This window comes from Marinospirillum minutulum DSM 6287, from assembly GCF_000422325.1.
Lineage (GTDB): Bacteria > Pseudomonadota > Gammaproteobacteria > Pseudomonadales > Halomonadaceae > Marinospirillum > Marinospirillum minutulum.
In genome coordinates, this window is the sequence record NZ_KE383818.1 from 173,015 (window position 1) to 288,357 (window position 115,343).

The 115,343-nt window shown below is 43.0% G+C and carries 108 protein-coding genes, 4 tRNA genes and 1 pseudogene (2 of these 113 running past the window's edge); 69 read left to right on the forward strand and 44 right to left on the reverse strand.

What is annotated here, in order from left to right; genetic code table 11:
• The 3 genes from tssC to pepN all read right to left on the reverse strand — a co-directional run.
• Nucleotides 1-595, reverse strand: partial view of a type VI secretion system contractile sheath large subunit gene (tssC, locus tag H571_RS0110345; protein WP_036218112.1) — the 5' portion only. 854 nt of this gene lie to the left of the window's left edge; only the first 595 of its 1,449 coding nucleotides appear in the window; the start codon lies at nucleotides 593-595; the stop codon falls past the left edge of the window.
• Nucleotides 596-612: 17 nt separating this feature from the next.
• A complete protein-coding gene (tssB, locus tag H571_RS0110350; RefSeq protein WP_027849245.1) occupies nucleotides 613-1,143 on the reverse strand; it encodes a type VI secretion system contractile sheath small subunit in 531 nt (176 codons plus the stop codon).
• A 238-nt stretch (nucleotides 1,144-1,381) separates the two neighbouring features.
• Entirely contained in the window at nucleotides 1,382-4,036 is a 2,655-nt protein-coding gene (gene pepN, locus H571_RS0110355; protein WP_036218113.1) for an aminopeptidase N, read from the reverse strand.
• A gap of 113 nt (nucleotides 4,037-4,149) precedes the next feature.
• Here pepN and H571_RS0110360 point away from each other — a divergent pair, with 113 nt between their 5' ends.
• Nucleotides 4,150-5,079 (forward strand): DHH family phosphoesterase, encoded by a 930-nt coding sequence (locus H571_RS0110360; RefSeq protein WP_027849247.1) that lies wholly within the window; start codon nucleotides 4,150-4,152, stop codon nucleotides 5,077-5,079.
• Nucleotides 5,080-5,082: 3 nt separating this feature from the next.
• Here the strand turns inward: H571_RS0110360 and rnk are convergent, their stop codons facing one another.
• The 3 genes from rnk to ilvD form a co-directional block, all read right to left on the reverse strand.
• Nucleotides 5,083-5,499, reverse strand: a complete 417-nt coding sequence (gene rnk, locus H571_RS0110365; protein WP_211219789.1) for a nucleoside diphosphate kinase regulator — start codon at nucleotides 5,497-5,499, stop codon at nucleotides 5,083-5,085.
• An 83-nt stretch (nucleotides 5,500-5,582) separates the two neighbouring features.
• Nucleotides 5,583-6,275 (reverse strand): MliC family protein, encoded by a 693-nt coding sequence (locus H571_RS0110370; protein WP_027849249.1) that lies wholly within the window; start codon nucleotides 6,273-6,275, stop codon nucleotides 5,583-5,585.
• Nucleotides 6,253-8,085, reverse strand: a complete 1,833-nt coding sequence (gene ilvD / locus H571_RS0110375) for a dihydroxy-acid dehydratase (protein WP_027849250.1) — start codon at nucleotides 8,083-8,085, stop codon at nucleotides 6,253-6,255. Before ilvD ends, H571_RS0110370 begins: the two co-directional genes overlap by 23 nt.
• A 249-nt stretch (nucleotides 8,086-8,334) precedes the next feature.
• On the opposite strand from ilvD, the gene H571_RS0110380 reads away from it, so the two are divergent.
• From H571_RS0110380 to H571_RS16225, 6 genes and pseudogenes are all read left to right on the forward strand, one after another.
• The gene (locus H571_RS0110380; protein WP_027849251.1) at nucleotides 8,335-8,820 is read left to right on the forward strand and encodes a DUF3015 family protein; all 486 of its coding nucleotides are present in this window, start codon (nucleotides 8,335-8,337) and stop codon (nucleotides 8,818-8,820) included.
• A gap of 80 nt (nucleotides 8,821-8,900) precedes the next feature.
• On the forward strand, nucleotides 8,901-10,826 hold the full coding sequence (locus H571_RS0110385; protein WP_027849252.1) for an Lnb N-terminal periplasmic domain-containing protein: 1,926 nt from the start codon (nucleotides 8,901-8,903) through the stop codon (nucleotides 10,824-10,826).
• Entirely contained in the window at nucleotides 10,808-11,665 is an 858-nt protein-coding gene (locus tag H571_RS0110390; protein WP_027849253.1) for an alpha/beta hydrolase, read from the forward strand. The genes H571_RS0110385 and H571_RS0110390 overlap by 19 nt, the downstream gene beginning before the upstream one ends.
• Nucleotides 11,666-11,810: 145 nt before the next feature.
• Nucleotides 11,811-12,809 carry an RpnC/YadD family protein gene (locus H571_RS14915; RefSeq protein WP_051168284.1) on the forward strand — a complete coding sequence of 333 codons (999 nt, stop codon included), beginning with the start codon at nucleotides 11,811-11,813 and terminating at the stop codon, nucleotides 12,807-12,809.
• Between the two features lie 283 nt (nucleotides 12,810-13,092).
• Nucleotides 13,093-13,620 (forward strand): annotated as a pseudogene (locus H571_RS14920) (alpha/beta hydrolase); the annotation flags it as partial.
• The gene (locus tag H571_RS16225; protein WP_281167283.1) at nucleotides 13,621-13,746 is read left to right on the forward strand and encodes a hypothetical protein; all 126 of its coding nucleotides are present in this window, start codon (nucleotides 13,621-13,623) and stop codon (nucleotides 13,744-13,746) included.
• 106 nt (nucleotides 13,747-13,852) lie between these two features.
• Here H571_RS16225 and H571_RS0110410 read toward each other — a convergent pair whose 3' ends face one another.
• The 7 genes from H571_RS0110410 to H571_RS0110440 all read right to left on the reverse strand — a co-directional run bounded on the left by H571_RS0110410 (nucleotide 13,853) and on the right by H571_RS0110440 (nucleotide 20,577).
• Complete coding sequence (locus H571_RS0110410; protein WP_027849254.1) at nucleotides 13,853-14,455, reverse strand: hypothetical protein; 603 nt, start codon at nucleotides 14,453-14,455, stop codon at nucleotides 13,853-13,855.
• 252 nt (nucleotides 14,456-14,707) lie between these two features.
• On the reverse strand, nucleotides 14,708-15,574 hold the full coding sequence (locus tag H571_RS0110415; protein WP_027849255.1) for a response regulator: 867 nt from the start codon (nucleotides 15,572-15,574) through the stop codon (nucleotides 14,708-14,710).
• Between the two features lie 2 nt (nucleotides 15,575-15,576).
• Nucleotides 15,577-15,876, reverse strand: coding sequence for a hypothetical protein (locus tag H571_RS0110420; protein ID WP_027849256.1), 300 nt, complete (start codon nucleotides 15,874-15,876; stop codon nucleotides 15,577-15,579).
• A gap of 4 nt (nucleotides 15,877-15,880) precedes the next feature.
• Nucleotides 15,881-17,287: a sensor histidine kinase gene (locus tag H571_RS0110425; protein WP_027849257.1), complete on the reverse strand. Its 1,407-nt coding sequence runs from the start codon at nucleotides 17,285-17,287 to the stop codon at nucleotides 15,881-15,883.
• Nucleotides 17,288-17,305: 18 nt separating this feature from the next.
• Nucleotides 17,306-18,622, reverse strand: coding sequence for an amino-acid N-acetyltransferase (argA, locus tag H571_RS0110430; protein ID WP_027849258.1), 1,317 nt, complete (start codon nucleotides 18,620-18,622; stop codon nucleotides 17,306-17,308).
• Entirely contained in the window at nucleotides 18,615-19,877 is a 1,263-nt protein-coding gene (locus tag H571_RS0110435; RefSeq protein ID WP_027849259.1) for an inorganic phosphate transporter, read from the reverse strand. Before H571_RS0110435 ends, argA begins: the two co-directional genes overlap by 8 nt.
• Before the next feature lie 19 nt (nucleotides 19,878-19,896).
• Nucleotides 19,897-20,577, reverse strand: a complete 681-nt coding sequence (locus H571_RS0110440) for a TIGR00153 family protein (protein WP_027849260.1) — start codon at nucleotides 20,575-20,577, stop codon at nucleotides 19,897-19,899.
• A 122-nt stretch (nucleotides 20,578-20,699) separates the two neighbouring features.
• Here H571_RS0110440 and H571_RS15570 point away from each other — a divergent pair, with 122 nt between their 5' ends.
• From H571_RS15570 to nadS, 12 genes are all read left to right on the forward strand, one after another.
• The gene (locus tag H571_RS15570; RefSeq protein WP_051168286.1) at nucleotides 20,700-22,121 is read left to right on the forward strand and encodes a CYTH domain-containing protein; all 1,422 of its coding nucleotides are present in this window, start codon (nucleotides 20,700-20,702) and stop codon (nucleotides 22,119-22,121) included.
• A gap of 302 nt (nucleotides 22,122-22,423) precedes the next feature.
• Nucleotides 22,424-23,416: a hypothetical protein gene (locus H571_RS0110450; protein WP_027849261.1), complete on the forward strand. Its 993-nt coding sequence runs from the start codon at nucleotides 22,424-22,426 to the stop codon at nucleotides 23,414-23,416.
• Between the two features lie 1,133 nt (nucleotides 23,417-24,549).
• Entirely contained in the window at nucleotides 24,550-25,191 is a 642-nt protein-coding gene (locus H571_RS0110460; RefSeq protein WP_027849262.1) for a hypothetical protein, read from the forward strand.
• 16 nt (nucleotides 25,192-25,207) lie between these two features.
• Nucleotides 25,208-25,483: a helix-turn-helix domain-containing protein gene (locus H571_RS0110465; protein ID WP_027849263.1), complete on the forward strand. Its 276-nt coding sequence runs from the start codon at nucleotides 25,208-25,210 to the stop codon at nucleotides 25,481-25,483.
• A 208-nt stretch (nucleotides 25,484-25,691) separates the two neighbouring features.
• Nucleotides 25,692-26,651: an RpnC/YadD family protein gene (locus H571_RS0110470; protein WP_027849264.1), complete on the forward strand. Its 960-nt coding sequence runs from the start codon at nucleotides 25,692-25,694 to the stop codon at nucleotides 26,649-26,651.
• Between the two features lie 174 nt (nucleotides 26,652-26,825).
• The gene (locus H571_RS0110475) at nucleotides 26,826-27,110 is read left to right on the forward strand and encodes a BrnT family toxin (protein WP_027849265.1); all 285 of its coding nucleotides are present in this window, start codon (nucleotides 26,826-26,828) and stop codon (nucleotides 27,108-27,110) included.
• Nucleotides 27,097-27,333, forward strand: coding sequence for a hypothetical protein (locus tag H571_RS0110480; RefSeq protein ID WP_027849266.1), 237 nt, complete (start codon nucleotides 27,097-27,099; stop codon nucleotides 27,331-27,333). Before H571_RS0110475 ends, H571_RS0110480 begins: the two co-directional genes overlap by 14 nt.
• Before the next feature lie 128 nt (nucleotides 27,334-27,461).
• Nucleotides 27,462-28,409, forward strand: coding sequence for an Rpn family recombination-promoting nuclease/putative transposase (locus H571_RS0110485; protein WP_027849267.1), 948 nt, complete (start codon nucleotides 27,462-27,464; stop codon nucleotides 28,407-28,409).
• A 190-nt stretch (nucleotides 28,410-28,599) separates the two neighbouring features.
• Nucleotides 28,600-28,902, forward strand: coding sequence for a type II toxin-antitoxin system RelE/ParE family toxin (locus tag H571_RS0110490; protein WP_027849268.1), 303 nt, complete (start codon nucleotides 28,600-28,602; stop codon nucleotides 28,900-28,902).
• On the forward strand, nucleotides 28,899-29,198 hold the full coding sequence (locus H571_RS0110495; protein WP_027849269.1) for an addiction module antidote protein: 300 nt from the start codon (nucleotides 28,899-28,901) through the stop codon (nucleotides 29,196-29,198). Before H571_RS0110490 ends, H571_RS0110495 begins: the two co-directional genes overlap by 4 nt.
• Nucleotides 29,199-29,422: 224 nt before the next feature.
• Entirely contained in the window at nucleotides 29,423-29,737 is a 315-nt protein-coding gene (locus H571_RS0110500) for a type II toxin-antitoxin system RelE/ParE family toxin (RefSeq protein WP_027849270.1), read from the forward strand.
• Between the two features lie 4 nt (nucleotides 29,738-29,741).
• Nucleotides 29,742-30,038, forward strand: coding sequence for a NadS family protein (gene nadS / locus H571_RS0110505; RefSeq protein WP_027849271.1), 297 nt, complete (start codon nucleotides 29,742-29,744; stop codon nucleotides 30,036-30,038).
• Between the two features lie 17 nt (nucleotides 30,039-30,055).
• Here the strand turns inward: nadS and H571_RS0110510 are convergent, their stop codons facing one another.
• On the reverse strand, nucleotides 30,056-30,301 hold the full coding sequence (locus tag H571_RS0110510; protein ID WP_027849272.1) for a ribbon-helix-helix domain-containing protein: 246 nt from the start codon (nucleotides 30,299-30,301) through the stop codon (nucleotides 30,056-30,058).
• Between the two features lie 435 nt (nucleotides 30,302-30,736).
• Between H571_RS0110510 and H571_RS0110515 the strand changes: the two genes are divergently transcribed.
• Both H571_RS0110515 and brnA read left to right on the forward strand, forming a co-directional pair.
• Nucleotides 30,737-31,000: a BrnT family toxin gene (locus tag H571_RS0110515; RefSeq protein WP_027849273.1), complete on the forward strand. Its 264-nt coding sequence runs from the start codon at nucleotides 30,737-30,739 to the stop codon at nucleotides 30,998-31,000.
• On the forward strand, nucleotides 30,987-31,214 hold the full coding sequence (gene brnA / locus H571_RS0110520) for a type II toxin-antitoxin system BrnA family antitoxin (RefSeq protein ID WP_245562344.1): 228 nt from the start codon (nucleotides 30,987-30,989) through the stop codon (nucleotides 31,212-31,214). Before H571_RS0110515 ends, brnA begins: the two co-directional genes overlap by 14 nt.
• A 248-nt stretch (nucleotides 31,215-31,462) precedes the next feature.
• On the opposite strand, the gene H571_RS0110530 is transcribed toward brnA, so the two are convergent.
• Nucleotides 31,463-32,464, reverse strand: a complete 1,002-nt coding sequence (locus H571_RS0110530; RefSeq protein ID WP_027849275.1) for a porin — start codon at nucleotides 32,462-32,464, stop codon at nucleotides 31,463-31,465.
• A gap of 367 nt (nucleotides 32,465-32,831) precedes the next feature.
• Here H571_RS0110530 and H571_RS0110535 point away from each other — a divergent pair, with 367 nt between their 5' ends.
• Entirely contained in the window at nucleotides 32,832-33,140 is a 309-nt protein-coding gene (locus H571_RS0110535; protein ID WP_027849276.1) for a Rieske (2Fe-2S) protein, read from the forward strand.
• Here the strand turns inward: H571_RS0110535 and H571_RS0110540 are convergent.
• Together H571_RS0110540 and epmB are read right to left on the reverse strand one after the other, a co-directional pair.
• Entirely contained in the window at nucleotides 33,126-34,790 is a 1,665-nt protein-coding gene (locus H571_RS0110540; RefSeq protein WP_027849277.1) for a hypothetical protein, read from the reverse strand. The two genes, H571_RS0110535 and H571_RS0110540, sit on opposite strands and share 15 nt — an antisense overlap.
• Before the next feature lie 43 nt (nucleotides 34,791-34,833).
• Nucleotides 34,834-35,847, reverse strand: coding sequence for an EF-P beta-lysylation protein EpmB (epmB, locus tag H571_RS0110545; protein WP_027849278.1), 1,014 nt, complete (start codon nucleotides 35,845-35,847; stop codon nucleotides 34,834-34,836).
• Between the two features lie 55 nt (nucleotides 35,848-35,902).
• Between epmB and efp the strand changes: the two genes are divergently transcribed.
• The 4 genes from efp (at nucleotide 35,903) to H571_RS0110565 (ending at nucleotide 39,127) form a co-directional block, all read left to right on the forward strand.
• Nucleotides 35,903-36,469, forward strand: a complete 567-nt coding sequence (gene efp / locus H571_RS0110550; protein WP_027849279.1) for an elongation factor P — start codon at nucleotides 35,903-35,905, stop codon at nucleotides 36,467-36,469.
• 19 nt (nucleotides 36,470-36,488) lie between these two features.
• On the forward strand, nucleotides 36,489-37,433 hold the full coding sequence (gene epmA, locus H571_RS0110555) for an EF-P lysine aminoacylase EpmA (RefSeq protein ID WP_036218118.1): 945 nt from the start codon (nucleotides 36,489-36,491) through the stop codon (nucleotides 37,431-37,433).
• Nucleotides 37,434-37,454: 21 nt separating this feature from the next.
• A complete protein-coding gene (locus tag H571_RS0110560) occupies nucleotides 37,455-37,715 on the forward strand; it encodes a YheU family protein (RefSeq protein ID WP_036218121.1) in 261 nt (86 codons plus the stop codon).
• Nucleotides 37,716-37,861: 146 nt separating this feature from the next.
• Nucleotides 37,862-39,127, forward strand: coding sequence for a valine--pyruvate transaminase (locus H571_RS0110565; RefSeq protein WP_027849282.1), 1,266 nt, complete (start codon nucleotides 37,862-37,864; stop codon nucleotides 39,125-39,127).
• On the opposite strand, the gene H571_RS0110570 is transcribed toward H571_RS0110565, so the two are convergent.
• From H571_RS0110570 to prlC, 3 genes are read right to left on the reverse strand one after another with little or no spacing between them, the layout of a single operon-like run.
• Nucleotides 39,096-40,427, reverse strand: a complete 1,332-nt coding sequence (locus tag H571_RS0110570) for an MATE family efflux transporter (RefSeq protein WP_027849283.1) — start codon at nucleotides 40,425-40,427, stop codon at nucleotides 39,096-39,098. The genes H571_RS0110565 and H571_RS0110570 overlap by 32 nt on opposite strands.
• A 2-nt stretch (nucleotides 40,428-40,429) precedes the next feature.
• Nucleotides 40,430-40,819: a DUF6858 family protein gene (locus tag H571_RS0110575; protein WP_027849284.1), complete on the reverse strand. Its 390-nt coding sequence runs from the start codon at nucleotides 40,817-40,819 to the stop codon at nucleotides 40,430-40,432.
• A 3-nt stretch (nucleotides 40,820-40,822) separates the two neighbouring features.
• Nucleotides 40,823-42,880 carry an oligopeptidase A gene (prlC, locus tag H571_RS0110580; protein WP_036218122.1) on the reverse strand — a complete coding sequence of 686 codons (2,058 nt, stop codon included), beginning with the start codon at nucleotides 42,878-42,880 and terminating at the stop codon, nucleotides 40,823-40,825.
• Between the two features lie 203 nt (nucleotides 42,881-43,083).
• Here prlC and H571_RS0110585 point away from each other — a divergent pair, with 203 nt between their 5' ends.
• The 3 genes from H571_RS0110585 to H571_RS0110595 all read left to right on the forward strand — a co-directional run bounded on the left by H571_RS0110585 (nucleotide 43,084) and on the right by H571_RS0110595 (nucleotide 44,756).
• The gene (locus H571_RS0110585; RefSeq protein ID WP_027849286.1) at nucleotides 43,084-43,626 is read left to right on the forward strand and encodes a gamma carbonic anhydrase family protein; all 543 of its coding nucleotides are present in this window, start codon (nucleotides 43,084-43,086) and stop codon (nucleotides 43,624-43,626) included.
• Between the two features lie 2 nt (nucleotides 43,627-43,628).
• Nucleotides 43,629-44,234 (forward strand): YjaG family protein, encoded by a 606-nt coding sequence (locus H571_RS0110590; protein WP_027849287.1) that lies wholly within the window; start codon nucleotides 43,629-43,631, stop codon nucleotides 44,232-44,234.
• Nucleotides 44,235-44,345: 111 nt separating this feature from the next.
• Complete coding sequence (locus H571_RS0110595; protein WP_036218123.1) at nucleotides 44,346-44,756, forward strand: flagellar basal body-associated FliL family protein; 411 nt, start codon at nucleotides 44,346-44,348, stop codon at nucleotides 44,754-44,756.
• 54 nt (nucleotides 44,757-44,810) lie between these two features.
• Here H571_RS0110595 and nadC read toward each other — a convergent pair whose 3' ends face one another.
• A complete protein-coding gene (nadC, locus tag H571_RS0110600; RefSeq protein ID WP_051168287.1) occupies nucleotides 44,811-45,668 on the reverse strand; it encodes a carboxylating nicotinate-nucleotide diphosphorylase in 858 nt (285 codons plus the stop codon).
• Between the two features lie 85 nt (nucleotides 45,669-45,753).
• On the opposite strand from nadC, the gene ampD reads away from it, so the two are divergent.
• The 10 genes from ampD (at nucleotide 45,754) to H571_RS0110650 (ending at nucleotide 57,897) form a co-directional block, all read left to right on the forward strand.
• The gene (ampD, locus tag H571_RS0110605; protein ID WP_027849290.1) at nucleotides 45,754-46,305 is read left to right on the forward strand and encodes a 1,6-anhydro-N-acetylmuramyl-L-alanine amidase AmpD; all 552 of its coding nucleotides are present in this window, start codon (nucleotides 45,754-45,756) and stop codon (nucleotides 46,303-46,305) included.
• 21 nt (nucleotides 46,306-46,326) lie between these two features.
• Entirely contained in the window at nucleotides 46,327-47,250 is a 924-nt protein-coding gene (locus H571_RS15575) for a regulatory signaling modulator protein AmpE (protein WP_051168288.1), read from the forward strand.
• Between the two features lie 281 nt (nucleotides 47,251-47,531).
• On the forward strand, nucleotides 47,532-50,204 hold the full coding sequence (aceE, locus tag H571_RS0110615) for a pyruvate dehydrogenase (acetyl-transferring), homodimeric type (RefSeq protein ID WP_027849291.1): 2,673 nt from the start codon (nucleotides 47,532-47,534) through the stop codon (nucleotides 50,202-50,204).
• 33 nt (nucleotides 50,205-50,237) lie between these two features.
• Nucleotides 50,238-51,896 (forward strand): dihydrolipoyllysine-residue acetyltransferase, encoded by a 1,659-nt coding sequence (aceF, locus tag H571_RS0110620; protein WP_027849292.1) that lies wholly within the window; start codon nucleotides 50,238-50,240, stop codon nucleotides 51,894-51,896.
• 171 nt (nucleotides 51,897-52,067) lie between these two features.
• Entirely contained in the window at nucleotides 52,068-54,104 is a 2,037-nt protein-coding gene (locus H571_RS0110625; protein ID WP_027849293.1) for a methyl-accepting chemotaxis protein, read from the forward strand.
• 154 nt (nucleotides 54,105-54,258) lie between these two features.
• Nucleotides 54,259-54,915 (forward strand): adenylate kinase, encoded by a 657-nt coding sequence (gene adk / locus H571_RS0110630; protein WP_027849294.1) that lies wholly within the window; start codon nucleotides 54,259-54,261, stop codon nucleotides 54,913-54,915.
• Between the two features lie 6 nt (nucleotides 54,916-54,921).
• The gene (gene tsaB / locus H571_RS0110635) at nucleotides 54,922-55,608 is read left to right on the forward strand and encodes a tRNA (adenosine(37)-N6)-threonylcarbamoyltransferase complex dimerization subunit type 1 TsaB (protein WP_027849295.1); all 687 of its coding nucleotides are present in this window, start codon (nucleotides 54,922-54,924) and stop codon (nucleotides 55,606-55,608) included.
• A 77-nt stretch (nucleotides 55,609-55,685) separates the two neighbouring features.
• Nucleotides 55,686-55,964, forward strand: coding sequence for a hypothetical protein (locus H571_RS0110640; RefSeq protein WP_027849296.1), 279 nt, complete (start codon nucleotides 55,686-55,688; stop codon nucleotides 55,962-55,964).
• A 9-nt stretch (nucleotides 55,965-55,973) separates the two neighbouring features.
• Nucleotides 55,974-56,762 carry a class I SAM-dependent methyltransferase gene (locus H571_RS0110645; protein WP_027849297.1) on the forward strand — a complete coding sequence of 263 codons (789 nt, stop codon included), beginning with the start codon at nucleotides 55,974-55,976 and terminating at the stop codon, nucleotides 56,760-56,762.
• A gap of 1 nt (nucleotide 56,763) precedes the next feature.
• Nucleotides 56,764-57,897 carry a phospholipase D-like domain-containing protein gene (locus H571_RS0110650; protein WP_051168289.1) on the forward strand — a complete coding sequence of 378 codons (1,134 nt, stop codon included), beginning with the start codon at nucleotides 56,764-56,766 and terminating at the stop codon, nucleotides 57,895-57,897.
• A 2-nt stretch (nucleotides 57,898-57,899) separates the two neighbouring features.
• Here the strand turns inward: H571_RS0110650 and H571_RS0110655 are convergent, their stop codons facing one another.
• A complete protein-coding gene (locus tag H571_RS0110655) occupies nucleotides 57,900-58,523 on the reverse strand; it encodes a YecA/YgfB family protein (protein WP_027849299.1) in 624 nt (207 codons plus the stop codon).
• Between the two features lie 53 nt (nucleotides 58,524-58,576).
• On the opposite strand from H571_RS0110655, the gene H571_RS0110660 reads away from it, so the two are divergent.
• The 3 genes from H571_RS0110660 to H571_RS0110670 all read left to right on the forward strand — a co-directional run bounded on the left by H571_RS0110660 (nucleotide 58,577) and on the right by H571_RS0110670 (nucleotide 62,041).
• Nucleotides 58,577-59,116, forward strand: coding sequence for a SprT family zinc-dependent metalloprotease (locus tag H571_RS0110660; protein ID WP_051168290.1), 540 nt, complete (start codon nucleotides 58,577-58,579; stop codon nucleotides 59,114-59,116).
• Between the two features lie 148 nt (nucleotides 59,117-59,264).
• The gene (gene acs / locus H571_RS0110665; protein WP_027849301.1) at nucleotides 59,265-61,214 is read left to right on the forward strand and encodes an acetate--CoA ligase; all 1,950 of its coding nucleotides are present in this window, start codon (nucleotides 59,265-59,267) and stop codon (nucleotides 61,212-61,214) included.
• A gap of 164 nt (nucleotides 61,215-61,378) precedes the next feature.
• On the forward strand, nucleotides 61,379-62,041 hold the full coding sequence (locus tag H571_RS0110670; protein WP_027849302.1) for a LuxR C-terminal-related transcriptional regulator: 663 nt from the start codon (nucleotides 61,379-61,381) through the stop codon (nucleotides 62,039-62,041).
• A 4-nt stretch (nucleotides 62,042-62,045) separates the two neighbouring features.
• Here the strand turns inward: H571_RS0110670 and H571_RS0110675 are convergent, their stop codons facing one another.
• Nucleotides 62,046-66,005 carry a NahK/ErcS family hybrid sensor histidine kinase/response regulator gene (locus H571_RS0110675; RefSeq protein WP_027849303.1) on the reverse strand — a complete coding sequence of 1,320 codons (3,960 nt, stop codon included), beginning with the start codon at nucleotides 66,003-66,005 and terminating at the stop codon, nucleotides 62,046-62,048.
• A 306-nt stretch (nucleotides 66,006-66,311) separates the two neighbouring features.
• Here H571_RS0110675 and H571_RS0110680 point away from each other — a divergent pair, with 306 nt between their 5' ends.
• The 6 genes from H571_RS0110680 to H571_RS0110700 all read left to right on the forward strand — a co-directional run bounded on the left by H571_RS0110680 (nucleotide 66,312) and on the right by H571_RS0110700 (nucleotide 71,603).
• A complete protein-coding gene (locus tag H571_RS0110680; protein ID WP_027849304.1) occupies nucleotides 66,312-66,572 on the forward strand; it encodes a DUF4212 domain-containing protein in 261 nt (86 codons plus the stop codon).
• Nucleotides 66,573-66,578: 6 nt separating this feature from the next.
• Nucleotides 66,579-68,375 carry a sodium:solute symporter family protein gene (locus H571_RS0110685; protein WP_027849305.1) on the forward strand — a complete coding sequence of 599 codons (1,797 nt, stop codon included), beginning with the start codon at nucleotides 66,579-66,581 and terminating at the stop codon, nucleotides 68,373-68,375.
• Nucleotides 68,376-68,470: 95 nt separating this feature from the next.
• A complete protein-coding gene (locus H571_RS0110690; RefSeq protein WP_027849306.1) occupies nucleotides 68,471-68,986 on the forward strand; it encodes a hypothetical protein in 516 nt (171 codons plus the stop codon).
• Nucleotides 68,987-69,126: 140 nt separating this feature from the next.
• Nucleotides 69,127-69,555, forward strand: a complete 429-nt coding sequence (locus H571_RS16250) for a cyclic nucleotide-binding domain-containing protein (protein WP_342664343.1) — start codon at nucleotides 69,127-69,129, stop codon at nucleotides 69,553-69,555.
• 15 nt (nucleotides 69,556-69,570) lie between these two features.
• A complete protein-coding gene (locus H571_RS14935; protein ID WP_342664344.1) occupies nucleotides 69,571-70,959 on the forward strand; it encodes a DUF294 nucleotidyltransferase-like domain-containing protein in 1,389 nt (462 codons plus the stop codon).
• A 23-nt stretch (nucleotides 70,960-70,982) separates the two neighbouring features.
• A complete protein-coding gene (locus tag H571_RS0110700; RefSeq protein WP_036218127.1) occupies nucleotides 70,983-71,603 on the forward strand; it encodes a 3'-5' exonuclease in 621 nt (206 codons plus the stop codon).
• 64 nt (nucleotides 71,604-71,667) lie between these two features.
• Here H571_RS0110700 and H571_RS0110705 read toward each other — a convergent pair whose 3' ends face one another.
• Nucleotides 71,668-72,774 carry a polysaccharide deacetylase family protein gene (locus H571_RS0110705; protein WP_036218129.1) on the reverse strand — a complete coding sequence of 369 codons (1,107 nt, stop codon included), beginning with the start codon at nucleotides 72,772-72,774 and terminating at the stop codon, nucleotides 71,668-71,670.
• A gap of 18 nt (nucleotides 72,775-72,792) precedes the next feature.
• Complete coding sequence (locus H571_RS0110710; protein ID WP_027849309.1) at nucleotides 72,793-73,392, reverse strand: DNA-J related domain-containing protein; 600 nt, start codon at nucleotides 73,390-73,392, stop codon at nucleotides 72,793-72,795.
• A 142-nt stretch (nucleotides 73,393-73,534) separates the two neighbouring features.
• Between H571_RS0110710 and ttcA the strand changes: the two genes are divergently transcribed.
• On the forward strand, nucleotides 73,535-74,389 hold the full coding sequence (ttcA, locus tag H571_RS0110715; RefSeq protein ID WP_027849310.1) for a tRNA 2-thiocytidine(32) synthetase TtcA: 855 nt from the start codon (nucleotides 73,535-73,537) through the stop codon (nucleotides 74,387-74,389).
• 18 nt (nucleotides 74,390-74,407) lie between these two features.
• On the opposite strand, the gene H571_RS0110720 is transcribed toward ttcA, so the two are convergent.
• From H571_RS0110720 to ccoN, 12 genes are all read right to left on the reverse strand, one after another.
• Complete coding sequence (locus tag H571_RS0110720; protein ID WP_036218132.1) at nucleotides 74,408-74,947, reverse strand: adenine phosphoribosyltransferase; 540 nt, start codon at nucleotides 74,945-74,947, stop codon at nucleotides 74,408-74,410.
• Between the two features lie 40 nt (nucleotides 74,948-74,987).
• Entirely contained in the window at nucleotides 74,988-75,710 is a 723-nt protein-coding gene (fnr, locus tag H571_RS14940; RefSeq protein ID WP_051168366.1) for a fumarate/nitrate reduction transcriptional regulator Fnr, read from the reverse strand.
• A 183-nt stretch (nucleotides 75,711-75,893) separates the two neighbouring features.
• Nucleotides 75,894-77,291, reverse strand: coding sequence for an oxygen-independent coproporphyrinogen III oxidase (hemN, locus tag H571_RS0110730; RefSeq protein ID WP_027849312.1), 1,398 nt, complete (start codon nucleotides 77,289-77,291; stop codon nucleotides 75,894-75,896).
• A gap of 42 nt (nucleotides 77,292-77,333) precedes the next feature.
• Complete coding sequence (locus H571_RS0110735) at nucleotides 77,334-78,014, reverse strand: sulfite exporter TauE/SafE family protein (protein WP_027849313.1); 681 nt, start codon at nucleotides 78,012-78,014, stop codon at nucleotides 77,334-77,336.
• A complete protein-coding gene (ccoS, locus tag H571_RS14945) occupies nucleotides 78,011-78,220 on the reverse strand; it encodes a cbb3-type cytochrome oxidase assembly protein CcoS (RefSeq protein ID WP_036218134.1) in 210 nt (69 codons plus the stop codon). Before ccoS ends, H571_RS0110735 begins: the two co-directional genes overlap by 4 nt.
• A 10-nt stretch (nucleotides 78,221-78,230) precedes the next feature.
• Nucleotides 78,231-80,705, reverse strand: a complete 2,475-nt coding sequence (locus H571_RS0110745; protein WP_027849314.1) for a heavy metal translocating P-type ATPase — start codon at nucleotides 80,703-80,705, stop codon at nucleotides 78,231-78,233.
• A gap of 6 nt (nucleotides 80,706-80,711) precedes the next feature.
• A complete protein-coding gene (locus H571_RS0110750; protein ID WP_027849315.1) occupies nucleotides 80,712-81,215 on the reverse strand; it encodes a FixH family protein in 504 nt (167 codons plus the stop codon).
• Complete coding sequence (gene ccoG / locus H571_RS0110755) at nucleotides 81,215-82,660, reverse strand: cytochrome c oxidase accessory protein CcoG (RefSeq protein ID WP_027849316.1); 1,446 nt, start codon at nucleotides 82,658-82,660, stop codon at nucleotides 81,215-81,217. The genes H571_RS0110750 and ccoG overlap by 1 nt, the downstream gene beginning before the upstream one ends.
• Before the next feature lie 169 nt (nucleotides 82,661-82,829).
• On the reverse strand, nucleotides 82,830-83,837 hold the full coding sequence (ccoP, locus tag H571_RS14950) for a cytochrome-c oxidase, cbb3-type subunit III (protein ID WP_084482866.1): 1,008 nt from the start codon (nucleotides 83,835-83,837) through the stop codon (nucleotides 82,830-82,832).
• Nucleotides 83,821-84,018 carry a CcoQ/FixQ family Cbb3-type cytochrome c oxidase assembly chaperone gene (locus H571_RS0110765; protein ID WP_027849317.1) on the reverse strand — a complete coding sequence of 66 codons (198 nt, stop codon included), beginning with the start codon at nucleotides 84,016-84,018 and terminating at the stop codon, nucleotides 83,821-83,823. The genes ccoP and H571_RS0110765 overlap by 17 nt, the downstream gene beginning before the upstream one ends.
• Before the next feature lie 4 nt (nucleotides 84,019-84,022).
• Complete coding sequence (gene ccoO, locus H571_RS0110770; protein WP_027849318.1) at nucleotides 84,023-84,631, reverse strand: cytochrome-c oxidase, cbb3-type subunit II; 609 nt, start codon at nucleotides 84,629-84,631, stop codon at nucleotides 84,023-84,025.
• A 15-nt stretch (nucleotides 84,632-84,646) separates the two neighbouring features.
• Entirely contained in the window at nucleotides 84,647-86,068 is a 1,422-nt protein-coding gene (gene ccoN, locus H571_RS0110775; protein WP_027849319.1) for a cytochrome-c oxidase, cbb3-type subunit I, read from the reverse strand.
• Nucleotides 86,069-86,542: 474 nt separating this feature from the next.
• Here ccoN and H571_RS0110780 point away from each other — a divergent pair.
• The 5 genes from H571_RS0110780 to H571_RS0110800 all read left to right on the forward strand — a co-directional run bounded on the left by H571_RS0110780 (nucleotide 86,543) and on the right by H571_RS0110800 (nucleotide 89,194).
• A tRNA-Val gene (locus tag H571_RS0110780) sits at nucleotides 86,543-86,618 on the forward strand.
• A gap of 62 nt (nucleotides 86,619-86,680) precedes the next feature.
• A tRNA-Asp gene (locus tag H571_RS0110785) sits at nucleotides 86,681-86,757 on the forward strand.
• 28 nt (nucleotides 86,758-86,785) lie between these two features.
• Nucleotides 86,786-86,862 (forward strand) — tRNA-Asp (locus H571_RS0110790).
• Nucleotides 86,863-86,877: 15 nt separating this feature from the next.
• Nucleotides 86,878-86,953 (forward strand) — tRNA-Val (locus H571_RS0110795).
• Nucleotides 86,954-87,169: 216 nt separating this feature from the next.
• A complete protein-coding gene (locus H571_RS0110800; RefSeq protein ID WP_027849320.1) occupies nucleotides 87,170-89,194 on the forward strand; it encodes an NADPH-dependent 2,4-dienoyl-CoA reductase in 2,025 nt (674 codons plus the stop codon).
• On the opposite strand, the gene gshA is transcribed toward H571_RS0110800, so the two are convergent.
• Together gshA and H571_RS0110810 are read right to left on the reverse strand one after the other, a co-directional pair.
• Entirely contained in the window at nucleotides 89,195-90,760 is a 1,566-nt protein-coding gene (gshA, locus tag H571_RS0110805) for a glutamate--cysteine ligase (RefSeq protein ID WP_027849321.1), read from the reverse strand.
• Between the two features lie 144 nt (nucleotides 90,761-90,904).
• Nucleotides 90,905-92,320: a dihydrolipoyl dehydrogenase gene (locus tag H571_RS0110810; protein WP_036218138.1), complete on the reverse strand. Its 1,416-nt coding sequence runs from the start codon at nucleotides 92,318-92,320 to the stop codon at nucleotides 90,905-90,907.
• A gap of 173 nt (nucleotides 92,321-92,493) precedes the next feature.
• Between H571_RS0110810 and H571_RS0110815 the strand changes: the two genes are divergently transcribed.
• From H571_RS0110815 to H571_RS0110855, 9 genes are all read left to right on the forward strand, one after another.
• Nucleotides 92,494-93,384 carry an EamA family transporter gene (locus H571_RS0110815; protein WP_027849323.1) on the forward strand — a complete coding sequence of 297 codons (891 nt, stop codon included), beginning with the start codon at nucleotides 92,494-92,496 and terminating at the stop codon, nucleotides 93,382-93,384.
• Between the two features lie 85 nt (nucleotides 93,385-93,469).
• The gene (locus tag H571_RS0110820; RefSeq protein WP_027849324.1) at nucleotides 93,470-93,973 is read left to right on the forward strand and encodes an outer membrane beta-barrel protein; all 504 of its coding nucleotides are present in this window, start codon (nucleotides 93,470-93,472) and stop codon (nucleotides 93,971-93,973) included.
• Nucleotides 93,970-94,860: an NAD(+) kinase gene (locus H571_RS0110825; protein WP_027849325.1), complete on the forward strand. Its 891-nt coding sequence runs from the start codon at nucleotides 93,970-93,972 to the stop codon at nucleotides 94,858-94,860. Before H571_RS0110820 ends, H571_RS0110825 begins: the two co-directional genes overlap by 4 nt.
• 27 nt (nucleotides 94,861-94,887) lie before the next feature.
• Nucleotides 94,888-95,889: a metallophosphoesterase gene (locus H571_RS14955; RefSeq protein WP_051168291.1), complete on the forward strand. Its 1,002-nt coding sequence runs from the start codon at nucleotides 94,888-94,890 to the stop codon at nucleotides 95,887-95,889.
• Between the two features lie 148 nt (nucleotides 95,890-96,037).
• The gene (locus H571_RS14960; RefSeq protein ID WP_051168292.1) at nucleotides 96,038-96,880 is read left to right on the forward strand and encodes a rhomboid family intramembrane serine protease; all 843 of its coding nucleotides are present in this window, start codon (nucleotides 96,038-96,040) and stop codon (nucleotides 96,878-96,880) included.
• On the forward strand, nucleotides 96,877-97,131 hold the full coding sequence (locus tag H571_RS0110840; RefSeq protein ID WP_027849326.1) for a DUF1315 family protein: 255 nt from the start codon (nucleotides 96,877-96,879) through the stop codon (nucleotides 97,129-97,131). Before H571_RS14960 ends, H571_RS0110840 begins: the two co-directional genes overlap by 4 nt.
• Before the next feature lie 4 nt (nucleotides 97,132-97,135).
• The gene (locus H571_RS0110845; RefSeq protein WP_027849327.1) at nucleotides 97,136-97,963 is read left to right on the forward strand and encodes a DUF2797 domain-containing protein; all 828 of its coding nucleotides are present in this window, start codon (nucleotides 97,136-97,138) and stop codon (nucleotides 97,961-97,963) included.
• Between the two features lie 73 nt (nucleotides 97,964-98,036).
• Nucleotides 98,037-99,740 (forward strand): autotransporter assembly complex protein TamA, encoded by a 1,704-nt coding sequence (locus H571_RS0110850; protein ID WP_169445774.1) that lies wholly within the window; start codon nucleotides 98,037-98,039, stop codon nucleotides 99,738-99,740.
• Entirely contained in the window at nucleotides 99,737-103,189 is a 3,453-nt protein-coding gene (locus H571_RS0110855) for a translocation/assembly module TamB domain-containing protein (RefSeq protein WP_027849329.1), read from the forward strand. The genes H571_RS0110850 and H571_RS0110855 overlap by 4 nt, the downstream gene beginning before the upstream one ends.
• A 14-nt stretch (nucleotides 103,190-103,203) precedes the next feature.
• Here the strand turns inward: H571_RS0110855 and trpE are convergent, their stop codons facing one another.
• Nucleotides 103,204-104,700, reverse strand: a complete 1,497-nt coding sequence (gene trpE, locus H571_RS0110860; protein ID WP_027849330.1) for an anthranilate synthase component I — start codon at nucleotides 104,698-104,700, stop codon at nucleotides 103,204-103,206.
• Between the two features lie 2 nt (nucleotides 104,701-104,702).
• The gene (gene rpe, locus H571_RS0110865) at nucleotides 104,703-105,401 is read right to left on the reverse strand and encodes a ribulose-phosphate 3-epimerase (RefSeq protein ID WP_027849331.1); all 699 of its coding nucleotides are present in this window, start codon (nucleotides 105,399-105,401) and stop codon (nucleotides 104,703-104,705) included.
• 145 nt (nucleotides 105,402-105,546) lie between these two features.
• Here rpe and H571_RS0110870 point away from each other — a divergent pair, with 145 nt between their 5' ends.
• A complete protein-coding gene (locus tag H571_RS0110870; protein WP_027849332.1) occupies nucleotides 105,547-106,551 on the forward strand; it encodes a DUF3530 family protein in 1,005 nt (334 codons plus the stop codon).
• Between the two features lie 2 nt (nucleotides 106,552-106,553).
• On the opposite strand, the gene djlA is transcribed toward H571_RS0110870, so the two are convergent.
• The 3 genes from djlA to H571_RS0110885 are packed head-to-tail and all read right to left on the reverse strand — an operon-like array spanning nucleotide 106,554 to nucleotide 109,193.
• Entirely contained in the window at nucleotides 106,554-107,402 is an 849-nt protein-coding gene (gene djlA / locus H571_RS0110875; protein ID WP_027849333.1) for a co-chaperone DjlA, read from the reverse strand.
• Nucleotides 107,399-108,142: a nucleotidyltransferase family protein gene (locus H571_RS0110880; RefSeq protein WP_036218142.1), complete on the reverse strand. Its 744-nt coding sequence runs from the start codon at nucleotides 108,140-108,142 to the stop codon at nucleotides 107,399-107,401. Before H571_RS0110880 ends, djlA begins: the two co-directional genes overlap by 4 nt.
• Nucleotides 108,135-109,193: an aminoglycoside phosphotransferase family protein gene (locus H571_RS0110885; protein ID WP_169445775.1), complete on the reverse strand. Its 1,059-nt coding sequence runs from the start codon at nucleotides 109,191-109,193 to the stop codon at nucleotides 108,135-108,137. The genes H571_RS0110880 and H571_RS0110885 overlap by 8 nt, the downstream gene beginning before the upstream one ends.
• 111 nt (nucleotides 109,194-109,304) lie before the next feature.
• Here H571_RS0110885 and H571_RS0110890 point away from each other — a divergent pair, with 111 nt between their 5' ends.
• The 5 genes in view from H571_RS0110890 to H571_RS0110910 are tightly spaced (at most 18 nt apart) and all read left to right on the forward strand, a layout consistent with a single transcriptional unit that may run on beyond the window.
• Nucleotides 109,305-111,980 (forward strand): LPS-assembly protein LptD, encoded by a 2,676-nt coding sequence (locus H571_RS0110890; protein WP_027849336.1) that lies wholly within the window; start codon nucleotides 109,305-109,307, stop codon nucleotides 111,978-111,980.
• A 13-nt stretch (nucleotides 111,981-111,993) separates the two neighbouring features.
• Complete coding sequence (locus H571_RS0110895; RefSeq protein ID WP_036218144.1) at nucleotides 111,994-113,277, forward strand: peptidylprolyl isomerase; 1,284 nt, start codon at nucleotides 111,994-111,996, stop codon at nucleotides 113,275-113,277.
• Between the two features lies 1 nt (nucleotide 113,278).
• Nucleotides 113,279-114,259, forward strand: a complete 981-nt coding sequence (gene pdxA / locus H571_RS0110900; RefSeq protein ID WP_027849338.1) for a 4-hydroxythreonine-4-phosphate dehydrogenase PdxA — start codon at nucleotides 113,279-113,281, stop codon at nucleotides 114,257-114,259.
• An 18-nt stretch (nucleotides 114,260-114,277) separates the two neighbouring features.
• Nucleotides 114,278-115,069 (forward strand): 16S rRNA (adenine(1518)-N(6)/adenine(1519)-N(6))-dimethyltransferase RsmA, encoded by a 792-nt coding sequence (gene rsmA / locus H571_RS0110905; RefSeq protein WP_027849339.1) that lies wholly within the window; start codon nucleotides 114,278-114,280, stop codon nucleotides 115,067-115,069.
• Nucleotides 115,070-115,343 carry the 5' portion of a symmetrical bis(5'-nucleosyl)-tetraphosphatase gene (locus tag H571_RS0110910; RefSeq protein WP_027849340.1) on the forward strand. It continues 551 nt past the right edge of the window, so the window shows 274 of its 825 coding nt (coding positions 1-274); the start codon lies at nucleotides 115,070-115,072; its stop codon lies off the right edge, out of view.

Sequence of the window (115,343 nt, forward strand, 5' to 3'; positions counted from 1 at the left end):
CAGGTAATTCAGACCAGTTGGTAAGCCCAAAGAACTTAGGTGAAGTACCTGCAATGAAAGGAGCATGTGTCATCGCCGACAAAGAAGCTAGGTGTTCTAAAAGGTTTATATCTTGTGTAGAAGGGCTAAAGGAATAATCACCAATAATAACGCCATAGGGTTCACCACCAAATTGGCCATATTCTTTGGTATAAACTGTCTTAAATAGGGCGCTTTGGTTAACTTCAGGTGCATCTTCAAAATCTTCGAGCAGTTCTTCTTGGCTAGTGTTAAAAAGCTCAACTTGAATGTTTTCACTAAACTCAGTGCGTTGAACTAAAAAGTTCAAGCCTCGCCAAGTGCTTTCAAGTGATTGAAATTCGGTAGCATGAAGAATGCTGTCCATCTGCTGACCTAAGCGCTCATCTAATGCTTTAATCATTTGATCAACAAAAGATTTATCTATGCGGGGAAGTTGCTCTTCAAAACTTAATAACTCACTTAATAAGACTTCTACACCTTGGTGAGCGAGTTGATAGCCGCTATCATTTTCGTCTAGGCGGGTGTACTCAAGAATCTCACCTACCAGTGGTTGTACTTTGGTTTGTTCAATCATTGTATTATTTCCCCAATTTATTTTGTTTCTTCGTTTTCATTTTTGGGTTTTGCTGCTGAAGATTGCAGACCTAACTCAGATAACAGCTTTTTACGCTGGCCTTGATCTTCAAGCATTAGCTGAATGGTTTTACGCATAGCTGGTGTATTACCTAAAGGCCCTTTTAATGCCTTTAGGGCATCACGCAACTCTAAGGTTTTCTTTAATTCGGGTATGGCTAAAGCTAGTTCATCAGGCTCCATATCCTGCAAAGATTTAGGTTGGATATTGATTGATAACTCTTCAGACTCATCATTAAGGTGATTGGGTACGGTAAAATTGAGTTCTAAGTCCATACTAGCCATTACTTCATTAAAGTTTTGGCGGTTAATGCTTATGGTTTCTCTTTCTTGAATGTTGTAGGGGTCTTCACTGGTCCTAAACTGACCCAATACTAATGCTTTGAAAGGGAGTTCTACTTGTGCTTTAGCATCACCTGTTGCTGGACGGTAAGAGATATTAATACGCTCTTTAGGTGCTACCGAGGTGCCATTGTTCTTGCTAGCCATACTGAGCCTCTCTGGATTATGTAAATCTAATGTTTTATTTGTTGATTCTAATGTTAAGCAAAGATTTCGTTTGTATTTAGTTTTTTGAGATTAGCAGGCTGAGATATGATGTAAATTAAAAATATTAAAATATGCTAGGTAAATCACAAAAAAAGCACTAAATCTTTAACCCAAAAAGAAATAGTGCTTTTATATGTGTTGAATATGTTTTAAGTGTTATATTTTGACTAGCTAATAATTACTCAAGTGCTTTATTGATAATTTCAAACAAGTCAGCACTTAACGGCTGCTGTTGAATTCGCTCTAACGCCTTTTTCATTAAACCTTGTCTCACCTTATCCATACGCTTATAGCGGGTTAAAGGTATAACCAGCCGCGCAGCTATTTGGGGGTTAAGTTGGTTTAACTCTATTACCTTGTTAGCTAAAAACTGATAGCCAGCAGCATCTTTGCGATGAAAGTTCACTCTATTTTGGTTTACAAAAACGCTGATTAATGCTCGTACCTTGTTAGGGTTTTTCATGGAAAAAGCAGAATGATTTTCTAAAGTTTGCACACTAGCTAAAACATCGGGGTGAGGGCGAGAAGCCTGCACACTAAACCAGCTATCCATCACTAGAGCATCATGCGACCACTGCTTAGCAAAGGCTTCTAAAGCCTCTTTGCCCACCGATGCATCCTGGGCGTGAACCAAACAAGTTAAGGCTGCTAGCTGGTCAGTCATGTTATCGGCTTGCTTAAATTGTGCTTGGGCTAGCTGTAACGCTTCGGTTTTTTCTGTGGTGGTTAACCAACTTAAGCAAACATTTTTTAAGCGCCTTGCCGCTATTGCTTCAGCATCAGGTGACCATTTTTGGGTAGTTGTATGCGCTTGGTATAGGCGTAAAAAGTCAGTATATAATTCTTTAGCTAAGCTTTTACGAGCAAACTCCCTTGCTTGATGGATGGCATCTATATCAACTTCAGCGTATTGCTCTGCAATATAAGCTTCAGAGGGTAATAAAAGCATTTCTGCCAAAATAGCAGGGTCTGTTACAGGGGCTTTAAGCAGTTTACTGTAGGCTTGGATTAGCGATGAATCTAAGCTTAATTTTTCACCTGCCTGCTGCTGGCTAACTAAGCCTTGTAAAGCGAGTAATGCTAGGCGTTGGCCCGCATCCCAACGATTAAAACCATCACTGTCGCAAGTCATTAAAAAAGCTAGCTGCTCTCGAGTGTAAGCAAAGTTTAGTTTTATCGGTGCTGAGAATCCACGTAATAAAGAAGGTACAGGTTCGGCTTCTAAATTATAAAAGGTAAAGCTTTGTTCAGCCTCTTTAAGCTGAATAACCCGCTCAGCACCCCAAAACTCGCCATTCACTTCCATAGGAATATCTACACCAGCAGGGCCAACTAAGCCCATCTTAATGGGGATCAACATTGGTTGTTTTAAAGGCTGATCAGGCGTTGCGGGTATTTGCTGCTTAAGCGTTAAAGTATAAGTTTTTTCTGCTGCATGGTATTCACCACTGGCAGTTACCTCAGGCGTACCCGCTTGGCTATACCAAAGCATAAACTGGCTTAAATCTAGGCCAGATACTTCTGCCATACAGGCGACAAAATCATCCACGGTAACGGCTTGGCCATCGAAGCGTTCAAAGTAAAGGTCGGAGCCTTTACGAAAGGTTGCTTTACCCAGCAGCTCACTTAGCATACGCACTACCTCTGCACCTTTTTCATAGATGGTGAGGGTATAAAAGTTGTTAATTTCTATATAGCTTTCAGGGCGAACAGGGTGGGCAGTAGGACCGGCATCTTCAGCAAACTGGGCGGTGCGTAACCTGCTAACTTGTTGAATACGCTCAACTGCTGATGAGTTCATATCAGCACTAAACTGCTGGTCACGCAATACGGTAAAACCTTCTTTTAAAGACAGCTGAAACCAATCACGGCAAGTAACCCGATTGCCCGACCAGTTATGAAAATACTCATGCGCCACCACGCTTTCTACCCGATTAAACGCAGCATCAGTTTCACTTTTAGGGTCAGCTAAAACGCAGGCAGAGTTAAAAACGTTTAAGCCCTTATTTTCCATAGCGCCCATATTAAAATCATCAACTGCAACAATCATGTAAATAGCTAAGTCGTATTCACGGCCATAGGTTTGTTCGTCCCATAGCATAGCGGCTTTAAGTGAACGCAAAGCGTGTTCACCCTTGTGCAGGTTTTGTTTTTCTACCCACAGCTCTAAGGCCACTTCGCGCCCGCTGCAACTAGTAAAAGTATCTTTAATTGGGTGCAAGTTACCTGCCACTAAAGCAAACAAGTAAGCTGGTTTAGGAAAGGGGTCTTGCCACAAGGCAAAGTGTTTGCCCTTTTCTAAATCGCCTTGTTCAACAAGGTTGCCGTTGGATAATAAAACAGGGTAAAGGTTTTTATCGGCTTCAATGCGCGTGGTAAAACGAGCCAACACATCAGGACGGTCGGGGTAAAAAGTAATCCGGCGAAAACCTTCTGCCTCACACTGGGTACAAAAGTTACCGCTGGATTGATACAAGCCTTCTAACGCAGTGTTGTTTAAAGGGTCGATTTCAACGTCTACTTCTAAGGTAAAAGTGTCGGGTAGCGAAGTTAAGGTTAGCTGCTGATCAGCTAGCTGATAGTCTTGGGGTGTAAGTGATTTGTCATTTAGCTTTATACTAATAAGCTTTAACTCTTGGCCTTCTAGCACTAGTGGTAGGTCGACTTCTTTACGAGCGGGGTTACGCTTAAAATCTAAGCGGCTTGTAACCCTTGTTTGAGTAGGGTGAAGTAAGAAGTTTAGGTAAACCTGCTCCACTAGAAAGGCGGGAGGCAAATAGTCTTTTAAAAAAATAGGTTGGGGTGCAGCAGATGTTGTTTGTGCTGGGTTCATCACAGGAAAGCCTCAGATTAGATCTTTTGAAATGAGTGTAAGAGTGCTATTTTTGGTAAAGTTAAATTTATATTTATCTTAAATGAAAAAAATTGTTGATTGGGAGTAGTTTTATGTCAAAGAAATATCGGTTAGTCACACGCAGTGACTTCGATGGTTTGGTTTGTGCTGCCTTGCTAAAGCACTTGGATTTAATTGATGATATCCAATTTGTGCACCCAAAAGATATGCAGGATGGCAAAATTGAAATTGATCCCAACGATATTACCACTAACCTGCCTTATGTTGCTGGTTGCTATCTAGCTTTTGATCACCACTTAAGTGAAACCGTGCGTAATGAGGTTTTGGCTGATAATCATATTATTGATGCAGAAGCACCTTCAGCTGCTCGTGTGGTTTGGCAGTATTATGGCGGTCATAGTGCTTTCCCAGAAGCTTGGGATGAAATGATGGCCGCAGTGGATAAAGGCGATGCAGCACAATTTAATGAAGATGAAGTATTGAACCCAGATGATTGGGTACTACTTAACTTTATTATGGATGCGCGTACTGGCTTAGGTCGCTTCCGCGATTTCCGAATTTCTAATTACCAGTTAATGATGCAGCTAATTGATTACTGCCGTAATCACACCATTAAGCAAATTCTTGAGCTGCCCGATGTTAAAGAACGTACCGACCTTTACTTTGAACATGACAGTAAAGCACGCCAGCAAATTCAAAAGTGTGCCAAGGTTTATGACAATTTAGTGGTGCTAGATTTGCGTAATGAAGAAACCATTTATGCAACTAACCGCTTTACTCTCTATGCGCTTTATCCCAATACTAATATTTCGATTCACATTATGTGGGGATTAAAACAGCAGAACACTGTATTTGCAGTAGGTAAGTCTATACTTAATCGTAGCTCTAATACGAATGTGGGTGAGCTATGCCTTAAGTACAATGGTGGTGGCCACTTGAATGCAGGTACTTGTCAGGTTGCTAATGACCAAGCAGAAGCAACCCTAGAGGCGTTAATTAAGAAAATTAACGCCGATGGTTAACAGCTAGCGGTGTAGTTCTCCTGCCGCTTCTGGTTGATGCAGAATCTCTTCCACAACCAAAGCGGCATCTTTACCGTTAGGTAGCTGCCAATGCACTTCTTGACCCACCCTTGCACCCAATAATGCCGCACCTAGGGGCGCGAGTATAGAAATTTGGTCTGTTGCTTCAGGGTTAAGGTTGTGCGGATAAACTAGCTCTTTTTCTAATAGTAAATTAGCTTTCAAATCACGAAATTTCACCCGACTGTGCATACTGACTAAATCTGCTGGCACTTCTTCTGGTAGTACCACATCAGCATTATCTAAGCGCTCTGCTAGGGCTTCGGCAACCGGCATTTTAGCGTATTTGTCCTCGTCGATTAGCTTTTCTAAGCGAGCATGGTCTAGTTCATTCATTAATAAATGTAGTTTAGCAATCATTGTTTTTACCTTTAAAAAAGCACACCCCCGCAACCTAGGTTGCGGGGGTGTGCTGGAATAATATGTTGTGTACAGGTTAGTGGTTAAAAGCTTTGTCCGCAACCTTGCAGTTTTTTGTTTAGGTAGTGCAACTCTACTCGGTGAGGAAAAGGTTCTCCGGTATTTATTTCAATACAAAGAATATTTTCTACCTTGTATTTAAGCAGGTTGCCTTCTGAGTCTGTGGCTTGGTATAGGGTTTTTATTAAATCCTGCTTAATAAGCTTTGAGTCTTTAAACGTTATACGTTGTGTGCCAAAGTTTTGCAAGAGTACCAAATGACCATTTTGTTTTGCCTCTAGTGTCCAAGCAGGATTATGCCCCGTTGCTTTTAAAACTAGTGCATCGGGCGAAGCATTAGTGCCAGCAATAAAGTTGGGTTTAGCTAGCTCTTTAGGCTTACCTGAAGCAACTAGGTTGCAGCTTTGCCAAGTTTTTACAGGTGTGGCAAGCCTAGCCCTAGTGCCGTTATTCCAAAAGGAAGTGCCTTCCTGATTAGCGTAACGAGTACCAGACGTTGCCCTTTGTTGGGTAAGTTTCAACCATTCCGTTGAAGCAGGTAATTGCAACCAAAGCTGTTCACCCGCTAGGCGTGTTTCTATTAAGCTACCTTCTTCACACTGCCATAAATCAGCTTGGGTTGCCTGTTCAAACTTGGGTGCAACAGCGCAACCTACTAGCAGACTTGCTGCTAGTAGAAAGGCAAAGGCTTGTTTAGTCCAGCTTACTAAGGTCACGTACTGCACCCTTATCGGCAGAAGTTGCCAACATAGCATAAGCCTTCAAAGCAGCAGAAACCTTGCGCTCACGTGGTTTGGCAGGTTTCCAGCCTTTAGCATCTTGCGCGGCACGGCGCTTAGCCATTTCTTCATCACTAATTTCAACATTAATTGTACGGTTAGGAATATCAATTAAAATGGAATCACCATCTTCAACCAAGCCTATCGCACCACCAGCAGCAGCTTCTGGTGAAGCGTGACCAATAGATAAACCCGAAGTACCACCTGAGAAACGACCATCGGTTAACAAGGCACAAACCTCACCTAACCCTTTGGATTTTATATAGCTGGTGGGGTAAAGCATTTCTTGCATACCCGGGCCACCTTTAGGGCCTTCGTAGCGAACAATGACCACATCGCCTGCTTTTACCTTGCCGTCTAACACGTTAGCCACGGCTTCATCTTGTGATTCAGTGACATGGGCTGTACCACGGAAAACCAAAATGCTTTCATCAATACCCGCAGTTTTAACCACGCAGCCATCTTCAGCCAAATTGCCATAAAGTACTGCTAAACCACCTTCTTGAGAGTAGGCATGGGCTAAATCACGAATACAGCCATTTTCACGGTCGGCATCTAGGTTGTTCCAGCGTGTAGACTGGCTAAAGGCTTGTTGAGTGGGAATACCCGCTGGGCCTGCACGGTAGAACTCGATAACCTCAGGCGTAGGCTTACGCATAATATCCCAAGTTTCTAAGGCTTCCGCCAAAGACTGGCTATGTACCGTTGGTAGGCTAGTATCTAACAAACCAGCACGGTCTAGCTCACCCAACAAAGCAAAAATACCACCAGCACGGTGAACATCTTCAACGTGGTACTTGGGCGAGTTAGGGGCAACTTTACATAGCTGTGGTACTTTTTTAGATAGGTGGTCTATGTCTTCTAAAGTGAAATCAACTTCTGCTTCTTGCGCTAAGGCTAAAAGGTGCAAAATGGTGTTAGTAGAACCACCCATAGCGATATCTAAAATCATCGCATTATTGAATGCACCTTTATTGGCAATAGAGCGGGGTAAAACAGAATAATCATCCTGTTCGTAATGCTGGCGCGTAATGGCAACAATTTTCTCACCGGCTTGTTCAAACAAAGCGCGGCGATCAGCGTGGGTTGCCAGCAGAGTACCGTTACCGGGTAAAGATAAACCTAAGGCTTCGGTTAAACAGTTCATAGAGTTAGCAGTAAACATACCCGAACAAGAACCGCAGGTAGGGCAGGCAGAACGTTCGTATTCAGCAACGTCTTCATCCGATGCATCTGAGGCAGCAATTACCATAGCATCGACTAAATCTAGATTATGCTCAGAAAGCTTGGTTTTACCCGCCTCCATAGGGCCGCCTGAAACAAAAATAACTGGAATATTCAGGCGCATAGCAGCCATAAGCATTCCGGGAGTAATTTTGTCACAGTTAGAAATGCACACCATGGCATCAGCGCAGTGCGCATTCACCATGTATTCAACGGAATCAGCAATTAAATCGCGGCTAGGTAAGGAATAAAGCATACCATCGTGACCCATCGCAATACCGTCATCGACAGCTATGGTGTTAAATTCTTTAGCAACGCCACCGGCTTTTTCAATTTGGCGTGCAACCAATTGCCCCATATCTTTTAAATGCACATGGCCAGGTACAAACTGAGTAAAAGAATTGACCACAGCAATAATGGGTTTTTGGAAATCATCATCTTTCATGCCCGTGGCACGCCACAAAGCACGAGCACCAGCCATATTGCGGCCAGCAGTAGTAGTACGAGAACGATAAACAGGCATGGGAAAACCTCAGTAAATAGCTAGGTAAAAAAGTAATACTAGCATTCTACTTTTTTACAGCTCAACTCACTAGCTTAGCTAACCTTTCTTTAGTAAAAGTAGAGTTTTTTTGTGATACGAAGCCTCAGTAAATACGCAATAAAACACTTGAAAGCAAAGGGTTAACTATGGTTAAGTTGAACTCGCCAATTTAATTGGTAAATGAAGTACAGGACTAGTTTCAAGTTTTTTTAATTGAGGATGTTTAGTATGAAAAAAATTATTGCTGCTACCGCACTAGCTGTTACTCTACCTTTCGCTGCTGCAGTACAAGCTGCACCTTCTGATGCTGGTTGTGGTCTAGGTAGTGTTCTACTAGCTGACCAAGACGATACTTTAGTAATGAACGTTCTAGGTGCTACTTTAAACGGCACATCAGGTAACCAAACCTTTGGTATGACCACTGGTACTTTGAACTGCAGCACTTCTAACTCTTTGCTAGCACTGCAAACTTTTGTAAACGACAACCTAGATACACTAGCTGTTGATGCAGCGCGTGGCGAAGGCGAATCACTAGATACGCTAGCCACTATTTGGGGCATGACCGATGCAGACAAAGAAACGTTTGCTGCAGCAACTCAAGCACATTTTGGTGAAGTTTTCTCTTCAGACAGCGTAACTGCTGAACAGGTTCTAGAAAACATGAACCGTGTTGTTTCAGAAGATGAAGCACTAGCAGCTTACAAATTAAGCTAAGCTAACTGCTTAATTGTCAATAAAAGTTCTGTTGGCATTTGCTGGCAGAACTTTTTTAATGAGTTTTTATATCTTATTTTATGTCCAGCTCTCAACGTTATACCCAAGCCTTTCTTTTTATTCTTTTAATAATTAGTTTATTTTCTACAGGTTATGCTGCCAACTTAACACCAGACCAAGACACCTTAAAAAAACTAAGTAAAACCAATGCTTGGTGGCGTTTAGTTCATTATAAACAGCATACTTATGGCGTTCGTAGCCAAGTCGATCAAGATGAGTTTTTTCTCCATCCGCAAGGTTATAAAAATCCTTTAGCAGAACTTACTGCAACTTTTAAACAGCTAGAAACTGCACTTAATAGCAACCCTTTATTAGATCAAAATACCGATTTACGCTGCACCTACCCAGCAAGGGTTGACTGGTTAGCAAGAACACTCAATTTAGATATTCCGACAAGAAGTTGTGCAGGGTTAGATAAATGGCTAGGCCAAGTTGATGCTGGCAGCATGTCGATGATTTTTCCCTCCGCCTATATGAACAATGCCTCTTCCATGTTTGGGCATAGCTTTTTAAGGCTAGAAGGCACCGATAGAACCCGTAAGCCCGATTTAGTCGCTCATGCTATCAACTTTGCTGCGGAGGTAAATGAAACCGATGGCGGAGTTGCTTATGCTTTTAAAGGCATGTTTGGTCTTTACCCTGGCTATTTTAGCTTGCAACCTTATTATGAAAAAGTTGATGAGTATTCTAATTTAGAAAACCGCGATATGTGGGAATACCCGCTAAATATGAGTGATCAAGGCCTAAAGCGGGTTATTTGGCATATGTGGGAATTAGAGAGAGTACGTTTTGATTATTGGTTTTTTGATGAAAACTGCTCCTATCAATTATTAGCTTTAGTTTCAGTGGCAGAAGATCACCTAAATTTAACTGCTGGTTTTGATTTAAAAGCACTACCAGCCGATACCATTCGAGCACTAGATAAAGCCAGTTTAATTGGCGATGAAGCTAAATACCGCCCATCTTTTGCAACCAAGCTGTTAAGCATGAGTGAGCAAGCCAACCCAGCCGAGTTAACCGCAGCCAAACAGCTGGTATTTGAATACTTAGAACCCGAAACGTTAGAATTAGATGCCAAAGCCAACCCAGCCAAAGTTTATGAGCTAGCCTATGAATGGCTAAACTTTCGTTACCGGCACCAAGGCGTTACCCGAGATGAAGCAGCCGACCAACTGCATAAACTATTAGTCGCGCGCTCCAAAATTAACCATAAGTCGGGGTTAACTGCACCCATGGCACCTAGCGTTCCGCCTCATAAAGGCCATGAAACTGCTCAGTTTGCTTTAAGCCTAGGTCAGCATGAGCAAGTTAATTATTTACAGCTATCCGCTAAGCCAGCCTATCACGGACGTTACGATTCTTTAGATGGTTATTTGCCCAATGCAGAGATTAATCTACTTGAACTCAAACTACGTTTTGATGAAGAAAGCAAAGAAATAACCCCATGGCACCTAAATATTTTAGAAGTAGGTAACTACTTACAAAGTTCGGCTATTTTCTCCTTAGCCGCATGGCGTGTAAAAGCTGAACTAGGTAGAACGAACCCCTTCGCCTCAAGCAAAGACGATTGGCTAGGCCGTTTAGGTGGCGGTTATGGCAGAGCTTGGGGAAGCAGCGAAAACCTAATGGGCTTTTTAATGTTAGCCGCAGAACTAGAAGCCGGCCCAGCAGCAGGCCATGTAAAGCCTAATAAAAGTAATCAAGATTGGGCAGTGGGTGGAGGCATAAGTGGTGGGCTAGTTTGGGAACCCTTTACCAACTGGCGAACAGGGTTAGATGCTTCATGGATAGGCTTTGCCGCAGGCAATAAAGGCGCATTGTTAAAAACCGAAGCAACCTTGCAATGGAACTACCAAACTAACCAATCCTTACGCTTACAAGGCAAGTGGGAAGAACGCAGAGACAGCAACGGACAAATAGATTTAGCATGGTTAAAATTCTTTTAAAATCGCTATTAGCATTGTTAATGTTGGGGCTGCTACAAGGCTGTGGCAGCCTTTTTTATTGGCCAGAAGAAGGCTTAAGAGGCACGCCCGACCAGCTAGGCATTGAATACCAGCCTGTTAATTTAAAAACTGCTAACGGCTTAAACCTGCATGGATGGTGGTTTCCTTCACGTGTAGAAGAATCGCCCAAGCCAAAAGGTTTAATTTATTACCTACATGGCAATGCAGAAAATATCAGCACCCACTTTATGGGCATGACTTGGATAACCAACCACGGCTGGGAAGTGTTTATTTTAGATTACCGTAGTTATGGTATTTCTGAAGGTAAACCCAGTATTGCAGGCGTACACCACGATGCTTATATGGGCTTAAAGTGGGCAATTACTAAAGCTAAAGAACAACAACTACCCTTAGTAGTGCTAGGGCAAAGCATAGGTGGAGCAACAGCAGTTACCCTAGTGGCTAATGCTACAGCAGAAGAACAACAACAAATAAGTGGCTTAGTAGTCGATAGCGCCTTTTCAGGTTATCAGCGAATTGCCAGAGAGAAACTAAGCAGTAGTTGGGTAACTTGGGCTTTTCAATACCCCCTCTCTTGGACAATTACCGACCGCTACAGCCCAGAAAAACAGCTAAACAAACTACCTGCAGACTTACCTTTATTGTTTTTGCATAGCTGTGCAGACCAAGTTATTCCCTGCTCGCATAGCCAGCGTTTATACCAGCAAGTGCAAGAACCTAAAACCTACCTAGAAGCACAAGAAGGCAGGCATACAGAAATGCTTAGCCAACTTAAATGGCGTAGAAAGCTAGTGGCTTGGTTGGAAGCTTTACTTTAACCAGTCCCCCCCTAGTGAGTAACATCAGGTTACTCATTAAGAAAAGATAACCTAAAAGTACCTATAATAGTATAGCCGGCTTAGTCTAACGCACTTGTTTTTTTGGCTGTATGCTAAAATTACTAGCAATTAAAGAGGAGTTTGCATGAGTCAGCCAAATGATAAACCAGACAATGAATTAGACGACACTAGCGCCAATAGCCCCGAAAAGCTAAACCACCCAGATTATGACAGCGCATGGAAAACCTCACTTGAAAAACACTTTGAAGCCTTCCTTGCACTGCTTTTTCCTAAGCACCATGCTGAAGTGGATTGGAGTAAGGGCTATGAATTTTTAGATGGTGAACTCAATCAGATAACCAAAGACGCTAAAATCGGACGCCGTTATGCTGATAAACTAGTTAAAGTTCACACCCTAAAGGGCGCAGAAGAATGGTTACTGATTCACGTTGAAGTGCAAGGCGACCCCCAAGCCGACTTTGCTCAACGTATGTACACTTATTCTTGCCTACTCTACATACGTTATGAAGTTATCCCAGAAAGTTTAGCCGTATTTACTGACTTAAATGCCAACTTTCGCCCCAGTCAGTTTAACTTTCAACGCTTCCAGCAAGGCACACAGCTTGATTTTAGCTACCCAATAGCTAAATTACTTGATTATGAAACTGAGCAAGAATGGTCTAATCTTGAAGCCAGTGACAATGTTTTTGCTTTAGTGGTGATGGCACAAATCAAAGCCAAACGACTCAAAGGTAATGAAGAAGGTTTATTAACCAATAAAATCGCCCTGATACGTGAACTTTACCGACGTGATTACACAGTTGAACAGATAAAAGCACTTTTTATAGTGATTGACTGGATGATTTACCTGCCCACACCGCAAGTTAAGCAGTTTTCACAAGAAATGAGAGCAATAGAGAAGGAGAGTAATAAGATGATTTACACTACCTCAATAGAGCAGCTTGCCAGAGAAGAAGCTAGAGAAGAAGCTAGAGAAGAAGCTGAAAAGCGAGCAGCAGAAAAGCAGCGTCATTCGATTCGTCAGTTAATAGTGCAAGGTATACTCAATGATACACAGATAGCTGAAGTGTTTGATGTGTCAGCAGCCTACGTTGCCGAGCTACGCCTAGGCAACCAGGATTAGGCTTTAACCTTATTGCTGAACTGAATCTAGTCGCATCTACAAGGCAGCCGTTAGGCTGCTTTGTAGTTTCTAGGCCACAATAAAAAACTTCCTTTTTTGGCTGCATATTAAAATTAGCAGTAATTAAAGAGGATTTTGCATGAGCCAGCTAGATGACAGCACCACAGAAACCCAAGATGTTATTCGAGTTAACTGTAACGGACAAATAGATTTAGCATGGTTAAAATTCTTTTAAAGTTATTGGTTTCCTTCACGTGTAGAAGAACCGCCCAAGCCAAAAGGTTTAATTTATTACCTACATGGCAATGCAAAAAATCTCAGCACCCACTTTATGGGCATGACTTGGATAACCAACCACGGCTGGGAAGTGTTTATTTTAGATTACCGTGGTTATGGTATTTCTGAAGGTAAACCCAGTATTGCAGGCGTACACCACGATGCTTATATGGGCTTAAAGTGGGCAATTACTAAAGCTAAAGAACAACAACTACCCTTAGTAGTGCTAGGGCAAAGCATAGGTGGAGCAACAGCAGTTACCCTAGTGGCTAATGCTACAGCAGAAGAACAAGAGCAAATAAGTGGCTTAGTAGTCGATAGTGCTTTTTCAGGCTATCAGCGAATTGCAAGAGAGAAACTAAGCAGTAGTTGGGTAACTTGGGCTTTTCAATACCCCCTCTCTTGGACAATTACCGACCGCTACAGCCCAGAAAAACAACTAAACAAACTACCTGCAGACTTACCTTTATTGTTTTTGCATAGCTGTACAGACCAAGTTATTCCCTGCTCGCATAGCCAGCGTTCATACCAGTAAGTGCAAGAACCTAAAACCTATCTAGAAGCACAAGAAGGCAGGCATACAGAAATGCTTAGCCAACTTAAATGGCGTAGAGAGCTAGTGGCTTGGTTAGATGCTTATGTATCAGACGCTTTGGACTAGAAGTAAACTTTATAAAAAAATACCCAAATCAGCATGGATAAAAAAACCGATAACCCCTAGCTGAATTGATAATTCAAGTAGGGGTTATCGGTTAGCTTATTGAAAATTAAAACTTATATGCTAAGCCAACGCCAGCGCTAATAATGCTGCTACTCATTGAAGTAGTTTCTGTATAGCAGGAATAGCTGTAATAGCTGGTGTAATTACAATTGTATTCTTCAACATCTTGCCAAACAATGCCTTGAAACTGTAATTGTAAATCTAACTCTAAGTTTTCAGTTAGGTCAATTTTAGTACCACCCATTGCTTGAAAAGAAACACCAGATTGTTTTTCATCGGGTACTAGTGGAGCCTCTTTAAGGCTATACACACCAAAACCTAACCCCCAGTAGGGTTTTACTTTTTCTTCTGTGTAAACAAACTGCCAATCAAGACGAAAGCCAGTTGCTTTTGAAGAGTAGTTACCTACATCAACCTTCATATTATCAAAAGTAACTAGAAAGCGATTATTTTTATTGTTTTTAGTGCCAATATAGAAAGAGGTGGTGCTGGTATCTAAGTCTAAACTTATAGATTCCCAATCATTCTCTAAGTCTAAATCTGCACTTAGGCTTTTGCTTATATTTGCGCCAATAATAAGATCTGCATGGCTAGTTACTGGTAAAGCGACAACAAAAAAAATAGCGGTTATTAATACTCTTTTAATCACAGTTAGTCCCTTTTATTTAATTGCAAAAATGCAAAGGTATTTTATTCCAGTATTTTTTTTTGTCAAAAAAAATGCCTATCATTTAGTCTAGTAACTAAGTGATAGGCAAAGTTGTTAGGAATACCTTGATCTAGATTGGTTTTAACTAAGATTTACTTAAAATAATAAGTTACACCTGCAAACAAGCCTAGGTCACCTTTAAAAACCAGATTCTCAGCTAAATAGTTGTAGTTAAATACTGCTTGGGTGGTACTACTTTACACTTTTAGCCTCTTCCTTAAATCTTGCTGCTTCCAGCCCATGTTTATTTAATAACTTATAAAAATCCGTTCTGTTTCTACCTGCTAATTCAGCGGCTTTGGTTACCTTACCTTCAGCCAGGCGAAGCACTTTAATTAAATAAGCTTTTTCAAACTCTGCCCTTGCTTCGCTAAGGTGGGGTAGGTCGGTTGTTTCATCGGTTAAAATTCGGTTTACTAATTCCGCAGTAATCATTGGCTGGTTGGTTAAACCAGCGCACTGTTCAATAACACCCTGTAGCTGGCGCACACTACCAGGCCAGGGGGTTTTAGCTAGCAGCTCTAAGGCTTCAGGTGCAAAGCCGTTGGCTTGGCTTTCTAGGCGGTTGGCTGCTTCATTAAGTAGCTGTTTGGCCATTAGCTGCACTAATAAAGGGCTGCGGTTAAGTACATCTGGGTAGTCTTTGTTGCTGGTATCAACAGGTCGTGTACCTTTTAGCTCATCTATTAAGCTGAAGAGTTGATTTTTATCTACCGGTTTAGTTAAAAAGCCTGCTACACCACAGCGGGTAGCTTGTACTGCATCGGGAATAGTGCCGTGGGCGGTAAGAATAATAACCGGCAAACCTGGGTAGCTTTGTTGAATTTCTTCAAATAAAGCCAAGCCATCCATTTCATCCATACGCAAATCTGAAAGAACCAAGTCTGGCGTAAACTGTTTTAAAATTTCTAGTGCTTCTGGCCCACTTTCTGCGGTAACTACCTCGTGCCCGGCACTTTCTAAACGTAATGAAAGCAATTTAAGCAGGCTTAGGTCATCGTCTACCAATAATAGCTGCGCTGGGTGTTCGCTTACTTTTGTTTCTGGAAGAAGTTTCATAATTAATTACTCTGGCGTTGCTTACGTTCGTGCAAACTTCGCTCTATTGCAGTTAGGGCATCTAACTTGGCTTTTAGCTGATCGCGCTCTACTTCAAGTTGGTGCAGCTGCTTTTTAGCCAGCCCTAGTTCAGTTTTTAAAACTTCCATGTCTTGCTGCAAGGCTAAGCGTTGTTCTTCATCACACACGCAAGCGTTATTCTCACTGCTGGAAGGTGCAGTATTTTTCTGGGGTATAAATTCACAACCTGCTAGGAGTGTAAGCATCAAAGCATAAAGAAAAAAATGTTGGTATTTGGACACACGCTTATTCCTGTATTGTACTTGTTGGCCAGTTTAACCTAAAAACGATGCAGTTTTTTTGCGAAGTTTTTAGCACTAATTGGCCGCCATGAGCTTTCATGCAATCTGCAGCTATAGATAAGCCTAAACCAGACCCTTTAACCGCGCCCTTGCGGCGACTGCTGCCTTGGTAAAAGGGTTCAAATAATCTAGCCTGCTCTTGGGGCGGAATAGCCTCCCCAGCATTTTCGACTTCTATCCACTGGTTGCTAGCAGTAATACCAGCACGAAGGTAAATGGGTTGACTCGTATCACCATAGTGTAAAGCGTTGGTTAATAAGTTATCTAACGCACTGCGCAATAATGAAATATCACCCGTTAGTTTTAACTTCTCTTCAGGTAATACTAGCTGCTGTTTTCGCTTTTCTAACAAAGGTTGCCAAGGTTCTAATAATTGCCCAACCAGTTGCTGTAATTTTATTGGTGCACTAGCTAGCTGCTTTTTACCTTGTAGCAGGTTGTAATCAAGTAGTTGTTCTATAAGTTGTTGTAAGCGTCGGCTATTTTGTTCTAAAAGCCCTGTTACTTCCTTTTGTGAAGGGGTAAGCCCACCCAAGACTTCTTCATGTAATAAATCACCTGCCTCACGAATACTGGCTAAAGGTGTTTTTAACTCATGCGAAATATGCCGTAAAAACTGAGCTTTTTGTTGTTCAATTTCATTAAGTTGTTCTTCTAACCAATTTAAGCGAAGGTCTAGCTGTATTAATTCAGTGGGTCCTTTTTGTAAAGGCTGCGTTTTTTTATTGTTATGCGAATTAGCTAAAGAACCTATGCGTTTTTGTAGGTAATCAATGGGGCGCAATAACCGCCAAGTAAAATAAATAACCAATAAAAGCGATAAGCTAACCAGCAATAAAAATTGCCAAATTAACTGTTCTTGTAAAGCTTCTAGTTGTTGTTGCATGGCTTGTAAACGTTTATCTACGCTTTGTTGTGTTTGGCTGGTTAGGCTATCGGTTAAATCGACTAGCTGAGAAAAATACGCAAAGCCAGAAAAAACTTCAGGTTGTTCATTTAACAAGGCTTCAAGCGATTCTTGTGCAGAAGTAACAGGAAAGAGTAGGTAAGGCTGTTTTACTAGCTGTTCAAAGCTGCTGAGTTGGCTAGTCAGTAGCTCTAGCAGGGTAGGGTCTTCAACAACCAGGTATTGGCGGCTAAGGCGTTCCATATCTAAGGCAAGGGTTTGTAATGACTGAGAGCGGCGGGTAAAGGCAACGGCTTCTCGAGCTGTTAAACCAGCTTGGGTAGAAAGTTCACGGTAAGCGCTGGTTGCCTGCACCACCAGTAACACCAAAGGCAAAACCACCCCAGCAAAACCTAATAAGACTAGCTGCATTAGGGAAAGGTTAGCGGGGCGTAGCAGTTTCATTTTATCTAGCCTTGCAGTTTATAGCGCCTTGCAGAATACCTGTGAGTTACGCTGCCAGTTATAAAGTGCTTGGCGAGCTGCGGGTAGTTGTTCTACCTGTGCTGGGGCAAAGCCTCTTTCTAAAAACCAGTGGGCGGTATGGGTTGTTAGTACAAAAAGCTGGTTAATGCCAGCCGCACGGGCTTGCTTTTCAATGCTCTCTAATAGCCTGTCGCCACGTTGGCTATGGCGGTATTCAGGATGAACCACCACACAAGCTAATTCCGCTTGGTGAACTTCAGGGTAGGGGTAGAGGGCAGCGCAGGCGATTATACTGCCATCTAAGTCAATAACAGTAAAACGCTCTATTTCAGCTTCTAGCAGTTCACGAGAACGTCTAACTAAAACGCCAGACTCCTCTAAAGGGCGCAATAAGGCCAACAAACCACCCACATCTTCAATTTTAGCCCCACGCAGGGTTTCATACCTTAGCTGAGTAATCAGCGTGCCATCACCATCACGGGTAAAAAGTTCATGCAGCAAAGCACCCTTGCGCTTGTAGCTAAGCAGGTGCGTTCTAGCCACACCCTTACGACTGGCATTACAAGCCGCTTGCAAGTGCCTTTTTAATAGTGGTTGGTCGGTTAAACCTTCTAATAAGACTTCAGCATCTTGAGGGCTGAGGTCACGTATTAAGTGCCCGTCTGAATCTTTTAACCCTTCTGCTGAACCAAAGAGAATAAGTTTATCGGCTTGCAGTTGAGTCGCAACCTTGGTTGCCACCTCTTCGGCATCTAAATCAAAAGCTTCCCCCGTAGGCGAATAGCCCAAAGGAGGGAGAAGCACTAACATGCCTTGATCTAATAAAGACTCAAGGCTTCTAACCTGCACCTTGCGTACTTCACCGCAAAAATGCATATCCACGCCCGCTCTAACACCCAAGGGACGAGCCGTAATTAAATTACCGCTCATCACCCTTAAACCTGCGCCATGCATGGGTGAATTAGCTAAACCCATAGAAAGCCGCGCTTCTAGCTCGGCACGCAAGCTGCCTACGCAAGCCAATACCGCAGGTAGGCGTTGTTTATCAACCAGTAAGCGCCCTTGGTGTTCTTGCCAGGTTAAACCACGAATACCCAGCTCTTCGCCCACTTGAGTACGCGCCCCATAAGTAATGACAAGGCGCACTCCCAAGGAATTTAATAAAGCAATGTCGGTAATCAGTTCACGCAGGCCAGCCGAACTTAAGGCATCACCATCTAGGTGAATAACAAAAGTACGCCCACGGTGGGCGTTAATGTAAGGTGACGCATTACGAAACCAATTAACCAACAGGTCTGGGTTGAGCTTAGCCAAAAGAAGCCTTCAATATAAAGAAGATAATGACCGATAAAATAGCACCAGCAGGCAGGGTGACTAACCAAGATGCAAAAATACTACCCACCACCCGCATATTAATAGCCGCTAAACCGCGTGCCAAGCCAACACCTAAAACAGCACCCACTAGGGTGTGAGTGGTAGAAATGGGCATACCTATACCAGAAGCCACCACTACCGTAGTAGCAGTTGCTAGGGTTGCGGCAAAACCACGGCTAGGGGTTAGCTCGGTAATGTTAGTACCCACTGTGGCAATAACACGGTGACCATACATAACCAAACCCGCCACTATACCGCCACCACCAATCAGCAGTACCCAAGAAGGGGTGTTAACCTTGTCTAACACTTCACCACCGGCTTGAATAACACCAATAATGGCCGCTACAGGGCCTATAGCGTTGGCAACATCGTTAGAGCCATGCGCAAAAGCCATAGCACAGGCAGTAAACACCATTAAAAGAGCAAAAACTTTTTCTACGTTTTGAATTTGTAGCTGCCCATTATTGGCATCACGCTTAATGCTCTTTTTCATATAAACACCTAAAGCAGCTAAAACTAAGCCAGCAATCACTGAATAAAGCATGGCTTCACTGCTGTTAATGTCTAGGCCAAGGTGCTTAAAGCCTTTGGTGAAGGTAACCGAAGCAACAATAAAACCAACAATAAAGGTATAAAAAGGCACGTATTTTTTAGCCGCAAGAAAAGGGTCTTTGGCTTCAAAAATAAGTTTTTGCAAGCTTTTAAACAGCAAAAAGCCCAGCGTACCCGCCATTAAAGGCGAAGTAATCCAGCTCATGGCTATACCGGCAACACCACTCCAGTACACCGCATCTACAGAAATACCAACCGCAGCAAAACCCACTATCGCACCCACAATAGAATGGGTAGTAGAAACCGGCCAACCTTTATAACTAGCAATAAGCAACCAAATACCCGCCGCTAATAACGAAGCCAACATGCCGTAAACTAACAGTTCAGGCCTATCTGCAAAGCTACTGGTATCAACAATGCCTTTACGAATGGTGGAAGTAACCTCACCACCAGCCAGCCAAGCACCTGCAAACTCAAAAATAATGGCAATAATAATGGCTTGTTTAATGGTAATGGCTTTAGAGCCAACCGAAGTACCCATAGCATTAGCTACGTCGTTAGCACCTATACCCCAAGCCATAAAAAAACCAAACAAACAGGCTAGAAGTAAAAAGCTGTTGCCGTGTTCAAGAATAATAGACATAAAAAACCTTAAAGCCGGGTTAACGAGCCATCATAATTTGTAAACGACCACCCACACGTTGCGCGCGGTCTGCTAAATCACCCACCCAGTCAATTGCCTTATAAAGGAAAATAACATCCACAGGTGGCCATTCTTTTTCTAGTCTAAACAACTGAGCGCGTACTTGAATTTCCAGTTCATCCGTATCCTGCTCAAGTTTATCTAGCGTTTTAATCATCTTAGATAGCAAATCAGTTACCTGACGGCCAAAACCAGAACCCAGCAACTTGTCTATTTCATTAATGGTACGCTGCGCTTGTTCTACCGCTAAAATACCGCTGTTAATAAAACCCAACATAGGCTCAGCCATAGATTCAGGAATTTGCATTTTACGGCCCAGCATTAAACCGGCAATGTCTTTAGCCTTATTGGCAATTTTATCTTGTTGGGCAACCAGTTCTAATAAATCACTACGCGAAACCGGCATAAATAAACTATTAGGCAAGCCCAAACGAATTTCACGCTTTAAGTCATCGGCTTCTTGCTCTAATTTGCTGATACGCTTACGCACTGCTTTGGCCTCTACCCAATCATTAGCAAGTACCGCAACCATAAAAGGTTGAAGTAGCTCTGTAGCAGCATAGGTTTTGTCTATATGCTCTTGTAATGGACCAAAAGGTGAGCGTCCAAAAAGCATCGAAAGGGGATTGTTAGTTGTCATACTTGCGTACCTTAAAAGTAGTACCTTAAAAAAGGAATCGGAATGCAATTGGCAGGCATTATAAAAGTTGCCCTAGTCTAATGTCACAGTCTTTTAACATAAATATGAGGTAAGGGGGACTTATGGCAAAAGAAATAGAACTAAAACTACGCGTTAGGCAGGCTGACTTTAAGCTATTAGAAGCACAAATGCAGCAGCTAAAAGCAGAACCCCAAGGCGTAAGGCGGTTAGAGAACACCTACTTTGATACACCTGAATTACACCTTAACCAAGCAAAATCAGCCCTGCGCCTAAGATTTAACGCCGAAGATTGGGTGCAAACCCTAAAAACCAGCGGCACTAGCTTAGGTGCATTAAGTGAGCGGGGCGAATGGGAAATGCCCCTAGCCGAAGGGCAGCTTAAATTAGAACTTTTTCCAGAAGGCTTAATTAACCCAGAATGGCAAAACCAACTAGCCCCACAATTTAGCACCAACTTCACTCGCCAAACGTGGGTTTATAAAGATGCCACCAGCACACCACCCACAGAAATAGAACTAGCAGCAGATTTAGGGCAAGTCACCCTACCCAGCAAAAAAGGCAGGCTGCCCGTTGCCGATGATGCCCTAAGCGAACTAGAGCTAGAATTAAAACAGGGAAACCCAGCCAGCCTATTTAAACTGGCTAATCGGTTAGCAGCAAACCTAGTGGTGCACTTAGGCGTATTAAGCAAAGCAGAAAGGGGTTTAAGGTTGTTAAAGGGCATAGACTTTACAAGGCAGCAACCCCAGCCCCTGTTAAACAAGCCCAGCGTTAGCTTTACAGATTTAATAAACCTAGCCAGCCAAGAAGTGAATCAATGGGTTCTAGCCCATGAAAACTGGGCCTTTAATGCCAATGAAGACGAAGTGCTTTTAGCCCACCGCGCTTTATTACGCCTACACGCGCTATTGGTAATGGCACAGCGCCTCTGCTCTGAATCACAGCTTCAGCCTGCTATCGCTGCGGTTAAAAAATTGCTGCATAGTTTTTTGCCCTGGGTAAAAAGCTGTTGGCAAGATAAAGCGCTGCAAAAGCTAACACTCACCGGCCCGGCTGCTGAATGGCGTTCTTTAAATTTGCACTATGCTTTAAGGCGCAGTGAATACCGACGCTTGTGGTACAAAAACTGGGTAGGGCAAGCCAGCCTGCTAATTACTGAAAGCCTGTTTGCAAGCCAAAGCCTACAAGCCTGCACAGAAGAAAATAAAGCAGCCTACCTTTTGCAACAAGCCATAGCCAAGCTGGGTTTACCCCAACAACCCATGCAAGTTACAGTTTGGTTAGACCGCTACCCTTCTTTAGTAAGAGTGGAATTACTGCTAGCCACACTAGAACCCCAAGCCAAAGAAAACCTACAGCTAATAAAGCAAATGCAACAAGCCATAGAAATTTTAAGTGGCTACCAGCAACTGCTAGCCATAAAAAATTTACCAGAAGACCTAGGCAAACAACTACTAGCCGAACAACAGAAGTTGCTTATGCAGTTAGGCAGGTTGGCGCAGAGTTTGTGGGTTAAACCCTAGTGATAATAACCAGTAATAATAAAATATGAATAGTATGTTTTTGTGTTAGCAAGCTTTTGTAGATTAATCAGCTAAGCTAGGTTAATTAGCGGTAAGTAGGTGATATAAATCAAGTTTTATAAGCAGTTTAACAAGCTGGTTTTTCTGCTAATACTTTAGTCTAGTAATAACCTAGCAGGTGATTGACAAGGCATAAATAAGCATGAGAGTCTGCATCTCAGCGGTTAGGGATAACCCAAAGCCGCAGCTTGAACCTAAAACTATAGTTTTCGATTTAATAATAAATAAAAGGTAAAAACGCTATGAAATTGCGCCATAAAATTGCAGGTACCCTTGCACTACCCCTAGCCCTAGCGATCGCTTCTACTGCTAATGCAGCAACAGTTTATGATGATGAAAAACAAACCCTAAAAATTGGCGGTTTTGTTGCGGCGCAAGCTTATTGGGAAATGCCAGATGCTGGTGAAGTTAACTACGGCATGGATTTAGGTACTTCGCGCCTAAATGTAACTCATACTAGCAAAACCTCTGCTGGTGATATTACTTTTATGTACGAGCAGAATATTGCTAACAACACTTTACGTCATGCGGTAATCATGTACGACGGTTGGGTTGCAGGTCAAACTTGGTCTATGTTTGCTAACCTTAACGGCCTAGGTGAAACCCTAGATGCTAACGGTAATGCCATTACTTCTTCTTGGGCGTCTCGTAGAGCCATGCTAGGTAAGAACTTTAGCCTAGGTGAGGGTATGTCAGTTGGTGTCGCGTTTGAAGAAAAGGGTGATAATGCTGGTAATCCAGGTAATGCTAGCCCTATGCCCGACCTTACTGCTAACTTTAAAGCTAAGGTTGGCGGAGTAGGTTTATTTGCTGCGGCTCAGCTATACCAGGTTAATGATGCAACTGATCCAAAAGCTTCCGAAGGTAAAGCCCGTTTCACAGCTAGTGCTGCGGTACCCATCGCTGACGTGGTGACTGTTAAAGCAGCGTTAACTTCTGATACAGATAAATATAATGCAGTTTCTGTATCGGGTCAGTTTAAAATCACTGATCAAGTCCGTACTAACCTAGTTGTTGAGAGTTATATGGATGATGGTAAAGACAAAGATTACACCCAGGTTTGGGTAAACGCTATTTACCGTATGCAGTCTGGCCTAGAGTGGGGTGCAGAAGTTCAAATGGTAAGTGGAGATACTGCTACTGGTGGCGGTGCTGCAGTTGTCTCCCCTGCTGCTGGTGCAGGTGTGGTAGATGGTGATATGGCTTTCCGTTTACAAGCTAAATACGCTTTCTAAGTATTGGTTTAAACCGGTAGCTTTCGCCTAGCGTTAGTAACACAACCCCCGACTTGCAAAAGCCGGGGGTTTTATTTCACCTAAAATGTAGACCAACCCTTTGTAGATCACCCCTTGTAGGTCGGGCTTTAGCCCGACAAGGTTTTATATTTATCCGTGTAATCCGTGGCTTCAAATGTAGGCCGTCTTTTAGGTCGGGCTTTAGTAGCTTTCGCCTAGCCTTAGAAACACAACCCCCGACTTGCAAAAGCCGGGGGTTTTATTTCACCTAAAATGTAGACCAACCCTTTGTAGATCACCCCTTGTAGGTCGGGCTTTAGCCCGACAATTACCCCCCCTATCTATCCGTGCAATCCGTGGCTTCAAATGTAGGCCGTCTTTTAGGGCGACAATCCCCCTACCCCTATTTATCCGTGTAATCCATGGCTTCAAATGTAGGCCGACCCTTATCTATTCCGTAGGTCGTCCCTTTAGGGCGACAAGGTTTTGTAGATATCGAAGCCTCAGGTCTTGGTTTTTCAGGACGCTGTGAATACTTCTGACCGCCAAGGATGGCGGAAATGCAGTTTTTGCAGGAGCAAAAAACTGCCCTGTAAGCTCAACTGCTGCATCCTTGCAGCAGAAGCCTGAAAACCACAAGCCCCTGATGCTAAGATTTAGCTGCACCAAAATTGTAGATTTGTAGGTCGGCCTTCAGGCCGACAAGTTGGGCTAAAGCCGCAACCTACAAAACATGCCTCCGTGTTTATCCGTGTAATCCGTGGTTAGAGCCTGTGCTTTCTTGCGACATCACACCACCTGTATAATTAATGAAATAAGTTTGAAAACCAAAGCATCCACTAGTTCATATCTAACTAACTTAGGGCTAGGGTTTAATAAAAACTAGCTACTTGTTGGTATTTGTTAGGTAGTGTATATTTAATTGTAGCTGAGGTTGATTATGGTTAATCAAGTTGATTTGCCTGTATTTGATAAAGCAGGTTACCTAGAAAGTAAAGAAGATATTGCTGTCTATTTAAATTAAATACTCAAAAAAATATGGTTTGTTACTAGTAAGTAAGTACTCTTCGTGTATTTTTGGGTGTGATCCAGGCTGTATATAATTAATTACTAAAATACAAAAGGGATATCCTATGTTTAAAAATCTCGATTTAATTTTGAAGGCTGAAGTTCCTCTAATTGGGGTTGGAGTAGTTGTTATGATAATTTTATCCAATTTAAGTTATTTTATTTTTTATATTATAAATATAGATAATGTAAGGATTAAAAAATTAAAGGAAGCACTGGAAGGTGGTCATGTTAAGGGGCTGACTAAGTGCTGCTTTGAAGATAAGTTGGAAACGGAGTACTTTAAAGATGCCTTTGGAGTAAGCCTTGGAAAGTATGGGAGAGAAGAACTCATTAAGGCTCATACTCATGCTAGCACCAATGAAGAAGTAACATTTTTGAGTTTTATAAAAGCACTTCCGCATATTAGCTACAAAAAAGGAAAGCTTGTCATTGAAATTTCATTATTTAATAATTTTTATTATTATTTTCATTTGTTAGGCGGAATACTTCTTGCTGTCTTTGGAATATTCTTAGTTTTAGTGCCTGTAATAACTAACTCATATGATCTAAATAGCTTGTTTTTTTATTTATTGATTGGGATGTTTTTTATGCTTGCAGCAGGATTTATGGTCAAGCAAACATCTTCTGTTTATTCGGCTAGATTGGTTAGACCGTATCTTTTGCGATACAATCATGACAAAGAATTGAAATTGATTGAAGGGTAAATAATCAGTAAATTAAATGCTGGTGAGCGTACAACAGATGGATGAAATTATTAAAGGTGAGCGTGCGCCTTCTCGTGAGTTTCATATTGACGCTATTGAAGTTAAGGGTATTCGCAAAGCAACTGGATTAACTCAGGATGCTTTTGCCCGACATATTGGGATTGAAGTGGCTACGCTGCGCAACTGGGAGCAGGGGCGACGCGAGCCAACGGGTCCAGCTAAGGCACTGTTAACTGCACTTAAAATTGACCTCAAGCTCGTGATACAAGCACTGATGCCTACTAGAGGATAATATCTAACATGCTAAACCCTAGCTTCGGGCTACCTTTGTAGATTTTTTAGGTCAGCTTTTAGGCTGACTTTTGTTGGCCTAAAGCCGCAACCTACAAAACCCTTCCGTGTTTATCCGTGCAATCCGTGGCTTAGCTTTTCTCCTTCCTAGCGAAAACCCCACCCAGCTGCTAAGTTTAACTAACACAAAACACTGGGAGGGAACCTTAATGAACGATAACAACCCAAGCCAACAACCAGCAGCTAGAACAGACCACGACAGCCCTTGGAAAGTAGCTTTACAAAAATATTTTAAAGAATTCCTACAGCTACTATTTACCGACATTCACGACAAAATAGACTGGACTAAAGAACACAGCTTTTTAGATAAAGAACTGCAACAAATTACCGCCGATGCCCAAGTAGGCCGCCGTTATGCTGACCAACTCATCAAAGTTTATGCCAAAGACGGCAGTGAAGAATGGGTGCTAATTCACATTGAAGTGCAAGGCAGCAGCGAAAAAGCATTTGCGGAACGAATGCACACTTATTGGTCACGCATTAAAGACCGCCACAAAATGAAAGTTTTAAGCCTGGCAGTATTAGCCGACACTAACCGCAATTACTTGCCAGACACCTTTAACTTCCACCACTGGGGGCTTAAACTAGTATTTTCATACCCAATAGCCAAGCTAATTGACTGGGAAGCCAACTGGCAAGCCCTAGAAACCAGTGACAATATTTTTTCCCATGTGGTCATGGCACAAATTAAAGCCAAACGTGTCAAAGACAGTGAGCTATTATTAAGCAGTAAAGTAGGTTTAATCCGCAGCCTTTTTGAACGTGGTTATAGCAAAGAACAAGTTGTAGAATTATTTAACATCTTAGATTGGATGATAAAACTGCCAGCACCACTCGAGTTAGAGTTTAAAACCTTGGTAGACCAAATCCAAGAGGAGAAGAAAATGCCTTACATTAATACATTCGACCGCTTAGCAATTCAACATGGCCGACAAGAAGGACTTCAAGAAGGCCGTCAAGAAGGCCGTCAAGAAGCAGAAGAACGTGCTTTACAAGAAAAGCTCACTTCTGCTCGCCAACTGTTATCACTCGGTGTACTTAACGAAGAGCAAATAGCTGAAGTATTAAACCTACCACTAGAGAAAGTTACCCAGTTAGCTAGTGAGTAACGAAGCTTACTTAACAAAAAAATGTAGGTCGACCCTTCAGGGAGACAAGTTGGGCTAAAGCCCAACCTACAAACCACCCATCGTATAATCCGCGGCTAACAATTTAAAATGCTTCTTTGTCAACCAAAGATAAAACAGGCTATCCTATACTTAAATAAAAGCTGGGTAAGGCTAATGAGATTTGAATGGGATGAACAAAAAAACAAAATAAACATTGAGAAGCACGGTGTTAGCTTTAAGCAAGCTGTAGAAGTTTTTGATGACCCCTTGCATCTTGCATTGCTTGATTACCGTTATAGTTATTTTGAAGAGCGTTGGATTACGATAGGTAATACAGTGAACCAAAAGCTCTTAGTTGTGGCCAACCTGTTTTTTACAGAAGAAGGTGAAGAAGTGATAAGAATTATTTCTGCACGAAAAGCCACAGTGTTAGAGAGGAAACAGTATGAAAAATCTTGACCAGCATATTGGTGTAGAAGACTTTGAGCTAGAAGATGAATATGATTTTTCTGAAGCTGTTCGAGGACGTTTTTACAAGCCTCATAAAGTAGAAGCTACTTTAAATTTAGACAATGATATTTTTCTCTTCTTGAAGAAAAAAGCAGCTGAAGAACACTTAGATTTTCATTCGTTAGTAAACCACTTGTTAAGAAAAAGCCTTAGAAAACCCTCTGCATCATAATGTTTGAGTCTTAATCCCTATTTATCCGTACCAATCCGTGGCTTAGCTTTTGCCCTTACCTCTTACCTAGCGAAAACCCCACCCAGCTGCTAAGTTTAACTAACACAAAACACTGGGAGGGAACCTTAATGAACGACAACAACCCAAGCCAACAACCAGCAACTAGAGCCGACCAAGATAGCCCTTGGAAAGTAGCTTTACAAAAATATTTTAAAGAATTCCTACAGCTATTATTTACCGACATTCACGACAAAATAGACTGGACTAAAGAGCACAGCTTTTTAGATAAAGAACTGCAACAAATTACCGCCGATGCCCAAGTAGGCCGCCGTTATGCCGACCAACTCATCAAGGTTTATGCCAAAGACGGTAGCGAAGAATGGGTGCTAATTCACATTGAAGTGCAAGGCAGCACCGAAAAAGCATTTGCCGAACGAATGCTAACCTATTGGTCACGTATTAAAGACCGCCACAAAATGAAAGTTTTAAGCCTGGCAGTATTAGCCGACACTAACCGCAATTACTTGCCAGACACCTTTAACTTCCACCACTGGGGGCTTAAACTAGTATTTTCTTACCCAATAGCCAAGCTAATTGACTGGGAAGCCAACTGGCAAGCCTTAGAAACCAGTGACAATATTTTTGCTCATGTGGTTATGGCACAAATTAAAGCCAAACGTGTCAAAGACAGTGAGCTATTATTAAGCAGTAAAGTAGGTTTAATCCGCAGGCTTTTTGAACGTGGTTATAGCAAAGAACAAGTTGTAGAATTATTTAACATCTTAGATTGGATGATTAAACTACCCGCACCACTCGAGTTAGAGTTTAAAACCTTGGTAGACCAAATCCAAGAGGAGAAGAAAATGCCTTATATTAATACATTCGAACGTTTAGCACGCCAAGAAGGGCTTCAGGAAGGCCGACAAGAAGGCCGTCAAGAAGCAGAAGAACGTGCTTTACAAGAAAAACTCGCTTCTGCTCGCCAACTGTTATCACTCGGTGTACTTAACGAAGAGCAAATAGCTGAAGTGTTAAACCTACCACTAGAGAAAGTTACCCAGCTAGCTAGTGAGTAACGAAGCTTACTTAACAAAAAAATGTAGGTCGACCCCCTAGGTTGGCCTTCAGGCCGACAAGTTGGGCTAAAGCCCAACCTACAAAACATACCTCCGTGTTTATCCATGTAATCCGTGGCTAATTCAAAATCACTTCACAGCCAGTAGCTTAAAGGCTACAATCGAAATATAGCTTTTTAGGTTACTTACTATGTATCAAATTTTACTAACAGATAATTTTGTTAAATGGCTAGACAACCTAAGAGACCCAACTACTAAACGTCGCCTTGCACGCCGTTTAGAAAAAGCAGAACAAGGTAATCTTGGTGATGTTAAACCTATTGGAGAAAATGTAAGTGAGATGCGAGAGCATTTTGGTCCAATTTGGCGTAGGTATTATTTACCAAGAGGCGATACGCTTGTTGTCATGCTCGGTGGTGGCGATAAATCCTCCCAAAAGAAAGACATTAAGCTTTCCATTGAGCTGGCGAAGCAGATAGAGGACACATTGTGATTAAATTAAATGAACTAAAACGCTTTGATATGGCTGATTACTTAGATAGTGAAGAAGCAATTGCAGAATACCTAAGCATTGTAATTAATGAAGATGACCCAGCCGCATTTATTCAAGCTCTGGGAACTGTTGCCCGTGCACGCAGCATGGCAGATATTGCACAAAAAACAGGCTTGAATCGTGAAAGCTTATATAAAGCATTATCAGGGGAGTCTAGCCCACGTTTCTCCACTATCAATAAAGTAATGAATGCTATAGGACTAAAAATAGCGGTATTGCCAGCAGAAGAAGCCTAAAGAGGCAACTTGCAAAACATACCTCCGTGTTTATCCGTGCAATCCGTGGCTAACAAAACCTAGGCCTTCCCTGTAGGCCGTCCCTTTAGGGCGACAATTAATTAATATCATAGGTCGACCCTTCAGGCCGACAAGTTGGGCTAAAGCCGCAACCTCCTAAACTACCCATCTTTATAAGTTTGTACACTGTTGCAGTAAGTACGCCATTGGCGCATAATTTACCTATGATATTTATTGAAACCCCGATATTTACCAAACGCCTGAATGGACTACTGGATGACGATAGCTATGCTGAGTTTCAGCAGCAATTGTCATTCCAGCCAGATGCAGGCGATATTATTGAAGGCACAGGCGGTATCCGCAAAATCAGAGTGGCTTCTAGTGGCCGAGGCAAACGAGGTGGTTCAAGGGTTATATATTATCATTTCGTGACAGCTGCACAAATTGCGCTATTACTGATTTATCCTAAGAATGAAAAAGATGACCTGACACCTGCTGAATGTAAGGCACTGAAACAAATTATTGAACGGTGGAGGTAATACCATGAGTATATTTTTTGATGAACTTCTGGAAAGCGTACAACAGATGGATGAAATTATTAAAGGTGAGCGTGCGCCTTCTCGTGAGTTTTATATTGATGCTATTGAAGTTAAGGGTATTCGCAAAGCAACTGGATTAACTCAGGATGCTTTTGCCCGACATATTGGGATTGAAGTGGCTACGCTGCGCAACTGGGAGCAGGGGCGACGCGAGCCAACGGGTCCTGCTAAGGCATTGCTAACTGCACTTAAAAATGACCCCAAACACGTGATGCAAGCACTGATGCCTACTAGAGCATAATGATGACCAAAGTATATTTAGTCATTACTTTTTAAGTGCTTTTTTGCATTTTCGCGGATTATTTCAGGAGTAAGTTTAGTAAAACCACTCTTTTCGGCACGAATAAGCTTGGCACGTATCGCCTCAACTTCTTCATGCTGATGCCGAGCTTTGCGAATAAGGTCATTCACTACTTCACTTTTACTGCTGTACTCCTGACTCTCAACTTGTACTTTTAGCCAATCATCATTAGGTGGGGTGAATGTAATACTTTGTCGAGCCATGGTGTTAGTCCTCCTAGCGTTACTTATGGTGCATTGTTACACCAATAATGCACCAACTTCAAGCAAGTATTGAACCCCACTGGTTTCCAGAGACAGTCAGTTAATTAGGCACAAATTAAAACTAAACGTATCAAAAACAATGAGCTATTAAAACTAGCTTCTGCTCGCCAACTGTTATCACTCGGTGTACTTAACGAAGAGCAAATAGCCGAAGTATTAAACCTACCACTAGAGAAAGTTATTCAACTGCGCAGTGAGTAACCAAGTTAGCTTAACAAAAATGTAGGTCGACCTTCAGGCCGACAAGTTGGGCTAAAGCCGCAACCTACAAACCTACCCAGCCGTGTAATCTGTGGCTAATAATTTAAAAAGCTTCTTTGTCATACAAAGATAAAACAGGCTATCCTATACTTAAATAAAAGCTGGGTAAGACCAATGAAATTTGAATTTGATAATAAAAAATCAGCCTCCAACAAAGCAAAGCACGGTTTAGACTTTTTGCAAGCACAAGACTTATGGAAAGATAAACACCTAGTCACTTTTCCCTTGAGTTACGTTACTGAAGAAAGGTTTATTGCTATAGGCAAGATTCAAAATAAAAGCTACTCAGCTATTTTTACTTGCCGTAATAAAAAAATAAGGCTGATTTCAGTAAGAAGGTCAAAAAAAGAAGAGGTTAACCTGTATGAAAACCATTAAAGCAGAAGAGCTAGATAAAATGTTTGATGATGGCCAAGACATTAGTGCTTACATAGATACCTCCAAAGGAAAAAGAGTAAACATTGAACAAAAAAAAGTTGATTTAGACTTACCTATTTGGATGATAAAACAACTTGATTTAGAAGCAAAAAAACTGGGGGTCGCTAGGCAAGCAATTATGAAAATGTTCCTTGCACAACACCTTGAACCCTAAAAAAACCTAGTTTTAATATCTTAGATTGGATGATTAAACTGCCACCACCACTCGAGCTTCAGTTCAAACCTTGGTTGATCAAATCCAAGAGGAGAAAAAAATGCAGCGATTAACCAAGTTAGCTTAACAAAAATGTAGGCCGACCTTGTATGGAGTTTTTGATGGTTAATTTTGGGCATAAAAAAAACCGACCCCTTGAGGTCGGTTTTGTTTAGTTATTAGCCGTTAAGCCAATTAACTAGTGGGGCTTACCACTTGTAAGCAGCGCCCAAGGTTACAATAGATAGGTCACCTAAAGTAAGCGCATCTTTATCGTTACCAACAGCTACTTCACCGTAGGTTACAAAGTTTTTAGCTAGCTTGTAGTTAGCTCCTAGACCAAAATCTACACCTGTTTCGTTGCCATCATCAACAAAAGATACTAGCGCGTAAACATCACCTGCACCGTAGTTTACAGAGCCAGTTAGGTTAGCAACCATTGCGTCATCATTGCTTTCTACAACTACACCTGCACCAAAAAGATCAGTAGCATACATTGCGCTAGCAGCAATGATAGGGTCTTTACCATTGCCAGCTGCTCTACCATCTTCGTTATTTTGGTCTACAGCTAGACCAAAGCTTAGTTCATCATTTAGCTGGTAGGTGGCACCTAGTTGGATATTCCATTCTTCATCACCACTAGCTGAATCTAAAGGAGCGCCTGCGCCAGCATAGTTTGATTTATTAGAAGCATAGTGCTTAATACCTAAACCAAACTTGAAGCCAGAAATATCATTGGTTTCGTAAGCAATGGCAGTACCATGAGCGTTTACATCACCGCTATCAAGTGAACGGTAGCCTGCGTTTTCCATGATGTCAGCTTGTGAAGTCACCATGGTGTAGGTAATTGAATCAAAGTTACCGGCTTTAATCGAACCAAAGTCACCCTTAACACCTAAGTAAGAGTTACGTACAGTCCAGTCGCTACCAGCAGCTCCACCAGTAGAAACGTTGTTTTTAACGCCAGGCTGGAAGCGGAATTCAAAGTTAGTGAAAGCGGTCATGCCGTTATCTAGCTGTGTATCACCAGAAAAACCTAAACGCGAGCCTTGGTTCTGAATGGTGTTTTCACCATCGCGGTTCTCCAGTTCTAGCTGTACTTTACCGTAGCTAGAAAGTGAACCTGTTTCAGATTCGTAAATTTTTACTGCAGCGTTAGCAGAGGTTGCTGCAAGGGCAGCGATAGATGCAGCAATTAACGTCTTTTTCATTTTTACTTCCTATTTAAAATGGATTAATCCAGTACAAATTGTTCTAACCTTCGTTTAAGATTTCTAAGTCTTTTAGAATGGTTAGTCCAAAAATCTTTCGCCAGATAACAATAGTTACTATTTAAGAATAATGCAACCCCTTGTTGGATGATTACTAAGACTTTCCTCCTGTTATCAGTAATATTTATGGCATAAGTATAAGTTTGCTTAGTATTTACGCTAGAGTTTGGGTTAAATAGGTCGGCCTAAAGACCGACCTTGAATTAGTGGATTATACTAACTTAAGCGTAATTGTATTTTGTTGCTGTTAGATGACAGTTAAGTAATAGCTAAAGCTTATTCTGAAAATAAGCGGGGGGAATAATAAATGCAGTGGATAGCGGTGTGTAAAGAAGAGGAACTAGCCGAGGGTACGTTTGTTGTTGTTGAAAACGATGATGGCGATGAAGTGCTGGTTGCCCGTGCCGAAGGCGATCTTTTAGCGGTGGTTAATGCTTGCTCTCACGATGGTCGGGGTTTTGAAGGTGGCTGCATTGAAGCTGGCTTATTAATTTGCCCACGCCACGGCTCGCGCTTTTGCTTGCGTAGTGGCAAGGTGCTTACTCCACCTGCTTATAGCGATATAGAAACCTTTAAGGTGAAAAGTGAAGCGGGCATTATTTTAGTGCAGGCTTAAACCCCTTGTGCCGAGTGACTCTAGTTCGAAGTGATTAAATGCCCCTGGGCTGCTAATTAGCTTAACCAATTTGGCTTTTTCTACGCCTTGGCTATAGCTAATTTCAACTTTTTGCCCTTCACGAAAGGGTAAGAGGGGCGTTATTAAACCAGCAGGAATGCCAAGCACTTGCAGTTCTGGAATTAAAAAACCGGGCATAAAGTCTCTTGGTTCACCTATTTTTATAATGGGTTTAACCGCACAGGGCTGCATTCTACCGCCTAGGCGCTCTATGCCCATTTGCAACCCTTGGTTTGCATCTTTTACCCAACGAATTAAACCCGCTTGCCAAGGGTCGCTGGGCTGTTCTCTAAAAGCCACTAGCTCGCCGGTTTTTAATAGGGGTACTTCTTCGCCCTGCCAAAAAATACAATAACCCGTTGCACTGGCGTTTACCTGTTCTAATGAATAAATAGGGTGGCGTTTGTTTAGTTCTTCATCTAAGGATGTGCTTAGGTTGGTTTCTATTTCTACTGCTTGCATATAGCCATTGCTGGTGTTTTCACCTGCATCAAAAGCTGCGTCCCAAGGGTCGTCTTGGGTTGTCGACAAAAAGGGGTTGTCTTTTATTTGCTTATTGAGGTTGCTGCCTGCCACTAGGCTTTCTAGTGGGCGCTTGTTGTTCATATGAAAGTGCACGCTACGTAAACCTAGTACCAGTTCTATGGGGTCGTTAGTATCCACACGGGGAGTTATGCGGGTGTGTACTTCACCTAAACTGGTGGCTAGGTGTTGGGTAAGGCGCTTGCTTAAGCTGGTGTGCGCTAAGCTGGCATTCAGTGTTTCGGTTAAAATGCGTGTGTCTAAACTTAAACCTCTGGCTTTTGAAGCTGCACTGGTTGGTTCTTCTGTTGGTTTGTTTTTGGGGTTGGTTCGTTTGGGTACAAACTGGTTAGCTGCACTTATAACAAAGAGTTGGTTAGGGTGGTCTTCTGCTAGGCGGTTAAGTAGCTGTGCCCATTGCCCTAGTAGTGGGTAAATTAACGTAATTTCATCGCTGCGTAGGGTTTCTGCTTGAATAAGCGCTAGTAAAACCACCTGAAAATAAGCTTGTTCACAGTTTTTTGGGCTGGTTGTTTGCCGGTCTTTCTGTTGTAAACGGCTTTGGCAGGCTAGGTGATAAAGCAAATTAAGCTCTGCCCAACTATTGGCTGGTGCACTAACGCTTAATAAGCAAGACCTAAGAATTAGGGCACCGCTTTCTAGTAGAGCGCTGAATAGGGCTTGTAATAGGCTGCGAGCTAAAAGGGGTGGGGCTAGTTGTTCTCTTAGTTTTAACAGATCATTCACTACCCGTTTATAACCTTGGGCTAGTTGGTGTTGTAGCTTCTGGGCTAAATCACCTTCTTGCTGTAAGTGGCTGCCGGTATCTAGGCTTTGGGTAATTTGTTTTACTCGCGGCTGAATAAGGTTTAACCATTCTAAACGGCGCAGGGGTAGAAAGTTTAGCTGGTTAAATTCTTCTAAAAACTGGGTTAGTTGTTGGCAGCTAGCTTCTGAGTGAGCTAAGGGCAGTTTTTTGAGCCAGTTCTCCACAGCATCTAAGCGCAATTCACAAAAGCTAAGTTGATCACGGTTAAGTTCAGGAAGATTAAAAAGTAACAGGCTCATGGGTGTTTGCTCCTAATTAAGTGCCAGCCGGTTTACCAAGTTATTACCACCCTAGGGGGGTTTTAGCAGGCTGGTTTGGGTATTCCCTTACAAGTTTGGGTACTAAAAAGCCGGGTAGTTCTGCTAGTAGTTCAGCATAAATCTGCCGCGCTTGTTTGTCATCTATTGCAAAGTGGGCTGCTCCGGCTACAGGGTCAAAAGTGTGTAAATAATAGGGCATTACACCTTGGGTAAATAGGGCTTCTGATAGCTCTGCTAAAATACTGGCTTGGTCATTTATGCCTGCTAAAAGCACACTTTGGTTAAGTAACCTAACCCCTGCACTTTTTAACCTGCCAAGGGCTTGAATTAATTCAGCTCCGATTTCTTGCGGGTGATTAATGTGTAACACCATAACTAGGGTTAATCGGGTTTTGGTTACCCAGTTTAAAAATTCTGTATTAATGCGTGAGGGAATAACTACGGGCAAACGGGTATGAATACGTAAACGCTTTAGTTGCGGTAAGCTTTCTAGTTGCTTAACTAGGGTTGCTAGGCGTGTATCGGGTGTGGCTAAAGGGTCGCCACCAGAAAAGATGACTTCATTTACTTTAGGGTGCTTTTGTAAATAATCTAAAATGGCTTGGCTACCGCTAGAGCTAAGGCTGTTTTGGGCATAGGGAAAGTGACGGCGAAAACAATAACGGCAGTTAACAGCGCAAGCACCACTGGTGGTGAGTAGTACCCTAGAGGTGTATTTATGGATTAATCCGGGTAGGGGGTTGTATTTGCTTTCTTGCAAAGGGTCGGTAACAAAGCCCGTTACAGCTTGGTTTTCAGCCCCTAGGGGTAGCACTTGCAGTAGCAAAGGGTCTCGTGGGTTGCCCTGCTGCATGAGTTTAATAAAGGGTTGGGGCACTAGTGTTTTGAAGAGTTGTTGCCCTTTTTTTAAGCCTTCTATACCGCCTGGTAGCTGTTGCGGATTAATATTAAGCTGCTGGCACAGGCTTAAAGGATCGACAAGTGCGCGTTTTAGTTCGTCGCTCCAGTGGTGAGTTTCGCTGGTTTTGGGTATCATAAGTGACCGTTTCTAATGTCTGTTCTATATCAATTAATTCTAGAGATCTTATTTTATGGCGAATTACGCAACTAACGAATTTAAGGGTGGCCTCAAGTTTATGCTGGATGCAGACCCCTGCTCAATGATTGATGTTGAGCATATCAAGCCAGGTAAAGGTCAGGCATTTACGCGTGTTAAGTACCGTAACCTAAATTCTGGACGAGTAGGTGAAAAAACATTTAAATCGGGTGAAAGTGTAGAAGCCGCCGATGTTATGGATACCGATATGGAGTATCTCTACACCGATGGTGAGTTCTGGCACTTTATGAAAACCGATGGCTCTTTTGAACAAATAGGTGCTGATGCCAAAGCTTTAGGTGAAACGAGCAAGTGGCTTAAAGAGCAGGAAGTTTACCTTGTTACTCTCTATAACGGTGCACCTATTAGTGTTACCGCACCTAATTTTATTGTTTTACCGGTAACTGAAACCGACCCAGGCCTTAAAGGTGATACGGCTCAGGGTGGTTCTAAGCCTGCAACGCTACCCACGGGTGCGGTTGTGCGTGTGCCTTTATTTGTTAATGAAGGCGACTTGCTAAAAATAGATACTCGCACGGGTGAGTACGTTAGCCGCGCCTAACCTTAGCGGTGGAGTAACTGTGCTACTAGCAAAATTAACAAAACGTGCCGAGCTGCTAGCTGCAACTCGGCATTTTTTTAATAGCCGAGGTGTATTAGAAGTTAATACCCCTGTGCTTGCACCTGCCGGTTCGACAGATCCGCTGCTTGATTCTTTTATTACCCAGTTAGAGGGTGGTTCAGTCTTGCCCCAGCAGTTATACCTGCAAACGTCACCTGAGTTTTATATGAAGCGCTTGCTGGCTGAAGGCAGTGGGCCAATTTATCAGCTAGGCTCCTGCTTTCGTAATGGGGAGCTTAGCCAAAGGCACAACCCTGAATTTTTAATGCTGGAATGGTACCGTCCTGGTTGGAATTTAACTGAACTAGAAGCTGAATGCTGTGCTTTGGTTGATGCCTTGTTAGGTGCAGCTAGTTACCAGCGTATGACTTACCGCCAAGCTTTTATAGATTATGTTGGTTTAAATCCTTTTACTGCTAGTTTGGCTGAATTACGCCAAACCTGCGTAGCGGTTTCAGCTATAGCAGCTGAACAGCTAGATAGGGATGCTTGTTTAGATTTACTGGTTAGCCATGTATTAGAACCCGCCTTAAAAGCCCTAAATCGGGTTATTCTTTATGAATTTCCAGCTAACCAAGCCGCCTTAGCCCAAATTCACCCAGATGCTTATGGCAACCCAGTGGCTAGTCGTTTTGAACTGTATGTTAACGGCTTAGAGTTAGCCAATGCTTACCAAGAACTCACCTCTGCCAGTGAGCAAGCCGCTCGCTTTGCCGCAGACAATGCCCAGCGCCTTGCCTTGGGTAAACCCCAAGTAACCGCTGATGCTAAGTTGGTGGCAGCCTTAGAAAAGGGCTTGCCTGATTGCAGTGGCATTGCTTTAGGTTTTGATCGGTTAATTATGTTGGCTAGGGGGGCGGCGAGTTTAGATGAAGTGCAAACCTTTAGTGCTTACCGTTGGTAAATAACGACTTTAGAGTAAATTATGGATTCAGTGACTTATCATCGTTTTGTGGAAATTCCTTTTTCTTTATTAGAAGCCGAAACACTAAACGCTTTGTTGGAAGTTTTTGTAACCCGCCAAGGTTACGACACCACCACAGAAGAAGGCCTAGCTAACTGGACTGAAGACTTAAAAAAGCAGTTAAGTAAAGGTGAGCTAGTAATACTGCATGATATAGAAACTGAAACCACCGAAGTAATGACCTTGAAACAAGCCAAAAGCTTTATTGAAGGCTTAGGTTAAAGCCAGTTTTGTTGGGCTAAAGCCCAACCTACAGGTGGTTGATTTGTAGGTCAGTCTTTAGGCTGGCGAGTTTTTTAGGTTTTGTAGGTCAGTCTTTAGGCTGACATTTTGTGATTGTCTAAGGGTTTAGGTTTAGAGAGTTTAAAATGACAAAATTTGCACATAAGTTTTCTGAACAAGCGGGTATTAACAGCCTAATGGATGATTTAGGTAAGGCGCTGGCAGGCGATGAGCCTATGATTATGATGGGTGGTGGTAACCCAGGCCATTTAGCGCCTGTGCAGGAACGCTTGCGTGAAGAGCTATTAAGCATTGCAAACGACCCTGCTGCTTTTCAACGCTTGGTTGGTATGTATGATGCGCCTCAGGGTGAAGCAACTTTTATTAAAGCTTTGGTCGATTTACTTAATGCAACCTATGATTGGGGCTTAACACCAGAAAACATTGCTTTAACCAATGGCAGCCAAGCGGCCTTTTTTATGTTGTTTAATTTGTTTGCTGGGCCTTTACAAGCAGGTGGCAAAAAACAAATTTTGTTACCCCTAGCGCCTGAATATTTAGGTTATGCCGATGCTGGTTTAGGACCTGATACTTTTCGTAGTGTTAAGCCAGTTATTGAAGACTTGGGCAACCACACATTTAAATACCGAGTCGATTTTGAAAAGCTAGAACTAGACGAGCAGGTAGGGGCTATTTGTGTTTCTCGCCCAACCAACCCCACAGGTAATGTACTAACAGACAAGGAAGTAAAAAAACTGCATAAGTTAGCTGGTGAGTGGGATATTCCATTAATTTTAGACGGAGCTTATGGCAGCCCTTTTCCTGAATTAATTTATACCCAAGTAACGCCTTTTTGGGATGAGCAGGTGGTTTTGTGTTTAAGCCTTTCTAAATTAGGCTTGCCAGCGGTGCGCACGGGCATTGTTATTGCTAAGGCTGAAATTATTCGTGCTTTAAGTGGCGCTAATGCCATTATTAACTTAGCTACGGGCAGCTTTGGCCCACAACTGGTAGAGCCACTAGTTAGAAGTGGTGAAATTTTAAGTTTAAGCCGTGAAGAAGTACGCCCTTGGTACGAAGCTAAAATGCACAAGGCCGTTGCAGTATTAAACGAAGCTTTAGCAGAAGACTGCCCTTGGTATGTGCACCAGCCAGAAGGCGCTATGTTTTTATGGTTGTGGTTTCCTGATTTACCCATTTCTAGCTATGAGCTTTACTTACGCTTAAAAGCACGCGGTGTGCTGGTGGTTTCTGGGCATTACTTTTTTCCGGGTATGGAAGATAAGGGCGACTGGCCACACCGCCATGAATGCCTGAGAGTGACCTATTCTCAAGACGATGAGCAGGTAGCCGCAGGCATAAGAATGATTGCTGAAGAAGTTAAGCAGGCTTTTGCAAGCGCAGGTGTTTAAGCCCTTGTTGATACATTTGCCAAGCTAAAATGCCGGCCAATAAATTCCCTACCAAAGCGCCGGTAAATAAACTGTTGATGCCGCCTAAATAAGCGCCTGCCCACAAAAAGGGTAGGTAGCAAACAAATAGACGCAAAATAGAAATAATTAACGCTCTTACGGGTAAGCCTAACGCATTGCTGGCGGAAACCATAAGAATGCAAACCCCTAGCCCTGAATAGCTAAAGGGTAGTTTTAGCAGGTAATCCATCACTAGGGTAGAAACTTCAATGTCTTTAGTGAGTAGCTGAGTTAAAGGTTTGCTTAGGGCTAACCAAATAACGGCTATGGCTAGTTGCCAAACAATAATAAAACGCACCGCTAAACGAATTAACTCTTCTATGGCTTGCCAATCTTTAGCACCCGCAAAGCGACCTAGTAAGGGCGGTAAAGACATGGTGAGTGCCAGCACTATTACTAGAGAGAACATTTCTAAACGCGCACCTAAACCCCAAGCTGCCACTGCAGCAACACCAAAACTTGCCACTAGCCCCGTAGCTAAAAGTGCAGCAACGGCTGGCATCAGTTGGCTAAGGGCTGCTGGACCTGCCATAGCAAATAGGCCGCGTATTTCGGCTAAGCGATTAAGCTGGGTAAAATTTAAGCTAATGAGGTTTCTTTTCCATAGGCGTGGAAAGGTAAATATTCCACCCAGTGTAAAAGCTGCCACGGTTGCCCAAGCTGCGCCATTTAAGCCCCAGCCAAAGGTGAAAATGAAGAGTGGATCTAAAATTAGGTTAAGGCAGCTTACCAACACCATCATTAAACCAGTAAAGCGGGTATCGCCATTGGCACGGTGTTGGCTGTAGCCTAGGTAAATAACAGCGCCTAACCAAGCGCTCAGTAACCAAGGTACCCAGTAGCTTTCTATCATGGGTAGCAGGCTAGCATCGGCACCTAAAAAATTTAAAATAAGGTGTCTGCTTAACCAAATAATTAGGCTTAGTAGCGCTAACAAACTTGTGCCAATAAGTAGAATTAACCCACCTTGTTGTTTAGCTCGCTGATGATTATTTGCGCCAAGGGTGCGAGAAATAATAGCAGTGGTGGCTATGCCTAAACCTATTTGTAAGCCAATAAGAATTTGCTGTACCGGCAAGGTGAAAGCCAAGGCTGCCAGTGGATCGACTCCTAAAATGGCAATCCAAGCAGCATCGACTAGTTGGTAACTCATTAAGGCCAATACGCCAAAGAGCATTGGCCAGGTCATTTGAAAAAGGGTTTTACCCAACCCTTTTTCTTTTATTAGGCAGGTATTCATGCCTAGTTTTTTAGCTCTGCTACCCATTCCAACATGGTTTTATGCATGGCTGGGTTGGGTGCTTCCATAAAGGCGATAGTAAAACGGTCTTCTAGTTCGCAAATGCTAATAGAACGTGGGCGGGGTGCCATGGCTAGTGGGTTAGGTAGCTTAATACCAAAGCAAAAAATAAGCTGTTTAGCTGCTTTTATATTGGGTGCTATTTCACCTTCTGGCAGAGAACTGGTGTGGGCGTAATGATCAAACTCGGCAATTTTTTGTGCTAAAGGGTTGTTTTCCACTTTTTCACTAAAAAACTGCATAAAGTCATCCACACTAGCAAATGGAGTGTCGCTTTTTAAAATATCTACATGGTGAGTAGGGTACTTTTCCATAAAGTTAGTAAATTGCATGGTTTAAATTCCTGAGTGTCTGAGTAGGGCATCTATCTTAGGTTCTCTGCCACGAAAGTTTATAAAAAGTTCCATAGCGTCTTGTGAGCCGCCTTTTTCTAAAATACTTTGGCAGAAGCGTAGACCCGTTTGCGGGTTAAAAGTGCCTTCTTCTTCAAAAGCACTAAACGCATCGGCAGATAATACTTCAGCCCATTTGTAGCTGTAATAACCAGCAGCATAACCACCAGCAAAAATGTGTGCAAAACCGTTTTGAAAGCGGTTGAAAGCTGCTGTGGGCACAACACTTACCGCTTGGCGTACTTCATTAAGCAGGGCTTGAATGGCTGCCGCTTTGTGTTGTTTTAGTTCTAGGTGCAGGCGGAAATCGAATATAGAAAATTCTAGCTGGCGCACCATTTGCATGGCTGACTGGAAATTTTTGGCAGCCAGCATTTTATCAAACATGGCTTGGGGTAGGGGTTCGCCTGTTTCTACGTGGGCGGTCATTAGGTCTAGGCCTTCTTTTTCCCAGCAGAAGTTTTCCATAAACTGGCTGGGTAGCTCTACCGCATCCCAAGCCACACCGTTAATACCTGCAACATCGGCGACTTCAACCTGAGTAAGCAGGTGATGTAAGCCATGACCAAACTCGTGAAAGAGGGTGGTCACTTCGTTATGCGTTAGTAGGCTGGGTTGTTCGCCAACGGGGGGGGTAAAGTTGCAAGTTAAATAGGCAACGGGTAACTGAATTTTACCTTCAGTGGTGCGGCGGCGATCACGGCAGACATCCATCCAAGCGCCACCACGCTTGCCTTCGCGGGCGTATAAGTCTAAATAAAATCCAGCTATTTGTTCACCTTTACGCAGCACTTGGTAGTAGTGGGCATCTTTATGCCAAGTGCTTACTTGAGTATCTTTTTTAAACTCAACATTAAATAGCTGACCTGCCACTTTAAATAGGCCTTGAATAACTTTTTCAGCAGGAAACCAAGGGCGGAGTTCTTCTTGGCTAAGGGCGTAGCGTTCTAGGCGAAGCTTTTCTGAGTAATAACCTACATCCCAAGGTTCTAAGTTATCCACACCTAGCTGTTGGGCAAATTCTTTTAGTTCAGCAAATTCCTGCTTGGCTTGGGGGTAAGATTTAGCCGCTAGGTTTTGTAAGAATTCCATCACCTCTTCTGGGCTACGCGCCATTTTCTTTTCAACAGAAAGGTGGGCGTAGGATTCAAAACCTAGTAGTTGTGCTTTCTCTTCTTTTAATGCCAGAATTTCTTCCATTAAAGGCGCGTTATCCCACTGGCTGGCGCTCGATTTTTGACCAGCAGGTGCTTGATCGGAAGCGCGGGTTACAAAGGCGGTATACACTTCTTGGCGCAGTTCACGGTTGTCGGCATAGGTCATAACAGGTTGAAAACTGGGGAAGTCGAGGGTGAATAACCAACCTTGCTGATTTTTTTCTTTGGCTGCTGCGGCTGCCGATTCTTTGGCACTTTCTGGAAGGCCGCTAAGCTGACTTTCATCAGTAACTAGCTTAGTCCAGGCTTGGGTGGCATCTAATAAATTGTTAGAAAAGTTATTGCTTAGTTCGGATAGGCGCTGCTGAATTTGGGCAAAGCGTTGTTTTTTTGCTTCGGGTAGGTCTACACCACTTAGGCGAAAATCTCTAAGGGCGTTGCTTAGCATCTTTTGTTGTGCGAGGTTGAGTTGTGCTTTGGGGTTGTTAGCCAAGGCTTGATAGGCTTTGAATAAATCTGGGTTTTGGTTAAACCAGGTGGAATATTCTGCAAGTTTGGGCAAGCAGGCTTGGTAGGCTTCACGTAGCTCTGGGTTGTTTTTAACGCTGTTTAAATGGCTTACGGGTGACCAGCTTCTAGCTAGGCGGTCGGCCGCTTCCTCTAAGGGGGTAATGAGTTGTTGCCAAGTTGGGTTGTCAGAGGCTTCGACTGCTTTTAAGGTGGTTTCCACAGTGGAGCGGTTTTCTGCCAAAAGTTGCTCTAACGCTGGAACAACGTGTTTAGGCAGAATTTTATCAAAAGGTGGTAAATCGGTGATCTTCAGTAAAGGGTTACTGCTAGTCATGAAAAGCTCCATAAAAAACGACTGGTTATTAGTAGAAGGTGAGGGCAAAGCAGGCAAGTTTCAACTCAGGGCTTTTCTTAGCCACGGATTACACGGATTACACGGATAGTACCGATGGTTTTGAATAAATCATTTTACCCTACGCTGGCCATTAACTAAGGTAAACTAAGCTTTTTAACTTAAACCAAATTCTGGAAGTTTTAATGACCATAAGAAGTTATCAGGGTATTACACCTAAATTAGGCAAAAATGTATTTGTTGATCCTACCGCTGTGGTGATGGGTGATGTTGAACTAGGCGAAGGTGCTTCAGTTTGGCCTATGGCAGTTGTGCGTGGGGATATGCATTCTATTCGTATAGGCAAAGCAACCAGTGTGCAGGATGGCGCGGTGTTGCACATTACTCATGCCAGTGACTTTAACCCGGATGGTTTTCCGCTCACTATTGGTGATGAAGTAACGATAGGGCATAAGGCTATTTTGCATGGTTGTACTTTAGGTAACCGCATTTTGGTGGGTATGGGTGCACTAGTGATGGACGGTGTTACCGTAGAGGATGAAGTAATCATAGCGGCGGGTGCGCTAGTAGCACCAGGTAAAACACTGTGTAGCGGTTATGTTTATGCCGGTAACCCAGCACGTAAAATGCGTGAATTAACTGAAAAAGAGCGGGCATTTTTTAGTTATTCTGCAGCTAACTATGTTGCTTTGCAGGCTAAACATCGTGCTGAAAACTGGGAAGCTTAACAATGACCGCAACTAAACCCTTGTCTTTTAATCAGCGTTTACGAAGCTTAAGCCCTTGGCAACAATGGGTTTTTATAACTGCTTTGGCACAACGTAGTGCACTTAATTATCAGTTGTTTTGTGAAGCAGTCGATTTTGGTGATGCCGGTGCTTTAAATAAACTTTTAGGTTTGTTGTGGGAAAGCCAGTTATCTAAAGAAGCAAAGGTTAATTGGGCTGTACAACAAGAAAAACTGGCTGAGCTACAACCAGACCCTGATGCCTATGAGATTTATGGCGTTTACCCTGCTTTAGATGCGGCAATGGCTGTTGAGCTGGCTATTGAGCAAGCCTTGCAGCCAGATGAAGAGAATACCATTCGGGCCAGTAAATTATCGCGTTCTACTGTTCGTCAGTTTTTAATAAAGCAATTACCTGAAACCTTTGATGAAGAACAAGAAAGTGCTTGGTTAAGGGTTCAACCTTTAATGGATGATGAAAATGCTTTTCAAGATGCGTTGTTAGCTCAGGTAACTTCGGCTAACTTGCCCCATCCGGTGCTAATTCGTCAGTTACGTGAATTAGCGTACAATCAGGGTTTTAGTAATTTGGGTATTGGTTTAGATTAATAGCTTTACAGCTTTTATACAGTTTTTGTTTTAGGTTTAAGTTAGTCTTGTGAGTGTTTTGCCGCTAAGCTTACAACGGCTATATAAGATTAGTATTTCAGGGAGTAAATTATGCGTTTTAGTGCCTTGTTGGTTGTGTTGGCTCTAGGGTTGTTTGCTGCGCCTTCTGGGGTGGTGGCAGAAGATGAAGTAAGTTTGTCCAATACACTTTATGTTCCTTTACAACCTGCCTTTGTTACTAACTATGGCGGCCCTGGTCGTTTAAAGTATGTGAAAGCAGATATTACCCTTATGGTTGAGGGGTTGGAGGCTCAGCAAATTGTTGAGCAGCAGCTAGCGTTAGTACGCAATACTATAGTGCTTATTTTATCGCGACAAAATGAAAATAATGTGGTGACTTCTGCAGGGCAAGAGCGGATACGCCAACAGTTGCTGCAAGGTTTGCATGAAGCTTTTACTCGTGAGGTGGGTGTGCCACTAATTGAAGAAGTTTTGTTTACTAACTTTATTTACCAGAACTAGCTTTTAGTAAAAACACGGTTTAACGCTCAAGGGTTGTTAAACCGTGTTTTTTTATTAATTGGTAATGCGCATGGAAAGGTCTAGGCTTTGAATATCTTTGGTTAAGATGCCTAGTGAAATATAGTCCACGCCTGTTTCTGCCATGGCGACTAGGGTTCGCTTGTTAATACCACCGCTGGCCTCAAGTTTTGCTTTTCCTTGGGTATGAATAACGGCCTTGCGTGTTTCTTCAAGTGAAAACTCATCTAGCATTATCCAGTCGGCCCCAGCGGCAAGTGCCTCATCGAGTTCAGCAAACGTTTCTACTTCCACTTCTACTGATTTACCCGGCGCTAGTTTATTCGCTGCTGCAACGGCTTTAGCTATACTGCCTGCTGCAGCTATGTGGTTTTCTTTAATTAAAAATGCATCGTATAAACCCATGCGGTGATTAAAACAGCCGCCACAGGTTACTGCGTATTTTTGTGCTAGACGTAAGCCAGGCAAGGTTTTGCGGGTATCTAACAAGCGCACTTGGGTGTGACTTACTAGGTCGGCATAGTCACGGCAGCGGGTAGCAGTTGCTGATAAGGTTTGTACAAAGTTAAGTGCTGTACGCTCACCAGTTAAAAGTGCGCGGGCTGGCCCTTCAAGCCGGAATAAGGTTTGACCAGCAACCAGTCTTTCACCTTCTTTAACCAACATGGCTACAAATACGCGTGCATCAATTTGTCGAAACACTTCTTTAACCCAAGGCCCACCACTAAACACGCCAGCTTCACGGGTAATAACCCTAGCTTGACTGGTGCGTTCAGCAGGAATGAGTTGTGCTGTAATGTCGCCACTGCCAATATCTTCTGCAAGCGCTTGTTGCACTTCTTGGTAAAGGTGTTCTTGGTTTGGTGGTATTAACGGCTTAACTGGTAAAGGCATATTGGCTCCGCAGATTTCTTAATTACTAAATATTAGGCATTATAGAGACATAAGCTGTTGAGTGTTAAGGGTAGAGTAAACTTAGATGCAGATAGAAAATCATTGGTTAACCCAAGCAAGGCCTTGTCCTTCGCCTTTTTTTAATGAACGACCCAGCGATGAAGTAAGCCTTTTAGTGATTCATAATATTGCATTACCTCCCTTAACCTATGGTGGTAATGCCATTGAGCAGTTGTTTACTGGCTGTTTGCCGCTGGATAACCACCCTTATTTTAAAACCCTAGAGGGTGTAGAGGTATCGGCACACTTATTAATTCAGCGTACAGGTGAATTGGTGCAGTTTGTGGCTTTTGATAAGCGAGCTTGGCATGCAGGTGTGTCTAATTTTGCTGGACGAACCCAGTGCAATGATTTTTCTATAGGAATAGAGTTGGAAGGTTCAGATAATCAGCCCTACACTCAATTACAGTATAAGCAGTTAGTTCTGGTCACTAAGGCATTAATAGACCATTATCCATTATTGAATAAAGATCGAATTTGTGGTCATGATGCCATTGCGCCGGGAAGAAAAACTGATCCAGGTCGTGCTTTTAACTGGTCGGGCTATAAACAAAGCTTGCAAGCCCTTCTTTCTTAGGTTTTTTATAAGGAGCTGTTGATGAAGTTTTTTGCCATGTTAGCGGTACTTTTGCTGCGTAATTTTTATGGGCAAAAGTTAACGCTGCCCTTAGATAAAGCATTCAGCAGCTGGCAAGCTTACATTGCAAAGCGTCTCAAGCAAGGAATGGGTTCTTCTGCCGTCTTTTTATTAAGCAGTATGCCTTGGGTATTGTTGCTTTGGTTATTGCTCTGGTGGCTTGATGGTGTTTATTGGTATTTACCAGTTTTAGGTTTGCACCTGCTAGTGGTTTTTTATGCCTTGGGCAGGCGTTGTGATTTAGTTTGGGTAGGTCGTTATATGACGGCTTGGCGGCAGGCAGACTACGAAGCAGCAGGCTATTATGCAGCAGAAATTTTAGACGAGCCTATTAACGCTATTAGTGACAGAGAGCTGCATGCACGAGTGGTTTCTCGCTTAGTGGTCTTTGCCTTCGATCGCTTATTTTTAGTTTTGTTTTGGTATTTGTTACTTGGGCCAGTGGGTGCTTTGTTAGCACGTTTAGCCGAGCAGGCAATTACTAACGCTCGACACGAGGCTAACCAGCTAGTTGTTAGTGAAGATCAGCCGCTAACTTGTTGTGATGAACAGGTAATACGCTTTCAGCAGGTATTACATTGGCCTGCAGCTAGGTTAATGGGTTTAACGCTAGGGTTAACAGGCAAGCCTTGGTTGGGTTTGCGTCAGTTTGCTGTAGATATTTTTCGCTGGAAGCTTTCAACTGAAGTGTTTTTAAATCGCCAATTAATGACAGGCTATGGCTGGCTAGGTAGAGCAGATGATGCAACAGCCTCTTATTGTCAACGTCCGGTGATGATGACAGAAGCTGCCGACCTAGAAATGGCTAACCTAAGAGAAAGGGTGTGGCGGTCACTGGCAGTGTGGGTTGCAGTCACTGCGCTAGGTGTGATTTTCTGGTTTTAATGCTTGTCAAAGTTAGTATTTATAGGTTAGGGCTTTTTTTTACTGCGTTTTGTAGTAAAATTACAAGAATTGGTTGGGCGGTTCATTTACAATTAATTCCTTATGAAACAAGTTGCTGTATGGTGCGTTGCAGCATAGTTACTAAATAAACCACCAAATTTAATTGCCCTGCCAAGTGGTGACTCATGAGTCACATCTGATTTAGAGAGCTTGATGCTAGAAAGTTGTAGTCAGGCTACATTTACTGTTAGTTTTGATAAAAATACAAGTGGAGAAGTTATATGAATCAGGAGGTTAAAGACCTAGATCCAGTAGAAACCCAAGAATGGCTAGATTCACTGGACTCGGTATTAACAAATGAAGGTGAAGAGCGCGGTAAGTTTCTTTTAACTCAGTTAACAGAGCGGATGCGCCGTGATGGTTCTCAATTACCCTTTTCTATTACCACGCCTCACCGCAATACTATCCCTGTCTCACATGAAGCACGTATGCCCGGCGATGTTTTTATGGAGCGTAAAATTCGCTCTTTAATTCGTTGGAATGCTATGGCTATGGTAATGCGAGCCAACCGTGCCAATCCTGGTATTGGTGGTCATATTTCTAGCTTTATGTCTAGCGCCACCCTTTATGATGTGGGTTTTAACTACTTTTTCCGCGCCCCTAAAGATGATTTTGAAGGCGACTTAATTTACTTCCAGGGTCACAGTGCGCCTGGTATTTATGCACGTTCTTTTTTAGAAGGCCGTTTAACTGAAGAGCAGTTAGATAACTTCCGCCAAGAAGTCGATGGCAAGGGTATTTCTTCTTATCCTCACCCTTGGTTGATGCCAGATTATTGGCAGTTCCCTACCGTTTCTATGGGTCTTGGCCCCATTCAAGCCATTTACCAAGCAAGGGTAATGAAGTACTTAGATTCACGTGAACAAAAACCGTTGATGGATCGTAAAGTCTGGTGCTTTATGGGTGATGGCGAGTGTGATGAGCCAGAATCTTTAGGCGCTATTTCTTTGGCGGGTCGTGAAAACTACGACAACCTCATCTTTGTGGTGAACTGTAACCTTCAGCGTTTAGATGGTCCGGTGCGCGGTAACGGCCGTATTATGACGGAACTTGAAGGCGTGTTCCGTGGTGCTGGCTGGAACGTTATTAAGGTGGTTTGGGGTCGTCATTGGGACCCACTCTTTGAAAAAGACACCAAAGGCTTGATGCAGCAGCGTATGGATGAAGCCGTAGATGGCGAATACCAAAACTACAAGGCCAGCGGTGGTGCTTATACCCGTGAACACTTCTTTGGTGCTAACCCAGAACTGAAGAAAATGGTTGATGACCTATCGGATGAAGACATTTATGGTCTAAACCGTGGTGGCCATGATCCTTACAAGGTTTATGCTGCCTACCATGAAGCTGTGCATAACGCTAACGGTCGTCCAACGGTTATTTTGGCGCATACGGTTAAAGGTTATGGCACGGGTGGTGAAGCTGAAGCAAGAAATGATACCCACTCAGTTAAGTCATTAGAAATGAATACTTTGAAGAAATTCCGTGACCGTTTTGGAATTCCTTTAAACGATAAACAACTTGAAGAAGTACCTTTTTACAAGCCTGAAGATGATAGCCCAGAGATGCGCTACATGCACCGAGCGCGTGAAGCCTTAAACGGTTTTGTGCCTTCGCGTCGTGCCGATTTTGAAGCCTTAAAAACACCGGCTTTAGATGATAAAAGCTATGCCGCTATGTTGCAGGGCAGTAAGGGGCGTGAAATATCTTCAACTATGGCTTTTGTTCGTATTTTAACGGGCTTAACCAAAGATAAAGAAATTGGTCACCGTGTAGTGCCTATAGTACCCGATGAAGCACGTACCTTTGGTATGGAAGGTATGTTCCGCCAGTTAGGTATTTATGCTGCCAAAGGCCAAAAGTACAAGCCTGAAGATTCTGGGCAAATTATGTACTACAAGGAAGATAAAAAAGGTCAAATGTTAGAAGAAGGTATTACTGAAGCAGGTGCTATGTCGGCTTGGATGGCCGCAGCCACCAGTTACAGTAACCATAATTATACCTTGGTGCCTTTCTACATTTACTACTCCATGTTTGGTTTTCAGCGTATTGGCGATTTAGCTTGGGCCGCCGGTGATTTGCAGGCACGTGGCTTTATGATAGGTGGTACAGCCGGTCGTACAACTTTGAATGGTGAGGGTTTACAGCACCAAGATGGTCATAGTCACTTGCAGGCCGCAACCATTCCTAATTGCCATACCTATGATCCTACTTATAGCTATGAGCTGGCAGTGATTATTCAAGATGGTATGCGCCGCATGTACGAGGCTAAAGAAAATTGCTTCTACTACATTACAGTGATGAACGAAAACTATGTTCACCCTGAAATGCCTGACCGCCCAGAAGTTGCTGAGCAGATTATTAAAGGTATGTACCTCTTAAAAGAAGGTGGTAAGGCCAAGCAAAAAGTACAGTTGCTAGGTTCTGGCACCATTCTACCTGAAGTTGAAAAAGCGGCTGAATTGTTAAAAGCCGATTGGGGCGTAGAGGCAGACGTTTGGAGCGCTACTAGCTTTAACGAGCTGCGTCGTGATGCGTTGCAAGTAGAGCGTTATAACTTCTTGAACCCTGAAGCTGAGCCGAAAAAAGCTTTTATTACACAACAGTTAGAAGGTCGTGATGGCCCAGTTATTGCCGCAACCGATTACATGAAGCTTTATGCTGATCAGGTGCGTGCTTGGGTACCAACGGACTATAAGGTATTAGGTACTGATGGTTTTGGCCGTTCTGATACACGTGAAAAATTACGTTATTTCTTTGAGGTAGATCGTCACTTTGTCGTGGTTGCAGCACTAAAAGCCTTGGCTGATCGTGGTGAAGTTCCTGTGAAAACAGTGAGTGAAGCAATAGCCAAGTACGGTATAGACCCAACCAAGTCTGACCCCTTGTATTGCTAAGCAATAACCGCAACCCAATTGAGGAGATAAGCTTTGAGTAACGAAATTATTAAAGTGCCAGATATCGGTAGCAGTGACGAAGTAGAAGTCATTGAAATCAGTGTTAAGGCTGGTGACCGTATAGAAGAAGAAACAACATTAATTGTGCTGGAGTCTGATAAAGCCAGTATGGATATTCCCAGCCCTATGGCTGGTGTAGTAACCAAGGTTTTAGTTAGTGAAGGTGACAAGGTTAAAGAAGGTAGCCCTATTTTAGAGGTGGAAGTAGAGGGTGCTGATTCAGCACCTGCTACAGAACCCGAGGCCGCTGCCGAGCCAGAGCCAGTCATTGCAATGGCAGAATCTGAACCTGAGCCTGCACCTGCGGCAGAAGCACCTGCTAGCGTGGGGCGAGAAGAAATTCGTGTACCCGACATAGGTAGTAGCGAAGCAGTAGAAATTGTTGAAGTAGCAGCAAGTGTGGGTGATGAGCTGGCAGTTGAAGACGCCCTGATTACCTTAGAAACAGATAAAGCTTCTATGGATGTGCCTAGCCCCTATGCTGGCAAGCTAGTTGAACTGGTTGTTAAAGAAGGTGACAAGGTTGTAGAGGGTGACCTAATTGGTTATATCGAAGTAGTAGGTGCAGCAGCACCGGCTACTGAAGCCCAGCCAGCAAAAGCTGCTTCACCTAGCCAAGCAGAGATAGTTTCTGCTGCGCCAACCCCTTCTGCGCCTAGTGCCAGTGCACCAGCACCTTTAGCTAACAAAGCAGATACTCAGGTTAGTGCGACTTCAGGCAAGGTTCATGCTGGACCAGCAGTGCGTATGCTGGCGCGTGAGCTAGGCGTTGATTTAACTCAGGTGGTTGGTTCTGGTCCTAAAAACCGTATTGTTAAAGAAGATTTACAGAACTTTGTTAAGCAGGTAATGCAGCAAACCAAAGCAACCAGCGGTACGGTTGCAGCAGGTGGTGCTGGCATTCCACCCATTCCGCTACAAGACTTTAGCCAGTTTGGTAAGGTTGAAGAGAAGCCAATGGGTCGTTTACTCAAAGCGGGTGCAGTTAACCTGCATCGCTCTTGGTTAAACGTGCCGCATGTGACGCAGTTTGATGAAGCGGATATTACCGATTTAGAAGAATTCCGTAAGTCAGTGAAAGCTGAAGCTGAAAAGCAAGGCGCACGTTTAACACCGCTGCCCTTTATGATTAAAGCCTGTGCTTTAGCCTTAAAAGCCTTCCCTCAGTTTAATGTGTCCTTAGGTGGTGCTGGCGATACACTTATTTGGAAAGAATACATCAACATAGGTTTTGCTGTTGATACACCAGACGGCTTACTGGTCGTAGTGGTAAAAGATGCAGATAAGAAAAGTGTTTATGAACTGGCCAGAGAGTCTTCTGACTTAGCTGCTAGAGCACAAAACAAACAGCTTAAGGGCGACGATATGAAAGGTGGTTGCTTCACCATTTCATCTTTAGGCTCTATAGGCGGGACAGCCTTTACACCTATAGTGAATGCGCCAGAAGTGGCCATTTTGGGTGTGTCTAAAGCAAGCATGAAACCTGTTTGGGATGGCAAGGCCTTCTTACCACGTTTAATGCTGCCACTATCTTTGTCTTATGATCACCGAGCAATCAATGGCGCTGATGCAGCCCGTTTTACTGCTTACCTTGCACAACAGCTAAGTGACATACGTAAAATGCTACTTTAGTTTAACTGGCTGTTTTAATTAGTATTTATTAAAAGACAAAAACTTCCGTTACCTACGGAAGTTTTTGTTTACTTAATTTTTTTAAACATACGTTTGATTTCTTTGTTAGTTCAGTTATGGTTAGTAAAAGGTTTCAACAAAAATAACAGTGACCTTACAGAGGGCTGACCAATGTTAAAAGCATTCTTAAAACCAGGTATGGCATTTATGAACCGCCTGGTTTACTTCCAAAAATTTACCCTTATTGCTTTGTTGTTTTTACTGCCTCTTATTATTTTAAGCGGTGTACAAACCAAACAATTGTGGAATGATTTACGCCAGCTACAATTAGAAAGGGATGGGCTAACTTTGCAAGCAGAAGTGCTGCAACTGATAGCTTTATCAGAAGAATACCGAGACTATGCCGCCTTAGCCGATAGCCGTGAAACCCCTGAACTGCGTCAAAAAATTAATGCCTTAGCGACCACTTGGCTAGAGCGATTTAATGCGTTAGAGCAAACAGCTAACCTAAAGCTAGCTGATGCTAACCTAAAAACGGCTTTAACTAAGTTAAAGGCTCAAGCTAAACGCATATTTGAACCCCAGCCTAGGCAGGGTAATGTCAGCATGGCGTTAATGCACTACCAACCCTTAGTAAAGCAAACCACCGATCTTTTACAAATTTTACGCCAAAGCAGTGATTTGATAAGGGATTCGCGTACTGAAGTGCAGCTATTGCAACTATTACTCAATACCCAACTACCCGACCTTTTGGCAAGTATTGGTCAAGGGCGCAACTATGGTAGTCAGGTTTTATTGCAGGCTTATATGGATTCTATAAGCAGTACCGAGCTGGAAAGTGCCTTAGACCAGCTCAATCGTCAAAAGCAAAGCTGGCAAGTGACTTTAAATACACTAGAGGCACGTTCTGCAGAGTTGGCTAGTGAGTTGCAGCCTTTAAGTGAACAAATAGCCAAAGCCTTAGATGATTTTCAATACAGTTTAGAAGATCAGGTGCTTTTTGCTTCTAGCTTTGATAGCGGTTGGGCAGGCTTTTACGCTAGCGGTATTGCCACCCAGCAAGTAATTTTGAGTGTGGGTAAAAGCTTTATTGAACGTTCTGATGTTTATTTGCAGGCAGCCGAGGCTGAGCAAGAAAAGCGTTTATGGACTTTAGGTCTTTTGCTCTTATTGCAAGTGCTAGCCATTGGCTATCTCTACTCTTGCTTCTATGTGTCTATTCACACCAACATGCAGCGCCTATTAAAAAGTGTTGAGTTATTAGCCGATGGTGACCTACGTGTTGCACCTAAAACAGCCAGTTGTGACGAAACCGGTGTGTTAACACAAGCTTTTGCCAGTATGGCAGCAAGAATGCGGGAATTGGTGTTTACAGTGAGAGGCAGTGCTGAACAGGTTACCCAGCAGGCGAATCTTGTGGCTGTTTCAGCAGGCCAAGCACAGCAAACCAGTAAAATTCAGCAACAAGAAACAGAATTAGTGGCTAGCTCGATGAATGAAATGAGTGCAACCGCAACGGAAGTTGCTGAACATGCGGCTGATGCCGCCAATACGGCGGGTGAGGCAAGGTTGCAAGCAGAGCAAAGCCAGCACTTATCAGATGAAATGAGTGATCGGATGCAGCGCCTAGCCAGTTCTTTACAAGATGCTGCTAATGCAGGTAAATCTTTGGTTGAACGGAGTTCACGTATTGGTAGTGCCTTAGAAGTTATTCAAGGCATAGCCGAGCAGACTAACCTTTTGGCTTTAAACGCGGCAATTGAAGCGGCTAGAGCAGGTGATGCTGGTCGAGGTTTTGCAGTCGTGGCGGATGAAGTACGCTCCTTAGCTAGCCGTACCCAAGACTCGACACATGAAATAGCAGCCATTATTACTGACTTGCATCAAGGCGTAGATAGCGTTGTAAACCACATTGAAAAAAGTCATGAAAGGGCTGAGTTAACGGCTGAACAGTCGCAACAAGTGAGTGAAACCCTAAGTTATATTTTACAAGCTGTGCAGCAAATAGATTCTAAAAACCAGCAGATAGCAACGGCAGCAGAACAGCAGTCCTCAGTGGCGGCAGAAATAGATGCCAACTTAAGTCGTATTCGTGATGGTGCTGATGAAAGCGCACAAGGCGCACAGTCAACAGCCAGCTCAAGCCAAGCTTTAGCAGCAACAACAGAGCAGTTGCAGCAAGCAATTAGTGTTTTTCAGGTAGATTAAAACAATAACTTAGCCTATAACTTGTCTTTATTACGCCTAGAGTATTAGTCCTCGGAGCTTGTCAGCTTCGGGGACAGCATGTATTGTCTTATCTTTCAAAATTACCCAACTTATTCCTATTACAAACTCATAATAAAATATTGAAGGAGACAACATGCGTCTGATTCTATTAGGAGCACCAGGTGCCGGTAAGGGTACACAAGCTCAACACATTTGCGAAAAGTTTGATATTCCACAAATTTCTACTGGTGATATGCTACGTGCCGCCGTTAAGGCAGGTACTGAAATGGGCTTAAAAGCTAAAGAAATTATGAATGCTGGCGGTCTTGTTTCTGATGACATTATTATTGGTTTAGTAAAAGACCGTATTAATGAACCAGATTGCGCTAACGGCTTTTTGTTTGATGGTTTCCCAAGAACCATTCCACAAGCCGATGCCATGAAAGAAGCAGGCGTTAAGCTAGACTATGTTGTTGAAATTGCTGTTGAAGATGAAGCAATAGTCGAGCGTATGGCTGGTCGTCGTGTTCACCCAGCGTCAGGTCGTACTTACCACCTAGTTTACAACCCACCCAAGGTTGAAGGTAAGGATGATGTAACGGGTGAAGACTTGATTCAGCGTGAAGATGATAACGAAGACACCGTACGTCACCGTTTGACAGTTTACCATGACCAAACTGCACCTCTAGTTGAATACTACAAAGCTTGGGCTAAGCAAGATGCAGAGTTAGCACCTGCTTATTATCAGGTTCAAGGTGTGGGTAGTGTTGATGATATTCGTCAGCAGATATTTAAAGTGTTGGGTGCTTAATTCCTAATGACTTGCATACTGGCTTTAGATACTTCAACGGATGCTGGATCGGTAGCAATTTGGCAAGATGGCAAAGTGCTGGAAGATTTTCAGCTTTTACCTCGGCAACAAGCGCAAGCTTTGTTACCTCAAATTAAAAACCTGTTGAATAAAGCCGGTATCGAGTTAAAGCAAGTTGATGCGCTAGCTTTTGGGCGTGGGCCAGGTTCATTTACAGGTTTGCGTATAGCTGCGGCTAGCATTCAAGGCTTGGCTTTGGCCTTAGGTAAACCCGTTATTCCTGTTTCTACTCTAGAAGCTATGGCTTGGACAGCTATCAATGCAAAAGGCGCTAGTCAGGTATTAACCCTTTTAGATGCGCGTATGGATGAAGTCTACTGGTGTGCTTGGCAAGCTGAAGAAGGTTGGCCAACTGCTTTGGTTGCTGAACAATTAAGTGCGCCAGAAGCAGTTAACCTTCCGGTTCTTGCTGATGCAACAGCGGCTTGGGTTTTAGTGGGGTCGGGTGCTGGTTATGTTGATCGGCTGGCTTCTACTGTTACCACTAAGCTAACTCAGCAATTACCAACTCTTTTACCCTCAGCCAAAGCAATAGTGCATTTAGCACATAGGGCTTGGCTAAAAGGTGAAGTAGTTGATGCCGGTGAGGCTATTCCTATTTATCTTAGAGATAAAGTAACCCACGGTTCTTAAAGTTTTGTAAGTTAAAGCCGATAGTTTAGTTATTAGTCAATTCCAATCGCTTATTGCTGAGATAACCAAGATAGCCTATGCGTATTCAAGGTCCTTTTTCACCTCACCTACCTTTACCTAAGCGTCGTAAGCGTGGGCCAGAGGGAGTTAATAACGACCAAGAAGAGGCTTCTTCAAATACAGCGGCGGTTGCAAAATTTAACCCTGATATTGACTATATTGCCGCTGATGAACAGCTAGAATTTGATGAGCGAGAGCTGTCTGCCAGTGCCAGACGTGCTTTAAGGGGTTATTGGTCTGTGGCGCATCAAGGTGGTTTATGGGCAGAGTGGCAGCGAATTGATATTTATGTTTAAAGCAATGTTATGGCACTTGTAACCCCTTCCAGTGTTTTAGTTTCTTCTTCTAATTTTCCTTCCGCCCATTTTTGGGCTAAACAGCTAAACTTGCCTTTAGTTGATCTTGCGCCCCAAGCAGGACTGTACCTTATTTATGATGCTCAGGGCTTGGCTTTAGCCCAGGCTGATTTACCCAAAATTAACCCTGTCAGAGTCGACTTTTCTGCTGGTGCTATGGCGCATCGTTTACAGCAGGGTGGTGGGCGTGGTCAGGCTTTGGCTAAGGCTTGTGGGTTAAAGCAAGGTGTTTCACCTAGGGTTTTAGATGCCACCTTGGGTTTGGCTACTGATGCCGTTGTTCTAACGTCTTTGGGTTGCCAAGTGGTAGGTATTGAACGCCACCCTTGGGTAGCCGCTTTGGTAGAAGATGCTTTGCAGCGTATTAAGGGTGAAGTTGATTTATTCTGGTTAGAAGAGCGCTTTAAATTAGTAGCAGGTGATTCTACTCAAGGTATGGCTAGTTTGGCTGCTGCGGCAACTTTTGAGCCTCAGGTTGTTTATTTAGATCCTATGTTTCCTAGCACTGAAAAAACAGCGCAGGTTAAAAAAGAAATGCGTTTTTTTCGCGACTTGGTTGGTAAAGATTTAGATGCAGGGGTGTTATTAGAGCAAGCTTTAGACTTAGCAAGCCACCGAGTTGTTGTTAAGCGCCCTAGAAAAGCCCCAGAGCTAGCAGGAAAAAAACCAAGCTTTAGCTTAATTGGTAAGGCTAATCGTTTTGATATCTATGCCTTGCGTTCTTTGCAGGCCAATTAAAATGGTAATAGAAAAAAACAAAAAAAAGTCTTTTCCTTGGCGAGCTGGTCATGCAACGGAATTATTAATTGATGGCCGTGTGTTTTTTCCAGCCATGTTGGCTGCGTTAGCTCAAGCTCAACGCTATATTCTGTTAGAAGTCTATTTAGTTCGTAGTGGTCATTTAATGGATCGCTGGATAACTGCGCTTATACAAGCAGCGGCGCGAGGTGTACTAGTTGCGGTTCTTCTTGATGGTTTTGGTGCTGCGGGTTTATCAAAACAAGACAGGCAAAAGCTACTCAAAGCAGGTGTAAGGTTAAACTGGTTTAATCCCTTACGTTGGCGGAACCTCAGTGGCAACCTAATGCGTGACCACCGTAAGTTGCTTTTGGTTGATGGGCATACGGCTTATGTGGGAGGCTTTGGCTTAACGGATGCTTTTGCTGAAGGGCAAGATGGCTGGCGCGAAGTAACACTAAAAACCTTAGGTCCTTGTGTTGCCGACTGGCAAAGGTTGTTTTTATCTACATGGAAACAAGCCAAAGGACGGTCGTTAGTTCTTCCTGCTAGTTTGCCTATTAGGCTTATTGAACCTTTAGCTGAAGGCCGAGTTGTTAAAGGGCAGGGCTTATATTTGCATGCAATTAAGGGCTCGCTCATTCAGCAAATAAATAATGCTAAAAACCACATTTGGTTGGCAACACCTTATTTTGTACCAGTTTTAAAGTTGCGTTTAGCTTTGCGTCGGGCGGCAGAGCGAGGTGTGCAAGTGCATTTATTGTTGCCTGGCCCAGTGATAGATCACCCGCCTGTACGCTATGCTGGGCAGCGTTTTTATACCAACCTACTAAAAAGTGGTGTAAATATTTATGAGTATTTGCCCCAATTTGTTCATGCCAAAGTTAGCCTGTGTGATGACTGGGTTTCCATAGGTTCTTGTAATTTTGATCATTGGGGATTGCGTTGGAATTTAGAGGCTAACCAAGAAATACGCAGTAAAAAACTTGCCGATGAAGTCTTGGCTTGGTTTGATGCTGCTCGAGATGAAAGTTTGTGGATTAACGCCTGTTTGTGGAAAAAGCGTTCTTATTGGCAGCGCATCCGTGAGTATTTTTGGGGTACTTTGGATGCGCTAATACAAAGGTTAAAATAACCTTAACGGCGACGGTTCTTTTTTTGCTTGCCCATCATTGGCCGTGTTTTAGGTTTTTCTTCAGGCGCATTAAATTGACAGTAGATATCTAGCAATAGGTCGGGCAGTTGTTTTGCTAGTTGTGCCATTAGCTGAGGGTCTTCTTCTATTTCTATAAACTCGGGTTCATCAGCAAATAACCCAGACAGCGCCATAATGGGTAGAAGTAATTCAGCCATAGCCTGTTCTTGGCTAGCAAACCAAATGTCTTCTTGTTCAAAAACGGCTTGCATAAAACCAGCACACCAATCGGCTAGTTCATCACTTTCAGTTTCTAAATCCATTTCGAAGGGTAGTTCAACGCCACCGCCCTGATAAAAACCCTTTTTAGCTGCTGCTGTTGCAAGGGTGAAAAGTTCGACAAGTGTTTGACTAACTGCTTGGTCACTGGGGGTTGCAAAGAGTTGTTCTAACCATTGCTCTGGTTGGGTGGTTTCTGGTGGCAAAGCTTGTGCAGTAAGGTAGCCAAGGGCAACATAAAGGTTGGCGTCTTCTTCATGGCTGTAAAGTTGCTCTAAGCATTCATCGAGCAGTTCCAGTTGTTCATCATCAAGCAACAGCTGGGGCAATTCATTATCCTGATTCATGGCTGCCTCTAAGGGTAAAATCGTTAAGTTATAAGAATTCTATAGGGTTAGGTGTGCAAAAGTCTTTATCTTTATCATTACAAAGTGAGCTAGGGTTGCGTTTACGCACTAGGGTACTCGATTGCTATGCTACTGCAGAACATTATTACCTGAAATCTTTCCAGCGGCCTGAGGTGCTCATTAACCTAAGAGGACGGAGTGCTGGCGTTGCCGAGTTGCAAAATAACCGCTTGCGGTTTAATGCCGTGTTATTGAAAGAGAATGAAACTGCTTTTATAGCTGAAGTAGTGCCCCATGAAGTGGCACACCTTTTAGCTTGGAAACTTTTTGGTCGTGGTATTCGGCCTCATGGTAAAGAATGGCAGCAAATTATGCAGCAGGTGTTTCAACTACCCGCTTCTAGAACCCATAGTTTTGATGTTAAGCGAGCAGCCAAAATGGGTTATTTATACACCTGTGCTTGTGAAGCTAGAGAACATGCTTTGACCTTAAAAAAACATAATTGGATAGTAGGTGGTCGACGTTATATTTGTTTGTCTTGTAAAAGCCATTTGCAGTTTTTGAGGGTGGATACTAGCCTAGTGAATAAGTGACTGCCTAGTCTGAATTTGTAACTCATTGATTTTAAAGGATTAAACGTTGCTACCAAGGTCTAATGTTATTTACCACTCTTAGCAATGTATAACTTAACCCAGCAATTCAAGATAAAAACAATCCACCCAGGCACAGAGGCTGAGTCTGATGAGCGAACAACAAAAAGTTTATCCAGTAACACCTGAATTAGCAGCAAGCGCATGGATCAATAAAGAACAATATGCGGCTATGTATAAGGAATCTATTGAAAGCCCCGATACTTTTTGGGGCGAGCAAGGAAAGCGTATTGATTGGATTAAACCCTACACTAAAGTTAAAAATACTAGCTTTGATTCTCATAATGTTGATATACGCTGGTATGAAGACGGTACACTTAACGCTGCCTATAACTGTTTAGACCGCCACCTAGAAAAGCGCGGTGATCAGGTTGCTATTATTTGGGAAGGTGACAACCCAAATGAAGATAAAAAGATTACCTACCGTGAGCTTTATCACGAAGTTTGCCGTTTTGCGAATGGCTTAAAAAAGCTAGGCGTTAAAAAAGGCGAAGTTGTTACCCTTTATATGCCTATGGTTCCTGAAGCTGCCATTGCTATGCTGGCCTGTGCGCGTATTGGTGCTGTTCACTCAGTTATTTTTGGTGGTTTCTCTCCAGACGCCATAGCCAGTCGTGTTGTTGAATCTGCTTCACGCGTTGTTATTACTTCAGATGAAGGCTTCCGTGGTGGCAAGCATGTACCACTAAAAGAAAATGTCGATGAAGGTTTGAACAACCCTAACGTTAAGACAGTTGAGCATGTAATTGTACTGAAGCGTACGGGCGGTGATGTTGATTGGAATGCTGAGCGTGATGTTTGGTGGGATGATTTAATTGCAGACTGTGCAGACGAATGCCCAATTGAAGAGATGAATGCTGAAGACCCATTATTCATCTTGTTCACCTCAGGTTCTACTGGTGCACCTAAAGGCTTGAAGCATACTACCGGTGGCTACATGGTTTATGCCTCCATGACCCATCAGTATATTTTTGATTATAAGCCAGGTGAGGTTTACTGGTGTACAGCTGATGTGGGCTGGATTACTGGTCATACTTACATTGTTTATGGTCCGCTTGCCAATGGCGGTACTACCCTAATGTTTGAAGGTGTACCTAGCTACCCAGATTACGGTCGCTTTGGTCAGGTTTGTGATAAGCACCAAGTCAATATTTTCTACACGGCTCCAACGGCTGTACGTGCCTTAATGGCGCAAGGCGATAACGTGATGGACAGCTCATCACGTAGCAGTATTCGTCTTTTAGCTTCAGTTGGTGAGCCGATTAACCCAGAAGCTTGGGAGTGGTACTACCGTGTAATGGGTAATAGCAACTGCCCTATCATTGATACTTGGTGGCAAACAGAAACCGGTGGTATTTTGATTGCACCTTTAGCCGGTGTAACAGACCTTAAACCGGGCTGTGCTTCTATACCTTTCTTTGGTGTGCAGCCTGCTTTGGTTGACTCCGAGGGTCGAATTTTAGAAGGCGAAACTGAAGGTAATCTAGTAATGCTAGATGCTTGGCCAGGTCAAGGTCGCTCTATTTGGGGTGATCATGAACGCTTTGTTCAAACCTACTTTACTACCTACAAGGGTATGTACTTCACTGGTGATGGTTGCCGTCGTGATGCTGATGGTCTTTATTGGATAACTGGCCGTGTAGATGATGTTATTAACGTCTCTGGTCACCGTATGGGTACTGCTGAAGTTGAGTCGGCAATGGTTGCTCACCCTTCTGTTGCTGAAGCTGCAGTGGTTGGCTATCCGCATGATATTAAGGGGCAGGGCATTTATGTCTATGTAACTCTCAACGATGGTATTGAAGCAACAGATGACCTGAAAAAAGAGTTGATTAAGTGGGTTCGTAAAGAAATTGGCCCGATTGCTTCACCTGACCTTATTCAGTTCTCAGCTGGTCTACCTAAAACACGTTCAGGTAAAATTATGCGCCGTATTCTGCGTAAAATTGCTGCCAATGAAACTGAAGGTTTGGGTGATACAAGTACCCTTGCTGACCCATCGGTTGTTGACGATTTAATCGAAAATCGTTTAGCTAAGTAGTAGCAAAACTACCAAAAGTAATTTGCTGTTACTCTTTACCCCGCTTCGGCGGGGTTTTGTTTTTTTAAGTTGAGAATAATGGTAAGTTAGATTGCTCCTTGATTATTCATGGCAAGGATATAATAATGCAGGAGGTTTTTTACTGCTGAACTGGAGGTTAGTGAATGGCATTACGCCACAAAATCATCGTTGCAGACGATCACCCTTTGTTTCGGGCCGCTTTGCAGCAGGCCGTCCGTCAGGCTTTGAGTGATACTCAAATTGTAGAAGCAGATACACTTGAAGCGGTACATCAAGCAGTTGCCGATAATCCCGATGCTGACTTAATTCTGTTAGATTTACACATGCCTGGCGCTCATGGCTTTTCAGGTTTGGTATTTTTACGCGGCGTTAATCCAGGTATTCCAGTGGTTGTTGTATCGGGTAGTGAAGAAAGTTCCGTTATCCGTCGGGCAATCGATTACGGTGCTTCTGGGTTTATTCCTAAGTCTTCATCTTTAGATACCATCGCTGCTGCTATACGTCAGGTTATAGAAGGTGAGGTTTGGATTCCACCCGAAATGATTGGCCAGATGGATGAAATTAGTGAAGAGGAAGCTCGTTTTGCTGATGCACTTTCATCTTTAACGCCCCAGCAATTCCGTGTATTAAATATGCTTACCGAAGGTTTGCTAAATAAGCAGATTGCCTACGAATTGAATGTTTCTGAAGCAACAATTAAAGCGCACGTAACCGCTATTTTACGTAAGTTGGGTGTGCATTCACGTACTCAGGCTGTTATTGCTGCTAAGCGCCTAGAAGTAGAAGCGCCTAGAGTAACGGATTAATTATTTACTTTACCTGCAAACGTTTGCGGGTTTGTAAAAGTCGGGTAATCATTGCCCTAAGTGCAGCTGGCTTAACAGGTTTATGCAAGAGTAAAAAGCCAGCTTCACTCACTTCATCTGCTATCTCATCTGTTCTATCGGCTGTAATTATAATGCCGCTGATACTTTCTCCTAAATAAGCTTCTATTGCCTTAAGTGCTTCAATCCCTGTTTTGTTGTCATTTAGGTGGTAGTCGGCTAAGTAAATCTCTGTTGTTGTTTCTTGTTCAACCAGACTAAGTGCCTGCTGCTGGTTGTCAGCTGTTCTAACTTGGCATTTCCAGCCTGCTAGTAGTGCTTGCATACCTTCTAAAATAAGGGGTTCGTTGTCGATACAAAGTACCTTGAGGTTTTCTAAGGTATTGAAGTTGCGTCTTCCAGGTAGGAAATTGCTGGTTGTTTTTTGTGCGGCAACCTTGGGAACAGTGACAGAAAAAACGGTTCCCTTGCCATAGGTGCTGTGTACTTGAATAGGGTGGTTTAACACTTTAGACATACGGTCTGCTATGGATAAACCTAAGCCTAGTCCTTTTTCGTTGTGTTTGTCGGGTGTGTCTAAGCGTCTAAATTCTTGAAAGATTTCCCCTATACGGCTTTCTGGTATGCCTGGGCCGGTATCCCATACTTCTATTCTTAGTTGGTCTTTTAAGTGCCTACAACCTATAAGTACCCGTCCTTCACCTGTATAACGCAGAGCATTAGATAAAAAGTTTTGTAAAATACGGCGCAACATTTGAGGGTCACTTTTAACCCATGCTTGGGTTTTTATACGGTGTAATTCTAGTTCTCGATTGCTTGCCATTACGCTAAATTCAGCTTTAAGTGGATCGAGTATTTCTTTAAGTGGGAAGTGACTAATTTTAGGTTGTAATGCCCCAGCATCTAGCTTGGAAATATCCAATAGGGTGCTAAGTAGCTCTTCTGCGGCTTTAAGCGAGTTATCAATATGGCTGGTGGTTTTTTGTAGTTCTGGCTCGGTTACTTGATTAGCCAGTGCCGAGGTAAACAGCCGTGCTGCATTCAAGGGTTGAAGTAGGTCATGGCTTGCCGCAGCTAAAAAGCGCGTTTTTGAAGTGTTAGCATCTTCTGCTTGTTGTTTAGCAAGGCGCATGTCTTCTTCTGCCTTTGCTCTAACTTGGTTCTCTTTGAAAAGCGCACTGTTTAATTCAGATAAAGCTAGGGTACGCTCTCTAACGCGCTCTTCTAGGTTTTCATTGGTTTCTTGTAGAGCAATCTCCATTAGGCGACGCTCGGTAATGTCTTGATAAAGGGCAAAAAAACCAAGCACTTCACCTGTTTCAGCTAGGTGGGGTGTGTAGGTTACTAGGGCATAGTGAAAACTTCTGTTTTTGCCGGGCAGCTCGAGTTCAAAACTTTGTCGTCTTCCTTCTAAAGCTGCACGAATAAAAGGGCTGCGTTGATCATAATCCTGCTTATTCATAACCTTGTAAATTGCCTTACCAATAACCTTGTTACGATCAATACCCATAGCTTCTTCATAAGCTCGATTAGTAAAAAGGTAGTTAAGGTCTGTATCGAAGTAGGCGATAAGAGCGGGGACGTTATCCGTATAAATACGAATATTGTTTTCTGACTGAATTAAGGCTTCTTCTACTTCTTTTTGCTGGCTAATATCTTGGTAACTATAAACAAACCCTCCGCCTGGCATGGGGTTGCCTTGAATTTCTAAAACAGAGCCATCTTTGCGGTAGCGTATATAACGATGTGACTCACCATCGTGAATGTTGTCAATTAGTTGCTGCACATGGGTTTCTGGATCGCCTGGTCCGTATTCGCCCCGCTCTGCGTTATAGCGAAACACTTCAACTGCAGGGCGGCCGACTCGCATAAAATCATCTGGAAAATTAAAAAGTTCTAGGTAGCGTTGATTCCAAATAACTAAATTAAGGTGTTGATCAATAACACTGATACCCTGGGAGAGGTTTTCAATGGTCGATTGCAAGAGGCTGCGGTTGAACTCTAATACTTGCGAGGCTTCATCAACAATTGAAATAACATCAGCGATTTTTATTTCTTTACCCTGCAAGGCAGAACTCATAACAATGCGTGCAGAAGATGCGCCTAACACGCCAGCCAACAAACGTTCTGTAAATTGAATTAGCTCTATACTAGCTGGGTCTTCATCTTTTAAAGGTAACTGGTTGCGCTTATTGGCATAGTCAGCAAAAGCTTTGTTAACACTTTCACTACCGACAAACCTTTCTGCAAGGTTACGTAGGTCACCTAGTTTGGTAGAGCCTTTCCAAAGTCGAGAGGTTTTTAAAGGCTTGCTTTCTAGGTTATCAACAAAGGCCGAAGCCTGAATGCGATCAATCATTCTTTGAGGTGTAAGGCGTGACACCAGAATATAAATAGCTAGATTGCTGCCAATACTCCAAAACACCCCCTGACTAAAAAATCCTTCGCCTGATAAGCCAAATAAGTTAGTGGGTTTTAGCCAAGCTAAACCAAAAGGACCATTATTCAGTAGCTGCCCACTGACTAGGTCTGCTGCACCCAAGGTAGGTAGTAGTAGGGTATAGACCCATAAAGTACCACCAACGATTAAACCAGCAGCAGTACCCCAGCGATTACCGCCCTTCCAAATAATTCCACCCAAAGCCGCTGGAGCAAGTTGACCTATGGCAGCAAAAGCTAAAAAGCCAGTAGCCGCCAGGGAGTTAAATTCGGCAATAGTACGGTAGGTTAAATAGGCTAACAGCATGAGTGTTAGCATGGTTAAACGACGTGTTCTGAGTACAAAGCGGCCAAAGTTTTGGTGAGAGCTACTGTTTTCCCAACGGTATTTTAGTAAAAAGGGAATTACTATTTCATTGGATACCATGATGCTAACAGCAACCGTTGCCATAATGGCCATGCTAGTTGCGGCAGAAAAACCACCGATATAAGCAAGTAACGCTAGCCAGCCATTATTAAAGGCAAGGGGCAGGGTTAAAACAAAGGTATCAGGTTCAACGCTGCCATCTGGGAAGGTAATTAATCCTGCGGCGGCGATAGGCATAACAAAAAGAGCAAAGAGAATTAAGTAAAAGGGTAAGAACCAGCGAGCGTAGCGGGCATCATTTCGGTGGGCATTTTCTACAACGGTTACATGAAACATACGAGGTAAAAGAATAATTGCCAGCATTGCCAGTAGCGTTTGTGCGACAAATCCTTGAGTGAAATTGGCGGTGTTGAGTTGCGATTCTAAAGGGCGAAAAAATTCTGCTTTATGAATTAAATCAGAAAAACCACCAAACACATGCCAGGTAACAAAAATACCCACTGCTAAAAAAGCAAAAAGCTTAATGAGTGACTCAAAGGCTATAGCTCTTAGAAGCCCTTCATGGTGCTCTGTTGCATCTATATGCCGAGTACCAAATAAAATAGTAAAAGCAGCTAAGGCTAGGGCAACAAAAAAAGCAGTATCGTTAAGCACTGGCGTTAAGCTGTCTTTAGTGGGTACTGGCTGGTTAGGAAAGTGGGTTAAAACATCATAAGCCATGGCAACGGCTTTTAATTGCAGCGCTATATAAGGCAAGGTGCCTACTAGAGCAAACCCAGTGACCATAACGGCTAGCGGCTGCCACTTTCCATAACGAGAGGCTATAAAATCTGCTATAGAGGTAAGGTTATGTGCTTTACTTACCCGGAAGATTTTACGTACTAGTGGCCAAGCAAAAATAAAGGTAAGTATAGGACCAATAAAAATACTGAGATGTAACCAACCACCACCTGTTGCTTGGCCTACTGCACCATAAAAAGTCCAAGAAGTGCAATAAACCGTTAAGGCAAGGCTATAAACCCAAGGACGACTACGAGGTTGATAATAGTTACGCGCAACTCGGTCACCCTGCCAAGCGATAGCAAAAAGTAGCAGCAGGTACAAAAGTGAAAACAAGATAAGTTGCCAGCCAGCAAACATGGTGCTTCCTATAAGTCACATAGATTTAAGCCGTATTGTGCTGAATTTTATAGCTAAAATCAGCAATAATCTGACTCGCTAGTCTAGTTTGCTAAACAGAGTGGATGGTAAAAAGTGGTCTTAGATTGAAAACTTGTATAGAAACTTAGGTTTAACCTATTGAAAAGTATAGACTTTATGTGTTTATTTCGACTTTTGTCTGGGTAATACTACTAATGTCGGGGCTTACAATTAGGTTAGAAATTATGCAATATGTTTGCGCGGTTTCCCGAAAACTCTCAATAACAATAAACGGAGAGCATTATTATGGCAGAAGATAAAACTAATGCTGCTGCATATTGGTCAGCGAACTTACGCCTGATCTTTGGAAGTCTTATAGTTTGGGCTATGGTTTCTTACGGTTTTGCAATTTTACTTCGTCCTTTGCTGGCGGGGATTCCTGTTGGTGGTACGGACTTAGGTTTCTGGTTTGCCCAGCAGGGTTCGATCGTTACTTTCATCGCGATTATTTTCCACTACGCCTGGAAAATGAACAAACTCGATGAAAAGTTTGGCCTTGGGGAGTAAGGAAACATGAGTCAATTTGCAATTAATATTCTGTTTGTAGGGGCATCTTTCGCGCTCTACATCGGTATTGCTATCTGGGCGCGTGCTGGCTCTACCAAAGAGTTTTACGTTGCTGGTGGTGGTGTTCACCCGGTTGCCAACAGTATGGCGACTGCTGCTGACTGGATGTCTGCGGCATCTTTTATCTCTATGGCGGGTCTGCTGGCCTCTGGTGGGTATTTTGCGTCGTCCTTCCTTATGGGTTGGACTGGTGGTTACGTTCTATTAGCAATGTTGCTAGCACCTTATCTACGTAAGTTCGGCAAATTTACTGTGCCTGATTTTATTGGTGACCGCTTCTACAGTGGAGCAGCCCGTAATATCGCAGTTATTTGTTTGATTACAGCGTCAGTTACTTACGTAATTGGTCAAATGAGTGGTGCTGGTGTTGCCTTCTCACGCTTCTTAGAAATTTCAAATACTGCTGGTATTTGGATAGCTGCACTAATTGTATTTTTGTATGCAGTTTTTGGTGGTATGAAAGGCATTACTTATACCCAGGTTGCTCAATACGTAGTACTAATTATTGCTTACACCATTCCAGCTGTATTTATTGCAATGCAATTAACTGGAAACCCAATTCCTATGTTTGGTATGTTTGGTACTCATGAAACCTCAGGTGTACCACTACTAGAGAAACTAAACTCTGTTATTAGTGAAATTGGCTTCCGTGAATACACGGCTGATATTGATAACAAGCTAAATATGTTCTTGTTCACCTTGTCATTAATGTTTGGTACTGCAGGTTTACCACACGTAATTATCCGCTTCTTCACTGTACCTAAAGTAGCTGATGCGCGTTGGTCAGCAGGTTGGGCTTTAGTTTTCATTGCTTTGTTATATCTAACTGCACCTGCAGTAGGTTCTATGGCACAGTTAAACTTGGTAACAACGGTTTATCCTGATGCTAAAGGCAAAGTTGAAAGCTATGCAGATGCAATGGAAAACCCCATCATGTACTCAGAGCGTCCTGAGTGGATTAAAACTTGGGAAGAAACAGGTCTAATTACATTTGTAGATAAAAATAACGATGGCCGTATCCAGTTCTATAACGATAAGAACGCAGACTTTAATGAAACTGCTTCGAGTCGTGGTTGGGAGGGTAATGAGCTAAATGTTAATAATGATATCTTGGTACTTGCTAACCCAGAAATTGCAAACCTTCCTGGTTGGGTTATAGGTCTAATTGCAGCTGGTGGTATTGCCGCAGCCCTATCAACCGCTGCTGGTTTATTGCTTGCTATTTCTTCTGCAATTAGTCATGACTTAATTAAGAAGACTTTTAAGCCAGATATTACTGAGAAAGGTGAAATGCTTGCCGCTCGTATTTCTATGGCTGTAGCTATTCTTTTAGCAACTTACCTAGGCTTAAATCCTCCAGGTTTTGCAGCTCAAACCGTTGCTTTAGCTTTCGGTATTGCAGCAGCATCACTTTTCCCTGCATTAATGATGGGTATCTTCTCGACTACTATCAATAATAAAGGTGCGATTGCTGGTATGCTTGCAGGTCTGTTAACCACACTTGTGTACATCTTCACTTACAAAGGTTGGTTCTTTATTCCTGAAACAAACATGCTTCCAGATAACGCTGCAAACTGGGTATTAGGTGTTTCTCCTCTATCCTTTGGTGCAGTTGGTGCGATTATTAACTTTGCTGTTGCGTTTTCAGTAACTAAAGTTACTGCACCTTTACCTGATGAAATCCGTGCAATGGTAGAAAGTGTTCGTTACCCTAAAGGTGCGGGTGCAGCCCAGGATCACTAAGTAGTCAGAACCTTAAAGTTAGCAAGGCTTAATTTAAGGTTAATAAAGAAATCGGGCTTCCTTAGGGAAGCCCGACTTATTTCAGGAAATAAAATATGATTTGGCATTTGATAGCAGCAATTTTTTGTGGTCTAGCTGCAGCAGGTATTGCATTATTTATTCGTAAGCTTTCACGTAACAAACTGCCTAAATGGATTATTCCTCTGGCCGTGGGTATAGGCATGCTTTCCTACCAAATATACACCGAGTATAACTGGTATAGCCTTAAAATTTTACAGCTACCAGCGGCTTCTGAAGTAGTCATAACACAAAATAAGTCCAATATTTGGCGACCTTGGACTTATGTTATACCTATGGTTGGTGCATTTACGCTAGTGGATAGAGAAAGTGTTAAGGTAGGACAGGTAAATGATGAGAAGCTAGCAGAGTTTATGCTTTACCGTTTTGAACGCCAGCATGTTGATCGAGTTAAAAATCAGCAACACTTACTTAACTGCACTACTAAAGAGTTGGTTCCCTTGCAGGCTGATGGTGTACCTTTGGTTGAAGAACTAAAAAAACTAGAGGAAACAGACCTACTATTCATTAAAGTTTGTATAGAAACTAACTAGAAAGACTTCATACTAAAGTAAGGATTTTACTTGTAAGGTAGGTTTGTTAGATTCTATAAAATAATAGCTGATTTTTTAGTAACTAGAGAAGCGCTAGTTTCACTAGTCTCTAGGTGGTCGCTCTAATAAGGATAAAAAATATGAGCAATGAATTTGATACATCTCACCCGCCTTTTGATTTACTTAGCGATGAAGAAAAGCACCAATTATTAACACGCCTAGATATAGGCTATTTTAGTAAAGACGAATTAGTTATTGAAGCTGGTCAAGCGAGTAACTATGTATTTGTCGTAATGAAAGGGGCTGTTGCGGAAATTGACCCTCGTTTACAGGATAATGTTGATGGTGGTGTGATTCGTGAGTATGCACAAGAAGATCTTTTTGGTGCAATAAGTATAATAAATGGTACTAGTCGTTATACCTTTCGCACGCTTGAAGAAACCATCGCCTGGTTAATTCCTAAAGCTGTATTTGAAGTTTTAATGGAAAGCAACCCAGCTTTTACTGCCTATTTTCAGAATAGCCTTGCCGAAAAATCCCGCATAATAGAAAGTCATCGTAGTCAGTAGCAAGGTGGCAGCGACATGTCTGCTTTCATGCTTGCTAAGGCTGGCGGGTCAGTACTAAGAGAGCCGGTGGTACTCGATTCAGGAACCAGTATTTATGATGCTACACGCACTATGCGCGAACAGCATTCTGACTGTTTATTGGTTCGCAAAGGTGACCGCTATGGCATGGTAACACGCACTGATTTGTTAGAAAGTGTGGTACTCAATAATCTTGACTTAAATACGGATATTGCTGAGTTAGCTAGTTATAACTTATTAACAGTCCAAAAAGATGATTTTCTATTTAATGCCCTAGTCTTAATGACTCGCCATAAAATTCAGCGGGTTGTAGTTTTTGATGGTAATAAGTTAGCTGGTTTGGTTGAGCTAACCGATGTACTCAGCTTTTTCTCAAGTCAATCCCATGTTATTGGCTTACAAATTGAACGTGCAGCTAATCTAGAAGAGTTGGCTAGAGCCGCTAAAGGCACTACTGCGTTAGTTAGCGGCCTAGTTTCTCAAGGCGTTAAAATACGTTTTGCAATGGATTTACTTGCTGCCTTAAATGGAAGAATTATAGCCAAGGCTTTTGAGCAGTTGGTACCAGAAGATATAAGAAAAAAATGCTGTCTTTTAGTCATGGGGTCTGAAGGGCGTGGCGAGCAGGTATTAAAAACTGACCAAGACAATGCACTGATTTTGGCTGATGATTTGAACTGGCCAGAATGCAGTAAAGTCATGGAAAAATTTACCAATACTTTATTGGAGTTTGGTTATCCGCTCTGTCCTGGCAATATCATGGTATCTAATCCTGAATGGGTAATGACTGAATCTGAATGGAAGAAAAAGCTAGGTTTGTGGACCAGTTCAGTTGAAGGTACTGGTTTAATGAATTTAGCTATTTTTGTTGACTCTCATGCTGTTGCCGGAGAAACCCAACTTTTTAGCCGACTTAGAGATGGCTTGTTTGCAAAGTTGGAAGGCAATGACGTTTTTTACTCCTATTTTGCTATGCCTTTACGGCATTTTAGCACCCCCTTAACCTTTTTTGGCGGATTAAAAAGCTCTGATGGAATGGACATTAAAAAAGGTGGAATCTTCCCTATAGTTCATGGGGTAAGAACTATGGCTTTACAATTTAAAATAAAAGAAACCAATACCTTTAAACGCTTAGAGGTATTAGCTGAAAAAAGAATAATAAAAAAAGATTTTGCAGACGATTTGGCCGAGGCTTTAGCTGTTATGAGCACTTTACGCTTACATCAACAGCTGAAAGCGGAGCAGGGGCAAGCAGCAGTAGATGAAGCCAACCTAGTGAGTGCTGTGAACTTAAATAAGCTAGATAGGGATTTACTGCGTGAAGCTTTGCATTTGGTTAAAGAGTTTAAGTCTCGTATGTCTCATCGTTACCATCTTGAACGCTAACTAATAGAAAATAGGTGAGTATCATGGTTCTAAAAACAATAAGAAGTGCTACTGATAAATGGACACAAAAAGATGGTGAATATGCCTATGTGTTTGAGCCTTATGACGGAGATGAAGTTGTTGCACTTGACTGTGAAATGACAGACTTGGATCCACAAAAAGCTGAGTTGGTTTCTATAGGTGCAGTAAAAATAAAAGGTACTCAGGTTTTAACGAGTCAAAAATTAGATATAAAGTTGCAGAAGCCAGACAGTCTCACGGGTGAGTCTATCAAAATACACCGCATTCGAGGTGTCGATCTAAGAGGTGGTGAAATACTTGCCGATGCCTTACAACAACTTCTAGAGTTCGTAGGCAATAGGCCTATTATGGGGTATTACATTAGTTATGATATTGCAGTTTTAAATCGTTTTATTCGCCCGCGTTTTGGTTTTAGCTTACCCAATAAAACTATCGAGCTATCTAACTGTTATTTAGATAAAGTTAAACGAGCTAACCCTGAGTTGCAGCCAGACCTTCACTTTGAAAAGATAGCTGAAAAGCTTGATGTACCCATGGTTGGCCAAAGGCATACTGCACTAGGTGATGCGATAACCACTGCTTTAATGTATGTGCGTTTACTAAATGATGATGTACCTACTTAATTTTTGTTAGTTCAAAAACAAAAGCCACCAGTTTAGGTGGCTTTTTAATTTATAAGGCTAGGCTTTAAAAGTTATACCAGCTGCCGTCAGGTTTTGGCATTAACCACTGACGAGTAAACCAAAAATAGCGGTTTTGTGTTTTATGGGGTGCTGTGCAGTTATAACGAGGACGACCGGTATGCAGGTCTTTGTCTGAATTAACACTAATTTGTAAATTGCCATCTGCTAGGGTTTTTCTGCTGATCTTAAGCAACTCTGCATTAGGCCCGTAACAACGAAACTGATTAATGCGGTAATCACCCGGCAACAGGGTTAAGTTCAGGCTAGGACGACGGTTGCTACCATCTAAAACAGCGCTAGAAGGCTCTTCGCTAATAATGGGGAAGGGTAGTGCGTGTAGCTTAGTACGCAGGCTGCTAGGGTTTGCTGAAGTTCCATTAGCAGCATAGCGAGGTAAAGCCGTTAAATTGGTGTAAGGGTTTGCCGCGCCTGATTGTTGACCAAAAGCGATATAACCCATTTTTTGTAAAAGCTTTTGAATTTCTGGGTTGTATTCACCATAAGGGTAGGCAAAAATTTTCGGGGCACTACCTAGGTGTTTAATAATTTCTTGCTGATTGGCGTCAATTTCATGGGTGATTCTTTTTAACCAGTCAGCATCACTTTCTTCTAGGCCTTCATCGTCTTTAAGTTTACGAATTAAGTGTGTATGGCTAAGGGTATGGTTAGCAATAATGCCTCCCGCTTCTTGCGCTTCTTTTAGTTGTGCCCAACTCATGTATAAGGGGCGTTTTTCATTAACAGGGTTGGCGTTAACAAAAATAGTAAAAGGTAATTTCCTTTCTTTCAAAATGGGTAAAGCTTCTTCATACACGCTGATATACCCATCATCAAAAGTAATAACGGCTACTTTATCGGGAAGCGGGCGACGGCGCTTTATTTGCTGGGTAACTCGATCAATTGGCCAAACTTCAAAACCATCTTTTTCTAGCATATCTAGGTGTTGAATAAAGTCGGCGGGTGAGGTGCTGGTAGAAGGGGGCGTACGAGTACTAATGTGATGGTACATAAGCACTGTCGCATGGTAATAAGCAACCGGTGCTTGTTCTTCAGCAAAGGCTGTGTGAGTGCTTAGTAGGAGCAATAAAGGCAATAAATATTTTAGTAGCATAGTTAGGTATTCCAGCAATTATTTAAGCAAAGGGCGCAATACTTCCATTGCTTCATTAATGGTTTGTAGTTTCTCTGCATCGCCACCTCGGTCTGGGTGGTGCTGCATGGCAAGTCTGCGGTAGCTGAGTTTGATTTCTTTACTTGAAACACCTTCTTGCAGACCCAGAGTTTTAAGTGCTTTGGCTTTAAGACCGCCACCGCTAAAAACACTTTCTTCATGCAGACGCTTCCAAAAGTTATTGAGTGCGGTTTCTATGTCTTGCTGGGTGGTTTTTTCCAACATGTCCATATCAAGATAATAGTCTCGCATAGGATCATGCTCTTGTAAGGCTGGGCTACCAGGCATATAGGTTTGTAACTGTAGGCGCACGGCAGTTATTTCTAGGTGGCCTTTAGCCGTTCGCCACAAGTCATCTCGTAACTGGTAAAGGGCATTGTAAAGTAGAAAATGGGTACGAAAGAGCTTTACATTGTCACTAAAAGTGTCTGGTTCAAGCTTAATTGTTCCTTTTTCATCTAGCGCTTTTAATAAAGTATGTTCGTTAACGCCCTCTGGAAAAGAACGTAAAACCTCAATTAGATCTTCAAAAAGTCTAGTTTCCTGTAACGCTGTCATAGCTTAGATGGCCTTAAATATCTTTTTTTCTAATCGGGGATGTTAGCAGGGCTAAGCGAGATAGAATACGCTTTAGACCATTTACATTTTATGAGACTTTAGTTAACTTGCGCCTTTGATCACTAAGTAAATGGTAATGACCATGCAGGATTTGCTTCCTAAAGCCCGAAAAGAATTTAATAAATTACAAAAACGCCTGCGCCGAGAAATGGGCCAAGCCATTGCTGACTTTAACATGATACAGGAAGGTGACAAGGTTATGGTCTGTCTCTCAGGAGGCAAGGACTCTTTTACACTTCTACACATTTTAATGGCCTTACAAAAAAGTGCACCCATTCAATTTGAGTTAGTGGCGGTTAATTTAGACCAAAAGCAACCTGGCTTTCCTGAAGAAGTGTTGCCAGCTTATTTAGAAAAAGTAGGTGTGCCTTTTCATATTCTGGAAAAAGATACCTACAGTATCGTTAAAGAAAAAATTACCGAAGGCAAGACTACCTGCGGATTATGCTCTCGCTTACGCCGTGGCAACCTTTATGGTTTTGCAGAAAAAATAGGTGCAACCAAAATTGCTTTGGGTCACCACAAAGATGACATGCTAGAAACTTTGTTTTTGAATTTGTTCTTTGGTGGCAGCTTAAAGTCGATGCCACCTAAACTGTTATCGGATGATAAAAAGAATATTGTTATACGGCCGTTAGCTTATAGCCGCGAAAAAGACATTCTGGCTTTTGCTGAGCAAATGGATTTTCCTATTATTCCCTGCAACCTGTGTGGCTCTCAAGAAAACTTACAGCGTCAGGTTATTAAAGGCATGTTGGCTGATTGGGAAAAGCAGTACCCAGCACGAATTGAAACCATGGCTAATGCTTTGCAAAAGGTAGCACCTTCGCAGTTGGCGGACACCAGTGCTTTTGATTTTGCCGGTTTAGAAGAAGAAAGAGCCAGAGCTATGGCAGATAGAATTCAACTAGTGAATGCTCTGGCTACAGAAGCCTAAAATTAATGCTTAGGGGTGCTATTCGCCTTCAAAGGCCATAATGGAGTAAGCGCTAATGCCTAGTTCAAGCAGGCGCTCGCTACCGCCCTTGTCGGGCAAATCTATTAAGGTAGCAACTTCATGCACTTCAGCATTTTGGCGGCGAATAAGTGTTGCTGCTGCAATTAAGCTGCCGCCACTGGCTAAAATATCATCAAATAACAGTACTCTGTCGCCTTCGTTAAGCATACCTTGGCGCATTTCTAAAGTGCGATCGCCTTGGGTGCTAGGTGCTCGTTCAAATAATACTTCACCTGGCTCTTCCCCAAAGTCTCTAATAAGCACTAGAGGTAGGTTTAACCGATAGGCTAGAACAGCAGCAAACATAGTGCCACGGCCTTTTAAAGCAACAATACGGTCGATTTTAGAGCCTAAATAGCGCTGGGCTAGCTCACTCGTAATAAAGTGCAGCGCACCCGTTTCATTCAGAAGACTTGATAGGTCGCGAGTATAAGACCCTTTTTTGGGAAAATCCTTGTGTATTTTAACTAGCTGTTTAAGTGAAAATTCATCAAGCATGAGTTTTACCCTCTTAATTGATTAACTGAATGCAGTAGCTTTATTGGCTTGCAGCAACTTTACTGCCTATCTCTGCATCATAGTCATTTAAATCAGCTACTTCTAATAATTGTTGTCTATCCGTAATATGAACTTCTTTACCATTGACTGCGATCATCTTTGTGCTTTGAAAACGAGTAAAGACACGGCTGACAGTTTCTACAGCTAAGCCAAGGTAATTGCCTATTTCGTTACGTGACATAGGTAGGCGGAAGGTATAAGGGGAATAACCACGACGCTTAAAGCGAGCAGATAGGTTAGCTAAAAAGGTAGCAACTCTTTCTTCTGCACTTTTTTTAGATAGTAAAAGCATCATTTGTTTGTCTTCACGCAGCTCTTTACTCATGCAACTAAAAATTTGCCGGCGTAAGTCTGGAAGTGAGTTGGAAAGCTCTTGAAGGCGTGAATAAGGAATTTCACAAACGGTTGTGGTTTCTAAGGCTTTGGCTGAAACTGGGTAGGAGACGCAATCTATACCATCTAAACCAACTAGCTCACTAGGGAGATGGAAGTTGGTAATTTGTTCTTCGCCATCGTTAGTCATTATGTAGTTTTTTAAGCTACCCGACCTAACGGCATAAACTGAATCGAAGGCATCACCTTGTCGAAATAGATGCTCACCTTTTTTTAAGGGTTGACGACGCTTTATAATATTGTCGAGTTGATCTATATCTTCTAAATTTAGCGATAAAGGCAAGCAGAGTGAACTTAGGCTACAAGTCATACAGCGTGGCTCTTTACTTAGGTTCAGGCAACTTCCTTTTTTTTGTAATCTGCTGTTCATCACCAACACTCCTAGTTCAAAAACTTGACATAACGCAACTACTTTTACCATGAGTTAAGTGACAAGGCAATGCAGCTAAGGTTTTACCCTAGCTGCCTAGGATTATTGTTAGTCGGTTAATTTTTAGATAATTCTAGAAAATGCTTTTCCTATGCTCTCTTGGTCTAAATAGGCATCAAATACCATACAGATGCTGCGTATAAGTAAACGACCAGCTGGTGTGACTTCTAGCTGATTACCTTCTATGTTTAGCAGACCATCGGCTTGGTGTTGTTTTAATAGGTTAAGCTCTTTAGCAAAATAGTTAGCAAAGTTTATTTTATGCTGCTTTGCAAAAAAATCACCATCTAAACTAAAGTGGCAGATAAGTTGGTTGATTGCCGCACGACGAATCAGGTCGTCTTGGCTAAGCGTCATGCCCTTAATCGTAGCAAAACGACCCTGACCAATTTTTGCTTCATAGCTTTCGGTATCATAATCATTCTGAGCGTAGGTTGGCCCTACCTGGCTAATTGAAGACGTACCCATAGCAATTAAGTCGCATTCTGAGTGGGTTGTATAGCCTTGGAAATTACGGTGCAGGCGACCTTCTTGTTGGGCTATGGCTAGGCTATCTTCAGGTTTGGCAAAATGATCCATGCCAATAAATACATAGCCAGCATCGACTAGACGAGTAATGGTTTGTTCAAGAATTTTTAGCTTGTCATCAGGGCTAGGTAGGTCATCGGCGTTAATACGACGCTGGGGTTTAAAGCGTTCAGGCAAATGAGCATAGTTAAAAACTGACAAGCGGTCAGGGTTAATTTCTATCACTTCTTCTAAGGTAGCAGCAAAGGTTTCGGGTGTTTGATGCGGCAGCCCATAAATTAGGTCTAAATTTAATGAGCGAAAGCCGAGTTCTCTGGCTTGAATAATTGCACCTTCAGTCATGTCTCTGGGCTGTACGCGGTTTACTGCTTCTTGCACCTTAGGGTTTAAATCTTGTAAGCCAAAACTAACACGGTTGAAGCCAATTTCTCTAAGCAGGGCTAGGGTATCTGGCTCTATTTCTCGTGGATCTATCTCAATTGAGTAATCACCTAGATCATCGTCACGCAAGTTAAAGCGTTTACGCGTTTCGCGCATTAACTCTCGCATTTGTTCATGAGATAAGAAAGTAGGTGTGCCTCCACCCCAATGCAATTGGTTGACTGGGCGGCTGGTATCTAGGTGTTTGGCAACCAAGTCCATTTCTTTAATGAGGTGCTCTAAATAGGGTTCGCAACGGCCTGTATCGCGGGTGGCAATTTTATTACAGCCACAGTAGAAGCAAATTTTGGCACAAAAAGGAATGTGGAAGTAAAGGGATAAGGGTGCTGCGCTTGCATTGCTGTTGATCAGTGCTTGGGTAAATTCATCTGACTGAAAAGCATCATGAAATTGAGGTGCTGTAGGATAGGAGGTGTAGCGAGGCCCAGCTAGGTTATAGCGATCGACCAGCTTAGGGTTCCACTCAAAGTTTTTATGATTTACTTGGCTCATTGTTTCGCCTCTTTTTATGCGGTCAAAAGGGTTGGATTTTTGTTAACTCATTAAGGGCCAGGCTAACCAGCAAGCAAAGCCTAAAAGTAATACTGCTGAAGCTTGACGCCACAAGGGCTGGCGCAGTAAAGCAGTGAGCTGCCTAGCAGCAGCACCTGTAGCTAGTAGGGTAGGTAGTGTACCTAAACCAAAAGCCAACATAAGTAGCCCACCGTTAAGGCTAGAGCCACTACTTAAAGCAAGTAGCAGCATTGAATAAACTAACCCACAGGGTAACCAGCCCCAAATTAAGCCAATCAATAAGGCTTGCCCCGGGTTTTGTACCGGCATAAGTTTACGGCCTAAAGGTTCTAGGTAACGCCAAAGGTATTTGCCCAAGGCTTCAACGCGAGTGAGTCCTGTCCACCATTGGCCGACATAAAACGCCATAAGCACTAGCATTAAAACAGCTAGCCAACTGAGTAGTTGGGTGATGGCTTTAATTTCACCAATAAGTAACTGACCTAAACCACCAATTAACATACCTGCCAGCATGTAGCTGATAATGCGACCTAGGTTGTAGGTCAGCATTAAGGCAGCAATACGCAAGGGGTGGCGGCGACTGGGGGGTAAAGCAAAACTTAAAGCACTAACAATGCCGCCGCACATACCTATGCAGTGGCCACCACCTAAAAGGCCCGCAATAAAGGCGGTGATGAGTCCGGCACTTAGTAGTTCGGTCATTTTTTACTGGTTTCGCTGGCGTCAGCTTCTTCGCTAGTCGATTTGTCAGCTGTACTGTGCTGAGGTTCGTCATCATCAAAAAGAATAGAGTAGGCAGGTCCTTCTAAATCTTCGAATTGATCATTTTTAACCGCCCAAAAAAAGGCCCATATAGCAAGGCTTAATAGTACAATTGATAAGGGAATCAGCAGAAATAATATATTCATAGTGTGCCTCTTAAGTACTTTTGGCAGATTGCTGAGTTTGCACTTGCTTCTTTTGCTCGCTCAGGCGTTGCTCACTGGCTTTATCTCTTAAGCGCAAGGCATTAAGCACAACGAGTAGTGAGCTACTGGTCATACCTAAGGCAGCAAGCCAGGGTGGTACTAAACCCATACTAGCAGCAGGGAGCGCAATCAGGTTATACACTAATGACAACATCAAGTTTTGTTTAATAACCAGATAAGTCATACGTGCTTTTTGTAGCGCATGAGGAATTCTAATTAATCGACTTGAGAGTAAGAGGGTGTCAGCACTGGTTTTAGCTAGATCTGTAGCATCGCCCATGGCGATAGAAACTTGTGCTCCAGCAAGCACTGGAACATCATTCACACCATCACCCACCATAATAACTTGTCGGCCTTTTTTCTGTAAGGCTTGCAGGCGTTCTAGTTTAAGCTCTGGTGTCGCATTGGCAGTAAAGTGAGTTACACCAAGTTCTTTAGCTATGCTTTTAACTGAACCTTCTTGGTCACCAGAGAGCAATTCAAAGGTGATTCCCATTTCTTTTAGTTCGTTTAGCATGGCTTTGCTATCTGGGCGGAGCTGGTCGCTTAATCGAAACCAGCAAAGGGGCGTTTTATCATCAGCAAAAAGTAGCCATTGGCCTTCTTGCTCAGGTGGTTTAAGTAGGTCGGTAGGCCAAGCAAAATCAGCCCGACCTAAGCGGTATTCTTGGTTAGCAATTTGTGCACTTAAACCTTGTCCAGTGAAAGCTTGGATAGATTCAGCAATCAGGTTGGGATCACGCATCTCAGCAAAAGCACGAGCTATGGGGTGCTCTGATTGAGCTTCAAGTGCAGCAGCATAGCTTTTGATTTTATTTTTACGAGGGTCATCTTCAGTTCCTAACCAAAGCACAGATTTTAGCTCTAACCTTCCCTCGGTAAGCGTACCGGTTTTATCAAATATAATATGGTCTGCTTTGGCTAAACCCTCTAGCACATGACCACGAGTAATAAGAACACCTTGGCGAGCGAGCGTGGCGTTAGCAACGGCTAGTGCAGTAGGTGTAGCTAGCGCAAGGGCGCAAGGGCAGGTGACAACAAGTAAGGCAATAAGTACCCAAAAAGCACGGGATGCATCAATACCCATCCAAACAGTAAAAACCACCACTGAAATAATAAGCAAGGCTGCCACAAAATAGCGTGAGGCTTCGTTAGCAATACTGGCAATGCGGGGTTTTTCAGCAAGTGCGCGTTCACTTAAACGGGAAATACTAGCAAGGCGAACATCTTGGCCTGTTTTTTCAACACGAACGGTCAGTGGGCTGTCGATATTTTGTGTGCCAGCTAAAACTTGATGTCCCGGATGACATGAAACGGGTAGGTATTCACCAGTCATGGTGGCCTGATTAACGCTGGAGTGACCACTAACTATCACACCATCAATAGGAAAGGTGTGGCCTGGCTTTACCAAAATTAAGTCGCCAGCTTTAAGGTTGCGGCTAGGGATAAAACTCTCTTGTTGGTTTTCATCAAGTAAAATAGCCGCTTGAGGAATTAAATCTTGTAGCGCGTTACCACCACTACCAATACGGTGGCGGGTTCGCATTTCTATATAGCGGCCAAAGAGCAGAAAGAAGGTAAACATGGCAATTGCATAAAAGTGCAGTTCACCCGTTTGGGTCACTAAAGCCCAGACACTAGCACAATAGCCAAGCCCTATTGCTAGTGAAACGGGTACATCCATATTTAAGCGACGGTTTTTAAGCTCGTTTAAAGCGCTAGTAAAGAAGGGCCAAGCTGAATAGATAACAACGGGCGTGGTGACCAGAAAAGAAAGCCACTGAAAAAGAAGAATAAACTCGGGTTCCATAAAGTTGGCCAACATGCCCGCTTCTAAGGAAATACCAAACATCATGGCTTGCATGGAACCTAAGGCAGCCACAATTAAACGACGTATGGCAGTTTTCTGTTCTTTTTCTAGCTTTTTTTGCTGTTCATCAGCTTGCCAAGGTTGAGCGCTGTAACCAATAGATTTGAATTCAGCCAGTAATTTACTAAAAGGAAGTTTGTTAATATCCCAGCGCAAACTGGTGCGTTGCGAGGTTAAATTAACGCCTGTGTACTCAACGCCTTCTAGGTTATTGATTTGGTTTTCAATCAACCAAGCGCAGGCAGCACAGGTAATACCATCAATAGCTAGGGTGGTTTCAGCAAAACCTTGGTCGTTAACATGCACAAACTCTTGCAGCAACTCGGGCGCATCGTAAACGGCAAGCTCTGCTAATTCACTTTCGCTTAGCTCAGGGCGAGCTGGTAGTTCAGTACGAAACTTATAGTAGCTTTCTAGCCCACCAAAAACGATTGCATTTGCAACAGCCTCGCAGCCAGGGCAGCAGAGGCTTTCTTGTTGCTCGTTAACGGTGACACTAAAGTGGCTATTTTGGGGAACAGGTTCACCGCAGTGAAAACAGGATTCCTGTGACATGGTGATTTAGCGCTTACTAGGCAAAAGATCTAGAGGTTGCTGCAAAGGAAAATGACCACGACCATAAAGTCGCCATTCTTTTTGCGGCCCGTAAAGCTTTACATCCCAGTCATAAGCTACTTTTTGTGGCAGGTTGCCTAGGTAGCGACCAGAGCCAAGGTGTTGAACTGGTACAGAAAAATCTAAGGATGAGCGGGTAGGGTTTTCCATTAAAACAAGTAGTTGGTCTGGAAATGGAGCTAAGTCACCCACCAAAGTCATATTAAGCTTGCCCTGAGCAAAGCTAAGGCTGGCCTTTAAACCTTTTCTTTCTGCAACACGGTCTTGCTCAAAGGACTGGTTAATGCCTCGGCCTTCTTTGTAGTAGTTTTCGTTTACGGTCCCGTCATAATTAATTGAACCGACAACCAGTAGGGTTAGCCCTGTTAATACACCGGCAATGGCCGGCGAGAACGCCAGCCAAACCATGCCATTTTTATACCAAGGTTGATTGTTAGACTTGCTACTCATTAACGAGATGCCCTTATGTAGAAGCGTGATGTACGAGTGCTTTTAATGCTTGGGTCAGATTCAGACTCAAGGTGCATTTCAATTTCAATTGCAGGTGATTTTGGTAACTGCTTGGGATCACCGATTAATTGAATAGGGTACTGTTGAACCTCGCTTGCTACCAGAGTAAACACAGTTTCTGAGTCTATTCTTATACCTTCAGCATTTTGTAAGCTTAGCTTGTAGGTATGCGTTTTCTGGTCTTTATTAGCAATGCGAATAAGGTAACTATTTTCTATTTCTCCCGTATTAACCATACGGAAAAGTTGGTTGCGGTCACGTAATACTTCTAGTTCTAATGGCACTCGACCGCTAAGAGCAATAACAAAAGCAATGACCATAGCCGTTAAAACAGTAAAGTAGCCTATTAAACGTGGACGCAAAATTTTAGTGGTACGCCCAGCAAGCTCTTCTTCTGTTGTATAGCGAATTAGACCGCGTGGATAGTTCATTTTATCCATAACCTGGTCACAGGCATCAATACAAGCGGCACAGGTAATACACTCATACTGTAAGCCATTGCGAATATCAATGCCGACAGGGCAAACCTGCACACACAGGTCACAATCAATGCAGGAGCCTAGGTTTAACTCTTTTGGGTCAGCTGACTTTTTGCGGCTACCGCGTGGCTCACCACGAGCAGCATCATAAGAAACAATAAGTGTGTCTTTATCAAACATAACCGCTTGGAAGCGTGCATAGGGGCACATGTAAATACAGACTTGCTCACGTAACCAGCCAGCAAATAGGTAGGTGAAGAAAATAAAGAAACCTAGCCAGAAGGTTTCCCAAGGCCCTAAATCAAAAGTAAAGACACGAGGAATCAGTTCACGTATAGGTGAAAAATACCCTAAGAAAGCAATGCCGGTTGCTACAGCAATAAGTAGCCAGATTAAATGTTTGCTGCCTTTGCGAAGCAGTTTGTTGGCAGACCAGGGTGCTTGGTTAAGCTTTTTACGCTGGTTGGGGCTACCTTCAGTTTTATCTTCAACAAAAATAAATAACCAAGTCCAAACAAACTGAGGACAGCTATAACCACACCAAACACGACCTGCAAAATTAGTAACAAAAAAAAGTGTGAAGGCTAAAATAATGAGTAGCCAAGCCAGCAACATAAAATCATGAGGAAAAATGGTGGTGCCAAAAAAATGGAACTGGCGGTTAGGTAAATCAAACAGTAAAGCTTGACGGTCACCATAGGGAATAAAAGAGGCTAAGAAAAAACCGGTTAATAGTACCCAGCTAGCTGTAGCACGAAGCTTTTGGAAAAGCCCTTGTACACGTTTTACATAAATGTGTTTGCGTCGTGCGTAGAGTTGGTTTTGTGGTCCACCCGTAGTGGGAGATTTGCGTTTGCTTCCTGCATTAACGGGCGTTACGTCTTGGGTAGGAATTTTATCAGTCATTCAATCATCACCAGGCTGGAGTTAGCTTTACGGTAAAACTGAAACCTTGTGCGTGCAAAAGCAAGCGTGGTTTTCTTAGAAAGGAATTTTCTATCTGTATTTTGCTACTATCCCCCAGTAAAAAGCAAAAGGGAATGCGACAGCCTGCCGCATTCCCTAAAGCTAGTGCTTACTTACCTTGGTTTAGGCTATAGATATAAGCCGTTACTAGGTGAAGTTTGGGCATTAATTCAGCTTTCTCTTTAGGAGTCAGTGAATCAAGGTTAGCTGGTAGTTCAACACCATAGTCTAGGTAGCGTGCCTGAGCAGGCATTAAACCGTTACGACCGTGGCGCAGAGTGTAGCTAACTGAATCATAAACGCTTTCGCCTGGCTGTTGGTACAACCAAGTGTTAGCAGTTAAGTCAGGTGCACCTATGCTATCTATGCCCATTGCTGCACTACCCTTACCATCACTACCGTGACAGGAAGAACAGATAGCTTGGAACATAGGCGCTGCTTCTTGTACTTTAGCAGCGTCATGCTCTAAACCAGAAAGGCTTAAAACATAGTGAGACATGGTGTCTACACCTTCGTCACCCAACATATCAACCCAAGGTGGCATTAGGCCGTTACGGCCATTAATGATGGTATGACGAATGGTTTCTACGTCGCCACCATAAAGCCAACTGTTATTGGTTAAGTTAGGGAAGCCATAACCACCACGTGCAGAAGAGCCGTGACAAACAGCACAGTTATTCTGGTAGAGGCGGTTAGCTACCTGCATAGCATCAGGGTCATTAGCTAAAGTCTGAACGTCAATTTGGGCGTACTGATCAAAAATGGGCGCATAAAACTCTTCTGCGTGAGCCATTTCATCTTCCCATTGACCTGTAGAACTCCAGTTTAATAAACCTTTGAAGTTACCTAGGCCTGGGTAGAGTGCTAGGTAACAAAGGCCAAAAACTATGGTGGTAACGAACATAAGAAACCACCAGCGAGGCAGGGGGTTGTCATATTCTTCGATACCATCAGCCGCGTGGCCAGTGGTTTCGACTTCACCATTAGCTGCCTGAGCTGTATCGGTTTTGCGGTTTCCATAAAGGAGCCACCAGCAGAAGGCAATCACACCGAGGGTGATTACTGAAATCCACAGGCTCCAGAAGCCGCTCATGGCTTGGCTAGTCATGCTTTTTATTCTCCAGTGATGAGCTTGCATCTAGGTTAGGGTCGTCGTTTTCAGCCTCGTCAGCAAAAGGCAGGTTAGCTGCCTCATCAAAAGACTTCTTTTGCTTCTTACTATAAGCCCAAGCAATAATGCCAAGAAAGGCGAAGAGTAAGACGACTGACATGAGGCCACGAAAAACGTTGATATCCATAACCTTACCGTGTGTCTTTTAGGACAGTGCCCAGTTGTTGTAAGTAGGCAACAACTGCGTCCATTTCGGTTTTCCCGTTAACGAAATCCTTTGCACCTGCGATATCTTCATCGGTGTAAGGTACGCCAAGCACTCTTAGACGCTGCATTTTGGTGGCGGTGTTGCTGCCATCCATTACTTGGTAGTTCATCCAAGAATAAGCAGGCATAACGGATTCAGGTACTACATCACGAGGATTGAACAAGTGAGCATAGTGCCAGTCATCACTGTAGCGACCGCCAACACGGGCTAAGTCTGGACCAGTACGCTTAGAACCCCACTGGAAGGGGTGATCATAAACAAACTCACCCGCTACTGAGTAGTTACCGTAACGCTCAGTTTCAGCACGGAAAGGACGAATCATTTGTGAGTGGCAGGTATAGCAACCTTCACGCACATAAATGTCACGGCCTTCAATTTCTAGCGCATTAAGTGGCTTTAAGCCTTCTACTGGCTTAGTGGTGCTATCTTGGAAAAACAGCGGAGTGATCTCAGCAAGACCACCAAAGCTGATTACAACCAAGATAAGAACCATCATTAAGCCAACGTTCTTTTCTACTATTTCGTGTTTCATTCAGCTAACCCCTTATTAGGCCGTTTGTGCAGCAGCTTTTTCGGAAGCCTTGCTGGATACAGTCATATAGACGTTATAAGCCATAATCAGCATACCCGTTAGCCAAAGAACACCACCTAACCAACGAACGATAAAGCCAGGGTGACTCGCTTCAACTGATTCGATAAAGGTGTACATTAATGTACCGTCAGCATTCACTGCACGCCACATTAGACCTTGCATGATGCCGTTAACCCACATAGAGGTAATGTAAAGAACAGTACCCACTGTAGATAGCCAGAAATGCACGTTAATTAGATCAACAGAGTGCATGTCTTTTTTGCCAAACAGTCTAGGAATCATGTGGTAAACAGAACCGATAGAAATCATTGCAACCCAACCTAAAGCACCCGCATGTACGTGACCAACAGTCCAGTCAGTGTAGTGGGATAGGGCGTTAACGGTTTTAATCGACATCATCGGGCCTTCAAAGGTAGACATACCGTAGAAGGATAGAGAAACAACTAGGAAACGTAGGATAGGGTCTGTGCGTAGTTTATGCCAAGCACCAGACAGGGTCATCATACCGTTGATCATACCGCCCCAAGAAGGTGCAAGTAGAATCAGCGACATAACCATACCTACAGATTGTGCCCAGTCAGGTAAAGCTGTGTAGTGAAGGTGGTGAGGACCAGCCCACATGTAAACACAGATTAAAGCCCAGAAGTGCACAATTGATAAGCGGTAGGAGTAAACAGGACGCTCAGCTTGTTTAGGTACAAAGTAGTACATCATACCCAAGAAGCCAGCGGTCAAGAAGAAGCCTACTGCGTTATGGCCGTACCACCACTGAACCATTGCATCTGTCGCACCAGCGTAGATGGAATAGGAGTGAGTTAGGCTAGTTGGCAGTTGCATGCTGTTTACAATGTGTAACACCGCTACGGTTAAGATAAAAGCAGCAAAGAACCAGTTCGCAACATAAATGTGCGAGGTTTTACGCTTGTAAATTGTACCGATAAATACAGCGGCATAGCTTACCCAGACTACAGCGATCAGCAGATCAATAGGCCAGATTAACTCTGCATACTCTTTACCCTGAGTTAAACCCAAAGGTAGAGTGATGGCTGCTAATACGATAACTAGTTGCCAACCCCAAAAGGTGAAAGCGGCTAGTTTGTCAGATATTAGGCGTACCTGGCAGGTGCGCTGAACAACATAGTAAGAAGTAGCAAATAATGCTGAACCACCAAATGCAAAAATTACTGCATTGGTGTGAAGCGGACGTAAACGTCCGAAGCTTGTCCATGGAAGGTCAAAGTTCAAAAGTGGCCATGCCAATTGAGCCGCTATCCAGACGCCGACAAGCATGCCGACGATGCCCCAGACTACGGTCATTATGGCAAATTGCCGAACCACCTTATAGTTGTAGGTAGAATGTTCTATTGCTGTGCTCATGTCAGGTTCCCATTACAGCAGTTAGTTTGGAGGAATCCAGCGCCAAGTTTCGAGGAGCTGAGGTTTCCCAGCCATGATACAAGTCAATGGATCCTACTCATTCTATCGCAGCCGCTGTATGACCTGAACCTAAGTGTGCTTATTAGTTTAAGATTTATTTATATTCAATATAACTTATATTAATAAATCGTTTTAAAACAATGACTTGTCTCTATGTGACAAAATACCACTTAGACGAAGGTCTGATTGTGGGTTGACATGAGTTTTTTCTTTAAAATGCTGGTTTTTTAGCAGTAAAAGCTTTTTTAGGTGAACTTTTATTAGCTTGGGCAAGCAATTCAATGCTACTGCTAGTATAAAATTTCAAGGGTGAAGCAGGTTTTTCTTTAAAATAAATTGGAAGCGGTTGAAATAGTTTAAAAAAAGATTTGACAGTCCCTTAAAAGAATGTAGAATGCGCTTCGTCATCAGGAAGGGCGGTTAGCTCAGTTGGGAGAGCACCAGCCTTACAAGCTGGGGGTCACTGGTTCGAACCCAGTACCGCCCACCATTTATTACAACTCGATGTATACCGTAATAAATACCTACCTGTGATAAAGTTCACTGTAATGCGGACCGGTAGTTCAGCTGGTTAGAATGCCGGCCTGTCACGCCGGAGGTCGCGGGTTCGAGTCCCGTCCGGTCCGCCACACAGTAAACAGTTTTAGGAAAATATGCGGACCGGTAGTTCAGCTGGTTAGAATGCCGGCCTGTCACGCCGGAGGTCACGGGTTCGAGTCCCGTTCGGTCCGCCATTTCCTACTAAAGATGGGCGGTTAGCTCAGTTGGGAGAGCACCAGCCTTACAAGCTGGGGGTCACTGGTTCGAACCCAGTACCGCCCACCATTAAATAGAAGTACTAGACAAACCGCCGCTAACTAGCTGCGGTTTTTTTGTTTTTGGCATATTTTTTCCTTCCTGTAATAGTCCTTTCATTTTTATTCTATTAATTCAATAAGTTAACTATTTTAATAACGTGCGTTTCAAACGAGCGCTTGACACTTTGGCAAGACTTAACAAGACTAGGCTATCCATAATAAAAAAGTTGATTAGGAGCTTGCCGTGAGTAGCCAAACCTACCCCCATATTTTTCAACCCCTAGATTTAGGTTTTACCACGCTTAAAAATCGCGTGTTAATGGGTTCTATGCACACCAACTTAGAAGAAACCAAAGGTGGATTTGAACGCCTAGCTACTTTTTATGCTGAGCGTGCAGCAGCAGGGGTAGCCTTAATTGTTACCGGTGGTATTGCCCCTAATGAGCAGGGTGTTGTTTTTCAAGGTTCAGCCAAGATGACCACCCCAGAAGAAGCTGCCGAGCACCGCGTAGTTACTGAGGCAGTTCATAAGGCTGGTGGCAAAATTTGTATGCAAATTCTGCACACGGGTCGTTATGCTTATTCCAATAAGCTAGTTGCTCCTTCAGCTATTCAAGCACCCATCAATCCCTTCGCGCCGCGTGAGTTGACAGCAGAAGATATAGAGCAACAGCTTGCTGACTATGTAACCAGTGCTAAGTTGGCTAAAGAAGCAGGCTATGACGGTGTTGAGGTAATGGGCAGTGAAGGTTATTTAATTAACCAGTTTATCTCGCTGCGAACTAACCAACGACAAGATGAGTGGGGCGGCAGCTATGAAAACCGCATTCGTTTTGCTGTGGAATCTGTGCGTCGGGTACGTGAAGCGGTTGGTAAAGAGTTTATTATTATTTTCCGCTTATCCATGTTAGACCTAGTAGAAGAAGGCAGTAGCTGGCAAGAAATTGTACAGCTTGCCAAAGCCATAGAGGCCGCAGGAGCAACTTTAATCAATACTGGCATAGGTTGGCATGAAGCGCGTGTACCGACCATTGCAACCAGTGTGCCCCGTGCTGCTTTTACTCAAGTTACGCAGCGGATGAAAAAAGAAGTTAATATTCCGCTAATAACCACTAACCGCATTAATATGCCAGAAACTGCCGAAGCAGTTTTGGCTCAAGGTCATGCAGACATGGTTTCTATGGCGCGTCCTTTTTTAGCCGATGCAGAGTGGGTTGCCAAAGCTGAAGCAGGACAAAGCAATAGCATTAATACCTGTATTGCGTGTAACCAAGCCTGTTTAGACCAAGTATTTACTGGAAAGCCAACCTCCTGTTTGGTTAATCCGCGTGCCTGCCATGAAACCCTAATGCAATCTATACCAACGCAACAGCCTAAAAAAATAGCCGTTGTAGGTGCGGGTATGGCAGGTTTGTCCTGTGCTACAGAAGCAGCAAAGCGTGGTCATGACGTTACTTTGTTTGAAGCAGCGGCAGCTATAGGCGGGCAGTTTAACTTAGCTAGAAAAATTCCTGGCAAAGAAGAATTCAATGAAACAATGCGCTATTTTGATCAGCTAATAGATCAAACAGGCGTTAAATTAAAACTGAACACTAAAGCTACAAGCGAGCAGCTAGCCAACTTTGATGAAGTGGTTGTTGCAACAGGTGTTCTGCCCAGAATTCCAGATTTTCCTGGGGTAGATCACCCCAAGGTTAAAACCTATGTAGAAGCCATAGAAAACCCTACAGCCCTAGGTAAAAAAGTGGCAGTTCTTGGTGCTGGCGGCATAGGTTTTGATGTGTCTGAACTTCTAGTGCAAGAGCCAACAACGGCTGAAGGACAGTCGACAGAAGCATTTATGCAAGAATGGGGTGTAGATTTAGAAGTTAAGCAGCCAGGTGGTTTAGTGGCACCCCAGCCACCTAAACCTGAGCGTGAAGTTTATCTTTTACAACGCAAAACCAGTAAGCCAGGTAAGAATTTAGGCAAAACAACGGGTTGGATTCACCGAGCTTCTTTAAAAGCTTATCAAGTAAAAATGCTGACAGGCTGTGAGTACTTAGGTGTTGATGATACGGGGCTACACTTAAGGGTTGCAGGCGAAGAGCAATACTTGGCAGTTGATAATATTGTGCTTTGTACGGGTCAAGAGTCAGTTAACCAGCTTTTTAAAGACTTAGAAGCCCAAGGTAAAAAAGCACACCTGATTGGTGGTGCAGAACTGGCCGCCGAGCTAGATGCTCGACGGGCGATAGAGCAGGGTTATAAATTAGCGATTAGTTTATAACTAGTTAGCAAAATATTGCTGCAGATAAGTATCAAAATCGATCTTATCTGCAGCTTCTATTGCTCGCTGCTCCTCAATAGAGCTACTGCTTAGCTGAGTAAACAGTTTTTCTCTAGCCTTATCAACAGGCTTAGCAAGTAACTGTTCTTTTTGTGCCCTAGCTAACTCCAGAACAGCGGGAACAAATCCATCACGCTCTTTTGCTAATTTAAGCATTTGTGCAGAAGGCGTTAGATTTACGTCATCTACCTTAGCTTGCTGTTGATTAAGCGCATCACAAAAAGGTGTTTGCTCGGGTGTACTAGCATCCAAAAGCTGGCATACAGGACGCAGACGCTTTAAAAGTAGGTCAGCTTCTTGGCGTAGTGGTTTACCATTAATTAGCGTTTCAGGGTTGCGAGCAAAATTCACTGTTTTCTTTAGGTTGATATCAATATTTTGACAGTCAACGTCATTCAGTTGTGGGCTAGGTTCTAATAAACAGAAGAGCAAAAAAGCATCTAGAAAATACATTTGTGCTACATCTATTCCGCCTGGTAAGAAGGGGTTGATATCTAAGCAGCGAACTTCTACATATTCCACGCCATCAGCTTGTAAAGCTTCATTCGGTTTCTCTCCGCTACGCATAACTCGCTTAGGGCGAATGTCACTGTAGTACTCATTTTCAATTTGTAAAATACCCGTATTTAGCTGGCGGTACTCGCCATTTACCTTAGTGCCAATTTTTGCATAGTCTGGGTAAGGCTGACTAATTGCCAGGTTAAGAGTATTAATGTAGTTTTCTAGGGAGTTAAAACAAATTTTTAACGTGCCCTGTACTTTATTTTGGTAACCCAAATCTGACATACGTAAGCTAGTTGCGGTGGGTTCACCCCAAGTGCCGGCAGCCAGTTTTTTTAGAGGGTGCTGGTCGTTGCCGCTTAAAAAGCTTTCATCTAACACGGGGCTGGCACCAAAAAGGTACATTAGCAGCCAAGAATAACGACGGAAATTACGAATGAGACTGAAATAGCGTGTGGAGCGCCAGTCTTTATCGGCTGCTTCTGCAGGCAAGCCTTCTAGCTTGGCAAGTAAAGGCCAAAGCTCATCAGGAAAAGAAACATTGTAATGAATGCCAGCAATGCTTTGCATAATACGACCGTAGCGTGCATCTAAGCCACGGCGGTAAACATGCTTCATAAAACCAACATTTGAAGTGCCGTATTCACCAATACGCACACTCTCGTTACCATCTAGCTTACAAGGCATACTGGCAGGCCAAAGTAGCTCTTGGTTTTCTAAGTGCGACAAGCTAAAACGGTGTAGGTCTAGTAAAAACTCAAGGGTTGCTTCACGGCTAGTGCTGACAGGCGTAATAAACTCTAATAGCGCTTCAGAATAGTCGGTAGTGATGTGCGGATGAGTTAGCGTAGACCCCAAAGCTTTGGGATGATCGCTTTGGCTTATTTCACCTTGAGGTGTGGTGCGGAGGGTTTCTTTTTCGATACCACGGCGAATGGAATTGAAAAGCCCTTGATCTGCAAAGCCTTGTAAGCCTTGCAGGTAGTCATTTAGATTGAGTGTCACTGGACGTTTGCCTTAGAAAAGTTGAGAGCCACAGTAGGACTAGAGATATTGGGCGCATCTTAGCTAGTTTCAACAGCTGCAACAAGTCGAAATAAAAAACACCCTAACCTGTTGCAGCAGTCCTAGACACTAAAGAATTAACTGTTAACGCTTGAGTTGTGAGGCAGCAGAACGAAGCGCGGTACGAACCCCTTCCTCAAGTACAGGATGGTAGAAAGGCTGAGCAAGTATTTCTTTTAAGGTGAGTTTTTGTTGAATACTCCAAGCTAAAAGGTGCACTAAATGCTCTGCTCTAGGGCCAAAAATTTCTGTACCCAGTAACTGCCCGGTTTTTTTGCAGGCATAAACTTTCATTAACCCTTGGTTTTGTTGCATTACCCGCGCACGGCCTTGCCGAGTAAAGTCCATACTGCCTACCACCACGTCTTCTTCACCTAAACGTGCTTGAATTTGTGCTAAAGATTCTCCAGCTAAGGCAATTTGAGGTTCGCTAAAAACGACGGCTAAAGGTGTGCGGCGTGCTTTAGGTTGGAAGTTAGGCCAGCTTGCTGCATTACTGCCAGCAATAAAGCCTTCATCATTGGCTTCATGCAACAAAGGCCTAAAACCTGCCACATCACCGGCAATAAAAATGTGAGAAGGACTGCCATCGGCATTAATGCACTGCGTCGTTTCAGGGTTGAACGCTGGCTGTAGACGTTCATTAAGCTTTAAGCCAGCTGCTTCAATATTAATTTTATCTAAGTTGGCTTTGCGTCCTGTAGCGGCTAATAAATAATCAAAGGTTTCACTAACTTCTTTACCCTCGTTATCAACAAAGGTAAGTGTTACGCCCTTATCGGTACGGGTAATAGAACGAACCTCATTGCCTGCCATAATAGGAAATTCTTTATTAAAAGTTTCCAGTGCTAGCGCTTTCATAGCGGGGTCTTGTAGGGGGCCGATACCATCACCACGACCAAATAAGCGTAAACGTACACCTAAGCGGCTTAATGCTTGGCTAATCTCTAAACCAATAACCCCCGGACCAAAGACGGCAACCGATTTTGGTAAATCATCCCAGGCAAACACCTCATCATTAACAATTAAACGATCACCCGCTGCTTCAAACATGGCTGGAATTGCTGGGCGTGAACCAGTGGCAATAATAATGTTTCGGGCACGAATTTTTTTGCCGCTGGTGGTCTCTAGGGTGTTGGCATCAACAAAATGGGCTAGCTCATCTAAACGCTGTTCCGTAGGAATTTGGTCGACATCTTGCAGAACAAAACTTACAAAGCGGTCACGCTCTGCTTTAACCCTTTGCATTACCGCCTTGCCATCAACCTTATAACCGGCATTGAGTTGAATACCAAAAGCTGGAGCTAGCTGCATTTGGTGAGCACTTTCGGCAGCAGCAATTAATAATTTACTAGGCATACAACCCACACGCGCACAGGTGGTGCCATGAATGCCACCTTCAAGCATAACGATTGAATTAGTAACTTTACTTGCTGCATTAAAGGCACTTAGGCCAGCTGTACCTGCACCAATAATGGCGATATCAACCTGTTGAATCATTGCAACCTCTCAAAAATATTGAATAACGCTTTGGCTAGTTGAGTTTTAAGAAGAGTTTAACAAAAACAAATATAAGAATCTTCTTATTTAAAGGGCAGTGCTAGTTAACGCTAGTCAGTCAAGCCTAGACTATTTATAATCAGTTAACTTAAAAATAAACAAGGGTTAACCAAGTGATCTATTTGTGGGGTGTTACTTTTTTATGGGCTTTTTCTTTTAGCCTTATAGGTGTGTATCTGTCAGGCAGTGTGGATGCCTATTTTGCCGTGTTAACACGCACATTTTTAGCTAGCCTAGTTTTTTTACCCCTGCTGCGCTTTGCTCGTATTCCCTTAAAACTGGCGTTTAAACTTATGTTAATCGGTGGTTTTCAGCTTGGAGTTATGTACCTTTGCTTGTACCAATCCTTTAGTTACCTAAGTGTGCCTGAAGTAGTACTTTTTACAATTTTTACGCCCATCTATATCACCCTAGCTAACGATTTACTGCAAGGCAGGTTTACTCTCTGGTATTTACTAACAGCCGCTTTGGCTGTAGTGGGCGCTGGTATTATTCGCCTTAATGCCATTAGTGCAGATTTTTTAGTCGGTTTCTTATTAGTGCAGGCCGCTAATCTTTGTTTTGGGTTATCTCAAGTCGCTTACAAGCACCTAATGGCTAATTTAAAAAGTTCTGCATCTAACCTTAGGCATAGGGATGTGTTTGGCTATTTTTATTTGGGGGCTTTAATAGTTGCCTGCTTAGGTATGCTGCTTTTTGGTAACTGGCAAAAACTGCCCAGCACTAGCACACAATGGCTTGTGCTTTTATGGTTAGGGCTGGTGGCATCTGGTGTGGGTTATTTTCTATGGAATAAAGGCGCAACCTTGGTAGATGCAGGAGCACTGGCAATCATGAATAACGCATTAGTACCCGCAGGGCTTTTGGTTAATCTTATTATCTGGAACCGTGATGTTGATTGGTTAAGATTGACTTGTGGTGGTTTAGTTATTCTGCTGGCACTCTTCATTAATGAACGTTGGGTAAAACCTAGAGTTGAGTTACAAGAAGTAAAAGCTGGTTAAGACTGCTTCAAAAACTGGCAATCAGCGCTCTTTAAGTGTTTAATCACCCACTAGAATTTTGATAAAAGAGTCAAGGAGAGTACCGATGTTTCGCTGGTTACCCGCTGTTTTAGTCGGTTGTTTACTTTTACCTAATGCCGGTAAGCTACATGCCTACGATGATTATGATGAGATTTATAGTTACGTAAGCGGTGGTTTACATCACTGGTCAAGCGGTGATTCAAGTGCTGAAGGTCTAAAAATTCGTTTTGGTCAGCAGTTAAATACCTTTGTAGGTGCTGAAGTCCATTTTGCATTAGGCGGAGAAGATTCCACTACAGAAGTTTCCTTAGATCGTCTATTTGGAATTTATGGCAAGTTTGGTTTGCCCCTTGGCAGCATAACTCCTTACGCCAAACTAGGTATGACATCAGCTTCAATAAAAGAGGCTGAAGAGACTAGTAGCGAATTTGAAATGAGTTATGGCGTTGGTACAGAATTTAGCGTCACCCCACGCTTCTTTATTGATTTAGAGTTCATGACTTATTTAAGTACAGCAGAACTTGAACTAGACGGTTTCACTCTAGGTATAGGTTACAAGCTACGATGAAAAACCCTGGATTCCGCAACATAGGTTTAATCGGACGTTTGGGTAGCAATAAAGTAGTTGAAACACTTAAGCGATTGATGCGCTACTTAGATGAGCATAACTATCAGGTGATAGTTGAAGCGCGTACAGCAGGCGTTATGTTGGGTCATGGGTTTCAAGAAGCCGACTTAAAAATGTTGGCAGAAATTTGTGACCTAGTTATTGTTGTTGGTGGTGATGGAAGTTTATTAGGCGCTGCCCGAGCTATGGCTAAAACGGGCGTGCCTGTTTTAGGTGTTAACCGAGGACGACTCGGCTTTTTAACTGATATTCTTCCTGAAGAAGTAGAAGAAAAAGTTGCCGAAGTTTTAGCCGGTAAATTCACTTCCGAAAGACGTTTTTTACTAGATGCTGAAGTCTACCGCGAAGGTGAGTTAATCGGCAGTGCTGATGGGCTTAACGATGTAGTACTCCACCCAGGTAAATCAGCTCGAATGATAGAGTTCGATTTATACATTGAAGGGCAGTTTGTTTACAACCAGCGCTCCGATGGTTTAATTGTTGCAACACCCACCGGGTCTACAGCCTACGCCTTATCGGGTGGTGGGCCTATCATGCACCCTAAGCTAGATGCGCTAGTGCTAGTACCTATGTTTCCCCATACCCTATCTAGCCGCCCTATAGTGGTAGATGGCAGTAGTGAAATTAAAATATTTATTAGTGGTAGTAATGAAACCTACCCCCACATTTCCTGTGATGGTCAGACACATCTGGTGACCAAGCCTGGTGATGTGCTTTATATACGCAAAAAATCACAAAAGTTAAAACTTATACATCCCTTGGGATATGACTTTTACGAAATTTGCCGTACCAAGTTGGGCTGGAACTCTCAGCACAGCAATTATTGATCGACACTCGTCAAAAACGGATAGTTTATGCAAGGTTTTGATCTGATAGGTGATGTACATGGTTGTGGTAATACGCTAAGACGATTACTTGAACTCATGGGCTACTCACGTCAATCAGGTGTTTGGCGACACCCTGCTGGAAGGCAGGTAATTTTTGTTGGCGATATTGTTGATCGTGGCCCAAGAATTCGTCAGGCATTACACGATGTAAGAGAAATGGTTGAAGCAGGCACCGCACTCATGGTGCTAGGTAACCATGAATACAATGCATTAGCCTACTCAACACTTAATCCTCAAGGTGAGCCACTACGCTCTCATTCCCCTAGGCATCAAAGGGTTATTCAAGAAACCCTAGATCAGTTCGAGCCTTGGCCCAATGAATGGCAAGATTTTCTAAACTGGTTTATGACCCTGCCCTTAGCTTTAGATTTAGAAGCACTCAGAGTCGTTCATGCTTGCTGGGATAACACCCTCATGCCGAATTTCTTTCAGAAATACCCTGAAGGAAAAATGACTAAAGAATTTCTACAAACCTCAGCTATTATTGGTACTGATGAATTTAGAGTGGTTGACCGTTGTACTCGAGGTACTTGGTTGCGCCTACCTAAAGGGCAAACACAAAAAAGTGGCGATGGTTTTGTACGTGATCGTTTCCGAACCTCTTTTTGGATAGATAACCCACGCACTTGGGGCGATGTTTTATTTCAACCCGACAGACTAACCCCAGAAACAGAAGCAACCTTAATTTCAGAAGATGATCAGCGGCGTTTAAGCTATTACCCACCAGAAGATAAACCACTATTTTTTGGTCACTATTGGTGTCAAGGTTTCCCGTCCGTTATTCGTCCTAACCTAGCCTGCTTAGATTACAGTGCAGTAAAGTATGGGCGTTTGGTGGCCTATCGCTTTGATGGTGAAGCCAAGTTAGATGCGGAAAAATTTGTGTGGGTAGAAGTGCAAAGAGACGAGTATCCACTACTAGAAGAACTACGCGCAGAAATGATGGCAGAAAATTTTCAAAAAACTTAAAAGAAGCGGGAACTTAAGCTGAAAAGCTGCGTCTTATTAGTCGTAGTTTCCTCATGATAGTCCTGCTTTGGCGGCTTCTTCTTTTATTTATAAAGAGTAGCCGCCATTTTTTTAACCCCTCTATCATTAAAAATTAGCGGCTAGATAAATGTTTAAACTTCTTGCTTTACCTTCATACCAAGACCCCATGCCCCTTTCACGTCACCTGTGGAAAGCACGTTTAGGTCATCGTATTTTGCCAGATGAAGAGGGTAATCATGTGTTTTGGCTGCTAGATGCCAGCCAATTACCCTTAGTGCAGCAAGCGTTAGATGACTGGCAGGCTGGACGCACTCCAGAACCAGCTAAAACCAATCCTACCTCCTTGGCTTATCGCATAAAAAAAGTTCCCATTACTCTAGCCGTTTTATTGCTTGCCTGCGCTATAACACTAGCCTTTGAGTGGTTGTTGGGCCCGGTTGTTTTTTTACTCGTTTCTTTTACACCCATGGAATTTGTTAATGGACAGGTGGTTAGCCTGCCTTTAAGCATCACACTAACCTCAGGACAATGGTGGCGTTTAATTACCCCCATGTTTTTACACTTTGGCTTGATGCACCTAGTTTTTAATTCTTTATGGATTTGGGTATTAGGTGAGATGATTGAAAGAAATCAAGGACAGGTTAAACTTGTCTTATTAATACTATTTACTGCCTTGGTTTCCAATTCAGCACAATTCTTAATTAATGGCTCTAGTCAGTTTGGTGGCTTATCAGGTGTGGTTTATGGCTACCTAGGCTACATTTGGCTTTGGGGACGCTTGCACCCACAACAGGGGCTAGGTTTAAGCAATGCCTTGGTTATTTTTATGCTAGGTTGGATGCTTTTAGGTATGACAGATTTTGCACGTTCTTTAGGCTTAAATATGGCCAACGAAGCGCACCTAGGTGGGCTTTTAGCTGGGTTAGCTTTTGCACTTTTACCCTGGCCTAAAAAGAGGAAACAAGTATGACCTTTGCAGATATGATTGAAAAAATGAGCCCTGAAATTTATACGGCACTTAAAAGTGGTGTAGAGCTGGGTCGCTGGCCTAATGGTCAACCACTGACCAAAGAGCAAAAAGAAATTAGCATGGAAGCGGTTCTACGTTATGAAGCACAAAGCAGCATTCCTGAAGAAGAACGTGTTGGTTATATTGCACCTAAAAAGAAAAAGCCAGCAACCAACGAAGAAGTGCCAGTAAAAATTTTAGGGCAGGAATAATAGCGTGCTAAGTTTAGCCGGTCGTTTACGTAAAATGGGTACAGAACATGCCGCACAGGTAAGTTATGAATTAAAACTTGCCGATGGTGAAGGTGGTTTGCAAAGCCTAGCTTTAAACCCCTTGTTAGGAAAAGTGCTTAGCCTTGAATTTGGCGGCAATATTCATTGCATTCATTGTGAGCGAAAAACTAATAAGAGCTTTTCACAAGGCTATTGCTACCCCTGTTTTAAAAAGCTGGCGCAGTGTGATACTTGCATTGTTAAACCAGAAACCTGCCATTATCACCTAGGTACTTGCCGTGAACCGGCTTGGGGCGAAGCGCACTGCTTTAAAGACCACACGGTTTACCTAGCCAGCACCACTGGCTTAAAGGTAGGAATTACCCGTGAAACCAACATGCCTACGCGCTGGATGGATCAAGGCGCTATTGCTGCCCTGCCACTATTAAAAGTAAATAATCGCCTAGCTTCAGGCCTAGTAGAAACCACCCTAGGTCAAACCATTAAAGATAAAACGGCTTGGCAGCGAATGCTTAAAAATGAGGTAGAAGACCTAGACTTGGTTCAGGAAGCGCAGCAGGTGTTAGCTGATTATCAACCCCAGCTAGCTGCCTTAGATAACCTAGAGTTTGAAACGCTAGCATTAGAACCTTTGTTTTTTGAATACCCAGTGTTGCAATATCCAACCAAGGTTAAATCGCTTAACCTAGATAAAACACCCAAAATTGAAGGCCAACTGCTTGGTATTAAAGGTCAGTACCTTTTGTTAGATACAGGTGTTATTAATCTACGCAAATATGCCGGTTACGAGGTGCGCTTTTCTGCTCACTAATCACCCGATTAAAAGCGGCTCAGCAGTTATTTTTTTACGAATAAGTCTTCTGCTGTTAGCTTGGTCGCTTAGCTTGTTTTTACCTCTGCCCCTTCTTGCTGCAGAAAAAAAGTTACAACCTTTAGTTTTGCAGCTAGAACCTGAAGTTGCCGCAGTGCGTAATAATATAGAAGCCTATTTAGGTGAAATTGAGCAGCGTAATACCGATGAAATGCGCCGTTATGCACGTTTTGCTCGTGGTCAACTAACCCAAGCGCTAGAAGCTTTGGGTTATTACCGTTATCAAATTAATTTAGAAGTAGAGGAAGGCAATCCAGCGCAATTACAGGTTAAAATTTTGCTAGGCGAACCAGTACGTTTGCAGCAGGTGAATTTAAAACTAGCAGGACCAGCCGAAAACCAACCTGATTTCACTTTGCCCTCCACAAAAAAACTTCAACCAGGGCAGCAGCTTAACCATGCTGCCTATGAAGCAGCAAAAAAGCACTTTTTAGATCAAGCGCTTAACTATGGCTATTTTGCGGCTGACTTTTCTAAAAGTAGCTTAGAAATAAACCCAGAAGCTGGCACAGCAAACATAGATTTAAACTTTAATTCAGGGTCACGCTACCGTTTTGGTGAAGTGACCTTTGATCAAAAAGATCAGTTTCAAGAAAGCTTTATTAAAAAATTTGTACGTTTCAACAAGGGCGATGCCTTTGATACAGAACGCCTCAGTGAATTAAGCCGAGAATTGCGTAGTAGCGATTATTTTAATGAAGTTTTAGTGGATGTGCATGAAGATCAAGCCAACGAAGCCTTAGAAATTCCAGTTGAAGTTCTAGTGCGTCCCCGTAAACCCCATAGTTTAGATTTAGGTATAGGTTACTCAACGGATATAGGTCCACGCCTTAGCGGCAGTTGGACGCAGCATTGGCTGAATGATTTGGGGCATAGCCGAGGTGTTAATACAGAGCTTTCTTTGCCACGTAAAGCAGTGAATGCTTGGTATCAACTACCTTTAACACCACCCATGACAGATAAGCTGCGTTTTACCACTGCCGTAGAAGATGAGCGCTTTGATGACCAAAGAAGTCAGCGCTTTAGTGCCGCTCTTCAGTGGCATCATCAACAGGCTAATCGGTGGGATAGAATTCTTTCTATAAAAGGGTTGCAAGAAAACTACCAAATTGCTGGAGAAGCAGATAAGGCTTGGCTTACCCTACCAGGCATTACCTTTGATCGCTTAAAAAGCGACCAGCGGGTTGATCCTTCCCAAGGCTACCGTTTGCACTTCGACCTAGCAGCGAGTCACCAAGATTTTTTGTCTGATATTAATTTATTTCAAGTAACTGCTTTTGCCCGTGGGCTTTACACCTTTTATGATGACCATCGGCTTTTAGCTAGACTACAAATGGGCGACTTATACACTGAAGACTTTTCTGTAACCCCTGTTTCCCTACGTTTTTTTGCAGGTGGTGACCAAACCCTTCGAGGTTACGCCTACCAAGCAATAGCACCCACCAGTGCTACTGGGCGTGCGCTAGGTGGCCGTTATTTATTAGTGGGCAGTACAGAATACCAATACAGTTTAAGTTCTACTTGGCGCTTAGCCGTATTTGTTGATGCGGGTAATGTCACCCTAGAGCGTGAAGAACTAAAAACACTGAAGGTAGGTAGAGGTATAGGCTTACGTTGGATTTCACCGGTAGGTGCTTTGCGTCTAGATATAGCTGAAGGCTTGGATGAACTACAAGGTGGTTGGCAGTTGCACTTCTCTATGGGGCCAGAGCTATGATACGCAAGCTAGCTTATTGGTTAGTAGGCACCTTGGCCGGGCTAAGTTTTAGTCTGCTATTGTTAGTGAGCTGGCTACTTTTTACCTCCTCAGGCGGGCAATGGGTTTTAGGGCAATTGCCAAGTTTAAAAGTGAGTGGCTTTCAAGGTCAGCTCGCCAGCCAGTGGCAAGCCAAACGGGTCCAGTGGCAAGGTGAAGGCCTAGCGCTTGATTTACAAAACTTAGCTTTTAGCTGGCAAGCTAGCTGCTTATTTGATCGAAAAGTTTGTATAAATAATTTACAACTTGCCAGTCTTAAAATAACCACCCCAACAAGTCAGCCTGCTACTTCTAGCTTGCCCTTAAATTTACAAAGCTTGCGCCTGCCAGAGACTCACTTACCTCAGCTTAACTTGTTTGAACTAACCCAGCTCAATGGCCTAGAAATAAGCCAGCTAGCTTTAGAGCGTTTAGACTTAAACGGGCAGGAGCAGTTAAGTCACCTACAACTCAGTGCTAGTTGGCAAACAACCCAGCTAAGTATTCAACACCTAGAAGTGCAAAGCCCTTGGTTAACCCAAGTTTTGCAAGAAAACCAACATAACACCGCTAAGGTTCAGTTAGAAGGCAGGCTAACCACTGAAAAAAACTGGCCTTTGTCACTTAATTTAACCAGTGAGTTGAGTGAATACCCTTTACAGCTGGCGCTAACCGGTGATTTAGCAAAGCTGCAAATACAAACGAATTTAAACCTTTCCAGAAAAGAACAAAAAGCAGCTATCAGTTTAGAAGGGTGGGTTAATCTGCTAAAAACGACAGCGCCTTTAGATTTAACACTTGCTTGGCATAATCTCTACCCTAGCCAAACCCACCCAGAGCTAGTGGTTGGGCTGGAAGATCTGCAATTAGACAAGGGTAAGCTAACCCTTGCCGGTAATTTGCAAACTGGTTGGCAATTAGTAGCCAATGCCCAGCAAAGAATAAACTTCCAGCCCGTTAATTTAAGTCTTACTTCCAACTTAAGCTGGCAAAAGCTAGTGGTCGAAAAACTCAAGTTAAGCTTAGATGAAAAGCGTTGGCTAGCTGTAGATTTTACACTCAATGCCAACGAGCCAGAGCAATTTAGCCTAGATGGAAAGTTAGCAGGGCAGCTAAAAAGTGAGCCTAGCCCTAGCGTAGAACTTGCTAGTAGCTTTAGTGGTTTTGTAAATACAGCTAGCCTAAAGACAGAAGCTGCCAACTACCAATTTAATTTAACGGATTTGTTTATAACAACGGATCAAGAAAAACTAGCACTGGCTTTAAGCCTTGACTCTAAAACTTGGCAAGCAGAGACAGAAATAAAACTCGATGACCTAGCCAGCCTAACAAAAATACTGGTTAAAACGTTTAAGCCCAACCAAGCAGAAGATTTACTTGCTAGCTATCCGTTAGCGGGTGATTTAAAGCTAAATGCAAAGCTTGCCCTGCCAGCACCAAGCCTTGATAAAAAAATAAGTAGCCAAGCACTTTTGTCTCAGGTTAGTCAGGGTGATTACCAGTTGCAGCTAGCTTCTAAAGCATTAGGTTACGCCACTAGTCAGCTTATCAATACAGACTTTAGCTTTAATTACCTAGGTGAAAAAAAACCACTTAATTACAAAACTGCGCTTGATCCACAAATAAACCTAGCCTTCAGCAGCCAAGAGTTAATACTTGAAAAAAATAAACAAAATCCAAGTGCCAAGGTTTTAATTGAAGCGATCAAGGTTAACCTAGCAGGACTAGTAAGTGACCACCAACTAACCACCACCCTAGTATTAGATAAACAGCCGCTACATGCCAGCATTCAGGGCGGTGTTGAAATTACGGATACCAATACAATGGAGTGGCAGTATCAGCTAGCCGCCTTATCTACTGAATTAATGAAACCTTGGCTACCCGCAGACTTACGCTGGACAGATCAAATAACGGGTGAAATGCAAGGCAGCTGGCAAAACCAGCAGTTAAAAACTTCATTGGAATTGCATTCTGGCCCAGGTGAGCTGGCAATTAAGTTAGAAGACACACTAAATAAAACCTTTACCTGGGTTCCTTTAACCTACCATCTTTTAAACTTGGGTCTTAGGTTAGAAGACGAAGAACTCATTACTTATTTAACGCTAGATGGTGATCAGCTAGGCTACTTAAACACCCAGGTTACAATGAACTTAAAACCTGATGCTACTAGCCAACAAAGACCCATTAAAGGCCATTATCAGCTTGAAGGTTTGCAAGTGCAGGCTTTCTCACCTTTTGTTGATCTTGACCAGCTAACCGGTTTGGTTAGGGGGCAGGGTGAAATTCGTGGCCACCTTCTAGCGCCAGAGCTTTGGGGTAATTTGCAATTACAAGAAGTGGTTGCCGTTAATTCCCGCTGGCCTATTACTTTAAAACGCTTAGATGGCCAGCTTTTACTCCAAGGTGAACAGTTAAGTTTAGAAGCCAACTTTGCAACAGGTGAAGGTGGCGATGGTCAGTTAACGGGTGAGTTATTTTGGCAGCCAGAGTTAACTGCACGTTTAAACTTAAAAGGCGATGCCTTTCAAGTAAGGATAGAACCCTGGGCAAGTCTACAAGTAACACCTGACTTAACCTTTAGCTATCAACAAGAAACCCTGCTACTTGCTGGGAAAGTAAAAGTGCCCAGTGGTTTAATTAGTGTGCAACAGCTACCTAAGCAAGCGGTTAGGGTTTCTGAAGATGCACGGGTTGTTGGTCGAGAAGTGGTTATAAAAAAAGGGCCTAGATTAAATTTAGACCTAGAGTTGCTGCTAGGTAACGGACAAGAATCAGAAAAGCCACCTTTAAGCCTAGCTGCTTTTGGCTTAAATGCTGAGATTCAAGGTAGGCTTAGAGTAGGTAATGATTTACAAACCCGTGGCGAGCTACTTTTAGTTAAAGGCACTTACCAATCTTGGGGGCAAGATTTAAAGCTGCGTAAAGCACGCTTAAATTTTGCTGGGCCAATTAGTCAGCCTTTTTTAAATATAGAAGCGGTACGAGAAGTACAGGATGTGACGGTAGGTATTCATATGACGGGGCGAGTGGATAGACCTGAAGCGACTATTTTTTCTGAACCCAGCATGGCAAACGAGCAGGCCTTATCTTGGTTAATTTTAGGTCGCCCGCTAAAAACAGAAAAAGATGAAAATACGCTCAATGCAGCCGCTATTTCTTATGGCTTAAAGCAGGCTTCAGGTGTTACCGAGCGTTTAGGTGAAAGCTTAGGTTTAAAAGATTTTCAACTCGTGGCGGAAGGTGGTGGCAGCGAAGCCAGTGTTGTTGCCTCAGGCTATATTAATGACCGACTCAGTGTAGGTTATGGCGTAGGCGTGTATGATGAAGTGAGCCGCTTTGTGGTGCGTTATGAATTATCACGGCAAGTTTATATCGAAGCAGCCAGCGCCCTAGCCAGCTCCCTCGATATTTTTTGGCGCTTAGATTTTTAACCCTTGTCTTAACTTTAAAGGTTATCCAGTCCACGCTCAGCCATAGCCACGGCTCTGAATACTGCTCTGCCTTTGTTTAGCGTTTCTTCCCATTCCATTTGTGGTACAGAATCGGCAACCACACCTGCACCGGCTTGAATATGCAGCTGACCCTCTTTAATAACCGCTGTGCGTATGGCAATGGAGGTATCCATATTGCCGTACCAGCTTAAATAACCTACCGCGCCGCCATACACGCCACGTTTAACTGGCTCTAATTCATCTAAAATTTCTAAGGCTCGAATTTTAGGTGCGCCCGATAAAGTACCCGCGGGGAAGGTGGCTCTTAATACATCCATAGCGGTTAATTCAGGACGCAGTTTACCTACCACGTTAGAAACTATGTGCATAACATGAGAGTAGCGCTCTATCGCCATACTGGCGGTAACTTCCACACTGCCTGTTTGAGCTATGCGGCCAACATCATTACGACCTAAATCAATTAGCATTAAATGCTCGGCTAACTCTTTGGGGTCGGCTAATAATTCTTTTTCTAAGGCTAGGTCTTCTTCTGGTGTTACACCCCGTTTGCGTGTACCAGCAATAGGACGCACAGTGACTTCACCGTCTTCTAAACGGGCTAGAATTTCTGGTGAAGAACCCACCACTTGAAAAGAATCTAGGTGCAAATGGAACATATAAGGCGAAGGGTTAAGCACGCGTAAAGCACGGTATAATTCTAACGATTGCGCTTTAAATGGCAGACTCATGCGTTGCGAAACCACACACTGCATAATATCGCCTGCGTGAATGTAGCTTTTTATTTTATCCACAGCGGCTTTAAAAGCCGATTCAGTAAAGCCAGATTCAAAGTCACTTTCTTTGACAGGCTCACGGCCTGTACCTGGGCTGGTGGTATTTAAAGTGGCGGTACGCAGCTTAACTTCTAATAGCTCTAGTTTTTGTTGGGCTTTTTCTAGTGCATCGGTATCAGCAGGGTTGGCGTGAGTTATTAACAATAATTTACCAGACAAGTTATCAAACACCACTACGTCTTCAGAAACCATTAGCAGAATATCGGGCACTTTTAAGGGGTCAGCCATACGTGCAGCAGCTTCAGGATTATTTAAGCTAGGTTCTATATAGCGAATAGTATCGTGTCCAAAATAGCCCACTAAACCACCGGTAAAACGCGGTTGGTCTGGTAAAGGGGCAACCTTATATTGCGCTTGAAAAGCTTCAACCGCTGCTAGTGGGTCGGTAACCGTTTCACTGCTAACCAGTTGATTGTTACGAAACAATTTAAAATCATAGCCTTGTACTTCAATGCGTTCGCTAGAAGGTAAGCCAATAATGGAATAGCGTCCCCACTTTTCACCACCCTGAACTGACTCAAGCAAATAACTGTAGGGTTGTTGTGCCAGTTTCATATAGGTAGAAAGCGGCGTATCTAAGTCAGCAAGTACTTCACGGCTAACCGGTATGCGGTTATAACCTTCAGCACTTAGGCTAGCAAATTGTTCAGGGGTCATGCTTAGATTCCTTTTAGTTGTTCTCTTAGCGCTTTAAGCACTGAATCATAACGGTTAGGGTCTTCTGCCTTAGCGGCACCAAAAATTGCCGAGCCAGCTACAAAAGCATCAGCACCGGCAGCAGCAATTTCTGCAATATTGCCCACGCCTACGCCACCATCAACTTCTAAACGTATAGGTAAGCCGCTAGCAATAATGCGTGCTCTGGCTTCGCGTAATTTTTGCAGGGTTTGTGGAATGAATTTTTGTCCACCAAAGCCTGGGTTTACACTCATTAGTAAGATTATGTCTAAACGCTCCATTACATAATCCATTAGGTTTAAAGGTGTTGCAGGGTTAAAAACCAAACCTGCTTTACAGCCACCGTCACGAATCATTTGTAAGCTGCGGTCGATATGTTCTGACGCTTCTGGATGAAAAGTAATACTGGTAGCACCCGCTTCAATAAAGTCAGCGATCATTTTATCAACCGGCTTAACCATAAGGTGCACATCAATGGGTGCGGTTACACCATGATCTCTGAGTGATTTACAGACCATAGAGCCAATGGTTAGATTAGGCACATAATGGTTATCCATTACATCAAAATGTACCCAGTCTGCACCGGAAGCGAGCACCTTATCAACCTCTTCACCCAAGCAAGCAAAGTTAGCAGAAAGTATAGAGGGAGCAATAATATAATCAGTTTTTGAAGCAGGCATGGTGTTTTTATCTCTAGCAAAAGAAGTCTTTAGTCATTTTAAGGTATTCAGCCCTGATGTGCAGCTTTGTTAAATCTTTACAAGGCTTGGTTGTCGCTTGCTGGGTGTTTATACTCAAGGAAGCCAAATTTAAGGAAGTGTCTAAGTGAAAAAATTATTAACCCCCTTTGTCTTTGCTTCGTTTATCAGCTTCATTTACACCAATGCAGCTTTTGCGGCTGATGCACCTTTTGGTTTTGATGATGAAGAAGAACAAGAGGTTATACAAGAGCGTAGTAACCCAGACCCCATGCGCGAGATGCTGACCGCTTTAGTGGCTGAAGTGCCCGCAGAAGAAGTTGTTAACCTGCCTTTAAAAGAAGATGAAACCTTCTTAGCACTAAAAAAACTATCGCTAAGTTTTAAACCTAAAGGACAGGTGCTAATGCTACCCGGTGATAGACAGCACCCTAACTGGCCACAAGGTATTGCACCTTTAAGGCAGGTTTTACCTGAATACGGCTGGACAACCTTAGCTGTGTCTTTGCCTATTTATAAAAGTGCTGGGGTTGCTAAAAGAACCCTTGGTCCAGGGCCTTTGTTGGGCTACTCCAGTAAGAGCAGTCAACCCCAAAAGAATGAAGAAAAAACTGATCCTGCCGCTGGCGCTGGTTTTTTAGGTGGGGCGGATGAAGAAGAGAAGGAAGAAGTGGCAGTAGAGGTGGTTGATCCAGTCGAAGCGCTTAATGAGCACCGCACTTTGGTAGAAGCACGCGTTCAAGCAGCTTTACAGCATTTAGGTAATCAGGGTAAGCAGGTGTTGGTCTTGCAGGGTGAAAGTGTTTACTGGCTACAGCCTTGGCTAGCAGCAGGTGGACTCGCAAAAAGCGCACCACTCATATTACTTTATGTTGAAGCACCCGCTGGCGCAGATTCAGCAAGTTTTGCTGAGCTAATTAAAACGCTGGGTGAACGTCCTATTTTAGATATTTATGCGGGTCAAAATGCTTTGCAGGCTAACTGGGCAGCCGAGCGTAAAATCGCTTATTTGCGAGCTGGTAATAACCAAGCAGTGCAAATGGCTGTTAAAGTACCGGTTAGTAGTGGTGATGGTACGGATAGCCGCTGGTTAACACAAAGAGTAGAAGGCTGGCTAAGAGGTCTTAGGTAGTTTTAAAGACCGCGAGCCTTTTTTAGTAGCCCATAAGCATGTTGAATCTCTTGGGCTCTTTCTTTGCCTTTCTCTAAAGCACGATCAGTAATACCTTGCGCCATGAGTTTGTCAGGGTGGTGCAAGCTCATTAACTTACGGTAGCTAAGTTTAATCTCCTCAGGTTTAGCATCACTATTAATACCTAAAGTTCGATAAGCCGCTAATAAAGCAGGTTCACTGGCTGATTTATTCTGTTGATAGGTTTGTTGTGTTTTATAGCCTTTTTGCTTGCGCACACGTTGGTGCAAACGGTCAGCTTCTAGCTGACTAACGTTTACTAAAGCTAAAAAAGAATAGATAACAGAGATTTGGTTTTCGCTAGCTGGACCACCGGCATAGGCCATATTAAAAAGCTGATCAATAAAATCTAAACGCCTTGTTTTTTTACTAGCATAACGTTTACGCAATAATTCCAGTTTAGGTTCTATTTGGTTGGTTGCTAGTTTGCCCTCATTAAAACGGGCTATGGCAACGGCTCTTTCTTGAGGTCTTAGCTTCATACGTTTGAAGACAGCTTCAGCAGCGGCTATTTCTTGTGGAGAAATACGCCCATTTTGTTTGGCTACATAGCCTAGGCAAAGAAATAAGGTGTCGCGGTAAATTAATTCACTGGACTTAGGTAAAGAAACACGAGGCAAGCGTTTAAAGAAGTTAATTAAAATAGTGAAAATTGAATGCCGATGAAAGTCAAAGCTGTGTCCTAGCATAATACCCAAGGCTGCACCCGCCCAACCCCCAAGCATAAAGCTCAACAATAAACCCACTGCCTTACCGGCAAAATGCGGTAATTTAAGCTTTTTTAGCTTCATACCTTACAATCCCTAGATAACGTCATCTTATTCATTAAGTGAGCATTTAATTCAGTTAAGCGCTCGGGTGTGCCCACATCAACCCAATGGCCTGTTACTAGGGCTGCTTTAGCCCTTTGTTTGTCTATCATTAAACGCAACAAAGGCGATAAAATAAAGGCATCACCAGCCTGGTAAGCCACTTGATAAGCCGCAGCTAGCCATTGTTCATCTAACATAGCTGGATTAATACGGCTAATGCCAGCAAAGGTTTTGCTTTGCATTCCAGCACCTGGCTGATTAGCTAGTAAGCCTGAGTTTTTTTCAAAGAAAAAATCCCCTTGTGGATGATGGGCTGGATTATCAACCAGCAGCATAAATAATAGTTCATCTTCTGTGGCAGCTGGTAGCTGGGGTAACTCACTCAACCAAACATCACCGTTAATTAGCAAAAAAGGTTCTTCTCCTAAAAGAGCTTTAGCCTGTAATAAACCGCCCCCTGTTTCTAGGGGGGTGGTTTCAACGGAATAGCTAACCTCTAAACCCCAAGCAGCACCCTCTTGAATAGCATCAATAATTTGTTGGCCTAAATAGCTAACATTAATAATAACCTGCTTAATACCCTGGGCTGCTAAGTTTTCTAAATGCCAAAAAATTAGCGGCTTGCCTGCTACTTTTAGTAGTGGTTTAGGGGTATGCAAGGTGAGTGGCTGCATTCGCTTGCCTTCACCTGCTGCAAAAATCATTGCCTTTTTAACCATTATTACGCTGCTGTAAAAAATTATTGAAGTTTGTAATAACTACTTGAGTTAACCAAGCTTGTAGGTCGGCAAGTTCTGGATAGTTTTGAGTCGCCCTTACTAGGTGTTTCAAGGTGAGGGGAATATCAAGCAGGTAATTTGGTTTATCATCGCGCAAGGCTAGGCGTGAAAAAATACCAGCAACTTTTAAGTGGCGCTGCATTCCCATCCAATCAAACCAACGTGTAAATGTTTGCAGGCTAACAGGTGACGCTTGTTGACAATACACTTGATGAAAATAAGCCAGCCAAGCTTGCTGGGTTGCTTCAGGCCAATCAAGATAGCAGTCACGAATAAGCGAAACAGCATCGTAGGTGCAGGGGCCATAAACAGCATCCTGAAAATCAATAATGCCGAGTTGATTTGTTTCTAAAACCATTAGGTTACGAGAATGGTAGTCACGATGCACAGTAACCTGAGGTTGCTCTAAAGCAGAAGTTATCAAGGCTTGTTTAAATACCTCCCAATTTTTAGGTAGGCTGGCTTTGGGTAAACCAAGTAACTTTTCAAAAAACCAATCATCAAACAAATTCAGTTCACGGTTTAAAAGTTCATGGGTATAGTCAGGCAGTGGGTGTTCTTTAGCCGCTGCTTTAGTCAGTTTTTGAATGCCAGAAAGTTGGTTTAACGCTTGTTGATAGAGTTGATTCACTTCTACAGACGGTATATTTGTTACCTTTTGCATAAACTGCAAATCGCCAAAATCTTCAAGCAAAGCAACACCCAGTTGCAAGTCATGGGCAAGAACTTGAGGAACCTCTACACCCTGCTGGCGCCAAGCCTTAGCTAAACTAATAAAACTGTGCGAACTCTCCTTGTCGGGCGGTGCATCCATCAGAATTAAGCTGTTACCTGTGGTATTTTGTTCAGCAGTAATGCGGTAGTAGCTACGAAAGCTTGCATCGCCAGCTACCTTGCTTAACTTGGTGTCTGGATGAGTGAGCCAAGGTGCTAGCCAGGCTTTAATGCTGAGTGAACGATCCATTTGTATAGGTGTCTGCTTAAGGCTCATGATAGTTTTAGTCGTGGCAGTGGTAAGTAGATTAGCTATAATACGCAATTTTTCAGACTTTAGCAGGCTAGTAGGTCTCGCTTGGCTAGTCATTTTGTTTGGGAGTAGTGCTTGAAGTTCAAGTTTTTTAATAACGGCTTAGCCCCCAGTGTACTAATACTGAGTGCCCTGATGTTGGCAGCTTTTGCTGTGCATTCAGCGCCGCCTAAAGAACTTGCACCTGAGTTTTTAGATTGGCAAGTTTATTCCATACAACCAGTAGATGAAGTCTGCCGAGGTTATTATTTATCGCCCGAGCTAGATTTACCTGAAGCCCACTTGCCAACCGAGCAGGCACGTTTATTTGCTGATGCTAAGCAGCTTAATTATTCCGCTGAAGGTGGCTTGTTAATGCAGGGCAATGTGCGTCTGCGTAAAGGCTCACTTTATTTAACATCAGATCAAGCCAGCCTAAATGCAACCCGTGATCTTGCAGAATTAAAAGGCAATATAGGTATACGCCAAGAGGGTTTGTTGTTGCGTGGTGCAGAGGGTGAGTACCAGCTAGCTACCGAACAGCTGCAAATGAGTGAAGCGCATTATGTAGTACACCAGCAGCGTTTAAGAGGCAGCGCTTGGAAGCTAGAGCAGCGTGCCGATGGAGTTGTAACCCTAAGTGATAGCTCTATGACTAGCTGCTCTCCGGGTGATAATGCTTGGCGCTTAGTTGCTGGTCGCTTAAACCTTAACCGAGATACAGGTTTTGGTGATGCCTTTAATGTGCGTATGGAAGTATTAAAGGTTCCCGTTTTTTATTGGCCCTGGTTAAGATTTCCGATTGATGATCGCCGCCACACGGGTTTATTGTCACCGACTATTTCTTGGTCTAAAAATAGTGGCTTAGATTACCAACAGCCCTTTTATTGGAATCTAGCACCTAATGTAGATGCAACTTTTTACCCACGGCAAATAGATATGCGCGGCTTTATGTTGGGTACTGAAGTGCGCTATCTAACTCAAAGAAATTCTGGCGAAGTTTATTATGCGCGTCTAAATAATGATGAACAGTTTGCTGACTACGACCGCTGGAATTTTGCAGCTAAACATAAGGGTAGTTTAAATGCCGACTTTAGTTACCAGCTAGACTTTGCACAAGTAGGTGATGACAGCTACTTAGAGGACTTAAACAGTAATAGTTTTGTAACGGCAGAAACTGAACTTTTACAGCAGTTAAGCTTTAGCTACAAAAATAGAGGCTGGCAAACCAAGTTGAATTTCCAAGGTTACCAAAAGTTAAAGCCAACAAACAAAGACTCACCAATAGAAGCACCCTACAAACTGTTTGATTTAACCCAAGGCCGTATAGCTAATCGCACTGAGTATTATCGTTTACCTCAGTTAGAAATACGTAAAACTGCTCGTTGGGGCAATAATTATCAAGGTGCTTTGCTGATTGATTTTACCCAGTTTAAAGGCTTGTTTGATAAAGAGCTAGAAAATGACTCAGGTATTAAATATACCAATTATGAGTCATCAAGTATAAGTCTAAAACCTGGTAGTAATGATAAGTACTATTTTGCTAGTGCTGGTCAATATGGCGTACCTGATGCTTTACGCTTGCATCTGCAGCCTAGCTTAAATGCCGAATGGCGTTGGCCTTGGGCTTATATTCGACCTGAAGCTAAGCTGAAATTTACTCAATACGATCTAAAACCCTATTGGTCAGCTACGCTGGCAGAAGAAAAACACAATAATATTGATCTCAAGCCCTCAGCTTTAGTGCCGGTGTTTAGCCTAGACAGTGGTTTGTATTTAGAAAGAGATGCTCAACTATTAAACAAAAAACTGCTACAAACACTAGAGCCTAGGCTTTACTTTGCTTATGTGCCTTTTGTTGAGCAGTATCAAATACCCAACTTTTTTGATGGTGCTTTTGTAGAAGACAGTTATGGGCAGTTATTTAGAGCTGAACGCACGACCGGCTTAGATAGAGTGGGTGATGTAAAAAAAGTAACTTTTGGTTTAACTCAGCGTTTAATTAGTCAAAATACCGGTTACGAGCTGGCCAGTATAGGTGTAGCTAAGGCAGCTTATTTAGAAGATAGACGGATTGATAATAGTTATTGGCATCCTGATAGAGTAGATAATAAGGGAAAAAAAATCCGTAATGACTTTTTACCTGTCGAAGAAAGAGCCTATAAAAATGTTCGCAAAACTTCTAACCTAGGTTTGCAGGGCAGCTTAACTTTAACTAAAGATTTAAAGCTAAACTCTAACCTTATGTGGGATGACCACTTCCATAAAACTGAAAGCTCTAACACCTATTTAACTTATACTGGTATAACCAATAGCCAATTTAATGTGGGGCATAGTTATACTTCTAATTATCAGAACCTAAGCTTAAAAGGGCCTAAGCCAGATAAAAACCTAGTAAAAAATAATTGGTCTTACCTAGAACATGCTGAAGAGCAAGTTTATGCCTCAATGATTTATTCACTTAATCAGCATTGGCGCATTTTCGCCAAGCAAGGCCATGATTTAAAACGTTCTGAAAAACTCGATAGTATAACCGGCGTAGAATACAACTCTTGTTGTTGGCAAATACAGTTGGTGTATCGTGATTGGGTTGATAACCCTGACAGCTCACCCCTATTTAACAAAGCTTTAGATGCAGAAGAACAATTTGAAGCAAGAAAACGAGATTATGGAATTTTCCTTAATGTGGTATTTAAAGGCTTAGGTGGTGTGGGTCAGCCCATCCCAGAGCTTTTAGGAACAGAAGTCCAAGGTTATACCGATCGCCCTTAATGGAGAGATTTTAGTGTTAAAGAAAACCTACGCAGTTAGCCTAATAGCAGGTTTGTTATTTAGCTTAACTTTACAGGCAGAACCACGCTTAATTGATAAAATTGTTGCTGTTGTTGGTGAAGAAGCCTTAATGGAAAGTGAATTACAGCAACGTATTCAACAAGCAAATGAGCAGATAGCAGAGAGGGGTATTCGCCCACCACCAGCAGACATCTTGCGCCAACAGGTGCTCGATCGCCTTATTATTGACACTATTCAGCTACAGTTGGCAAGGCGGGGTGGTTTACGAATAGACGATCAAACCCTGAATGAAACCCTAGCAAAAATTGCTCAGCAAAATAATATGACTTTGCGACAATTCAGCCAAGCCATTGAGGCTGATGGTTTAACCTTTAATGAATTTCGTGAACAAATACGCCATGAAATGCTTATTTCACAAGTGCGTCAGCGACGTGTGGGCGAACGTATTCAAGTCAGTGAGCAAGAGGTAGACAACTACCTTACTTCGCCTGAAGCTTTGCAGCAGGATGGGCGAGAGTTTCGAGTTGGACACATTTTAATTTCTGTACCAGACAATCCCAGCCCAGAACAAATAAAATTAGCCCAAGAGCGTGCAGAAGCACTGAAAGCTAAACTAGATGCAGGTGCAGACTTTCAAGAACAAGCCATTGCTAGTTCATCAGCCGATGAAGCCTTTAGTGGTGGTGATTTAGGCTGGCGCTCAGCCCTTGCCTTGCCTTCCATTTTTACAGATAAAGTACCTAAATTACCTCTAGGTGGCGTTGCTGGACCTATTCGTAGTCCGAGTGGCTTTCATATTATCAAGCTACTAGAAACGCGGGGTGGTAAGCAGCTATTTGTTGATCAGACCCAAGCACGCCACCTACTACTAATGCCTAATGCAGTCAGAGATGAAGCTGCAACACTAGCTGAAATTCGTAAATTAAAGCAACGCGTTGAGCAGGGTGAAAGCCTAGCCGATTTAGCTAGAGAATTATCCGATGACCGAGGCAGTAAACAGTCGGGTGGTAGTCTTGGTTGGGTCAGCCCAGGACAAATGGTGCCAGAATTTGAAGCAGCTATGAATGAATTAACGGTTGGTCAAGTATCTCAACCAGTTAAAAGCCCTTTTGGTTGGCACTTAATTGAAGTAGAAGAACGCCGTAAGTCAGATATGACCGATTTAATGCGCCGTCAACAAGTACGCAGTATTTTAGCGGAAAGGCGTTTTGAAGAAGAAGTACAAAACTGGTTGCGCGAAATTCGTGACTCAACCTGGGTAGAAATAAGGAGCTAGCATGGCTAATTCATCCATCTTACTTATTACACCCGGCGAACCTGCTGGAATAGGCCCAGACTTAATTGCCCTACAAGCCGCAGAAAACTGGTCTAGCGACTGGGTCGTAGTGGCTGATCCTTCACTATTATTACAACGTGCTAAACAGCTAAATAAAAACTTAAAGCTAAAAGAAGTGACTGCTGACACCTTGAATGCGTCTAGCAAAAAAGATGAAGTGAAAGTTCTACCGGTTACCTTAGCGGCACCGGTAACAGCAGGGCAGCTAGACCCAGCCAATGCCAGCTATGTACTAGCAACTCTAAAGCTTGCAACCGACCTGTGTTTAGCCAAAAAAGCCAAAGCCATGGTTACCTGCCCTGTGCACAAAGGTGTTATTAATCAAGCAGGTATTCCCTTTACGGGGCACACAGAATTTTTACAAGACCGCTGTGCTAGCGAGCAGGTGGTTATGCTGCTTGCTACGGAGGAACTAAGGGTTGCCTTGGTTACTACACATTTACCGCTTCGCCAAGTCGCCGATGCCATTACATCCGAGCGGATAACCCAAATTACCCGAATTTTGCATCATGACTTACAAACCCGTTTTGGCTTAGCGCAACCACGCATTTTAGTCTGTGGGTTGAACCCACATGCAGGAGAAGGTGGGCATTTAGGCAAAGAAGAAATTGAAATTATTGAACCTACCCTAGAAAAACTGCGTGCAGAAGGCATTCATTTAATCGGCCCCTTGCCAGCCGATACCCTGTTTACTGAAAAAGTACTGGCACAAGGCGATGCGGTACTTGCCATGTACCATGACCAAGGCTTACCAGTGCTTAAACACCAGGGGTTTGGGCGAGCCGCCAATATTACCCTGGGTTTACCCATCATTCGCACCTCAGTAGACCATGGCACGGCTTTAGACCTAGCTGGCAAAGGCACAGCAGACACGGGTAGTTTAAAAACCGCTTTAAACTATGCGGCCAATTTTGCAGTATAAATATTAGAGAGTTAATTAATGGCTTCACTGAACGGGCATAAAGCACGTAAGCGTTTTGGACAAAATTTTTTACAAGATACCGGCATGATACGCAAAATAGTGCGTGCCATTGCACCAGCGGGTAAAGACCATCTGGTAGAAATTGGTCCAGGTATGGGTGCTATAACTGAACTGCTATTAGAAGAAAATGGTCAGTTAGATGTTATAGAGCTTGATAGAGATTTAGTTCCCGGTTTAAGGGTTAAATTCTTTAACTACCCTGAATTTACCCTTCACGAAGCCGATGCTTTAAAATTTGATTTTGCTCAGCTACGCCAAGCCGATGAAAAACTACGCATAGTAGGTAACCTGCCGTACAACATTTCTACCCCCTTAATTTTTCACCTGCTATCTTTTCAGGGTTTAATTCAAGACATGCACTTTATGCTGCAAAAAGAAGTGGTTGAACGCCTAGCAGCCAAACCAGGCACAGGTGAGTGGGGTAGGTTAAGTGTGATGGCTCAATATTATTGCGATATAGAAAACCTATTTTTAGTGCCGCCAGAATGCTTTAAACCTCAGCCTAAGGTTGAATCAGCCATTGTTAGAATGACACCCAAGCAGCAACCGACCCACCAGGCTTTAGATGAAAAAATTCTAGGCGAAACCCTGCGTTTAGCTTTTGCCCAGCGCCGTAAAACGCTACGCAATAACATGAAGGGTTATGTAACAGCCGAACAGCTAGAAGCCCTAGATTTAGACCCGCAGCGTCGCCCAGAAACCTTAAATTTAGAAGAGTTTGTTAAGCTGGCAAACTTTAGGGCAGCATAAATGGCTGTTTACGCAATTGGCGATATCCAAGGCTGTTATAAAAGCTTTAAAAAGTTATTGGAAGAAATTAACTTTAAAGCGAAGCGAGACACCCTTTGGCTTGCTGGTGATCTTGTTAATCGTGGCACGGGTTCGCTAGATGTTTTGCGTTTTGTGGCTGATTTAGGTGAAAGCAGTAAACAGGTACTAGGTAACCATGATTTTCACCTACTTGCTGCAGCAGAAGGTCAGCGTAAACTACGTAACTCCGATACGCTAGAGCAGGTTATTCAAG

Excerpts from the sequence above, each read along its gene's own strand:
- H571_RS0110575 (WP_027849284.1), bottom strand. The coding sequence starts at position 40,819 with ATGCAATTTACTAACTTTATGGAAAAGTACCCTACTCACCATGTAGAT.
- H571_RS0110515 (WP_027849273.1), top strand. The coding sequence starts at position 30,737 with ATGAAATTTGAATTTGATAATAAAAAATCAGCCTCCAACAAAGCAAAG.
- H571_RS0110685 (WP_027849305.1), top strand. The coding sequence starts at position 66,579 with ATGAGTCAATTTGCAATTAATATTCTGTTTGTAGGGGCATCTTTCGCG.
- H571_RS0110510 (WP_027849272.1), bottom strand. The coding sequence starts at position 30,301 with ATGGCTCGACAAAGTATTACATTCACCCCACCTAATGATGATTGGCTA.
- ccoN (WP_027849319.1), bottom strand. The coding sequence starts at position 86,068 with ATGAGCACAGCAATAGAACATTCTACCTACAACTATAAGGTGGTTCGG.
- H571_RS0110490 (WP_027849268.1), top strand. The coding sequence starts at position 28,600 with ATGTATCAAATTTTACTAACAGATAATTTTGTTAAATGGCTAGACAAC.
- H571_RS0110765 (WP_027849317.1), bottom strand. The coding sequence starts at position 84,018 with ATGGATATCAACGTTTTTCGTGGCCTCATGTCAGTCGTCTTACTCTTC.
- tsaB (WP_027849295.1), top strand. The coding sequence starts at position 54,922 with ATGACTTGCATACTGGCTTTAGATACTTCAACGGATGCTGGATCGGTA.
- H571_RS0110640 (WP_027849296.1), top strand. The coding sequence starts at position 55,686 with ATGCGTATTCAAGGTCCTTTTTCACCTCACCTACCTTTACCTAAGCGT.
- H571_RS0110385 (WP_027849252.1), top strand. The coding sequence starts at position 8,901 with ATGTCCAGCTCTCAACGTTATACCCAAGCCTTTCTTTTTATTCTTTTA.
- H571_RS0110625 (WP_027849293.1), top strand. The coding sequence starts at position 52,068 with ATGTTAAAAGCATTCTTAAAACCAGGTATGGCATTTATGAACCGCCTG.
- H571_RS0110585 (WP_027849286.1), top strand. The coding sequence starts at position 43,084 with ATGACCATAAGAAGTTATCAGGGTATTACACCTAAATTAGGCAAAAAT.
- acs (WP_027849301.1), top strand. The coding sequence starts at position 59,265 with ATGAGCGAACAACAAAAAGTTTATCCAGTAACACCTGAATTAGCAGCA.
- H571_RS15575 (WP_051168288.1), top strand. The coding sequence starts at position 46,327 with ATGAAGTTTTTTGCCATGTTAGCGGTACTTTTGCTGCGTAATTTTTAT.
- pdxA (WP_027849338.1), top strand. The coding sequence starts at position 113,279 with ATGGCTAATTCATCCATCTTACTTATTACACCCGGCGAACCTGCTGGA.
- H571_RS0110825 (WP_027849325.1), top strand. The coding sequence starts at position 93,970 with ATGAAAAACCCTGGATTCCGCAACATAGGTTTAATCGGACGTTTGGGT.
- H571_RS0110710 (WP_027849309.1), bottom strand. The coding sequence starts at position 73,392 with ATGACAGCGTTACAGGAAACTAGACTTTTTGAAGATCTAATTGAGGTT.
- pepN (WP_036218113.1), bottom strand. The coding sequence starts at position 4,036 with ATGAACCCAGCACAAACAACATCTGCTGCACCCCAACCTATTTTTTTA.
- H571_RS0110590 (WP_027849287.1), top strand. The coding sequence starts at position 43,629 with ATGACCGCAACTAAACCCTTGTCTTTTAATCAGCGTTTACGAAGCTTA.
- hemN (WP_027849312.1), bottom strand. The coding sequence starts at position 77,291 with ATGAGCCAAGTAAATCATAAAAACTTTGAGTGGAACCCTAAGCTGGTC.
- rpe (WP_027849331.1), bottom strand. The coding sequence starts at position 105,401 with ATGCCTGCTTCAAAAACTGATTATATTATTGCTCCCTCTATACTTTCT.
- H571_RS0110460 (WP_027849262.1), top strand. The coding sequence starts at position 24,550 with ATGTTTAAAAATCTCGATTTAATTTTGAAGGCTGAAGTTCCTCTAATT.
- rnk (WP_211219789.1), bottom strand. The coding sequence starts at position 5,499 with ATGATTGCTAAACTACATTTATTAATGAATGAACTAGACCATGCTCGC.
- H571_RS0110485 (WP_027849267.1), top strand. The coding sequence starts at position 27,462 with ATGAACGACAACAACCCAAGCCAACAACCAGCAACTAGAGCCGACCAA.
- H571_RS0110500 (WP_027849270.1), top strand. The coding sequence starts at position 29,423 with ATGATATTTATTGAAACCCCGATATTTACCAAACGCCTGAATGGACTA.
- H571_RS0110680 (WP_027849304.1), top strand. The coding sequence starts at position 66,312 with ATGGCAGAAGATAAAACTAATGCTGCTGCATATTGGTCAGCGAACTTA.
- H571_RS14960 (WP_051168292.1), top strand. The coding sequence starts at position 96,038 with ATGTTTAAACTTCTTGCTTTACCTTCATACCAAGACCCCATGCCCCTT.
- H571_RS0110440 (WP_027849260.1), bottom strand. The coding sequence starts at position 20,577 with ATGACAACTAACAATCCCCTTTCGATGCTTTTTGGACGCTCACCTTTT.
- H571_RS0110465 (WP_027849263.1), top strand. The coding sequence starts at position 25,208 with ATGCTGGTGAGCGTACAACAGATGGATGAAATTATTAAAGGTGAGCGT.
- H571_RS0110855 (WP_027849329.1), top strand. The coding sequence starts at position 99,737 with ATGATACGCAAGCTAGCTTATTGGTTAGTAGGCACCTTGGCCGGGCTA.
- H571_RS0110885 (WP_169445775.1), bottom strand. The coding sequence starts at position 109,193 with ATGAGCCTTAAGCAGACACCTATACAAATGGATCGTTCACTCAGCATT.
- H571_RS14915 (WP_051168284.1), top strand. The coding sequence starts at position 11,811 with ATGAGTCAGCCAAATGATAAACCAGACAATGAATTAGACGACACTAGC.
- H571_RS0110840 (WP_027849326.1), top strand. The coding sequence starts at position 96,877 with ATGACCTTTGCAGATATGATTGAAAAAATGAGCCCTGAAATTTATACG.
- H571_RS0110645 (WP_027849297.1), top strand. The coding sequence starts at position 55,974 with ATGGCACTTGTAACCCCTTCCAGTGTTTTAGTTTCTTCTTCTAATTTT.
- H571_RS0110675 (WP_027849303.1), bottom strand. The coding sequence starts at position 66,005 with ATGTTTGCTGGCTGGCAACTTATCTTGTTTTCACTTTTGTACCTGCTG.
- H571_RS0110540 (WP_027849277.1), bottom strand. The coding sequence starts at position 34,790 with ATGAGCCTGTTACTTTTTAATCTTCCTGAACTTAACCGTGATCAACTT.
- H571_RS0110595 (WP_036218123.1), top strand. The coding sequence starts at position 44,346 with ATGCGTTTTAGTGCCTTGTTGGTTGTGTTGGCTCTAGGGTTGTTTGCT.
- H571_RS0110700 (WP_036218127.1), top strand. The coding sequence starts at position 70,983 with ATGGTTCTAAAAACAATAAGAAGTGCTACTGATAAATGGACACAAAAA.
- H571_RS0110820 (WP_027849324.1), top strand. The coding sequence starts at position 93,470 with ATGTTTCGCTGGTTACCCGCTGTTTTAGTCGGTTGTTTACTTTTACCT.
- H571_RS0110450 (WP_027849261.1), top strand. The coding sequence starts at position 22,424 with ATGAAATTGCGCCATAAAATTGCAGGTACCCTTGCACTACCCCTAGCC.
- H571_RS0110475 (WP_027849265.1), top strand. The coding sequence starts at position 26,826 with ATGAGATTTGAATGGGATGAACAAAAAAACAAAATAAACATTGAGAAG.
- rsmA (WP_027849339.1), top strand. The coding sequence starts at position 114,278 with ATGGCTTCACTGAACGGGCATAAAGCACGTAAGCGTTTTGGACAAAAT.
- ttcA (WP_027849310.1), top strand. The coding sequence starts at position 73,535 with ATGCAGGATTTGCTTCCTAAAGCCCGAAAAGAATTTAATAAATTACAA.
- H571_RS0110750 (WP_027849315.1), bottom strand. The coding sequence starts at position 81,215 with ATGAGTAGCAAGTCTAACAATCAACCTTGGTATAAAAATGGCATGGTT.
- H571_RS0110470 (WP_027849264.1), top strand. The coding sequence starts at position 25,692 with ATGAACGATAACAACCCAAGCCAACAACCAGCAGCTAGAACAGACCAC.
- H571_RS0110650 (WP_051168289.1), top strand. The coding sequence starts at position 56,764 with ATGGTAATAGAAAAAAACAAAAAAAAGTCTTTTCCTTGGCGAGCTGGT.
- H571_RS0110435 (WP_027849259.1), bottom strand. The coding sequence starts at position 19,877 with ATGTCTATTATTCTTGAACACGGCAACAGCTTTTTACTTCTAGCCTGT.
- H571_RS0110480 (WP_027849266.1), top strand. The coding sequence starts at position 27,097 with ATGAAAAATCTTGACCAGCATATTGGTGTAGAAGACTTTGAGCTAGAA.
- prlC (WP_036218122.1), bottom strand. The coding sequence starts at position 42,880 with ATGACTAGCAGTAACCCTTTACTGAAGATCACCGATTTACCACCTTTT.
- H571_RS0110670 (WP_027849302.1), top strand. The coding sequence starts at position 61,379 with ATGGCATTACGCCACAAAATCATCGTTGCAGACGATCACCCTTTGTTT.
- ampD (WP_027849290.1), top strand. The coding sequence starts at position 45,754 with ATGCAGATAGAAAATCATTGGTTAACCCAAGCAAGGCCTTGTCCTTCG.
- H571_RS0110655 (WP_027849299.1), bottom strand. The coding sequence starts at position 58,523 with ATGAATCAGGATAATGAATTGCCCCAGCTGTTGCTTGATGATGAACAA.
- H571_RS16250 (WP_342664343.1), top strand. The coding sequence starts at position 69,127 with ATGAGCAATGAATTTGATACATCTCACCCGCCTTTTGATTTACTTAGC.
- djlA (WP_027849333.1), bottom strand. The coding sequence starts at position 107,402 with ATGAAGCTAAAAAAGCTTAAATTACCGCATTTTGCCGGTAAGGCAGTG.
- nadS (WP_027849271.1), top strand. The coding sequence starts at position 29,742 with ATGAGTATATTTTTTGATGAACTTCTGGAAAGCGTACAACAGATGGAT.
- ilvD (WP_027849250.1), bottom strand. The coding sequence starts at position 8,085 with ATGCCTGTTTATCGTTCTCGTACTACTACTGCTGGCCGCAATATGGCT.
- H571_RS0110745 (WP_027849314.1), bottom strand. The coding sequence starts at position 80,705 with ATGTCACAGGAATCCTGTTTTCACTGCGGTGAACCTGTTCCCCAAAAT.
- ccoO (WP_027849318.1), bottom strand. The coding sequence starts at position 84,631 with ATGAAACACGAAATAGTAGAAAAGAACGTTGGCTTAATGATGGTTCTT.
- ccoS (WP_036218134.1), bottom strand. The coding sequence starts at position 78,220 with ATGAATATATTATTTCTGCTGATTCCCTTATCAATTGTACTATTAAGC.
- H571_RS0110535 (WP_027849276.1), top strand. The coding sequence starts at position 32,832 with ATGCAGTGGATAGCGGTGTGTAAAGAAGAGGAACTAGCCGAGGGTACG.
- epmB (WP_027849278.1), bottom strand. The coding sequence starts at position 35,847 with ATGATACCCAAAACCAGCGAAACTCACCACTGGAGCGACGAACTAAAA.
- tssB (WP_027849245.1), bottom strand. The coding sequence starts at position 1,143 with ATGGCTAGCAAGAACAATGGCACCTCGGTAGCACCTAAAGAGCGTATT.
- H571_RS0110380 (WP_027849251.1), top strand. The coding sequence starts at position 8,335 with ATGAAAAAAATTATTGCTGCTACCGCACTAGCTGTTACTCTACCTTTC.
- aceE (WP_027849291.1), top strand. The coding sequence starts at position 47,532 with ATGAATCAGGAGGTTAAAGACCTAGATCCAGTAGAAACCCAAGAATGG.
- adk (WP_027849294.1), top strand. The coding sequence starts at position 54,259 with ATGCGTCTGATTCTATTAGGAGCACCAGGTGCCGGTAAGGGTACACAA.
- H571_RS0110735 (WP_027849313.1), bottom strand. The coding sequence starts at position 78,014 with ATGACCGAACTACTAAGTGCCGGACTCATCACCGCCTTTATTGCGGGC.
- H571_RS0110360 (WP_027849247.1), top strand. The coding sequence starts at position 4,150 with ATGTCAAAGAAATATCGGTTAGTCACACGCAGTGACTTCGATGGTTTG.
- efp (WP_027849279.1), top strand. The coding sequence starts at position 35,903 with ATGGCGAATTACGCAACTAACGAATTTAAGGGTGGCCTCAAGTTTATG.
- H571_RS0110705 (WP_036218129.1), bottom strand. The coding sequence starts at position 72,774 with ATGCTACTAAAATATTTATTGCCTTTATTGCTCCTACTAAGCACTCAC.
- H571_RS14955 (WP_051168291.1), top strand. The coding sequence starts at position 94,888 with ATGCAAGGTTTTGATCTGATAGGTGATGTACATGGTTGTGGTAATACG.
- H571_RS0110570 (WP_027849283.1), bottom strand. The coding sequence starts at position 40,427 with ATGAATACCTGCCTAATAAAAGAAAAAGGGTTGGGTAAAACCCTTTTT.
- H571_RS0110390 (WP_027849253.1), top strand. The coding sequence starts at position 10,808 with ATGGTTAAAATTCTTTTAAAATCGCTATTAGCATTGTTAATGTTGGGG.
- H571_RS0110415 (WP_027849255.1), bottom strand. The coding sequence starts at position 15,574 with ATGAAACTTCTTCCAGAAACAAAAGTAAGCGAACACCCAGCGCAGCTA.
- H571_RS14935 (WP_342664344.1), top strand. The coding sequence starts at position 69,571 with ATGTCTGCTTTCATGCTTGCTAAGGCTGGCGGGTCAGTACTAAGAGAG.
- H571_RS0110880 (WP_036218142.1), bottom strand. The coding sequence starts at position 108,142 with ATGGTTAAAAAGGCAATGATTTTTGCAGCAGGTGAAGGCAAGCGAATG.
- brnA (WP_245562344.1), top strand. The coding sequence starts at position 30,987 with ATGAAAACCATTAAAGCAGAAGAGCTAGATAAAATGTTTGATGATGGC.
- H571_RS0110690 (WP_027849306.1), top strand. The coding sequence starts at position 68,471 with ATGATTTGGCATTTGATAGCAGCAATTTTTTGTGGTCTAGCTGCAGCA.
- H571_RS15570 (WP_051168286.1), top strand. The coding sequence starts at position 20,700 with ATGGCAAAAGAAATAGAACTAAAACTACGCGTTAGGCAGGCTGACTTT.
- H571_RS0110720 (WP_036218132.1), bottom strand. The coding sequence starts at position 74,947 with ATGCTTGATGAATTTTCACTTAAACAGCTAGTTAAAATACACAAGGAT.
- trpE (WP_027849330.1), bottom strand. The coding sequence starts at position 104,700 with ATGACCCCTGAACAATTTGCTAGCCTAAGTGCTGAAGGTTATAACCGC.
- H571_RS0110565 (WP_027849282.1), top strand. The coding sequence starts at position 37,862 with ATGACAAAATTTGCACATAAGTTTTCTGAACAAGCGGGTATTAACAGC.
- nadC (WP_051168287.1), bottom strand. The coding sequence starts at position 45,668 with ATGCCTTTACCAGTTAAGCCGTTAATACCACCAAACCAAGAACACCTT.
- H571_RS0110425 (WP_027849257.1), bottom strand. The coding sequence starts at position 17,287 with ATGAAACTGCTACGCCCCGCTAACCTTTCCCTAATGCAGCTAGTCTTA.
- ccoG (WP_027849316.1), bottom strand. The coding sequence starts at position 82,660 with ATGACTGATAAAATTCCTACCCAAGACGTAACGCCCGTTAATGCAGGA.
- H571_RS0110560 (WP_036218121.1), top strand. The coding sequence starts at position 37,455 with ATGGATTCAGTGACTTATCATCGTTTTGTGGAAATTCCTTTTTCTTTA.
- fnr (WP_051168366.1), bottom strand. The coding sequence starts at position 75,710 with ATGACTTGTAGCCTAAGTTCACTCTGCTTGCCTTTATCGCTAAATTTA.
- H571_RS0110810 (WP_036218138.1), bottom strand. The coding sequence starts at position 92,320 with ATGATTCAACAGGTTGATATCGCCATTATTGGTGCAGGTACAGCTGGC.
- H571_RS0110530 (WP_027849275.1), bottom strand. The coding sequence starts at position 32,464 with ATGAAAAAGACGTTAATTGCTGCATCTATCGCTGCCCTTGCAGCAACC.